The organism is Roseivirga thermotolerans, from assembly GCF_014653175.1.
Lineage (GTDB): Bacteria > Bacteroidota > Bacteroidia > Cytophagales > Cyclobacteriaceae > Roseivirga > Roseivirga thermotolerans.
The window spans coordinates 922,746-1,038,088 of sequence record NZ_BNAG01000001.1; the positions used below are offsets into that span (position 1 = coordinate 922,746).

Annotated in this window: 91 protein-coding genes and 1 tRNA gene (2 of these 92 cut by a window edge); 48 read left to right on the plus strand and 44 right to left on the minus strand. The window is 44.2% G+C overall.

Going from position 1 to position 115,343, the window contains the following annotated elements; translation table 11 throughout:
• From IE164_RS03985 to IE164_RS04020, 8 genes are all read right to left on the minus strand, one after another.
• On the minus strand, nt 1-104 hold the 5' portion of the coding sequence (locus tag IE164_RS03985) for a hybrid sensor histidine kinase/response regulator (protein WP_189628883.1). Its footprint begins 1,810 nt before the window's first position; only the first 104 of its 1,914 coding nucleotides appear in the window; its start codon is at nt 102-104; its stop codon lies beyond the left edge, outside the window.
• Nucleotides 101-583: a Rab family GTPase gene (locus tag IE164_RS03990; RefSeq protein WP_189628884.1), complete on the minus strand. Its 483-nt coding sequence runs from the start codon at nt 581-583 to the stop codon at nt 101-103. The genes IE164_RS03985 and IE164_RS03990 overlap by 4 nt, the downstream gene beginning before the upstream one ends.
• Entirely contained in the window at nt 576-1,418 is an 843-nt protein-coding gene (locus tag IE164_RS03995; RefSeq protein WP_189628885.1) for a cell envelope biogenesis protein OmpA, read from the minus strand. Before IE164_RS03995 ends, IE164_RS03990 begins: the two co-directional genes overlap by 8 nt.
• 9 nt (nt 1,419-1,427) lie before the next feature.
• On the minus strand, nt 1,428-1,811 hold the full coding sequence (locus IE164_RS04000; RefSeq protein ID WP_189628886.1) for a hypothetical protein: 384 nt from the start codon (nt 1,809-1,811) through the stop codon (nt 1,428-1,430).
• A gap of 4 nt (nt 1,812-1,815) precedes the next feature.
• Entirely contained in the window at nt 1,816-2,445 is a 630-nt protein-coding gene (locus IE164_RS04005; RefSeq protein ID WP_189628887.1) for a peptidoglycan-binding domain-containing protein, read from the minus strand.
• A gap of 146 nt (nt 2,446-2,591) precedes the next feature.
• Nucleotides 2,592-5,468, minus strand: coding sequence for a TonB-dependent receptor (locus IE164_RS04010; protein WP_189628888.1), 2,877 nt, complete (start codon nt 5,466-5,468; stop codon nt 2,592-2,594).
• Between the two features lie 129 nt (nt 5,469-5,597).
• Nucleotides 5,598-7,097: a beta-helix domain-containing protein gene (locus IE164_RS04015; RefSeq protein WP_189628889.1), complete on the minus strand. Its 1,500-nt coding sequence runs from the start codon at nt 7,095-7,097 to the stop codon at nt 5,598-5,600.
• Nucleotides 7,098-7,231: 134 nt separating this feature from the next.
• Complete coding sequence (locus IE164_RS04020; RefSeq protein ID WP_189628890.1) at nt 7,232-8,221, minus strand: AAA family ATPase; 990 nt, start codon at nt 8,219-8,221, stop codon at nt 7,232-7,234.
• Between the two features lie 524 nt (nt 8,222-8,745).
• On the opposite strand from IE164_RS04020, the gene IE164_RS04025 reads away from it, so the two are divergent.
• The 4 genes from IE164_RS04025 to IE164_RS04040 all read left to right on the plus strand — a co-directional run bounded on the left by IE164_RS04025 (nt 8,746) and on the right by IE164_RS04040 (nt 20,900).
• Complete coding sequence (locus IE164_RS04025) at nt 8,746-17,556, plus strand: PKD domain-containing protein (RefSeq protein ID WP_189628891.1); 8,811 nt, start codon at nt 8,746-8,748, stop codon at nt 17,554-17,556.
• A 7-nt stretch (nt 17,557-17,563) separates the two neighbouring features.
• Nucleotides 17,564-18,592 carry a PorP/SprF family type IX secretion system membrane protein gene (locus tag IE164_RS04030; protein ID WP_189628892.1) on the plus strand — a complete coding sequence of 343 codons (1,029 nt, stop codon included), beginning with the start codon at nt 17,564-17,566 and terminating at the stop codon, nt 18,590-18,592.
• 111 nt (nt 18,593-18,703) lie between these two features.
• Entirely contained in the window at nt 18,704-19,192 is a 489-nt protein-coding gene (locus tag IE164_RS04035; protein WP_189628893.1) for an asparaginase domain-containing protein, read from the plus strand.
• Nucleotides 19,193-19,292: 100 nt separating this feature from the next.
• Nucleotides 19,293-20,900 carry a S8 family peptidase gene (locus tag IE164_RS04040; protein ID WP_189628894.1) on the plus strand — a complete coding sequence of 536 codons (1,608 nt, stop codon included), beginning with the start codon at nt 19,293-19,295 and terminating at the stop codon, nt 20,898-20,900.
• A 921-nt stretch (nt 20,901-21,821) separates the two neighbouring features.
• On the opposite strand, the gene IE164_RS04045 is transcribed toward IE164_RS04040, so the two are convergent.
• From IE164_RS04045 to IE164_RS04065, 5 genes are all read right to left on the minus strand, one after another.
• Complete coding sequence (locus IE164_RS04045; RefSeq protein WP_229838512.1) at nt 21,822-23,993, minus strand: TonB-dependent receptor; 2,172 nt, start codon at nt 23,991-23,993, stop codon at nt 21,822-21,824.
• A gap of 110 nt (nt 23,994-24,103) precedes the next feature.
• The gene (locus tag IE164_RS04050) at nt 24,104-24,415 is read right to left on the minus strand and encodes a DUF6660 family protein (RefSeq protein ID WP_189628895.1); all 312 of its coding nucleotides are present in this window, start codon (nt 24,413-24,415) and stop codon (nt 24,104-24,106) included.
• A 49-nt stretch (nt 24,416-24,464) separates the two neighbouring features.
• Nucleotides 24,465-26,852, minus strand: coding sequence for an ABC transporter permease (locus tag IE164_RS04055; RefSeq protein WP_189628896.1), 2,388 nt, complete (start codon nt 26,850-26,852; stop codon nt 24,465-24,467).
• A 636-nt stretch (nt 26,853-27,488) separates the two neighbouring features.
• Nucleotides 27,489-28,559, minus strand: a complete 1,071-nt coding sequence (locus IE164_RS04060) for a WD40/YVTN/BNR-like repeat-containing protein (protein WP_189628897.1) — start codon at nt 28,557-28,559, stop codon at nt 27,489-27,491.
• A gap of 145 nt (nt 28,560-28,704) precedes the next feature.
• Nucleotides 28,705-29,505 carry a DUF6503 family protein gene (locus tag IE164_RS04065; RefSeq protein WP_229838514.1) on the minus strand — a complete coding sequence of 267 codons (801 nt, stop codon included), beginning with the start codon at nt 29,503-29,505 and terminating at the stop codon, nt 28,705-28,707.
• A 180-nt stretch (nt 29,506-29,685) separates the two neighbouring features.
• Between IE164_RS04065 and IE164_RS04070 the strand changes: the two genes are divergently transcribed.
• The 7 genes from IE164_RS04070 (at nt 29,686) to IE164_RS04100 (ending at nt 41,755) form a co-directional block, all read left to right on the plus strand.
• A complete protein-coding gene (locus IE164_RS04070) occupies nt 29,686-32,061 on the plus strand; it encodes an ABC transporter permease (protein WP_189628898.1) in 2,376 nt (791 codons plus the stop codon).
• 162 nt (nt 32,062-32,223) lie between these two features.
• A complete protein-coding gene (locus tag IE164_RS04075) occupies nt 32,224-34,683 on the plus strand; it encodes an ABC transporter permease (protein ID WP_189628899.1) in 2,460 nt (819 codons plus the stop codon).
• 283 nt (nt 34,684-34,966) lie between these two features.
• Complete coding sequence (locus IE164_RS04080; RefSeq protein WP_189628900.1) at nt 34,967-36,514, plus strand: hypothetical protein; 1,548 nt, start codon at nt 34,967-34,969, stop codon at nt 36,512-36,514.
• A gap of 107 nt (nt 36,515-36,621) precedes the next feature.
• Complete coding sequence (locus IE164_RS04085; protein WP_189628901.1) at nt 36,622-37,650, plus strand: sensor histidine kinase; 1,029 nt, start codon at nt 36,622-36,624, stop codon at nt 37,648-37,650.
• Complete coding sequence (locus IE164_RS04090; RefSeq protein ID WP_189628902.1) at nt 37,647-38,705, plus strand: histidine kinase; 1,059 nt, start codon at nt 37,647-37,649, stop codon at nt 38,703-38,705. The genes IE164_RS04085 and IE164_RS04090 overlap by 4 nt, the downstream gene beginning before the upstream one ends.
• The gene (locus IE164_RS04095) at nt 38,702-39,481 is read left to right on the plus strand and encodes a LytR/AlgR family response regulator transcription factor (protein ID WP_189628903.1); all 780 of its coding nucleotides are present in this window, start codon (nt 38,702-38,704) and stop codon (nt 39,479-39,481) included. Before IE164_RS04090 ends, IE164_RS04095 begins: the two co-directional genes overlap by 4 nt.
• A gap of 111 nt (nt 39,482-39,592) precedes the next feature.
• The gene (locus IE164_RS04100) at nt 39,593-41,755 is read left to right on the plus strand and encodes a carbohydrate binding family 9 domain-containing protein (RefSeq protein WP_189628904.1); all 2,163 of its coding nucleotides are present in this window, start codon (nt 39,593-39,595) and stop codon (nt 41,753-41,755) included.
• Between the two features lie 58 nt (nt 41,756-41,813).
• On the opposite strand, the gene IE164_RS04105 is transcribed toward IE164_RS04100, so the two are convergent.
• From IE164_RS04105 to mutY, 10 genes are all read right to left on the minus strand, one after another.
• Entirely contained in the window at nt 41,814-44,126 is a 2,313-nt protein-coding gene (locus IE164_RS04105; protein ID WP_189628905.1) for a hypothetical protein, read from the minus strand.
• A gap of 34 nt (nt 44,127-44,160) precedes the next feature.
• Nucleotides 44,161-47,952 carry a hypothetical protein gene (locus IE164_RS04110; protein ID WP_189628906.1) on the minus strand — a complete coding sequence of 1,264 codons (3,792 nt, stop codon included), beginning with the start codon at nt 47,950-47,952 and terminating at the stop codon, nt 44,161-44,163.
• 3 nt (nt 47,953-47,955) lie between these two features.
• Nucleotides 47,956-48,870, minus strand: a complete 915-nt coding sequence (locus tag IE164_RS04115) for a hypothetical protein (RefSeq protein WP_189628907.1) — start codon at nt 48,868-48,870, stop codon at nt 47,956-47,958.
• Nucleotides 48,871-48,873: 3 nt separating this feature from the next.
• On the minus strand, nt 48,874-50,250 hold the full coding sequence (locus IE164_RS04120) for a hypothetical protein (RefSeq protein WP_189628908.1): 1,377 nt from the start codon (nt 50,248-50,250) through the stop codon (nt 48,874-48,876).
• 25 nt (nt 50,251-50,275) lie between these two features.
• On the minus strand, nt 50,276-52,981 hold the full coding sequence (locus IE164_RS04125) for a DUF6603 domain-containing protein (protein WP_189628909.1): 2,706 nt from the start codon (nt 52,979-52,981) through the stop codon (nt 50,276-50,278).
• Nucleotides 52,982-53,300: 319 nt separating this feature from the next.
• Complete coding sequence (gene recG / locus IE164_RS04130; RefSeq protein ID WP_189628910.1) at nt 53,301-55,394, minus strand: ATP-dependent DNA helicase RecG; 2,094 nt, start codon at nt 55,392-55,394, stop codon at nt 53,301-53,303.
• A gap of 186 nt (nt 55,395-55,580) precedes the next feature.
• Nucleotides 55,581-56,165, minus strand: coding sequence for a gliding motility lipoprotein GldD (gldD, locus tag IE164_RS04135; RefSeq protein WP_229838516.1), 585 nt, complete (start codon nt 56,163-56,165; stop codon nt 55,581-55,583).
• Nucleotides 56,165-57,496: a gliding motility-associated protein GldE gene (gene gldE, locus IE164_RS04140; RefSeq protein WP_189628911.1), complete on the minus strand. Its 1,332-nt coding sequence runs from the start codon at nt 57,494-57,496 to the stop codon at nt 56,165-56,167. The genes gldD and gldE overlap by 1 nt, the downstream gene beginning before the upstream one ends.
• 21 nt (nt 57,497-57,517) lie before the next feature.
• Nucleotides 57,518-57,949 carry a single-stranded DNA-binding protein gene (locus IE164_RS04145; protein ID WP_189628912.1) on the minus strand — a complete coding sequence of 144 codons (432 nt, stop codon included), beginning with the start codon at nt 57,947-57,949 and terminating at the stop codon, nt 57,518-57,520.
• A 37-nt stretch (nt 57,950-57,986) separates the two neighbouring features.
• A complete protein-coding gene (gene mutY, locus IE164_RS04150) occupies nt 57,987-59,045 on the minus strand; it encodes an A/G-specific adenine glycosylase (protein WP_189628913.1) in 1,059 nt (352 codons plus the stop codon).
• 144 nt (nt 59,046-59,189) lie between these two features.
• Here mutY and IE164_RS04155 point away from each other — a divergent pair, with 144 nt between their 5' ends.
• The 3 genes from IE164_RS04155 to IE164_RS04165 all read left to right on the plus strand — a co-directional run bounded on the left by IE164_RS04155 (nt 59,190) and on the right by IE164_RS04165 (nt 62,053).
• Nucleotides 59,190-59,492: an HU family DNA-binding protein gene (locus IE164_RS04155; RefSeq protein ID WP_189628914.1), complete on the plus strand. Its 303-nt coding sequence runs from the start codon at nt 59,190-59,192 to the stop codon at nt 59,490-59,492.
• An 18-nt stretch (nt 59,493-59,510) separates the two neighbouring features.
• Nucleotides 59,511-60,326 (plus strand): tetratricopeptide repeat protein, encoded by an 816-nt coding sequence (locus tag IE164_RS04160; protein WP_189628915.1) that lies wholly within the window; start codon nt 59,511-59,513, stop codon nt 60,324-60,326.
• A 170-nt stretch (nt 60,327-60,496) separates the two neighbouring features.
• Nucleotides 60,497-62,053, plus strand: a complete 1,557-nt coding sequence (locus tag IE164_RS04165; RefSeq protein ID WP_189628916.1) for an Rne/Rng family ribonuclease — start codon at nt 60,497-60,499, stop codon at nt 62,051-62,053.
• 77 nt (nt 62,054-62,130) lie between these two features.
• Here IE164_RS04165 and IE164_RS04170 read toward each other — a convergent pair whose 3' ends face one another.
• Entirely contained in the window at nt 62,131-62,784 is a 654-nt protein-coding gene (locus tag IE164_RS04170; protein ID WP_189628917.1) for an outer membrane beta-barrel protein, read from the minus strand.
• Between the two features lie 44 nt (nt 62,785-62,828).
• Between IE164_RS04170 and gldB the strand changes: the two genes are divergently transcribed.
• Nucleotides 62,829-64,112 carry a gliding motility lipoprotein GldB gene (gene gldB, locus IE164_RS04175; RefSeq protein ID WP_189628918.1) on the plus strand — a complete coding sequence of 428 codons (1,284 nt, stop codon included), beginning with the start codon at nt 62,829-62,831 and terminating at the stop codon, nt 64,110-64,112.
• Here the strand turns inward: gldB and IE164_RS04180 are convergent.
• From IE164_RS04180 to IE164_RS04195, 4 genes are all read right to left on the minus strand, one after another.
• Nucleotides 64,078-65,307, minus strand: a complete 1,230-nt coding sequence (locus tag IE164_RS04180) for a glycosyltransferase family 4 protein (protein ID WP_189628919.1) — start codon at nt 65,305-65,307, stop codon at nt 64,078-64,080. The two genes, gldB and IE164_RS04180, sit on opposite strands and share 35 nt — an antisense overlap.
• A gap of 188 nt (nt 65,308-65,495) precedes the next feature.
• Entirely contained in the window at nt 65,496-66,149 is a 654-nt protein-coding gene (gene nth, locus IE164_RS04185; RefSeq protein WP_189628920.1) for an endonuclease III, read from the minus strand.
• Nucleotides 66,150-66,163: 14 nt separating this feature from the next.
• Nucleotides 66,164-66,400 carry a hypothetical protein gene (locus tag IE164_RS04190; protein ID WP_189628921.1) on the minus strand — a complete coding sequence of 79 codons (237 nt, stop codon included), beginning with the start codon at nt 66,398-66,400 and terminating at the stop codon, nt 66,164-66,166.
• Nucleotides 66,375-66,974 (minus strand): RNA polymerase sigma factor, encoded by a 600-nt coding sequence (locus IE164_RS04195; RefSeq protein ID WP_189628922.1) that lies wholly within the window; start codon nt 66,972-66,974, stop codon nt 66,375-66,377. Before IE164_RS04195 ends, IE164_RS04190 begins: the two co-directional genes overlap by 26 nt.
• Before the next feature lie 271 nt (nt 66,975-67,245).
• Between IE164_RS04195 and uvrA the strand changes: the two genes are divergently transcribed.
• Nucleotides 67,246-70,062, plus strand: a complete 2,817-nt coding sequence (gene uvrA / locus IE164_RS04200) for an excinuclease ABC subunit UvrA (protein WP_189628923.1) — start codon at nt 67,246-67,248, stop codon at nt 70,060-70,062.
• A gap of 37 nt (nt 70,063-70,099) precedes the next feature.
• Here the strand turns inward: uvrA and IE164_RS04205 are convergent, their stop codons facing one another.
• The 4 genes from IE164_RS04205 to IE164_RS04220 form a co-directional block, all read right to left on the minus strand.
• Nucleotides 70,100-70,957, minus strand: a complete 858-nt coding sequence (locus IE164_RS04205) for a DMT family transporter (protein ID WP_189628924.1) — start codon at nt 70,955-70,957, stop codon at nt 70,100-70,102.
• A gap of 180 nt (nt 70,958-71,137) precedes the next feature.
• Nucleotides 71,138-71,614 carry a YcxB family protein gene (locus IE164_RS04210; RefSeq protein ID WP_189628925.1) on the minus strand — a complete coding sequence of 159 codons (477 nt, stop codon included), beginning with the start codon at nt 71,612-71,614 and terminating at the stop codon, nt 71,138-71,140.
• Nucleotides 71,615-71,722: 108 nt separating this feature from the next.
• On the minus strand, nt 71,723-72,580 hold the full coding sequence (nadC, locus tag IE164_RS04215) for a carboxylating nicotinate-nucleotide diphosphorylase (protein WP_189628926.1): 858 nt from the start codon (nt 72,578-72,580) through the stop codon (nt 71,723-71,725).
• 23 nt (nt 72,581-72,603) lie between these two features.
• On the minus strand, nt 72,604-73,008 hold the full coding sequence (locus IE164_RS04220; RefSeq protein ID WP_189628927.1) for a DUF4783 domain-containing protein: 405 nt from the start codon (nt 73,006-73,008) through the stop codon (nt 72,604-72,606).
• A gap of 127 nt (nt 73,009-73,135) precedes the next feature.
• Between IE164_RS04220 and gpmI the strand changes: the two genes are divergently transcribed.
• Both gpmI and IE164_RS04230 read left to right on the plus strand, forming a co-directional pair.
• The gene (gene gpmI, locus IE164_RS04225; protein WP_189628928.1) at nt 73,136-74,644 is read left to right on the plus strand and encodes a 2,3-bisphosphoglycerate-independent phosphoglycerate mutase; all 1,509 of its coding nucleotides are present in this window, start codon (nt 73,136-73,138) and stop codon (nt 74,642-74,644) included.
• Nucleotides 74,641-75,210 (plus strand): hypothetical protein, encoded by a 570-nt coding sequence (locus tag IE164_RS04230; RefSeq protein WP_189628929.1) that lies wholly within the window; start codon nt 74,641-74,643, stop codon nt 75,208-75,210. The genes gpmI and IE164_RS04230 overlap by 4 nt, the downstream gene beginning before the upstream one ends.
• 23 nt (nt 75,211-75,233) lie before the next feature.
• Here IE164_RS04230 and IE164_RS04235 read toward each other — a convergent pair whose 3' ends face one another.
• Nucleotides 75,234-76,160, minus strand: coding sequence for a universal stress protein (locus tag IE164_RS04235; protein ID WP_189628930.1), 927 nt, complete (start codon nt 76,158-76,160; stop codon nt 75,234-75,236).
• Nucleotides 76,161-76,325: 165 nt separating this feature from the next.
• On the opposite strand from IE164_RS04235, the gene IE164_RS04240 reads away from it, so the two are divergent.
• Nucleotides 76,326-76,622, plus strand: a complete 297-nt coding sequence (locus IE164_RS04240; RefSeq protein WP_229838518.1) for a DUF6787 family protein — start codon at nt 76,326-76,328, stop codon at nt 76,620-76,622.
• A 54-nt stretch (nt 76,623-76,676) separates the two neighbouring features.
• A complete protein-coding gene (locus tag IE164_RS04245; protein ID WP_189628932.1) occupies nt 76,677-77,096 on the plus strand; it encodes a Fur family transcriptional regulator in 420 nt (139 codons plus the stop codon).
• Here IE164_RS04245 and IE164_RS04250 read toward each other — a convergent pair.
• The 3 genes from IE164_RS04250 to IE164_RS04260 all read right to left on the minus strand — a co-directional run bounded on the left by IE164_RS04250 (nt 77,090) and on the right by IE164_RS04260 (nt 80,122).
• A complete protein-coding gene (locus IE164_RS04250) occupies nt 77,090-77,326 on the minus strand; it encodes a hypothetical protein (RefSeq protein ID WP_189628933.1) in 237 nt (78 codons plus the stop codon). The genes IE164_RS04245 and IE164_RS04250 overlap by 7 nt on opposite strands.
• A 91-nt stretch (nt 77,327-77,417) precedes the next feature.
• Nucleotides 77,418-78,926, minus strand: coding sequence for a sodium:proton antiporter (locus IE164_RS04255; RefSeq protein ID WP_189628934.1), 1,509 nt, complete (start codon nt 78,924-78,926; stop codon nt 77,418-77,420).
• 128 nt (nt 78,927-79,054) lie between these two features.
• The gene (locus IE164_RS04260) at nt 79,055-80,122 is read right to left on the minus strand and encodes an anhydro-N-acetylmuramic acid kinase (protein ID WP_189628935.1); all 1,068 of its coding nucleotides are present in this window, start codon (nt 80,120-80,122) and stop codon (nt 79,055-79,057) included.
• A gap of 242 nt (nt 80,123-80,364) precedes the next feature.
• Between IE164_RS04260 and bamG the strand changes: the two genes are divergently transcribed.
• The 9 genes from bamG (at nt 80,365) to rsmI (ending at nt 89,301) form a co-directional block, all read left to right on the plus strand.
• Nucleotides 80,365-81,681 carry a BamG family beta-barrel-assembly machinery protein gene (gene bamG / locus IE164_RS04265; RefSeq protein ID WP_189628936.1) on the plus strand — a complete coding sequence of 439 codons (1,317 nt, stop codon included), beginning with the start codon at nt 80,365-80,367 and terminating at the stop codon, nt 81,679-81,681.
• A gap of 13 nt (nt 81,682-81,694) precedes the next feature.
• Nucleotides 81,695-83,020, plus strand: coding sequence for a tetratricopeptide repeat protein (locus IE164_RS04270; protein WP_189628937.1), 1,326 nt, complete (start codon nt 81,695-81,697; stop codon nt 83,018-83,020).
• Between the two features lie 57 nt (nt 83,021-83,077).
• A complete protein-coding gene (gene lptC, locus IE164_RS04275) occupies nt 83,078-83,623 on the plus strand; it encodes an LPS export ABC transporter periplasmic protein LptC (protein ID WP_189628938.1) in 546 nt (181 codons plus the stop codon).
• 214 nt (nt 83,624-83,837) lie between these two features.
• Entirely contained in the window at nt 83,838-85,121 is a 1,284-nt protein-coding gene (locus IE164_RS04280) for a hemolysin family protein (RefSeq protein ID WP_189628939.1), read from the plus strand.
• 81 nt (nt 85,122-85,202) lie between these two features.
• On the plus strand, nt 85,203-87,305 hold the full coding sequence (locus IE164_RS04285) for a peptidylprolyl isomerase (RefSeq protein WP_189628940.1): 2,103 nt from the start codon (nt 85,203-85,205) through the stop codon (nt 87,303-87,305).
• Nucleotides 87,306-87,386: 81 nt separating this feature from the next.
• Nucleotides 87,387-87,656: a DUF493 family protein gene (locus tag IE164_RS04290; RefSeq protein WP_189628941.1), complete on the plus strand. Its 270-nt coding sequence runs from the start codon at nt 87,387-87,389 to the stop codon at nt 87,654-87,656.
• Nucleotides 87,656-88,351, plus strand: a complete 696-nt coding sequence (locus IE164_RS04295) for a class I SAM-dependent methyltransferase (RefSeq protein WP_189628942.1) — start codon at nt 87,656-87,658, stop codon at nt 88,349-88,351. Before IE164_RS04290 ends, IE164_RS04295 begins: the two co-directional genes overlap by 1 nt.
• A 42-nt stretch (nt 88,352-88,393) precedes the next feature.
• Nucleotides 88,394-88,624, plus strand: coding sequence for a 4a-hydroxytetrahydrobiopterin dehydratase (locus IE164_RS04300; protein WP_189629289.1), 231 nt, complete (start codon nt 88,394-88,396; stop codon nt 88,622-88,624).
• Complete coding sequence (gene rsmI, locus IE164_RS04305; protein WP_189628943.1) at nt 88,624-89,301, plus strand: 16S rRNA (cytidine(1402)-2'-O)-methyltransferase; 678 nt, start codon at nt 88,624-88,626, stop codon at nt 89,299-89,301. The genes IE164_RS04300 and rsmI overlap by 1 nt, the downstream gene beginning before the upstream one ends.
• On the opposite strand, the gene IE164_RS04310 is transcribed toward rsmI, so the two are convergent.
• Nucleotides 89,298-89,891: an RNA polymerase sigma factor gene (locus tag IE164_RS04310; protein WP_189628944.1), complete on the minus strand. Its 594-nt coding sequence runs from the start codon at nt 89,889-89,891 to the stop codon at nt 89,298-89,300. The two genes, rsmI and IE164_RS04310, sit on opposite strands and share 4 nt — an antisense overlap.
• Nucleotides 89,892-89,940: 49 nt before the next feature.
• On the opposite strand from IE164_RS04310, the gene IE164_RS04315 reads away from it, so the two are divergent.
• The 6 genes from IE164_RS04315 (at nt 89,941) to IE164_RS04340 (ending at nt 95,480) form a co-directional block, all read left to right on the plus strand.
• Nucleotides 89,941-90,663, plus strand: coding sequence for a C39 family peptidase (locus tag IE164_RS04315; protein WP_189628945.1), 723 nt, complete (start codon nt 89,941-89,943; stop codon nt 90,661-90,663).
• A complete protein-coding gene (locus IE164_RS04320) occupies nt 90,660-92,111 on the plus strand; it encodes a RimK family ATP-grasp domain-containing protein (RefSeq protein WP_189628946.1) in 1,452 nt (483 codons plus the stop codon). Before IE164_RS04315 ends, IE164_RS04320 begins: the two co-directional genes overlap by 4 nt.
• Nucleotide 92,112: 1 nt before the next feature.
• The gene (locus IE164_RS04325; RefSeq protein ID WP_189628947.1) at nt 92,113-93,375 is read left to right on the plus strand and encodes a carboxylate-amine ligase; all 1,263 of its coding nucleotides are present in this window, start codon (nt 92,113-92,115) and stop codon (nt 93,373-93,375) included.
• Nucleotides 93,354-94,067 (plus strand): N-formylglutamate amidohydrolase, encoded by a 714-nt coding sequence (locus IE164_RS04330; RefSeq protein ID WP_189628948.1) that lies wholly within the window; start codon nt 93,354-93,356, stop codon nt 94,065-94,067. Before IE164_RS04325 ends, IE164_RS04330 begins: the two co-directional genes overlap by 22 nt.
• Nucleotides 94,068-94,306: 239 nt before the next feature.
• Nucleotides 94,307-95,089, plus strand: coding sequence for an inositol monophosphatase family protein (locus tag IE164_RS04335; protein WP_189628949.1), 783 nt, complete (start codon nt 94,307-94,309; stop codon nt 95,087-95,089).
• Between the two features lie 226 nt (nt 95,090-95,315).
• On the plus strand, nt 95,316-95,480 hold the full coding sequence (locus IE164_RS04340) for a FeoB-associated Cys-rich membrane protein (protein ID WP_189628950.1): 165 nt from the start codon (nt 95,316-95,318) through the stop codon (nt 95,478-95,480).
• An 82-nt stretch (nt 95,481-95,562) separates the two neighbouring features.
• On the opposite strand, the gene IE164_RS04345 is transcribed toward IE164_RS04340, so the two are convergent.
• Entirely contained in the window at nt 95,563-96,585 is a 1,023-nt protein-coding gene (locus IE164_RS04345) for an SPASM domain-containing protein (RefSeq protein WP_189628951.1), read from the minus strand.
• 86 nt (nt 96,586-96,671) lie between these two features.
• On the opposite strand from IE164_RS04345, the gene IE164_RS04350 reads away from it, so the two are divergent.
• Nucleotides 96,672-97,862, plus strand: a complete 1,191-nt coding sequence (locus IE164_RS04350) for an Lnb N-terminal periplasmic domain-containing protein (RefSeq protein ID WP_189628952.1) — start codon at nt 96,672-96,674, stop codon at nt 97,860-97,862.
• Here IE164_RS04350 and IE164_RS04355 read toward each other — a convergent pair.
• The 5 genes from IE164_RS04355 to IE164_RS04375 all read right to left on the minus strand — a co-directional run bounded on the left by IE164_RS04355 (nt 97,859) and on the right by IE164_RS04375 (nt 104,383).
• Nucleotides 97,859-99,916 (minus strand): glycoside hydrolase family 97 protein, encoded by a 2,058-nt coding sequence (locus IE164_RS04355; protein ID WP_189628953.1) that lies wholly within the window; start codon nt 99,914-99,916, stop codon nt 97,859-97,861. The genes IE164_RS04350 and IE164_RS04355 overlap by 4 nt on opposite strands.
• A 54-nt stretch (nt 99,917-99,970) precedes the next feature.
• Nucleotides 99,971-100,465, minus strand: a complete 495-nt coding sequence (locus IE164_RS04360; protein ID WP_189628954.1) for a regulatory protein RecX — start codon at nt 100,463-100,465, stop codon at nt 99,971-99,973.
• A gap of 96 nt (nt 100,466-100,561) precedes the next feature.
• Nucleotides 100,562-102,106 carry an L-piperidine-6-carboxylate dehydrogenase gene (gene amaB / locus IE164_RS04365; protein ID WP_189628955.1) on the minus strand — a complete coding sequence of 515 codons (1,545 nt, stop codon included), beginning with the start codon at nt 102,104-102,106 and terminating at the stop codon, nt 100,562-100,564.
• Nucleotides 102,107-102,355: 249 nt separating this feature from the next.
• Complete coding sequence (locus IE164_RS04370) at nt 102,356-103,804, minus strand: S1C family serine protease (protein WP_308440957.1); 1,449 nt, start codon at nt 103,802-103,804, stop codon at nt 102,356-102,358.
• A gap of 153 nt (nt 103,805-103,957) precedes the next feature.
• Complete coding sequence (locus tag IE164_RS04375) at nt 103,958-104,383, minus strand: Hsp20/alpha crystallin family protein (RefSeq protein WP_189628956.1); 426 nt, start codon at nt 104,381-104,383, stop codon at nt 103,958-103,960.
• Nucleotides 104,384-104,587: 204 nt separating this feature from the next.
• Between IE164_RS04375 and IE164_RS04380 the strand changes: the two genes are divergently transcribed.
• The 4 genes from IE164_RS04380 to IE164_RS04395 all read left to right on the plus strand — a co-directional run bounded on the left by IE164_RS04380 (nt 104,588) and on the right by IE164_RS04395 (nt 107,316).
• Complete coding sequence (locus IE164_RS04380) at nt 104,588-105,847, plus strand: NRAMP family divalent metal transporter (protein ID WP_189628957.1); 1,260 nt, start codon at nt 104,588-104,590, stop codon at nt 105,845-105,847.
• Between the two features lie 95 nt (nt 105,848-105,942).
• Nucleotides 105,943-106,016, plus strand: a tRNA-Asn gene (locus IE164_RS04385).
• A gap of 23 nt (nt 106,017-106,039) precedes the next feature.
• Nucleotides 106,040-106,348 carry a GIY-YIG nuclease family protein gene (locus tag IE164_RS04390; protein ID WP_189628958.1) on the plus strand — a complete coding sequence of 103 codons (309 nt, stop codon included), beginning with the start codon at nt 106,040-106,042 and terminating at the stop codon, nt 106,346-106,348.
• 128 nt (nt 106,349-106,476) lie between these two features.
• Nucleotides 106,477-107,316: a toxin-antitoxin system YwqK family antitoxin gene (locus IE164_RS04395; RefSeq protein WP_189628959.1), complete on the plus strand. Its 840-nt coding sequence runs from the start codon at nt 106,477-106,479 to the stop codon at nt 107,314-107,316.
• On the opposite strand, the gene IE164_RS04400 is transcribed toward IE164_RS04395, so the two are convergent.
• Nucleotides 107,310-107,654: a YraN family protein gene (locus IE164_RS04400; protein ID WP_189628960.1), complete on the minus strand. Its 345-nt coding sequence runs from the start codon at nt 107,652-107,654 to the stop codon at nt 107,310-107,312. The two genes, IE164_RS04395 and IE164_RS04400, sit on opposite strands and share 7 nt — an antisense overlap.
• Nucleotides 107,655-107,725: 71 nt before the next feature.
• Here IE164_RS04400 and pgi point away from each other — a divergent pair, with 71 nt between their 5' ends.
• From pgi to rnr, 8 genes are all read left to right on the plus strand, one after another.
• Nucleotides 107,726-109,381 carry a glucose-6-phosphate isomerase gene (gene pgi, locus IE164_RS04405; protein WP_189628961.1) on the plus strand — a complete coding sequence of 552 codons (1,656 nt, stop codon included), beginning with the start codon at nt 107,726-107,728 and terminating at the stop codon, nt 109,379-109,381.
• Complete coding sequence (locus IE164_RS04410) at nt 109,378-110,364, plus strand: type I phosphomannose isomerase catalytic subunit (RefSeq protein ID WP_189628962.1); 987 nt, start codon at nt 109,378-109,380, stop codon at nt 110,362-110,364. The genes pgi and IE164_RS04410 overlap by 4 nt, the downstream gene beginning before the upstream one ends.
• A 32-nt stretch (nt 110,365-110,396) precedes the next feature.
• Complete coding sequence (locus tag IE164_RS04415; protein ID WP_189628963.1) at nt 110,397-110,567, plus strand: hypothetical protein; 171 nt, start codon at nt 110,397-110,399, stop codon at nt 110,565-110,567.
• Between the two features lie 35 nt (nt 110,568-110,602).
• Nucleotides 110,603-111,328, plus strand: a complete 726-nt coding sequence (gene lipB, locus IE164_RS04420) for a lipoyl(octanoyl) transferase LipB (RefSeq protein ID WP_189628964.1) — start codon at nt 110,603-110,605, stop codon at nt 111,326-111,328.
• Entirely contained in the window at nt 111,325-112,446 is a 1,122-nt protein-coding gene (locus IE164_RS04425; protein ID WP_229838521.1) for a glycoside hydrolase family 113, read from the plus strand. Before lipB ends, IE164_RS04425 begins: the two co-directional genes overlap by 4 nt.
• A 19-nt stretch (nt 112,447-112,465) precedes the next feature.
• A complete protein-coding gene (locus IE164_RS04430) occupies nt 112,466-112,864 on the plus strand; it encodes a hypothetical protein (protein ID WP_189628965.1) in 399 nt (132 codons plus the stop codon).
• Nucleotides 112,865-112,898: 34 nt separating this feature from the next.
• Nucleotides 112,899-113,615 (plus strand): 3'-5' exonuclease, encoded by a 717-nt coding sequence (locus IE164_RS04435; RefSeq protein WP_189628966.1) that lies wholly within the window; start codon nt 112,899-112,901, stop codon nt 113,613-113,615.
• Between the two features lie 64 nt (nt 113,616-113,679).
• On the plus strand, nt 113,680-115,343 hold the 5' portion of the coding sequence (rnr, locus tag IE164_RS04440) for a ribonuclease R (protein WP_189628967.1). The gene runs 505 nt beyond the window's last position; only the first 1,664 of its 2,169 coding nucleotides appear in the window; its start codon is at nt 113,680-113,682; its stop codon lies off the right edge, out of view.

Here is a 115,343-nt window from a genome sequence, read left to right on the forward strand (position 1 = left end):
AGGGTATTGCAGCTTTCGCTTACCAGCCCCTGCTCATCGAAGAGCACTACCTGGCACTTTGGCCCAAGTTGCTCTAGCTTAATGGAGTCTAGCCGCTCGCTCATACCACCATACGTTCAGTAAGCCTAATAAATGCTTCTTCTACGTACTCTCCCGTTTTGGCGCTAGTAGCAATAGCCTTAAAGGGGAGGATTTGCTCTTGTACATGCTGCCACTCTTCTTCAGATACCAGATCTCGTTTGTTGGCCAGTATTTCTACGGGAACACCGGGCAATAATTCCTGAATGGCTGTAAGCTCGGTAATTAGGTCTTGATAAGACGAGGGCCGGCTTACATCTATCACGTACAACACTCCGTGAGCTCCCAGTCTGTAGCTTTGTGGTACTTTATGCTGAGCATCTTCTCCGGCAATATCCCAGATAAGCAGCGTTACCATTCGGCCATTGAGAGTGACGGTCTTCTTATCTATTTTTACACCAATAGTGGTAATGTATTCTTCTGAAAACTGACTGTGTACAAAGCGCCTGACCAGGGAGGTTTTCCCTACTCCAAAATGGCCAACAAGTATTACTTTCTTATTCATTCAGTTCTTCAAAATCCTGGAAGTGTTCTTCCAGTCCCTTCTCAATCATTTCCGGTTTTACGGGCTCTTCTGATCCTTTTCGGGCTTTTTTAAGCACTTTTTCGGAGAAGCCCAGAAGCTCATCGTCTACCTTATCTTTAAAGGCACTGCTAATGGTGCCGGTGCATACTACGGCAATAAAGAACGATTTAAAGCTTTTGATTATGATCTTATGGTTTTGATAATCTATACTTTCAAGCTCCTGAGAGTCTGACTGGAAGGCGTCTTCTACAAACGATTTAATGGCTGTGAGCATTCCGGCAACCATGTCGCGATCTAGGTTTGGCTTTTTTGAGTAGCTACCGAGCAACAGGCCTGAATTTTTTTCGATAACGTGTATTTCATAGATTTTCGGCTCAATCACTTTAGATAGAATAACGTCTTTTTGTGAGGTGCCCGAAAACCACGCCTTAATGCGCATCTTCCAGCCTTCCCAAGAGAAGGCCAATTCCATTTGGGCATCTATTTTATCAGAGAGCTTCTGAATTTCACTGGCAATGTACTTTTTAATCATTCGGCCAATGATGGGATAGAGTGCCTCTACCACCTCATCTTGCGACTCTTGTATTTGTTGTTTAATGGATTTGGTAATTTCCGGGCCATAAACCACCGGAAACTGTTGGTAAAACCGGTCGGCTTCATCTTTAAGTATGGGCTGAATTTTTTCTTCGAGCCGCTCCCGGTTATTGAGTTGGTCGGTGAGGTCTTCCAGCTTATGGGCAAGCTCTTCCCGTTCTTCCCAGTCTTGCTCCAGGAGAATTTTTCGAAGTTGCTCAAAGCCCGGTCCCCGACTCATAGAATGGTGTTATTCTGCAATCTGTTTGCCCATTTCCTGTAACAGAGTACCCAGAAGTTTACGGTTAAGTTTGCGGTCTTCCAGGTCGGCCACAGTTTCGTCCATGTCGGCTCTGAGCTGCGTTACTTTCTTGTTCATATCGCTTCTTAGGTCCTGAATTTCGTTGGTAAGGGCGTCTTTGGTTTGGTTAATGAGTTTGTTGAGCGCATCGCGTGTTTCGTTGAGCTCGCTTTCTATTTCGGTACGGGTTTTCTTAATGAGGTTTTTAATCTCATTGAACTCGTTGTCGTACTGTTGCATGTTCTCTCCAAAAATGAGCTGCTTTACAGCTTCTATTTTCGGATCACTTGCCGGGTTGGCAGGTGCTTTAGGGGCTTCTTCTTTCTTTGCCATAGTATTATTTCAGTAAAGTTTTTAAGGTCTTTTCATCTACCTCGCCAGAGGGGTAAAGGTTGTTGTTTTTCTGAAACTCGCGAAGTCTGTTTCGGGTAATGGTGCTAAAAATACCATCTTGTGGAATACTATCGGCTTTGCTATTAATAAGCCTTTGCAGTTCCCACACGTCTGCTCCGGTATCACCAATTTTGAGCCCTACCAACGACTGGTTGCGGCTTAGCGCAATGTCTTCAGGACTTAAGTTGTATTCCATCATCAGTCTTATTTCGTCCGTGCTGTAGCCCTGGTCTCTTAGCCGTTTCGATCTTTCCAGTTTCTTTTCCAGCCAAATGACGGTTTGCAATAAGGTATTGTAATAGTCTGTGGCTTGAGTAGACTCAAAATCTTCTCGATCCATGTACCGCACGTCTATGCCATCGTTGTTCCATAGCGAACGGGCATAGCTGCCTGCATCGAGAGCGAGCTTATAATATTGCTGTATTACGGTTGAGTCGTAAAATTCAGTGTCAATGGCATCAGATATTTCATAGTCGTAAGCCGCAGGGGGGTTGAACCTGCGGTCCTTGAGGTATTGAACCGTAATATATGAGGCCAACCCTAAAAATAAGACGAAGAAAATGAGCCGTTTCATTAGAGTGTCTTTAGATGGATTAGCAATAAAAATAAAACAATTTATGGTAGCACCAGCCGAATAGGCCTGAGGAAAGGAAAAAGGCATAAAAAAACCCCGATTCCGTGAGCAGGAACCAGGGTTATCTAATTGAATAAACTGTCTTTTTAGAAAGAATACTTTAGGCCAAGACCAAATGAACGGCCCGGGCTAAAGAAGGTAAACGGCTGATCATCGGCCTGGTACCCTCTGTAAACTTCTTCTCTCTGATCGTTCAGAATGTTGGATATACTAAAGTTGAACGACATGTTTCTTTCTTTACCAAAAGTCTTGTTCAGGTTAAAGTTCAGACTGTTGAAAGGCTCGGTATATACATCGGGGAACAAACCACCACCTACAATGTACAGGGTAGAGCCCTTTACGTTGTAGAATAGACCGGCATCTAGGCCATTGTCAAAGTTTTCGTAGCCAATGCTTGTATTGATGATGAATGGCGCTTGTCCGGCCATGTTTCTTGTGTTTTTCACATTCTCACCATTTTTCTCATACTGCAAACGAGCGTTGTATTCTCTGTCGGTCATGGTAATTTCTGAGTTCACAACGGTTACGTTGGTGCCAATGTAGAAGTTGCTAAGTGCCGGAGTAAGGAACGAAAGGTCTTTCTTAAACTCTACTTCGCCTCCTAATACGCGGCCATCTCCTACGTTTCTTGGCTGATACTCTGTACTGGTTTGTTGCTCAGGAATTCGTACCAACTCTATTGGGTCGTCAAAAGTTTTGTAGAAAGCACTTACTGAAAGTATTTCGGTTCCGGGGAAGAAGATCTCCCATCTCAGGTCAAAGTTATTTATTCGGGTTACACCCAGCTGACCGTCCCAGTCGCTGTACTGGAATAAACCTCCGTTAAAAATACGGTTGGTTAGTGGGTCAATGATCTGAGCAAACGACAACTCTTTGAATGACGGTCTGGCAATGGTTTTGGAGTATGAAAGCCTTACGTTCTGATCGTCATTAACCGCATACACAAGGTTTACACTAGGGAAAAGGTCGAAGTCATCAATCACCACTTCGTTTTCCAGATTGTTACCACTACCCAAGTTGGCATATTCTACATCGCGCCCGGTGTGTCTCTGAATAAACTTCTCACCTCTAAGGCCAAGAACGGCCTTTAATTTAGCGGTTGGGTTCAACTCTGTAGAAACATATACCCCGTAGTTTTTGCTATTGGAGTTGTAGGCATTCGGGTTAGGGGTGTTGTTTCCTGAGTTCAGGTATATGGTTCCGTTAGGATACAGATATTGGTCTTGCCACACTGCATTAGGGTCGATACCGAAGTCGGGTTGAGCTCCAAAGAACTGAAGATCGTAGCTCAGAATTTCGTAGTCTCTTTCTTTGTAAATGTAGCTTGAGCCAAACTTGTATTTAGCATCTCTGCCAAAGGCCTGGCTGTTTCGGGTAATATCAAATTTGGCTACCCAGTTTACTTCTTCCAGCTCTCTCCAAATTCGGCTTGGGTTACCTCCTGCACCAGCCGAGAAAGTAGTATCTGTATTGCTGTAGGTAAAGGCGGTTTTTCTTACGTCAGGGTCTTGAATGTTTGAGAACGTAGGCGATACTCTCCAGTCAATATCCCATTTGCCGTCACCCAGGTGGTGTTCACCGTTCAACAAGAAGTTGGTAAGGCCTCGCTGATTGTACTCCAGATTGTTAGAGTAAGCTTTGTAGCCCGATTGGCCAATGGCTTCACCATCGTTGTCTATATAAAACTGACCAGCAGTGTTAATGCCGTTCTGAAGGTGAAGAGCGGTGAATTTAAATTTAGACATATCGGTCTTATAGGCCAGTCCGGCCAAAATTCCGCCAAGCACGTTTCGTTCTGCTTTCACACCATTTTGAATGGTGGCATAGCGCAGGTTGGTATTGTTAGGGTCTACATAGCGCTGATACTCACCGTAAATCACATCATCGTAGAAAACGGTGTTGCTCTTGTAGCTGGCTGAAAATATGTAGCCTAGCTTATGAGAACCCCAGATATCGTATTGATTGGCAGAGGTAAACGAAAGGCTGTAGTCCATAAAGCTGGTTTGTTGAGTAGCACCCAAAGTAGGGTCAAACTGCTTTAAGAAGTTGTATATCTCTTGTCCGCTATTTCTATTAATAGGGCTTGGAATGCGCTCCTGGCGAGCCTGATCCGGCAGAGCTCGGGTACCATCGTCAAAACCAAGGAAGTCGGTAGAGCCTGTATTGCCCATAATAAAGTCTCTGTTAAAGTGCATGTTAGGATTGTAACTTACACTTAGCGATACATCCAGAATTTTTTCGTCCGGAAGATCTTTGGTCTCAATATTTACCACACCTCCGGTGAAATCGGCCGATAGTTCTGCAATGGCCGTTTTGTACACCATCATGTTGTCGATGAGGTTGGTAGGGAAAATATCCATTTGCAAGCTGTTTCTGTCAGGATCCAGCCCGGGGATGTCTACATTGTTCAGAGTAGTTTTGGTGTATCGGTCGCCAAGGCCACGAACGTACACGTACTTGCCTCCTTCTACCGAAACTCCGGTAATTCTTTTTACTGCCTCTGAGGCGTCAGAGTCTCCAATTTTACTAAAGCTGGCAGCCGACATACCATCCAGTAGGTTAATGGCCTTCTTTTTAGTAATGGCTACTATAGCTTCTGAGTTTCTTACGGCTTCAGCAGTAACCACCACTTCGCCAAGCTCAGAGATGGCTTCTTTCATTCGAATGTTGTTGAAGATCACAGGCTTGTCGGCTGTTACTTCAACTCCACTAATTACAATGGTTTCGAAAGAAATAAATGAAAACTGAATGTCGTAAGTACCAACCGGAGCTTTGATTTCAAACTTACCATCAAAGTCGGTAATGGCTCCGTAATTGGTGCCTTTTGCCAACACCGTTACACCAATGAGCGTTTCTCCAGAACCTTCATCGTATACAGTTCCTCTAATAATACCCTGCTGGGCAAAAGCCGTACTCGAAAAGGCGGTTAGAAAAAGTAGAAGTTTTAAGTAAAACTTGTTCATATAGTTTATCAATTAGTAATGTTCTTGCTCGTGTGTGGGTTTATTCTTTTTGGTGCTATTTGGCTTGTTGGCTTAATAAAAAAGCTTGATCACCTGAAAAGTGATCAAGCCTTTTTGATTTTGTATGAATTAGTTACCAGGCCATTCAGTGGCAGTAGAAGCCCAAGTCCAGGCAAATACTGACAGGTCTGCACCAACTCCTGCACTTGGTGTAGCAGCAGCAGTAACACCCGATGGAATAGTACCAGTTACAAAGTCTTGTAAAGTAGAACCAGAAGGAACGTTCAATTCAATTTTTGTGAAAGTCACACCACTGGCTGTAGTTCTGTTGATATCCTGACCTGTTTTGAGGCCCGTGATAAAGATGTTTTCAAGAGCCACAATAGAGTTGTCGTCTACGTTAATCAAATCTGTAGCTTTTCTGTCGCCTGCGCTAGCCACTACTGTACCATTTTTAATGGTATGTCCGGCCTCATAAGTACCTTCAGGACCATCTAGCTCAAAGCAGTGTGCCTCAGAGGTATTAGGAGCAATTACTACAAAGTTCTCCAACTTGCCGGCCCAAGACTGGTCAGTGTCTATACCGTCATCGTTGATGTTCCAAACCACTGCATTGTTTACGTTTACAGTACCGCCAAAGAATTCAATACCATCGTCTTGGTTGGCCACAACTTCTACATGGTTGATGGTAGTACCTCTACCAACACCACCAAGGGTTAATCCGTTGATTTCGTTACCGTTACCGATGTTAGATCCACCATGGCGAATAGAGATGTAAGTGATGGTTCCTGAGTTATCATCGTCATCATTACCACCATAAAGACCGTTAGAGTCAGAGGTTGGGATACCTTCAATTTGTACTTCGCTCACGTCAGATCCTGAAGTTTTATTCGAAGCCGAAATTTTGGCTTTTCCAAGAATGATAACACCACCCCAAAGGCCGCTTACATCGGCAGTCAGGTTAGGGCTGGCAAAGTTTCCGGCAGCCACGTCTTCCGGAGTAATTTCATCTGCAATAGAAGTGAAAATGATTGGCATTGAAGCGGTTCCGGCAGCGTTCAGTTTACCACCTCTCGCTACCAAAAGAGCAGTAGCGTTGGCACCCGTTCCGGCCTGACCTTTTACAACTACTCCAGGCTGAATGTTAAGTGTTGCGCCAGATAGTACAGTAATTCTGCCACCAAGAATGTAAGTTTTTCCTGTTTCCCAGGTTTCTGTACCCGAAATATTATCAGAAACAGTGATGGTAGTAGGCTCTTGTTCAATAGTAATAACAGCGGTGTTATTGCCTGATTTGCCATTGGCATCTACAACAGTAAGAGTTACAGAGCCTGCTCCTGCGGTGGTGGCCTGAAAGCTAATGGTAAAAGTTCCTGTCGTGGCACCAGCTTCTGGTGCTTCAGTTACTTCGGCAGTTCCACCTGTGGCAGTAACTGAGTTGCTGGCGTAGCCAGCTGCAATTGTAGCCGAGAAAGTAATGGTAATACTTTCACCTTCAGTCACGCTAACAGCATCAGGCTGTGTTACGCTAGGGCCATCAATTTCCGGTTCATCGTCTCCACAAGAAGAGATACCCAGAACGAGCACAAAGGCTAATAGTAGGTTTAAAAGTTTAACAGAGTCTTTCATGTCTTTGATTAGGTTTAAAATTTTGACACAAAAAAACTCTATCGCTTTTACAAAGCGTTTACGCCTTTGTTAAGAATAGTTGTCATTCCGTTTATGAATAGGTTAATTGTATTAACGGAATGTTAACCTAAGAATTAATGGTTGATAGGAATCTTGGTGAGCAGTTTTTGGATGATTTGTTCCGTGGTTATTCCGTCTGCTTCGGCCTCATAGTTCAGTATAATTCTGTGGTTCAGAACATCGCTGGCTATTTCCTTAATATCTTCTGGCAACACATAGTCGCGTTGGTCAAAGAAGGCAATGGCTTTGGCTGCAAGGTTCAAGTTTATACTCGCTCTGGGCGATGCACCAAACTGCATGTAGTAGGCTTCATCATTCAGGCCGTAGTCTTTTGGCTTTCTGGTAGCAAATACCAACTCTATAATATAACGTTCGAGCGACTCGGAGATAGAGACCTGGTTAACTTCGTCTCGAATGGAGAAAATATCTTCTTTCGTAAGTAGTGTTTCCAGCTGTGGTTGAAAACGCATGTTAGACATACGTCTCATTACTTCCAGCTCCTCATCTTTAGAAGGGTAGTCAACCTTCACTTTCAGCATAAATCGGTCAATCTGTGCTTCCGGTAAGCTGTATGTTCCCTCTTGGTCCACCGGGTTCTGAGTAGCTAATACAAGGAACGGGCGATCGAGCTTATAACTGCTCTCGCCAATGGTTACCGTTTTTTCCTGCATGGCCTCAAGCAGTGCCGACTGTACCTTGGCGGGGGCACGGTTTACCTCATCGGCCAGAATTACGTTGGCAAAGATGGGGCCTTTCTTTACTTCAAACTCAGCCTTTTTTTGGTTGTATATCATGGTACCAATCAGATCGGCCGGCAACAAGTCAGGTGTAAACTGAATCCGCTGAAAGTCCAGGTGCAGAACATCGGCCAGCGTATTAACCGTAAGGGTTTTGGCTATACCGGGAACACCCTCTAGCAAAACGTGTCCGTTGGTAAAAAGCCCAACCATGAGACGGTTTACCATGTACTCCTGGCCCACCACTATTTTGCCTACTTCAGAGGCAACACGTTTTATTTTTTCCTGATGCTCTTTTTTTAAATCGTTCGATACAACCTCTTCCATGATATTAATACTTAATGCGCGCTAAAATAAAGAAATACAATGAACCACCTACACTATACTTTATATGAGCGATAAATGTTGGTGTGCAGGAGGTAAAGCAGGGCAAATATGTGGGAAATTGAAAGTTAGTGCGGCTGATTCAGAAGCATTTAACAAGAATTAACAAGGTAAAAAAGTTGAAAAAAATTTTCAGGCAAAAGATTAAAATCGTTCTGCTACTTCCAAAATTAATGCAAGGCCTCAAGTGGTAAGGCTTTTGTCGTTCACATTTTAATTTCTGTTGGGCACTCTACGATACTCGTAATCTGGCCCGGGTAGTCACACGGTGCATACTTATTAAATTGAACTATTCTAAGTTAATGGTCTGCCGGATCGATGTTGCTATGTGTTTATAAATGGCTGATATTCATCTAATATAAGCTATAAATGAATAAAACTTTATAGCTGCTATTTTGTCGATGACATCACCTAAACAGTTGCATAGTAGGATTATTTTGCTGCTCGTCATATTCATGGCGATGGCAATGCCCCGTTTACAGGCGCAGTGCACCAACCAGTGCCCGGTGATTACCAACGTGAACATTAACAGTTGTGAAGGGGTGATTACTATTAGTGTAACAGGCGATGGCCCCTTTACTTACAATTGGGTGGACAGCGGTGGTGGCACTGTAGGAAATTCTTTCATTGCCAGTGGCCTTGCCCCTGATGATTATACCGTAACCGTAACGGATAATGATGGCGATGTGGTGACGGCAACATATACCGTAACCAATCCGCCCAATCTGGTGGGCTCCGTTTCGGTCAATGATGTGACCTGCCGTGGCGATTCGGATGCTCAGGTGGTTGTAACCATGTCGAATGGAAACCCGACTTATGATTGGGAGCTGTTCAATGGAGGCGGGGCGTCTATCCGAACCGGTTCGGCAGCGCCCTTTTCCAATGTCATAAACCTCAATGGTTTGGGAATTGGAAACTACACCCTTACCGTAACCGATGCCAACGGGTGTACGGGAGATATTACGTTTACCATTACAGAACCAGCCGATTTTTTAGGCTACTCGCTGGGAGCATCGACCGATGCCACCTGCTACAATTCAGCCGATGGTACACTTTCGGCTACGGGTACAGGCGGATGGGGCAATTATGTATATCAATGGCTTAGGGTGTCTGATGGTGTGGTAGTGGGTAATTCTGCCACCGTTACAGGGCTGGCTCCGGGAGACTACCGACTGGTAATTACCGATAGGAACGGAACAGGGTGTACCATTTCTACTCCCATACAAACCATCAGTTCTCCGCCCGAGATTGTGGCCAGTGCTTCACTTACCGATGCCCTTTGCAACGGGTCTTCTAATGGGGCAATTGATCTTTCGGTTTCCGGAGGAGTGACCCCCTATAACTATAGCTGGTCTAATGGAGCAACCACCCAGGATATTTCCGGCCTGGCGGCCGGAACTTATACCGTTACTATTACGGACAATGCAGGCTGTGCAATCAGTAGTTCTTTCACCCTTGGCGAACCGGCCAGTTTGGCCATTAATGCCAGTGTTACCCAAGTTGCCTGCTTTGGAGACGCTACGGGTGTGATAGAGAGCAACGTCAGTGGAGGTACGGCACCCTATTCTTATGTCTGGTCTACAGGGGCCACCTCCGCTGATATTTCTGGTTTGACTGCCGGAACTTATGATTTAACTGTAACCGATGCCAATGGCTGCTCTGTGACTCAAAATAATATTACCGTTACAGAGCCTGTTGCTGCTTTGAGTAAGCAAAACCAAAGCCTCACAGATCCCTCTTGTGCCGGAGGCAATGATGGTTCAATAAGTATTACCATGCAGGGCGGCACTGCGCCCTACTCCTACACCTGGTCTAACGGCAGCACGTCATCCACGGTCAGTAACCTTACAGCGGGTAATCATACCGTAACTGTAACCGATGCCAATGGGTGTACTTATACCGAAACGTTTACCCTTTCAGACCCTCCTTCAATTGCCGTATCTCCCTCCCTGACCCTGCCATCGTGCAATGGTGCTGCCGATGGTTCCATCACAGTGGTGGCATCGAATGGTACCGCTCCATATGTGTACAATTGGAATACAGGTGCTTCGGGTCAAACCATTAGCGGATTAACAGCAGGTACATATACCGTGACCGTAACTGATAATGGTGGGGCCGGTTGCACAGTAGTGGAAACCATTACTTTGGGAGAACCCGCCCCACTGGCAGACAATGCTACCGTAAATGATGTGTCTTGCAATGGAGCAGCCGATGGTAGTATTTTCCTTTCCGTAACCGGAGGAACTGGGCCATATACTTATGCCTGGAGTAACGGAGCAACCGGTAACAATATAACCGGCCTTAACCCTGGTAATTACTCGGTGACGATTACTGATGCCAACGGTTGTGCGCTTACCGAAAATTATACCATCATAGACCCGGCAGTGATGTCGGTAAGCTATACACAACAAGATATTTTGTGTAAGGGAGCCAGCACCGGAGCCATAGACATTACCCCGGCAGGTGGAACAGCCCCATATACTTATCTCTGGTCTAATGGCAGCACAACCGAAGACCTTAACAACGTAGTGGCAGGAACATATACTGTCACCATCAAAGATGCTTCCAACTGCTCTTTGGGCTTAACTGTTACACTCACCGAACCGGCTACCGTTATGACCCTGTCAGGTGCTACCACAGACGCCACCTGTGCCGGGTCTGATAATGGAAGCATTGACCTAACCATAACCGGAGGATCGGCCCCCTATACCTACAGCTGGAATACCGGAGCTACAACAGAAGACATTACCAATTTGGCTCCGGGAAATTACTCAGTGACGGTTCAGGATGCCGTTGGCTGTATTAAGTCTATAGGCTTTACCATTGCTGAGCCAAGCCCGTTGGCAGCCAGTGAAACGGTAAATCAGATTTCGTGTCATGGAGCTTCCGATGGATCGGTGGCTATGAATGTTTCCGGAGGAACAGGTCCTTACACATACGCCTGGGCCGATGATGGCAGTATAACAACAAAAGACAGAACAGGACTTGGTCCGGGGTTATATACCCTCACCATTACCGATGCCAGCGGATGTACACTGGTAGAGTCCTTTACAATATCAGAACCGGCAATGCTCAGTTCAACGGCAACACAGCTGAATGTTAGTTGTTTTGGTGAAAGTACGGGGTCAATCGATCTTTCGATAAGCGGAGGAACGACCCCGTATACTTTTTCCTGGTCCAACGGTGCACTAACTGAAGATCTCACCAATATTGGAGCAGGCAGTTATTCGGTGGTTATTACCGATGCCAATGGGTGCACTGAGTCTCGGTCTTTTACCATCACTCAACCTTCGGCCCCGCTGACGGTAGGTAGTACTGTAGGCCAAATAACTTGCAACGGAGCTGCCGATGGAGCCATTAACCTGACAGTGAGTGGAGGTACTGCACCGTATAGTTTCAACTGGTCTAATGGAGCCACCACCGAAGATTTAAGCAGTCTGCCTGCTGGTAATTATACGGTATTAGTTACCGATAATTTAGGATGTACATATACCGAGACATTTACCATTACCGACCCACCGGTACTCAGCTTATCGGGCGTGGTTACCGATATTGACTGTAATGGTGCAGCCAATGGGGCTATAGATATAACCGTGGGAGGAGGGCAAGCTCCCTACTCCTTCGCCTGGAGCAATGGGGCAACTGCAGAAGACCTTTCCAACCTAACTCCCGGCAGTTATTCGGTTACCGTCTCAGATGCTCGTGGTTGTTCGGTTACTCAAAGCTTCAGCATTCAGCAACCAATGGCCCTCAGTTTGGGCTATACGCTTTCTCAGGTAAGCTGCTATGGTGGTTCTGATGGGAGCATTGATGTTTCTGTGGCCGGAGGCAGCGCACCTTATACCTATTCTTGGAACAACGGAGCGGCCACAGAAGATCTCATCGGACTTACGGCAGGCAACTATACCCTCACTGTTATTGACAACAACGGTTGTAGCTATGTGGAAACCATTGCTATAACCGAGCCCTCTGCCCCCTTAAGTACCACCACTACTGTGGCCGATATTAGCTGTTTTGGGGGTAGCGATGGCAGTATTGAGCTTAATCCGGCAGGAGGTACAGCACCATATACTTATGCCTGGAGCAATGGAGCAAACACCAAAAATATTTCAGGACTTAGCGATGGCAATTATCAGGTAACCATTACTGATGCCAATGGATGTTTTATTCAGGAAACCTACACCATTAACATGCCTCCGGCCCTCCTGGTTAGTGCCAGCCAAACCAATATTTTGTGCCATGGCGATGCTGCAGGTGCAATTGACCTTAGTGTAACAGGGGGTACGGGAACATATAGTTTTACCTGGAGCAACGGAGCGACCACAGAAGATCTCACCGGACTTACGGCAGGCACTTATCAGGTAACCATTACCGATGCCGCAGGCTGTAGCCTAACCCGCTCCTTTACCATTACGCAACCGTTGGCCATCACCGTGACGGAAAACGTTCAAAATGTTTCGTGTTTTGGCCTTAGCGATGGTTTCATAGATCTTTCAGTGACAGGCGGAATAGCCCCCTATACTTACCTGTGGAATACCGGGGCCACCACCCAAGACTTGTTCAACATTTCCGGAGGCAATTACAGTGTTACCATTACCGATGCCAATGGATGTTCTACCATTAGAAACTATTCGATTGCCGAGCCTTCCAGTGCCCTGGCAGTGACCGGGGCAGTAACCGATGAGTCTTGCTTTGGTGACGGGCAGGGGGCCATTGCCCTTACCATAACAGGAGGTACAGCACCCTATACCTACTCATGGAATCACGGGCCGGGAACCAAAGATGTAGCCGGGCTTTCAAGAGGCACTTATCAGGTAACCGTAACAGATAACAATGGCTGTAGCTTGACTACCGACTTTACGGTGGGCGGACCAAACGCACTCCAGTTATCGGCCAGTGTATTGCCTGTGGACTGTAACGGAGCAGCCAATGGGAGTATTGATGTTTCCGTGACCGGAGGAGTTGCCCCATATACCTATAATTGGAGCAATGACTCAACCGATCAAGACCTTAGTAATCTGGCTCCCGGTACATATTCGTTGACGCTAACCGATGCCAATGGATGCAGTACTTTCGGAAGCTGGTCTATTACGCAACCCCTGGCTCTTTCCATTGGAGAAATAGTTACCGATGTAAGTTGCTTTGGCGCCTCGGACGGAGCCATTGATTTGTCGGTTTCGGGAGGAATTGCTCCATACACCTACTCCTGGTCTCACGGAGCCACTTCTCAAGATGTTACAGGCTTGTCGGGAGGCAACTACTCCGTTACCATAACCGATGCCAACGGTTGTTCAACCGTAAAGAATTATACCATTGCCGAACCGGCCGCAGCTTTAAACATAAATGCCTCCATTACCGATGAACTTTGCTTTGGAGATGGCCAGGGAGCCATTAGCCTTAATGTTAGTGGAGGAACTGCTCCTTATAACTATAGTTGGAATCAAGGATCTACTTCCAAAGATTTAAGTGGCCTGGCTCAAGGTACTTATCAGGTAGTGGTAACTGATAGCAAAGGCTGCACCGTTTCAGGTACATATACTGTAGGCGGTCCCGCAGTTTTGGCGGTAAGCGGTACAACATCGAACATTAGCTGCTATGGAGCGGCCGATGGAGTAATAGACATTGAGGTCAGCGGAGGCACTTTGCCATATACTTTCGCGTGGGGCCATGGCGAAACCTCCGAAGACCTCAGTAATTTAAACCCGGGAAATTACACCGTGCTAATTACGGATGCCAATGGATGTTCAGTAAATAAAACATTCAGTATTTCTCAGCCACTGGCTATGAATATTGGCTTCTCTGCAACCAATGTCACTTGCTTTGGAGCAAGCGATGGTGCCATAGCCCTGAATGTGAGCGGAGGAACCCTTCCTTACACCTACTCATGGTCTAATGGGGCCTCCACGCGCAACCTGAACAACTTGTCGGGAGGCACTTACCAGGTAATTGTAACGGATGCCATGGGATGTACACTGTCTCAGAATGTAACGGTTGGCGAGCCTGCAGCGGCCCTCAGCCTGAGTGCCGTGGTGAGCGATGAACTTTGTTTTGGCGATGGTCAGGGAGCTATAGACCTATCAGTTACGGGAGGAACAGGCCCTTATGCATACAGCTGGAATAACGGATCCTCTACTCAGGATATTGTGGGGCTGGAAAGTGGAGATTATCAGGTAACCGTAACTGACAAAAACGGCTGTATGGTCAGCGCGGTATATACGGTTGGCAGCCCCGATCAATTGGCCATTTCGGCCAGTGTTAGCCCAATTTCATGCAGAGGTGAGGGCGATGGAGCAGTCGATGTGACCGTGAGTGGTGGAGTGGCACCTTATACTTATGCCTGGAACCATGGTGCTACTACAGAAGACATTTCGGGGCTTGCCCCGGGAACCTATCAATTAACCATAACCGATGCCAACGGGTGTACCTCTTCAGCTTCATGGCAGCTTACTGAACCCCTACCGCTCACCATAAATCAGGTAACCTCCCATGTGTCTTGTTTTGGTGCCAACGATGGAGGGGTGAGCTTGAGCGTTTCGGGAGGAACTTTGCCATACAGCTACTCCTGGAACAATGGTGCTACTACCCGAGACATAAGCAATCTGGCCGGGGGCACCTATGAAGTAACAGTTACCGATGCCAGGGGCTGCGAACAACAACTACAGGTGGTGGTACAGGCTCCCTCTGCTGAACTGTCGGCCACGGCCACCATTACCGATGCATTTTGTAATTCGCAGCCGGGAGGTAGGATTCAATTGGCGGTGTCAGGCGGTACTGCGCCCTATAGCTATGCCTGGTCCAATGGTTCGGCACAGCGCGATGTAAGCGGACTTTTTGCAGGAACGTATTCCGTAACCATAACCGATGCGCGAGGGTGCTCCATTCAGCAAAACTATGAAGTTGAAGACCCTGAGCCCCTCAATTTGTCGTTCGATGTAACCAACTCTTCTTGTTTGGGCGACAATGACGGAGCCATAAGAGTTACCCCAACGGGAGGTACTGCCCCTTATAGTTACGTATGGTCTAACGGAAGCACCAGTAAAGACCTGGTCAATGTGTCCGGAGGAACTTACAATGTAACCCTTACTGATGCCAACGGGTGTTCTATAACCCGAAGTGTGGAAGTGGCCGATTCGGAAAATCTGACGGTGACCGTTCAGAAATTCGATGTGTTATGTAAGGGTGAGGCAACCGGACAAATATTTCTGGATGCCAACGGAGGAAGTGGAAATTATAGCTTCTCCTGGTCTCACGGAGCCACCCAGCCCGATCTTACAGGTCTGAAGGCCGGGGTATATGAGGCTACGGTTTCGGACGATGGGGGCTGCTCAACCACGGTCACGGTGGTTATTTCCGAACCGGCCGAAAACCTCTCTGTGCAACTCACAGGCTATAATGATCTACTCTGTTTTGGTGATGAATCGGGGAGTATGCGAGCCCTTGTCAATGGAGGTGTAGCGCCATATACCTACCTGTGGAGCACAGGAGCAAGAACAGCACAAATCAATACACTCAAAGCTGGTGAATATACCGTGACGGTTACCGATGCTAATGGTTGTATTGTTCAGGCCCGTGCCCAAATAGGCCAGCCCGACAAGCCCATCACCATCAAAGCCCAAGGCAAGTTTAACCTAAACTGTAAGGGAGACAATGACGGACGCATAGTAATCGATGTAGAGGGAGGTACCGGCTTGTATAGTTTTATTTGGAGTACGGGAGCCACCACTTCTTCGATAGAAAATCTCAAAGTAGGCGATTATACGGTGAGGGTACGCGATGAGAATGGTTGCGTTCAGGAGCGCGTTTTTAGCATTACGGAACCGGAAGAGCTTTCGCTGGAAGATGCCATTGTAAACGAAAGTCAGTGCTATGACGATAGAAATGGCAGCATTGTACTCAACATTAAAGGAGGAGTGGAGCCTTACTCTTATCAATGGTCTACCGGAGCCACTACCAAAAACCTGTTGGGCATAAGCTCTGGAGATTACACTGTACTGGTTACGGATGCCAATGGCTGTCAGGTGCAGGGCAATTATACCCTGGCCGATCCTGCGCTCTTCCGAATTCAACCGGAGGTTAAGGAAATTAGCTGCTTGGGGGCAAACGATGCGTCCATTTCGCTCAATATTGAAGGCGGTATAGAACCACTAGCCATTCGCTGGAGCACAGGGCATTCTTCCGAAACCATAAGCAACCTTGGGCCGGGTCAGTACAATGTGTTGGTAACCGATGAGAAAGGCTGTACCATTCAACAAACCTTTAACATTATTGAGCCGCTAGCCCTCACGCTGGATGCCTACATTGAAGATGCTACCCGTTGCAACGACCCGCAGAGTGGCAGGGTAAACGTAATTGTTTCAGGTGGCACGGGGCCATACACCTATCATTGGTCCAACGGAGAGCGGAGTTCTGAAATTACCGATGTATTTCCCGGAACCTACGTGGTTACAGTAAAAGACCGTAACGGATGTGAGGCTCAGGGCACTTATACCGTATTGCAGCCGGAGCCATTGCAAATTGGTTTTAGTACCGAACCATACATCGATTGTCAGAACCGTGTAGCAGGCCTGCTGGTAAAGGCCAAGGTTAAAGGAGGTGTAGGGAATTACCGCTACGAATGGTCTCGTGGAAATAGTACCAACGATGAAGTGCTAATGACCGAACCGGGCAGACTGACCATTGAAGTTTATGATGGCCGGGGCTGTTTCCAGCAAAATGCCATAGATATTGATGTGCCAGAGCTTGGTCTTGCCGACTTTGAATACAAAGCAGAATCTATAGATAAAACGGGCGATCTGGCCGTAAACGATCCGGTAAGCTTCTTCGATCTTTCGGAAGGCGAGGTAATTGATTGGTACTGGGATTTTGGCGATGGCTTCGATTCGGACGAAATAGATCCCATTCATACTTACGATGCGCCAGGCACCTACACCGTAAAACTCACAGTGACCGACCGGACCGGTTGCCAGACAGAAAAAACCACACTGCTAAAGATTACGGAGGGTTACAGAATAATAATTCCTAATGCCTTTACTCCCAATGGAGATGGAAACAACGACTTCTTTAGGCCAAGAATGCTGGGTATGACCAAGGCCCGCCTGATTATCTATAACACATGGGGAGAGGTGATCTTTAGTACCGATGACATTGAAACCAAGGGCTGGGATGGCACCATTAATGGTCGGCAGGCCGAAAATGGAAACTATGTATACAAAATAATAGGGGTGAGTTTTAACGGGCTTCCGGTAGAGCGCGAGGGCATTTTTGCTCTCATTAAATAGTGAGTATATGCAAAGAGCTTTTCTAATTGTATGGATAATTATACTTGGCTGGCCAAAGCCTCAACTGCAGGCACAAGACCCACAGTTTTCTCAGTTCTATGCGTCACCCCTTTATTTAAATCCGGCACTAACTGGTTCCACAGACCGGGGGCGTGTGGGTGTTAACTATCGAAATCAGTGGCCTTCGCTCACCCACACGTTCACCACTATTTCGGCCTATGCCGACTACTTTTCCAAAGCTGCGGAAAGTGGTATAGGTCTTATTGTTACTGAACATAAAGAAGGCTTTCTCGATTTTAAGTCCACCGAAATTGGAGGCTTATATTCCTACAAAATGCAAGTAGCTTCCGGTCTGGTGCTTCGTACCGGAGTTCAATTGAGCTATTTTCAAAAGAACATCAATTTTGAAGAGTTGGTATTTGGCAACCAAATCGACATTGTAAATGGGCAAGTAGTGGGGCCAAGCGGAGAGGTGTTTGAAAAAGGAGCCAATGTCAACTTCCTTAGTGCATCGGCCGGAGCGTTGCTCTATACCAACCTGGCCTGGCTGGGCTTTTCTACCCACCACATCAATGAGCCCAACCAATCGTTCATCGATCAGGAGAGCCGACTTGCCAGAAAGTACTCCCTTCATGCAGGCTACAAGATTATGTTTGCTAAAGGGAAAAGGCTTCGAACAGTGGCCTATCAGTTTCAGGAGCGATCGGCCACGCTGGCCCTAAACTACAAAAAGCAAGGAGGGTTCAATCAGCTCGACATGGGTGTTCAGCTCTACTTTCAACCCCTTGTGATTGGTGGTTGGTATAGGGGCATTCCTATTCAGAGTGTAAACAAAGTGTTTAAGAACGAATCCATTATTGCTCTTGTGGGGTTGGAGCTTAATAGTAATATGTCTTTTGGCTATAGCTATGACTTCACCGTTTCGCGCCTGGCCGGTTCAACAGGAGGCGCTCATGAATTTTCGCTTACGCTTAACTTTGGCAAAATTGTGAAACGCACCAGAAGAGACACCATTTTGCCTTGCTTCAAATACTAGACAAGATGCTTTAACGAAAGTCTCGTTGCTTAAAGGAGGGGGCTGCCAATTCATAAGCTTAATCAACAGGAGAGTTGCCTCCAGTAAGCACTTTATGCTTATCTTCCATGCGTGAAGATTCTCATTATCCAAACCGGAGGAACAATAGACAAAGACTATCCGAAAACGACTAACGGATATGCTTTTGAAATTGATCAACCGGCCGTCTTGCGCGTATTGGAGCAAGTAGCGCCCGGGTTTGAATATGAGTGCATAGAGCTAATGAAGAAAGACTCTCTGGATATCACAGAAGCCGACCGGAAATTGTTGCGCAAAACGATTATTTCGGCCGAGGCCACAAAAATTCTGATTACCCATGGCTCGGACACCATGCCCGAAACCGCCAGCTTTCTGAACAATATTCAGGGAAAAACCATTGTCCTTACCGGTGCTTACAGACCAGAGCGATTTGCCAATTCAGATGCCGCATTTAACATTGGCGTGGCTATTGGTTCGCTCAACACCTTAGAGCAAGGCACGTTTATTGCCATGAATGGATTAGTTTTTCCCGCCAACAGAGTGCGGAAGAACTCCGTTACCGGTAAGTTTGAGTACCAGTAGTATTGGTTGATTTGCCGAGAAATGCACGGGAGAATAGAATAGAGTGCCCGGGAGCATGTAAGTTTGTAATGATTAACTATTGAAACGATTAATTAAGTATATGAAGAAGTTGATTTTCGCGCTGCTTTTTCTGGCAGCATTTGCACTAAACGCACAAAACACACCACCTAAAAACTGGTTCAATCTAGATCCGGTAAAAGACTCTGTCAATGGTGTGAGTACAGAAAAGGCCCTGGAATATTTAAAGGGGCGAAAGAGTAAAAAAGTATTGGTGGCCGTTATAGACTCGGGCATAGACATTGAACATGAAGACCTGCGCGATGTAGTGTGGACTAATGAAGATGAGATTCCCGGCAATGGTATTGATGATGATAATAACGGTTTTGTAGACGACATTCACGGCTGGAATTTTATTGGAGGAAAAGACGGCCGGAATGTGGGAAAAGATACCTATGAACTTACCCGAGAATATAAAAGACTGAAGGAAAAATACGAGGGCAAATCGGCCGAAGACATAGCCAAATCCCAGAAAGAAGAGTTTGAATACTGGCAAAAGATTAAGGCTGACTTCGAAAAAACCTACAACGAGTCTAACCAACAGGTGCTCATTATGAATAGTGTGAATAGCCAGTTAAAACGCTACAACAAGCTTTTTGAAGCCTATTTGCTCGATGATGAAATAACCTTTGAAGACCTGAGCAAGATTAACTCTACGGACCAGGTGATTTCCAGAGGTAAAGAAGTGCTCTCACAGATTTATGGTATGACCGACAGCTCGCTGTCTGTAGATACGCTTATTTACCTTATAGACCAGGACATTGAACGAGCCAGTGAAGACACCAAATTTGCCTACAGCCTTGACTTTGACCCCCGAGAAATTGTGGGAGACGATCCCACTAAGCTCGATGAAGTTGGCTATGGCAACAATGATGTAATTGGTAAAGGAACCGATAACTTTCATGGCACCCATGTAAGTGGTATAATCGCTGCTGTTCGGGGCAACGGCATTGGTATTGACGGTGTAGCCGACAATGTGGAGATTATGGCCATTAGGGCTGTACCCGATGGAGACGAAAGAGACAAAGATGTGGCCAACGCCATTCGCTATGCCGTAGACAATGGGGCCCAAATTGTGAACATGAGCTTTGGAAAAAGCTACTCTCCTAATTCTGAATATGTATTTGAGGCCATTGAATATGCCGCTAAGAAAGGCGTATTGCTTATTCATGCAGCCGGAAACTCGGCTGAAAATATTGATGAAGCCAATAACTACCCCAACGACAAATTTGGCCGAAAGAAAGACTGGCCCAACTGGATTGAAGTAGGAGCGTCATCATGGGGTTCTGAAAATAATTATGTGGGAGTATTTTCTAACTATGGTAAGAAAACTGTAGACGTTTTTGCTCCTGGTGTAGCCATTTACTCCCTTGCCCCCGGAAACGAATATCAGGATGCTCAGGGCACCAGCATGGCGGCTCCTGTAACCACAGGAGTAGCAGCCCTTCTGCTTTCATACTTCCCTGAGCTTAGCGCAGAACAGGTGAAAGACATACTGATGAAATCGGTTAGAGGTATCGATGTTAAGGTGAATCAGCCCGGCACTGGCGAAGAAGTGAAGTTCTCTAGCCTTTCTGTTTCAGGAGGTATCATCAATGCCTACGAAGCTGTGAAATTGGCAGAATCGATGAAGCTTAAAGGGAAAAAGTAGGGGTCAGAAATGAGTTAAACGGGTGTCGGCTCCAGAGATTGACTCAACCCAAGCAGAGGCTCTCGGATAGAAGTCTTATTGAGAGGAGATAAAACGAATAAGGCCCATGTTCAATCATGAGCCTTATTTTTGGTTATTGCCGGCCACAATCGGTGTCCTCACCGATTAATATATACTGTTCTGAAGCTTCTGAGGTGCTTCCTTGACTGGATATCGCTCTTTTCCCAGATCAATCCTCAGCGTCCCGTGCCAGAGATACTGAGGGTGCCGGAGTAATCAGCATATCAGGGAGTTTTTCCTGATATACTGATTTCCTAAAAGCGTTCTACCGATCTACGGCCACAATCGGTGTCCTCAACGATTGATAGACGCAGTTCTGAAGCTTCTGAGCTGCTTCCTTGACGGGATATCGCTCTTTCCCAGATCAATCCTCAGCGTCCCGTGCCGGAGACACTGAGGGTGCCGGAGTAATCAGCATATCAGGGAGTTTTTCCTGATATACTGATTTCCTAAAACCGTTCTACCGATCTACGGCCACAATCGGTGTCCTCACCGATTGATTTATACTGTTCTGAAGCTTCTGAGCTGCTTCCTTGACTGGATATCGCTCTTTTCCCAGATCAATCCTCAGCGTCCCGTGCCGGAGACACTGAGGGAGCCGGAGTAATCAGCATATCAGGGAGTTTTTCCTGATATACTGATTTCCTAAAACCGTTCTACCGATCTACGGCCACAATCGGTGTCCTCACCGATTAATATATACTGTTCTGAAGCTTCTGAGGTGCCTCCATGACTGGATATCGCTCTTTTTCCAGATCAATCCTCAGCGTCCCGTGCCGGAGACACTGAGGGTGCCGGAGTAATCAGCATATCAGGGAGCTTTTCCTGATATACTGATTTCCTGATCACCGTTCTACTTACCTAAAACTCCAGGATAATTCCCCCATTCACAATAAAACCGTCCATAGGAGCCCATACCTCAAGGGCTTCGGGATTCATACTGTTAGAGAGGTTGATGTTCTCAAACCTGGATTGTCTTGTATCGGAGAAGTTCTCAAAGTTTAGGTAAAGGCTAATGCGCTCAAACTTCCTTAGAGCCATAAAACCTACAATCCAATAATCATCCGTTTGGGAATAGTCGTTTCTGAACTGTTTTCCTGTATAATAGCTTTCCAGCCCAATTCTCCATTTTTCATGCTCCTCATAAACCAGCACAGCACCAATATTATGCTTGGCAGTTAGCGGTTTTTGCAAATCGGCATTGTAACCCAATTCCGTGTCTATGAGTGCATAATTCACAAAGAGCTTAAAGTCTTGATAAGTAAGCTTCAGATTCGTTTCAAGCCCTTTGGAACTTAGGTTGCCATTAGCATTCTGGAATGTGTAAGTGCCCTCAATACTTGGCCCTGAAAGAACCACAGGATTATTCAATTGAGTATAATAGAAAAGTTGGTTTACGCTGAAAGTCCACTCGTTTCCAATGGCCGTTTTGTAGTTGATGTCGAAGTTTCCGCCATACGACTGTTCCGCATCCAGGTTATTCAGGTTGAAGGACTCCAGGCCTTGAAAAGAAAGCCTTTCTGTATCTTCCGTGAAAATGCTTGGAAGCTTGTAGCCAAGTCCACCGCCCGCTCTAAAGGTGAGTTTAGGGTGCGCTTTGTACATTAGCGAAAGCCTGGGCAAAGTCTGCAGCCCGTAATTTTTGCTCTGATCCAACCTTAATCCCGTTTCCAGCGACCAAAAATCACTCAGCTGTGTGTTTTGTTGAACAAAGACACCGGCTGTGAACTGACTGTAGCTTCTGTCATTGTTATTTGCATGGCTTTCGTTGAACCGATCGGAATAGATGTTCATACCAACCAGCCAGCTACTTCTTGATTGGCCAAACGAGTACGTTGCCTCGCTAAAAGTGGCAATTTGCTCACCATCAAAGCCATACTGATACTGATGAATGCCCCTGTCGAAATGCAGTAAACTGTTTTTAATGGATAGTCTCCTGTTTTCGTCCCAGGTTTTGGTATAACTCAATTGGTAAGACATTCTTCTCGATTCATTCTCTTGCAGATAGTTTTGAGCACTTGGCTCACGATTGTCTACTGCGGTGAGGTTTCCTCCCCAGCGATCTTCAAAGGTACCGTTCAGTGCTAATCTGAACTCATCGGTTTCTGAAGGCTTAAAGAAAAGCGTTGGGTTAAGGGTGATGCTTCTGGTTTCCGGCAGGTCAGAGAAGTTATCGTCATTCGCGTCATATGCCGTTTGTCTATGTGCCGAACCAAAAAGGGTATATGACCATCGGCCATCTTCTGAGGCATGAAAGGCATTCAGTGTGGTTCCGCCAGCAGAAGTCTGATCCATCATAATTTTGGTTAGGGCTTCGGCCTCTGGTCTAATACTCACCAGGTTAACCAAACCGGCAATGGCTCCACCACCATAGAGTGTAGAATTACTGCCTTTAATTACTTCCACCTGACGCAGATCCAGTGGAGGAATTTGCATAATGCTCAGGCCTCCCGAAAACCCACTGTAAAGTGGAAATCCATCTTTCATAAGTTGGGTGTACCTTCCGTCTAGTCCCTGAATCCTGATGCTCTGGTTGGCCGAACTCGGAGAAGTAACCTGCATTTGTATGCCGGTGCTTTCGCGAAGCAGCATGGCAATATTGGCCGACCGCATAACTGCTTTTTCCTGAAGTTCTTCCATACCCAAAAACTCTATGCGCGTAGGAATGTCTTCTATGCTTCGGCTGGTACGGGTGGCAGTTACCACCATTTCTTCCATTTCCTCTTCATGGTGCTCCATTAATATGCGAATGGGTTGGTCCCCAGTATAAGGAATGGAGAAGCTAAGGGTTTGTGTTTCATAGCCCACAAAGGAAAACCTGAGTTTTATGGTGCCATTGGGCAGGTTTGTCAAAGTGGCCTCACCGTTTATATCGGCAATAGCACCCTTGTTGGGGCCGGCATAAACAGTAGCTCCAATGAGCGGTTCGTTATGGTCGGCATCCAGAATTCTGAACGATAATGAGTTTTGTGCCCAAGACAGTACGCTCGCAAGCATACCGCAAAGGGCTATCAATGCTTTTCTTGTATTCATGAGATAGTTTTAATTACTTTTTTAAAATGTAAGAATTGAGCAGAGTTACCCTGCACTCCTTTTGAGGGAGTGCAATGAATAGCGTGGCCTCCGCTTTGGTAAATGAGCAATTAAACTTGCGGGGGTTGCCAGATTTCGTTGATAACACCCTTAATGGGCATTACTCCTGGCAATATTTGAGGGGACTGGTTGCGTCTTTCTGCTTTGTCCACACTGTCGGCCAACCGAATGAGAGGTACTTTGCAGCAGGCACAGCAACAGAAGGGAGGGCACTCCTCTTCTTCTCCGTTTTCTATAGGGAAGTCGGTTGCACTGGCCACTACTCCCTCATCAAAGTCAGGAGAAACCAGCACCTCATCGGGGCAGGGAACCAGGCTTAGAACAAGTAGCAGAAAAGAAAAAATGGCAAACAGCCTTTTCATGATTCAAATCTAGGCATCATTTCGGTGCAACAGCATAACAATTGCAAAATTACTCCTGTCGCAACGTCTTTACCGGATTTTTTAAGGCCGAATTCATAACAATTGCGGCTACTAAAACAAAGGAAGTGCATAGGGCCACGGCCAGTCCGGTCAACAGAAGGCCAATGTTCAGTTGGCTTTGATAAATAAAATTTTGGCTCCATCGGTTTATGCCCCAATAGGCCAAAGGAGTTGCAATGAGGCTGGCAAGCAGTATTAGTTTGAATGTACCACTGTACATTATGGTCACTATTTGACCCGACATGGCACCTAGTACTTTCCGTATGCCAATTTCCTTTCTACGTTGGTCTATGGTAAAACTGGTGAGACCTATTAATCCAATAATGGAGATAGCCGCACAGAGAATGGTCATAAATCCAATAAGCTGGCTTTGAGTTTTGTCGGCCTCGTATTGCTCATTCAGGCGGTCATTAAAAAAACTGTATTCGAAGGGATAATTGGGCAGTTGTTCGTTCCATACCTGTTGAGCAGCAGCCAGCGCTTCGCCTGCATTGTTCTGGTTGAATCGCACAATGAGATGCTGCCCGGGGTTGGGGTTAAAAACAAAGACCAGCGGCTCAATAGGGTTGTGCAACGAGAAGTGATTAAAGTCGCGTACCACGCCTATTACATGGCCTGGTTGTTCCTGATGAAAGAAGCCCATTTTTTTACCCAATGGTTCTTGCCAACCAATGGCCTTGGCAGCAGTTTGGTTAATGACAAACTTAGCGTTGCCCCGTGTTTCGTTTGGCGAGAAAAACTCACCTTCAGCCAAAGGAATTCCCAGAGTTTCAAGGTAGTCTGCGCCACCGTGCAGGTATTTAAATTCTATCTGTTTCATTTCTCCATCCATTTCGGCTTTAAACACAATCTGGCCAATGTTGGTACCGGGTAAAAAATCAGAGGAGGTTACCTTTTCAATTACCGGAAAAGTTTCAAGCGCATTTTTCATGGAGGTGTACTTGCTCTGGGTTACCGAGTCGGCAGTGGTAATGAGTAATATTTGGTCTTTCTCAAAACCCATGTCTTTGTTTTGTAAAAAGGCAATCTGATCTTTCATGAGTAAGGTAGAGAGTAGCACTCCTATTGAAATTACAAATTGGAATAGCACCAGTCCCTGCCTCATTAGCTGGCCTTTTTTGCCGGAAGACCAGGTGCCTTTAAGCGCGCTAACCGGTTTTATGGCGGATAGGTAAAAGGCTGGGTAGAGGCCTGCTACAAGGCCCGTGACGGCCACTACCAATAAGGTACCTGCCAGCAGGGAAGGATTATTGAACAGGTTGAAGTTGAAGTTTACCCCCAACCACGATTGGAGCGGAGAGTGCTCTACGAGCAACCAAACAAGTAGCAGCGAGAGCAAATAGGCAGAAAATGCCTGCACCAGCGATTCTACCAGCAGGGAGGTTCTCAAACGAGTAGCATGAGTTCCCAATACTTTGCGAATACCAATTTCTTTGGCTCTTAGGCCTGCTCTGGCCGTAGAAAGGTTGATGTAATTAATGCAGGCTAAGAGTAAAATGGCTAACCCTACCATGGAAAACACCAATAGGTTGGCGGGGTTGCCTTTGGCAAAATCATCGTCTATTGTCTCTGCATCATAATGAATATCGGCCAGTGCTTGCAGCCGCAGCCTATGTTTGCCGTTGATCTGATTGCCGAAAGGCATGTAGTACTTTTCGTTAAAGGGGCCAAACTTGCTTAGAATATCTTCTTTGGTGGTGCCTTCTTGCAGCAACAGATAGGTTATGCACTCCGCATTCCAAAGGGCCTCAGAATTGAAAGTACCGTTTTGCATGGCGAATTCTCTGGAGCGCACCCCGGAAATCAGCACATCGAATGCAAAGTGAGTGTTTTTGGGGAGGTTGGCATAAACTCCTGTTATGTTCAGTTTTTGACCATCGATAGTTATGGTTCGGTTTAGACCCATATCGTTGCCAAACAGCTTGTCGTTAACGGTTTTAGAAATAACCACGCTGCCCGGGTTTTTTAAGGCTGTTTTGGCATGGCCAGCCAGTAATTTCAGGTCGAACACATCAAATACAGAGGGATCGGTATAGTACATGCGTTCTTGCCGAAAAACCTGGTTATTGTGCTGAATCTCTCCTCTTCCAACAAAGCCAAATCGAGAAAAATTTTCTATTCCCGGGAGTTCTTCCATCATTTTCTCCGGTAGTTCGGGAGCCGAAAAGGCGGTGTTGAATTCAACCCCGGGCGCGGAGAGCACATGACTTACGCGGTATACTCTTTGGTGATGAGTAAAATGCTGATCGTAGGTTAGTTCATGGCTAAGAAACAGGAGCAACCAAATGCTGGCCGAAAGACCAAAAGTGAGGCCCACAATGTTTAAAAAGCTAAACAGACGATTTTTCCAGAGTACACGCAGAGCAAACTTAAGCATAACAATTTTTTAACTAACACTTTCGTTCAAGGTGATAAGATAAATCTACTTTTGCAATGAAAAGCCCCATTACTCTGGCCTTTGTCTATACTGAGTCTATAGCAATTGGTTAAAGAAGGTTAAAATGGAACACTCAGATTTACTTTTTGCGTTAATAAGCATCGAAGAAGTAGGGTATGCAGAGGCGATTTGGTATGATAATTGGATAAGAAATTGAAAGTAAAAATCGAGAGCTAGTCAGTAGTTCTCTTCATACAGTTAGTAGTTTATTTGTTTAGGACCCGAAGGAGTAGTTACCCTTCGGGTTTTTTTTATGTCCTTTAACTGGTCTGACCACTCGAAGTGGTGAGACCAGTAGTACCGATTAATCAGCATCGTTCCCACATAGAAGGAGATGCTCAATCATTTTTCTCTAAATATATTTCTGGCAGTATAATCTTCACTTCTTGGTCAGAGTTTTCGGCCTTCCAGTAAAGAAGGTAGTTTGTCTTACATTCTTTGATATCGAAGCCCTTTTCTTTGAGTTCTATAAGTTTTTCCTTGAAGCTTTTTGAACACATACTAATTATAAAATATGGAGATTGCCGTACTTCGCTATGCTTCGTTTGCAATGACGAAACAGACCGAGCGCCAGTCTCAATACCTAATACTATTGTCCTTAAACCCCAACTTTCCCACCGCTCCTCCGGGTCCACTTGCCCATACCGCTTCTCCATCGAGTGATACATCTACGGCATAGTATTGCCCTTCCATAAGAGTGTAGGCTTTATCTCCCTCGCGGTAGTAGTCGCAGGACTCGCGGCCAACGGCAAACACATAGTTTTTCCATAAGGCAACCCCAGAACGGTAACCTTTGGGTTTCATACCAGCCATTACCGGGAACCAGCTTTTGCCACCATCGGTGGTATAGGCCGCGTTGATTTTGGTGAGCGAGTCACCCCGATAGTCTCCACCCACCATTAGGCCTTCCATTTCATTCTTAAAGTCTATAGAGAAAATGCCTTCGGTAGGCTCTCCCGACTGAATAGGGGTAACTGTTTTTTGCCAGGTTTCCCCTTTGTCGAAGGAGTAGAACAGACTGGCTTCTTGGCCTCCCAAGCCAATGTAAACCTGGCTTTCGCCTACTGTTCTCAGGCAGGTACCGCTGGCGGCAAAGCCTCCTTGGCCTTCCAGCGCCTGTGGTCTTTGCTCAAAGGGCAGTTCGTTCCAGGTTTCTCCACCATCGGTAGTTTTGAGAATCAATAGTCTTCCATTAATGGCATCTCCAAAAGCAATGCCCTCCTTTTCATTCCAAAAGTCCATGGCATCGTAGAAGGTGCCTTCCACCATGCTGAAATACTTCTGCTCCCAGTTCTGACCGCCATCAGTGGTTTTATAGATAACGGCAGGTAAGCCTGCACTCAGCACAATGGCTGTGTTGGCATCGAAGGCCTCAATGTCTCTAAACTGAAGGGTGTCGGTGCCGGGAATGGATACGTTTTGCCATGTGGCTCCACCATCGGTGGTTCTGATAACGGTGCCCCCGCTGCCACTGGCCCAAGCCACCTGATCAGACACAGTGGAGAGTCCGCGAAGTCCTGCATAGACTCCAGACTCCTGGGCTTGCCAATAAGGCTCAGGCTTTTGCTGGGAGGTTTCTTTTTTATCGGCTTTTTGTGAACAGGAGAAAACGAAAAGGCTGATGAATAGTAGAGCGAAGTATTTCATAGGTCTAATAAAATATATTTTATGTCATTGCTGCGTGGCAGAAATCTACATTTTAGGTCATGCTGAACTTGTTACAGCATCTAATCATCACCATAGATATAGAATAAAAATGATCCTGAAACAAGTTCAGGATGACGTTCTAATCTTATTGTTTCAGGGCTTGAAGATCCGGCTTTTCAGGAGAGGTAAATACGGAGGCAGGTAATTCATCGAAGACCATAATATCTTCCATGCCTCTTTCTCCCCGGCTACTGGAAAGCATTATTTCTCCGTGTTTTTTATAGTCTTTCCAGGGATTAATAAAACCTGGCTCTTCATTGTCGGCTGTCGAATAGTAGGCCCACTGAGTCACCAGCTTACTTTCTTTGTCTACCCACACGTAGTACATGTTTTGTGGGGTACGGCCCACGCTTTCGAAGGTAAGGTTCAGCTTGTCCGCAGGTCGGCCATCTTGCGTGGCTTCTTCGCCCACATATTTCAGTGTCACTCCAGAATCTTTCAACTTATAGGGCATTACCAACCAGTAAGAATGGTTGATCCAGATGCTCTTGGCGGTTTGCATCAGGTTGGCCACAGAGTCGGCATCGGTTATTTCCCGACCATTCATAAAGGCTCGTCCGGTTTCGTCATTAATGTTGCTAATGAGCGTCATACCATTGGGTCTGTCTATTCGAACATTGCCTGTCCATTTATCCCAGACCAGTGCATCGCGACCAAAAAACTTCCAGGCGATGTGCCTGGTATTATCCCAGGCTTTTCTTCCACCCATGGCTTCCATTACTTCATCGGCAATGGCAATGGCTCGTGCATCGGAGCCTTCCATGTTAAAGCCTTCAGCCGGAGGGTTTCCATAAGGTTTTTCATTATCGGAGGTTGAGTTGTTTCCACAGGCAAGCACAATGGCCAGGAGCAGAAACATGGCAGAAAGTCGGGCAATGATTTTCATAGGCTAAGGTTTTGTTGTCAAATTACAGCTTTCGGTGGCTTCAGACAATACCGGTGAAGTAATCGGTTCACTACAAGCAATTGATATTTGACTGTAACCATAGAACAACTGAGGGAGTCTCACAAGGCAGAAAGTATGTAATTACTTACATTAAGTGGTCAAACTCAAACAAAACCGGTCATGTTCAGAAACTACTTTAAGGTGGCTACTCGAAGCCTCATCCGCCACAAAGGCTACTCTTTCATCAATATTTTTGGTCTTACCGTGGGCCTGTGTGCTGCTTTACTCATTTTGCTTTATGCAAAAAGTGAGCTCACGTATGATCGTGTTCATACCCAGGCAGAGAACATTTACATGGTTTACAAAGAGCGGATTACCCCCACCGGTACTCAAGAAACTTTCGATACCTGGGCACCAACCTGGGAGGCTTTAAAGGAAGACTATGCTCAGGTTGTGAACGGAGCGCGGGTTATTAACCAGGGGCTGTGGGTAGAAGTGAATGGAGAGCGCTTCAACGAACCGGCTACTTTAACAGACCGCAGTTATTTTGAGCTGTTTGACTTTAAGCTGAAGGAGGGCAATCGCCAAACAGTACTTTCCGGGCTCAATGAGGCAGTGGTGAGCCAGGCACTGGCTGAGCGACTTTTTCCCGGAGAAAATGCTATGGGTAAAACCATTATGGTTCCTTCTCTGGATAATCAATACATTGTTACCGGAATTTTAGAGGAGGTACCCTATAATTCCTACTTACAGCCTAACCTGATTGTGCCGGTACAGAGCCACCCGGAGTTTGAAGGAATAGCAGGAAACTGGGGCAGTTCGTTTCTGGAGTCTTATGTGCTGTTGAAACCCGACACCGATGTGGCTGAACTCGAGGCGAGCTTTGAGGACTTTATTGCTAAGATATGGGATGCTCAAACTGCCGAGAATACCAACTTTAAGCTCCTTAACCTACTAGATGTGTATGACCGATTCAATGACAATCGGCAGTATGCCTACATCTTGCTGATTGTGGCCATAGGTATTTTGCTCATTGCGGCTATAAACTTTATGAACCTGGCCACGGCTCGCTCAATGGAAAGAGCACGCGAAGCCGGTATGCGCAAGGTGTTGGGGGCCGTAAAACCCCAACTGGTTATTCAATACCTCACAGAGTCGCTAACCATTACATTTATTTCACTCGTATTGGGATTGGTACTGGCCGTGGCACTTTTACCCCGGTTCAACACATATTATAATATTGGTCTGGCCACCGATTTTTGGCAGGATCCGGGGAATATGCTGGCTATTTTAGCAGTCGGGTTACTCATTGGTTTGGCTTCAGGGCTTTACCCTGCTTTCTATATCACCTCTCTCAAAAGTGTGGATACATTGAAAGGCAAGGTGCTAAAGACCAACGGTGTTGGTAAGTTTATTCGAAACGCCCTGGTGGTGCTTCAGTTTATGTTTTCTACTCTGCTCATAGTAGGCACGCTAGTTATTGGGCGGCAGGTAGATTTCATGAAAAACAAAGACATGGCTTTCGACAAGGAGAATTTGCTGGTGTTACCCATTAGAGTAGACGATTTTCCGAGCGAGGAGCAAGGTATAAACCAACTGAGCGGTTTGCGTAATGCGCTTAAAAGTCATACCTCAGTGACTTCGTTAACAGCCACCTCTTCGATTCCCGGTAATTTTCCGGGGCGTTTCACCTTTGTGGTGCCCGATGGCTTTACTGCAGAGCAGCGATTGAGGATGCGGTTTACGTTTGTAGATCATGATTTTTTCTCCAGCCTAAGGATAGAGCTCCTAAAAGGGCGGGATTTTTTACCCAACAGTGAGCAAGACCGTAGCGAAGCGGCTATCGTAAACAAGGCGGCTCTGCAAGCCTTTGGTTGGGAAGACATAGAAGGCAAATATCTCAATTTTGGTAATCGAAAAGTTCAGGTAATTGGAGTGGTAGATGACTATAATTTTGAGTCACTGGCCAATGAAGTAGCCCCCATTATTCATTTTTATCGTCCTCCGGAAAATGCAGTGCATTCCTTTACGGTAGCTCGGGTGGCTGCCGGCCGTACGGCCGATGCGCTTAGCCTGGCCAAAGAGCAATGGGAACTGGCGCTACCTTCTGTACCTTTTGATTATTACTTTGTAGACCAGCGCTTTCAACAACTCTATGAGGCTGAAGAACGACTTACGGGAGCCATAAGTACTTTTTCTATGGTAGCCATAATTATAGCCACCATGGGACTGCTAGGCCTTTCTTCTCTTATTACAGCCCAGCGAACCAAAGAAATAGGCATTAGAAAAGTTTTAGGGGCCACTGTAATGTCTATTATCGGCTTATTGTCTAAGCGGTTCGCCCTGCTCATTGGCTTGGCCTTTGTGCTGACTATTCCCGTGGCAGTGGTCTTACTCAACAATTGGTTGGCCGATTTTGCTTATCGTATTCATCTAGGGCCGTTAGTGTTTTTGGTGGCATTGGTCGGCACCTTGTTTGTGGCCCTTATGGCCATTGGTTTGCAAACGGCAAAGGCTGCTTTGGCCAACCCGGTGCAGTCTATGCGCTATGAGTAAATTCTGAAGGCAAGGGATGTAAATGGGTTGGTTAAACCCGATATTTCTGTTGTAAACCGCATAAAAAGCAATTTTGGACTTCTTGTTCAGATAAAACGGCTATTGATCATTGACTCATTTTTGCATGTTGAGGCAAACTATTGGGTTCAAAAACACAAAATCATGATCAGGAGCTATTTTAAAGTGGCCTTCAGAAACTTGTTCAAATACAAGGGCTACTCTTTCATCAACATCTTTGGCCTTACGCTTGGGTTGTGCACAAGCATGCTCATTTTTCTTTATGTGCAAGACGAGCGGAGTTTTGATAAAATGCATGATGATGCACACCTAATTTATCGTCTTGAAAATTGGTCACAATACGAAGGAAACGAAAACCACTGGGCAGCCACACAAGGGTTTCTTATTCCGGAAGTGGTGAGTCGCTACCCTGAAATAAGGTCGGCCACGAGGATTTACCACAACAACACACCGGAGACCTTCAGTACCGATGTTAATTTTTACAACGAGAAGGACTTGTTCTATGCCGATTCTACCTTCTTTGATGTATTCACTTTTCCCGTTCTTTTTGGAGACCTGTCTACAGCACTCGATGACCCAGGGAACATCGTACTTACCGAATCTACCGCCAGAAAATATTTTGGACGCCCCGATCCTATTGGTGAGATCATAAAGCGGGGAGCAACTCCTTTTACCGTATCTGCGGTGATTCAGGACATACCGCATAACTCACACTTTCGGTTCGATTTACTAATCCCTCTTTCAGAGTTTCAACGCAGGTTCCCTCAGTTTGTAAACGGCAGGGGGCCTTCTACTTTCTATTCTTATGTGAAAACGCTCAATGAAGAGGCCAGCAAAAACCTAAGAGCAAAGCTCGATGCAGACGTGCTGGAAATTATGAATATTCGCGATGCCAATGGAGAAATTAACCCCATAGAGGGTCTGAGCGTGAGTATACGCACCATGCCTCTAACGGATATTCACCTATATGGGCATGCTGAAAAGGAACTGGGCAACAATAGTCAGGCTCAGTATATCTTCATCTTTTCTACAGTGGCTGTGTTCATCCTTATTATAGCCAGCTTTAACTATATGAACCTGGCCACGGCCCGTTCTACCAAACGATCGAAAGAAGTGGGTATGCGCAAGGTACTGGGGGCTCGCAAGCCGCAGGTGTTTTGGCAGTTTTTGAGCGAGTCATTCTTCTTTACCTTTATTGCTACTCTTTTGGCCTTAATGGCCGTAGTGGTACTTATTCCCTCTTTCAACGATTTTACGGGTAAGCGCATAGATGGTAACCTGTTGAATAACGGAGAGCTGCTTTTGAGCATATTGTTAGTCTATGGGGCGGTGAGTCTTTTGTCGGGCTTATACCCTTCTGTGTTTCTTTCCAACTTTCAACCGCTCAAAGCGCTCAAGTCCAATGTACTTTCGGGCAAGGGGCATAGCTTTAGCATATACTTGCGCAGAGGGCTGGTTATTCTTCAGTTTGGCATCTCCATATTGCTTATCATTGGTGCCAGCACCATATACCGACAGCTTCGATTTATTGAAAAGAAGGATGTGGGTTTTAACAAAGAGCAAGTATTGGTGTTAAAGCTGCCCGGCCGAGGCAGGGTGAATAATCTGGAAACCATAAAACAAGAGTTCATGGCCGACCCTTCGGTGGTGGTGGCTGCGCCATCATCGGTTATCCCCGGAGAGCGGGTACACATAATGACCGTGAGGGTTCCGGACTTGGTGACAACCGATGCCGGAAACGAAAGCCAGCAAGAAGATAATGGCATTCGTGGCATGCGCATAATGTCTGGTGATGAAGATCTGGCCGAGGTTTATGGATTGCAGATTGTAGCCGGCCGAGACCTTTCTAAAGAGATGGTTACCGATGCAACCCAGGGTTTTTTACTCAACGAGGCTGCCATTAGAGAGTTTGGGTTGCAAGAAAATCCGGTGGGTAGAAGGTTTGAATATGTCTATGGTTTGCCTGAACCAAAAGCAGGGCAGATTGTGGGGGTTATAAAAGACTTCAACTATGCATCGGTGCACACGGAGGTTGAACCACTGATGGTTCATGTAATGCCCTCCCACGCGGCCTACCTCAATGTGAGGCTGTCTACTGATGGCGTGCAGGAAACGATAAAGCGTCTGGAAGCCAAATGGACCGAACTTCAACCCGCTGCTCCCTTTGAGTACTTCTTTCTGGATAGTCTATATGATGCACAGTACAAAACCGAAATGAGCATGGGCAAAACCATCACCTTTTTTACTCTATTGGCTATTGTTATAGCCTGCATGGGTCTCTTTGGCCTTGCCTCGTTTATTACCGAGCAGCGCACCAAAGAAATTGGGGTGCGAAAGGTGCTGGGAGCTTCCATTAGTTCCATTATGGTGGCACTTTCCAAAGAGTTTGTGCTGCTGGTTTTGCTGGCCAATATCATGGCCGCTTACCCTGCCTACAGTTTACTCAATAATTGGTTGAGCGGATTTGCCTATAGGGTAAATATAAGCCCCGTTACTTTTTTGAGTGCTGCTGTCGTTGCCCTTCTTATCGCCTTTATCACCATTAGTTTTAAGACCTATATGGCGGCTCGCAGCAATCCGGTAAAGGCGTTGAGACACGAGTAAGCCTTATAACTTTTCAGACCTTAGCCACAATTTAGGAGACACCTTTTAGGGCGAAGGGGGCTATTCCACGGTTCAGTTCAAAAACCCAACAGTTCATTTCAGTTGGGTTTTTTGTTGCATACAATCTTTTCATCATTGTAATGTCAATACCGTTCTAAAAGAGCGGTGTTTGCCAAAGGTCAAAAACTCATGGTTCCCAAATAGTGGGTCTGCCCTATGCTAAAGGCAGGTTGGTTGCCCACCTCAAGGGACCAATAATTGTTAGAAGATGAAAACTCAAAAAATGAAAATCAGAAGTTTAGTAATGGGAGTGGCAGTAGCCATATTGGCCCTCTTATCTTTCACCCATCAACTAAAAGCGCAAGACGAAAAAACCTCCACTTCAATTTCAATAGAAAAAGGTGTTCATAAGGTTAGCCATACCAACTCACAGGGAAGGTTCAATGTAGAGTACGATGGTAGAATAGAATTTACAGACGATGATCGGGCCATTAAGTCCATTTCGCGAGGTGGTTACCTCCTCATTCGTAAAACCAGCTTTGGCGACAGGCGTGAGATATTAGCCGAGCCCAATGCCGATGGCACCATTAACTATGAATATAGGGTGGGTCGTAACCGACAGGAGTGGAACAAAGAGGCGCAGGATTTTCTGGCCACTATGTTGCTGGAAGTTATTCGCACAACCGGTATTGGTGCCGAAGCCAGGGTAGAGCGATTTTACAAGCGAGGCGGTCTGGACGGTGTATTGCAGGAGGTAAGCAATATTAGGAGTGACTATGTATCGCGCATATACCTCGATGCTCTGCTGACATCGCAAAACCTGAACAACAAGGAACTGGTAGGAGTAGCCGATTTTATAAGCCGAAGAATAAGTTCAGATTTCTACACGGCCGAACTCTTTAAAGACCATTCTAATAAGTTTTTAAAGAACGAAGAGGCCACCAATGCCTTTTTAGCGGCTCTTGGGCGTATGGATTCTGACCATTACATAGCCGGTATTTTAGAGCGTGTATTGCGCGAAAATCTAAGTGATAGTTCTTTAGAAAAAGTGCTTTTGAGTGTAAAAAGAATGGATTCCGATCATTACAAAACCGGAGTAATCAAGAGTTTGCTCGATAGAAAAGACCTCAATGACAAAACCATAGACCGGGTGGTATTGTTGGCGGGCGACATAGATTCAGATCATTATGCCACTCAGGTTTTAAAGGAAGCCCTAAGCCGCCCCAACCTTTCAGACCAGGCCTTTAACAGTCTTATGGATGCTATGTCTAATATAGGTTCGGATCATTACGTAACGGAGACCTTTCGCTCAATGATCCGCTCCAGAGAAGTGCCCGATAAAGTGATAGAGGCGGTGATTAACCGTATAGAGTATATGGACTCTGACCACTACCGAACAGTGATTCTGAACGATCTTTTTGCCAACAATAAAGTTTCGGAGAAATACTTTGAGTCATTACTCAGAACGGTGGGCAAAATTGACTCTGACCATTATGCAAGCCAAATACTGGCCCGACTCTTAAAGGATAAGACCCTGAACGATGCCATGTACACGGCTGTGTTAGAAAGAGTGGCCGATATAGACTCTGATCATTACAAGGTGGGTATTCTAAAAGATGTAATGCGGGGTTCGCTGAACAAGAAAAACCTCATGGGGCTTTTGAAAGTAGCCGATGGTATAGACTCTGACTATTACAAATCGGAAGTGCTCAAAAATGCCTGCAACCTGGTGAGGGAGTCAGACAATGAAGTAAAAAATCAATACAGGTCGGTGGCCAGAAGCATTAGGTCTGATACCTATTATGGTAAAGTAGCACGCTGCATCGACTAGTGTTTTCTATCCGGAGGGTGTGTTTTGAAAGAGCCAAAAAGCCCATAGCGAAATTGGTCTTTTGAAATACACCCTCATTTTTTCATATCTTAAGTGAAACAGCACTTATGTTGCGCTTCTTACGCCTCATATTTTTTGTAATTATTGGCATAGCCTTCTTGTTTTATCTTCACTATGCCGAAAACAACAGGTTGCCACATCTGGTGAACGACCTGAACCTGTACGTCTTCACTCTGGTAGCTTCGGTATGCATTGGCTCGGGTATTGGAGTGATCAATAGGTGGCTCAACCATCAAATTCCCTGGAAGAGCAACGTTCTGGGACGTTTTATAACTGGGCTGGCGCTCGACTTTCTGTTTTTAGGAGCTGTGCTGCTCATATTAGGAGTCCTGGCCAATTGGTCCGGTCTTATTTACTACACCATGTTTCCGGAAGACATGTTTGTGAGGCAGATTGAACTGAAACTCATTGTGCTCTCTTTCTTTACCCTCTTTATGGTTACACTGGTAGAGTTCAACAGCTTTAGTTACAACGAGTACACCGTAGGACAAATAAAAAAGCTCCGTTCGCAACGCAAGCAGTTAGAGCTGCAGTTCGAGGCACTCAAAAGCCAGCTCAGCCCACATTACCTGTTCAATAGTATGAACACCATCTCTTCTCTGGTGTATCGCGATCCGGACATAGCCGAAAATTTTATTCGTAACCTGGCCGAAACGTTCAATTATGTGCTCAACACCCGTGAAGCACAGCAGGTGTCTGTAGAAGAAGAGCTGGAAGCCCTAAAAGACTATGCCTATTTGCTTTCCATTCGGTTTGGAGATGCCGTTTCAGTTGTTTTTCAAGTAGATCAGGCCTTTTATAAAAAGCCCATTCCTCCACTCACCCTTCAGTTGTTGGTAGAAAATGCCGTAAAACACAATGTGGTAAGCAGTGATCAGCCCTTGCGCATAGAACTTAGAGCGAATGAAGAAGAGCTCATTGTGTTGAACAATAAGACAGGGGCTCCTTCTCAAACAGACAGCCACAAAGTAGGGCTGGAGAATATTAAAAACCGGTATGCCTTTTTTACCGACAGGCCCATTCGGGTAGAAGATTCAGACCATTTTGAAGTACGCTTACCCATGCTTGCCTCATGAAGAAGAACCTCATACATCAGCCGCTGTTTCGCGTATTGGTTCCGCCCATATACGGTACAATGATGTACCTGCTCATACTGTTGCTCAACAATAGTCTGGGGCAGTTGGGCGACACCGTGTTTACTATTGAAATGTTGGTGTGTGTTGCCCTGGCCTTTCTCATTTCTGAATCGCTGCGTTTGGTAATTCTCTTATTTCAGAAGAAAGCCGGAGAAGACCTGCTCAAAACAACAACCATTGGCGCTCTTGTATTGACCAACCTGCTCGTAGGAGCCGCGTTGGTATTTTTGGCGGCCTATTGCTATTTCCGTTTTTCGGAGGGTATGTCTTATTTTTCTCTTTTTAAGGCCACTCTTTTTAAAATGGTGGTGGTGTATGGTGTAAGTGGTCTACTCTTTACCCTCTTCTTTTTGAGTACCCATTTTCTGTCTGAAAAAAACGAGACAGAGCTGCGAAAAGAAGATCTAAAGCGCCAAAATCTGGAACATCAGTTAGAGATATTCAACAATGAGATAAACCCCGACCTGCTTTTTCAAAGCCTGGAAACACTCATAAGCCTGGTGCACTATAATCAAGACAAGGCCGAAGATTTTGTAGATCGGCTCGCTGTGGTGTATCGGTATATTTTGGAAAATCGAAAACGCGAACTGGTGGTGGTAAAAGAGGAGTTGGCAGCCGCTAAAAACCTAATGTATCTTTTTCAGGAGCGCTACCCGGAGATGCTACAATTCAAATTGCTCAACAAAGAGCAAAATGCAGAAAAGCTAATGGTGCCAAGCGCCTTGCCTACTATGCTAGACTGTATTGTGAACAATAGCATTATTAACATGCACAGACCCTTGCATGTAACCATAGACGCTGCCGGAGAAGAAGGTTATTTGGTGATCCAATACACCGACAATCAGCGACTGAGTCAGAATAAGTTTATCAAGAAACGCTGCAAAAGAGTACACGAAGCCTTTGCCTTTTTTTCAGACAGACCAGTAATAGAAATTAAAGCCTATGGCAATGGATTTGTAAAACTACCCTTGCTAGACCTAAACGATCGTATATGAAGGTATTTATCATTGAAGACGAAATTCCTGCTGCCGAAAAAGTAGAGCGACTACTAAAGCGCTATGACGAAAGCATTGAAGTGGTAGGGCGAGCCATGAGTGTAAAACAAGCTGCTGATTGGGTGAAGAATGGCGGAGAAGCCGATTTACTTTTTATGGACATTCAACTCACCGATGGACTTAGCTTCGATATTTTTAAAGAAGTGAATCTGGACATTCCGGTGGTTTTTACCACAGCCTACAACGAATACGCCATAGATGCTTTTAAAGCCAATGGTATAGACTACCTTCTCAAGCCCCTCTCGTTTGAAGCCATCAGCGAAAGTCTGGAGAAGTTTAAGGCTCTCAAAAACAGGCTTCAGGAACAGGGACAGGCTGAAGCCAAATCGGTTATTGACCTGCAAAGTGCGCTTCAGATGCTAAGCAAACGCGACTATAAAACCCGTTTCATGGTCAAGATTGGCGAGCATATAAAGTCTATTACTACTGACTCTATTGACCTCTTTTATGCTGAAGGCCGAAACGCCTACATTGTGACCCACGAAGGCCGTAGGCTTATTATTGACTACAAACTGGAGACCCTGGAAGAAATGCTGGACCCCAAGAAGTTCTTTCGAGTAAACCGAACCTTTATTGTGGAGATAGATGCCATAAAAGATGTATTGGTGTACTCCAATAGCCGACTTAAGATTATCCTTAAGCTCGACTTTGACCGGGAGATTATTGTGAGCCGGGAGAAAGTAAACGCGTTTAAAGTGTGGTTTGATGGAGAGTGATTAATTCAATGGGCTGGCACAGGCTTGGGGAAATTTGGCGAAAGTTGCGAAAAGACAAACAACCTTTATATGTGAGCCAGAAGTAGTATACTTGCTACAAATTTTTCAAGGTTGAAACTCAGGTACTATTTAACACCAATGCTCTGTCTGGTGCTAGCTTTTTCTTATGCCCAGAGCCCCATACTATCTACTCTTGCCGAAATACCTCCAACCATCGATGGAGTACTCGATGACGATATCTGGAAAAAAAGTCCCCAGCTAACGGGTTATAAAACCTTTGTGCCCGACTTTGGCAAAGACATGCCCTATAAGACCATTGCTTATATGGCTCACGATGAAGACAACCTCTATTTTGCCTTTAAATGTTTTGACGACCCCAAAGAGATAAAAACATCTATTGCCGCCCGCGATAAAATTGCAGCCGATGATTGGGTGTGCATCAATCTCGACTCCTTCAACAGTGGACAATCGCTTTATGCCATTTATGTAAACCCAAGCGGTATTCAGATGGACACGCGCTTTGTGGCCGGCCGAGAAGATATTGGCCTGGACATAATCTTTTACAGCGCAGCCAAGATTGTGGAAGATGGTTATGTAGTGGAGGCTAAAATTCCGTTTAAGAGCATTCGCTATAAGTCGGTTGACGGCAAAGTAGACATGGGTGTTATTTTTGAAAGAAGGATTAGCCGTTTTTCAACCCAGGGCACCTACCCGGCTCTCGATCCGGCCAAAGGCTTTGCATTTCTTACTCAAATGCTCCCTATTCAATACAACGGTGTAAGAAAAGCCAAGCTTGTGGAGCTATTGCCTGCCGTAACCTATGGAGTAAATCGAAATCATGAGGATGGCGAATACCACCGGGAAGATAATTTTGAGCCCAGCCTTACGGCTAAAATCGGTATCACCTCAGAATTGGTGCTAGATGCCACCATTAACCCCGACTTTAGCCAGGTAGAATCAGACGCTCAACAGGTTGAAGTGAACCAGCGTTTTCCGGTGAACTACCCCGAAAGGAGACCCTTCTTCTTGGAAGGAAATGAAAACTTCAACTTTGCAGGAACTGGCGGCTTTCAACCTATACAAATGGCGGTTAACTCCAGGTCTATCGTAACCCCTAAGTTTGCCACTAAGCTCACCGGAAAAATTGGTGATAAGAACATTATCTCCACCATTTATGCCGTTGATCGGGACGATAGGGTGAACCCTGACATACCCGGGACTGGTGACAATACGGCTGATGTAGCCGTTATGCGCTATATGCGATCACTCACCCAAGATAGCTACATTGGCTTGCTGGGAACCACCAGAATGCAGAATGGCGGAAGCAACAATGTCTATGGTTTCGATGGTCAGTATCGGTTCAAAGAGGCTTATCAGGTTTCAGGACACTACCTGTATTCGGAGACGAATGCTGTTCTGGATGGCGGACACTTGCGCAATGCCGGCTCGGTGTACATAGGCATCAATAAAAACACACGTAGTTTCAATGGCTCTTTGAGCTTGCTAGACATTGGACAGGACTTTGAGTCCGGTGTGGGATATGTGACAAGAACAGGGATCAGTCGAATTACGGCCAGTGCATCGCCCAAAATCTTTCCCAAAGGCGAGGGGCTTATTCAGCGGATAGACCCTGTAGTGTATGCCTCGCTTACTAAAGATAAACCCAGTGGTCTCAACGAGCATGTGTTGTTTGTTCAATTAGCGGCTGTTTTGCCTCGCAATACGCGCCTGGCCGTTTCGGCCGACCATTCTTCGGAAATCTATCTGGGAGAAGAGTTTAAAGACGGAAGTATAGGACTCAATGCCAGTTCTCAAATAACCAAACGCATATACTTTAGGCTTAACTACGACTGGGACAATGGTATTTACTATCCCACAGCCGAACAAGGTTACGGAAAACGAATTGGGGTAACACTCAATATTCAGGCTTCAGACAAATTCAGCATGGATTTCACGCATCGTTTTGTGTCGCTTTACAGCAAAGCGACCGATGCCAAATACTATGATATCCATATTGCCCGTGGCCGTTTGATTTACCAGATGAACAAATACCTCTTTTTCCGAGGAATTGCCCAATACAACAGCTTGAGTCAGGTGCTTAGCCCGAACTTTCTGGTGAGCTTCACTTACATTCCGGGTACGGTAGTGCACTTGGGCTGGGGCTCAGTCTACGAAAAAGTTCGCTGGGATGGAAATGACTACGTTCCGAATGACCAATACCTCAACACTGCCCAGGGCTTCTTTTTTAAAGCGAGTTATTTGTGGAGGTGGTGATCTATATCCCACAATCAAATAAGATGAGCTTTTAACACATACACCCTAGGTATATTCATCAGAAAAAGTGAGCCGCAAGAATTATTTTGTAATCACTATTGTCAAAAATTGCGGCATTCGATTTTCCATCAGAAACTAAATAAGTATTTGCATTAGGACTAGATATGGTTGGATAGTAGTTCTCTTTCCAAATCAAGTCTGATGTAGAGGTAGTAAGCAATTCATAACCACTCGCGCAATCTAAAACCCAGAGAAAACCGGTAGTATCCCACATTAATAAGTACTGTGGGTCTGAGAGGTACTCAACATGTGCTATATAAGTATCATTCCCTAAGCCAAATAAGTTAGTGATTAAGACGTTCTGGCCAGAAAAATCATGCTCATATAATCCCCAAACTGGCGTGGTAGGGTTTTTGGGATTATTCATAATAAATATGAGTTTATTGCCCATCCAGGTAGGCGTAGAATGATCATAACTGCTAGTCGAACCATTTAGAAATGCATTTTCACTTTGAGAATAAGCTAACCAGTCATGAGGGTTCGTGGAAGACTTAATAAGTATGAGCATGTTGGAATGGTAGTTCTTTTCACTTGTGTTCTGTGCACTGATAAAACAGTTTCCATAGTTTAAAGGTGCATTGGGTACGGTAAGACCTCCAGCTGGTAGCCAATCATGATGAATTTGACTACCATCAAACCTCATTGTTCCACCTACGGTTGCTATCGCACCAATCGGAAGTGGTGCATTATTAATATATTCTGTTCCTATAATTGCATTTTGAGAATAAATGGTAGATAGTGCAACTCTGTTTTCCTCCGTATTCATGACCGTTACTCCTCCATATACGCCCGGATTTGGTAAGAACCATGAGTATTGATAAGGACTATACTCTTGAAATGCTATACCATCTGTTGCCACAATTGGACTGTAAAAAAGATTAGTTTGATCATCAGCGACAACCACCCAATGGGCCTTATCTTTGATGTACTCATAGGGCGCCACCGATACGATATTGCCGAACTGATACTTGCTTAGCTTTCCCTGTAAACCAAAATCTAAGGCAGTTGGAACCACACCGTTCAGCTGAATATTGACGGTTTTTGTTATAGTGAAATTTGGGTTCAGCAATTCGAGTTGTAATTCAAGGGAGTTATTCCCTTTAGTAAGCTCTACTGACGTTGAGTCATTTTGAGATCCAGTTGGTAGACTGATCGGGTTATTGTTATGAAATAGGGACAACTTATAGTCCAAATTTTGAGGGTTGTTCGTGACAGTCCAACTTAGTTTGGTCTTCCAGTTAGGGGCTGAAGTAATCTGTAACTTATCAGGTTGAGTGGCGCTGAACGTGAGCGTAGGAGCTTGCTCCTTGGTAATAGGAAGTGTATAAGCTGTGGTAGCACCAATATTAACCTGATTGATATACATATAGCTATGCGCAAAACTAGTCTTGGGGTCTTGCATTGGCGTAAGAGCCGCATCCGTGGCCAGCGTAATATTCAGTTTTAGGCTGCTCTTTGCAGCTAAAATATCAGTGTTGTTTGTGGTAGGTCTGATTTCCCAAATTTTTAGGCCCACTGCCGCAGAAGCGTCCTTCTTCTTAATTGTCCAATTACTTTGATCTCCCGTATCCGCTAGTGTTATGTCAAAGTCCTTGATATAGTCAGCGGAAGCCACAGCGTTTTGCGTAATACCAGGCTGAAATGCCACCACAAAAACAGGAGATTTCCCTTTCGACTGCCAATCTGAATCCAAGGCCGAATCTGAATTATTATAAAGTTCAAACGTTCTATGATTATTATGGGGTGTTGGATCAGCAGTTTTATAAATAACACCACTACCTTTACTCCCGGTTGCCCATTGTACATTCACCTTTTTCATTTCCGACTCTTCAAGACTTATTGCGGAGAATGCAATTGGTTTTGGTGTTGAATTTTGACTGGGATGCAACATTACATTGATCCAATTACCGGTTGTTTCATTGGGGTCTGTGACATCAATTTTGTCAAAAAGAAACGTCAATGAGTCATTAGGTTTAAGAGTTGACGAACCTGAGCCCGAATACGATAGTCTTAAGATATAAGAACCGCTTCCGGGCCCGATACCTCCCGATTTTATAACTTGTCCGGACCAGCCCGTAGGAGCTGTTGCAACTTCGACTTTGCTGAATTGTGTCTCTGAGAGAAAGTTACTCAGGTCAATGTCTAAATCATTTCCCGTCCACGGAAAATCGGAAGTTCCCTGGTTGGTAATTGTCAATTGCAGCTGGTTCATTGCCGAACCGGCATCGATTAGAAAATGGCCGTTATTTGTGACGGCATTAACAAAATCGAATTGTAGCTTTGCAAATTTTTGTGCGATAGTTTTGCTCATATACTATTTGTTTATTGAAAAGTTAGATACATGATTAATCGTTAGAGGGATCGTCAGGTGCAAACCATGTCAACCATCCTTCTTGGACTATTTGCGGGTCATAATCCAAAGTAAGCTTCTTAGGAAGCTTACCTGAGACCTTTTCAGGTGTATTCCATGTATTACTGGAAGACACGCTATTCCATTTCCATTTACCATCTTTCTCTTCCGGAATTGGCAAAACCATACCAGCATTCTTTTTCTGCAATACGGGAGCCATTAAGAAGGAAACTGAGATTTTCTTTAAAGCATCTGCATAGAAATAAGCCGGAATGTCAATAGCCTTTACAGGCAGAATTCCACTTGTCGCATGAATAGAAGCTTGTGGATCGACCAACATAGCGGCATAGGCTGTAGTACCGGAAGCCGTAAGTTGTATAGGCTCATTGGCCATGGATCCCGCTGGTTGCCCGGTGAGGCCTCCTGTATCAGGATTGATAACGGGACTGTCGTTATGAGTGTAGGCGTAGTATTTGCCATAATCCATATTGCCAATACCACCCGATGCATTTGGAACAAAATACCCCACTAAACCATCATTAACCTTATCGAGTTTACCCAAGCGTATCGGGAAATTAACGTTAGTAAAATTGCTGTTTTCTCTTGGAATAAAGTCCTGCCCTTTATTCATCCCGCGATCTTTATCTTTTTTAGCATCTTCATTAAAAGGAACCCAGCCCAGATCATTGGCCGGAAGGCCTTTTAAATCTAATTTGAAAGACGCCAGTGTTAGTGCCAAAGGACGCCCCATCAGTATGCCTGCTGCTTTATCTTGACGAAAAGCACTCGGTACCACTGTCGGCAAGGTCGTATTGATAGATTCTAACAAGGCTTTAAAACCAGTGTTAGTCAGCCCAAAAATACCTGCTGCCATATTACCCAATTGAGTATTTGCACCTTTAAAATCAGTCTGAAGATCATTCCCGGTATTTGTACCCGGTGCGGAAATATATTGTAGCGGGTCCGCACTGTCGTCTTCTGCACTCGAAATAATCATACCGATTGCCGTGCCGTCTGCATGGTAGAAATTAAGTGAACTATCTAGAAAATTTGGTAATACCCAGCCGCATATGGGAGAGGAAAACGGTACTGAATTGCTTTCCATACTACCATCAGCAGCCGAGAGCCACCTCATCAAAATTCTACTTTCCTGAGCTAATGCTGGTGACAGGTAAAGAAACTTATCATGGTCCGGAGCAGCCAGCCGGGAAGGTATTGAAACATTGAGTTTACCTTTTCCATCGGTACCCCCTTGATTATACTTTCGCACTTGTCCATGTGAGTCGACAAGGGCTACCTCAGTTAATTGCATATACCCGCCCCGTATAGGATTAAAGACGTTTCCTGGTCGAGGTGCTGCATTGTTATAATTCTGGATAGCATCATAGGCCAAGGTATTCGTAAACATAAATTCGGAAACTTCCGCATTCTTAGCGGGTGCGAATGGGTCTGCCACCATCATTTGTAATTGCTGCTGTTTTTGCAATAAAGCCTGATTAAAGCCTGATAGCTGTTGAGACTTCAATTGACAGTTATTCAGAACATTATCAATCTCCGTTTTGTAAGAATCAATAGTAGCTTTAGGATAGGCATCCATATAGCTATCAATCTGACTTTTAAGATTATTGAGGGTGGAAATATTTAGGAGACAATCGTTGCTATACTTCTCAGTAGTACCAGTGGGTACTGAAGCTGTCTTTTTATAATTAACATCATTTGGGTCTAGGGTAAAATTACTGCTTATCACATTGGCATCATATCCACTATCTCCTGCCTTGGCCACTGGAACATAATTGCATGTCCAATACATCTTAACCGGATTCCATGGCTGAATAAAGTCCTGTACAGCATAAGCTCCAGGTGTCTTTCCATTAAAATTCAGGTTACTTGAGATGGTCTGGCCAGACAAAAATTCAGTTTGTAAGCTACCAACTTCCTCTTGAGTGATGCTGTGGGCGGCAACTGTACTCAAAAATTGATCAAGTGTTGAATTGAGCATTACCGACTCAGTCAGCAACTCAGAAACTGAAGTAGGAATTCCACTTTGTAAAGCGGGAAGCCCCAAAGAATTTTGTTGGACCACTGTAGTACTACCATTAGTCATAGCGGTCACCACATCACTCAAAGAACGGGCAAGTGCTTTTGATTTTGTATTATGATGTGTTGATATGTGATCACCCCCTGTGAATAGGAGTACCGGATCATTAGGGGTATAATAACGAGGTGCTTTTTTCTGAATTAATTTATAGTCCGGATAACTTGAAAAGTTGTTAAGACAATCGGACACTTTCGTTTGTAAATCCAGAGTCTGACCCACCAGATATGCCAGTCCAACTTTAATTTCATCGTAAACAAAATTGACGGTACTCTGCATTTGAGCAGTAATAACACCTGGTGCAGGTAATAAAGGAGCAGGGATCAATGGATAGTCAGCATAGTTTAATATAGACCATTTGTACCAGTCAGCAAAAATCCTGTAGCGCATCGACTCAATCTCCTCTAGGTTCTGTTCGAGATTTGTTTGAGCCTTGTTAAGCTGGTCTAAATAACCTGAAAGGGTATCAAGATCGGTTCCCGTTACCGGAGTTTTCCCGTTTTTCAGCTTCAATTCATAAAGAATGCCGCTATTTTTTTTGGAAAAGGATTGAGTATGCAAAGCTTCCTCCAAAGGAATGCTCAAATCACCGCTTGAATTTTTCTTAAGTATCCCCGTTTGAAGGGCGTTCAGAAGGTTTTCGATTTTATCCTGATTCGCCACATCACCTGTTTGTGAAGCAACATATGACGAAATCGCTTCAGGCAAATTATTGGTAATGGTCACATCTAAGGAACCAGCCTTATCAGCAGTTGCCTTGGTATTTACATTCACTATTGACCCGGTACACATGGTACTCCAACTCTCGGAAATTGCAGTAGTAAAGTTTGGATAATGTCTGGTCACATCGCTTGTGGTAATGATCCCCAGGCTAACAGGGTCTCTGGGACTTGGACTATTGTCATACCAACCTGCCACGTGGTAAGAGCATGTCGTTCCTTCAGGGAGTGTGATCGCCTCATCGTCAAGGAAACCGAATACATTTCGACATTGGGTGTATATACCGGAAAAGGAAATTTCCTGAAAATTTTCTGAACCTGTGGCGTACAACTTGGTCAAGTAATTTGAATCTCCCGTTGTTTCTTGAGTATTGACAACATCTCCGGTACCTTCAGTTTGCTTTGTAACCTTACCCTGATTATGAAAGTTGGGTTTATAGTTGACATAACGACATCCAGCCAATGATGGATCTTGAGATGGTGTTACCGAGTCCCATTCAATATGCGGGATGGTGGGACCTAAGGAAGATGGATTTGTTATTTTACCCACATCAGATGGTTTTTGAATATGATCACTTTCAATCAACCAACAGGTATAGGTAGGCGCACTAGTTCCGTTGGAAGCAATACGCGTGATTAGCCATCGATTAGGCACTTGAGGAAACTCAACATTACCATTACCTTCAGCTCCGTTTTGCCTTCCCTCGGTTAACAATGAAGGTAATTTCCAATGTAAGTGCACTCCTGTTTCATAGGGCACTGTTGAGCAATCCTGATTCAGTACGTTATCAGAGATAAACGGTCCGCTATGGTCATTATTTTTGACGTACGCTTTGGTACTTTTATCGTACATCCAAGCAGGTAAGTCTTCATATTTAGCAGGTTTAAGTGCATTTAAATTGGGTTCTGCATTGCTTTTCACCACCAGGGCTTTCACTTCTACGGGTAAGACTAATGTTGTATTATCGCTCATAACTTAACTATTAGATGGTTTGGTGATTTCGAAAGTGTAATTCTCAGTTTGTTCAACCATTTCCAAGGCAAATTCGGCTGCCGTAAACTTCCCGTCTGATCGTTGATTGGCAGTGGGTATGCCACTCTGCATGGCCTTTGCCAAGGCATCTATTTGGATTACGGTTTTGCTGTTGCCCCGGAAACTCACCGGTACGGTTAAATCTGTTGCAGGCGTCCCGGTTTTAATTGTTGACCCTGCAGGATCAGTGTTTGGATGGGCTCCACTCAGGTTTTTTAGTGTCCTGGTGTAAGAAGATGCTCCTTCGTTCCAAGCATCAATGCCAAAGTGTAGCCCCTCCTGGGGTTCCTGGATATAAAGTTTAGCTATTCTTTGATCGACCGGAGTACCTACCTGTGGATTTTGAGGCTTTTCCCCTGCAAAAATTCCCAATATCACAGAATCCGAAATTTTTTCCAGCCTTACTTTACTGAGTTCTTTTCCTGCAGAATCATAAGCTTTGTATACCATAGTAGGATAGGATTGTACAAGCTGAGAGCGCATCAAAAAACCAGAAAAGACGTTTTCCTTGTAACCCGTTTCTTGAGTCACCGCATCCTCTCTAACCGATAGGTAATTATGCTCGTCTAATTTCTTATCCAGTTCGGTAATTCTTCCAATGGAGAAAGCGCCTTGTAATAGGGCGTCCAACCAGAGATCATCAACCTGGAAAAAACGAATGGACTCCTTAGGAAGCATTTTCTCATCTGCAATGAGGTAGTTAAAGGGAACACCCTTCAATGAAAGTAGGCCCGATAACCAGGTAGTGCAGTCATTTGGAAAAGTGGGGCTATTCTGAATAGTATAATTAGAAATATGATCTGTGCCGTTGGCAATTGCGCTTAAGACACTACTCAATGTTGGAGATGGAGAACTCATAATTTAAATGCTTTGGATAAACTTTTTCACTTCTTGAGTCAAACCGGGGTGAAACACTTTTTCTGATAAGAATTTTGCCGGGTTTTCATTGAAATCCGCGATGACCTGAAAGACATCGTCATTTCCGGCCAGTTTTTCATTGATGGCTTGTATCAATGCTTGATGGAAAGACTTTTTCCAGTCATATAGAGACATGGCAAACTGCCGATCATGCAGGGCCATTAATTGACCTATCTGCCAGGCTGCTGCATAAGAAACGTCAAACATTCCGGTATCAGGATCATAGCGTAAAAGAGAATCGGAATGGGCATGAACCTCATTAGATGATGAAAAATCATCCGATTTATTGGGTACAAATGGCCCATGATACCAGGATACTGTACTAGCACCCTTTCTTGTATTGTGGTTAAAGGCGGTATAACCTAAATCTAATGCATCGACTACGTAACTGCTAGCTACTTTTTCAGTGGGCACTTGAAGCGGCCCTGCACCTGCACCAAGCTTTGTTACTAATGATTTAAAATCCTCGGTAGCATTAATGCAGTTGTAAGTCCATGATTTAAGCACGAGTAACCTTATTGTTGTATTGGATCCTAGCCCTGTACCTGGGTTCCCTTCGGAATCTGGGAGTACATCTTTCATACCTTCTAAAGACACCAATACTGCCAGGCTTTTATTCCCTGGAGTAGGCAATCTATTGCCCATGACGGTACAATATTTCTTAGTAGGATCAGCATCGTTACTATGATTAATAGTGCCTTCTACAGCAACCTCACGAGCATGTGAAAGCCAAATCATGTCATCTGCAGAGGGGGCAATACTGGTGAATAAATCCAAAGGAACATCGATATACTGAATAGGCTGAGAAGACTTTTCGCCATAGCCTAAGGCGAAGTCACCATAACAATAGGTGGTGGCCGGTACATTCGGGCTCATTAAATCTGCTGCCGTACCACTTGTAATGGTGGGCATAGGATCAGCCTGATCGAACAACAATACGGCCAACCAGCTTGGGGTCGGGTTAGGGTTGTAGGTTTGAGCTCCAACAGGGGAATCACTTGCTGCATAAAGAGAACGTTGCCAGGCATAGGACGGATTGTTGAACACCACATGAGGTAGCGTATTCTTGTAATCACCATCAGTGTTCACCGGTGGATAGACATGGTCTATCAGGTCGGTGATACTAAATCGCCTGCCCTGAACTGCAAAGTATTTATGTGCCTTAAAGGGATTTGGTTCATTTATTTTGGTGCCTGAAACTGTATGCTCCACCTCAATGGTGTAATTACCCACTGAAAGCGCAGGCAATTTATTTTCATAAAAGATGGTTTCCGTTGGAGCAGTACTACTTGCTAGTATATTCTTATTCTTATCACTCATGTCTTTAAATTCTCGAAATCGCTTCTCATTCAGTTTCACCAGAAATTACAGGGGCTATGGTTGGTGCAGCCAAAAACTCAAGGTTTTTGCTGGAAGCCAGAAGGTCTACATTGACACTTGAATTCGTGTGAAAGAGGGTATTCAGGCTGCTCAATATGTCAGGGCGTTCGGCTGGACTATTATTTATGGTACTTGTGATTTCATTCACTTGACTTTGCCCTGTTTTATCACTGTTCAGGTTGGCCCATGCTGTGTGTATCGCTGGCACTTTACCTTTAGACCAGGTAGTAGAACCAGTTCCGTCAGACGCATTTAAAAGCACACTTGTAGGTACTGCTACTGTATGCGGATCATCCGGATTATTCGCTTCTAGTTCTATGCCCACACAGGCATCGTTCTGCATAGGTTTATCAGGGTTGGCCGCAGTAGATAGAGATTGACTATTACTATCTAAATTCCACAAAGCCCGGCTTAAATTGGCCGTGATGAACTTATAGCCCATCTTGATTACTTCTGCCTCACCACCTGTCTTAACATGCTCAATAATAGTCACCTTATGTTGAGAAGTAACCCCGGAAATACCCATGGGGGCATTCTCACTAACACCAGTGAATGTGGATGGTGAGGTAGACAATTGGGAAAGAGCTGTTGGTGATCCTGATGTGCCTTCTTGATACTGAACTATTAAATCAGACTCACCGGAGATTGGGATAAATGTACTTGTCGTGATCTTGGCGTATTCAGGGTCAAAAATCCAATCTGGAATAAAAGTATCAGAGGTTCCACCATCACCACTAGATTTCTGATGCGGGATGAGACCTTTTGCTGCATCAATGCCTACTACTTTGTGTTTATCATTTGGATTAGAACTTGTAGCTCCGGCTACCGCATCGAGCAGCGATGTTGGGTTTTTAGTTTTTTTCGGGCTAGGGATAAAGTTCTGCTTGAACTCTTCCCAGTCCAACTCTTTCTTGGGTAATGGATTGCCAAAACTTATGGAAAAGGATACGATATCGAGATCAATGGTTAAGGTCCCAGAAAAGTTTGGGCCTTGGATTTGAGCATCTACCCCTAAATGAATCGTGATTCGCGTGTTAACAAAAAGCAGGTGAAGCAAATAGCTCACCCCAACTGTCATACCCAGGTCTGCACTGTAATGAAATGGCTTATAATTCATCACGAAGTCGGCATGCATATCAAACCATGCACTGAGGTTCCCACTAGACCAGGTGCAATTGTATTCGCCACCAAACATCAAGATGGAAGGCAATAAGGCAAAGTATGCCCCCCCCTTAAGATTGATGTCTCCATCGTGCCAGTTATAGCCTAATCGTGGTACTACAGGGTAATAGGATGGGGCTTTGAAGTTGCTGTTATAACCCCCAAATGTCATGACGTACTCTCCTTTTAAACCCTGCCCATTAGGCTGATCCTTAAACCATTTATAGAGTCCAAAACCTCCCGTCAATACACAGGCAGGGTTTAGGATATAAGAAGAAGGATCAAGGTCGGCACCAATTTTTAGTACACCAGACTGTACATTATATACCGCTTGAATGTCTAATGTGGCGCTGGCAATGGGATCTTTTGTTTTGTCATCATTTCCACCTCCGTCATCACCATCTTCACCCGCCATAAGCTCCGCATGGTCTCCACCGTCTCCGCCATCACCATCTTTAGACTCATCAGGAGTAGGAATTACAACATTGCTACTGCCAAGCAAACCAATTACAGTCTCATTACCCCATTGTACATCTAACATGACGAAAGACTTCACCATGTCATAAGAAGTGAATTTTACGCCTGCTGCTAACCAGTCCTCACCGATGTCTATGGGAAGGGCTGATCCGAATGAGTTAATGGCATTATTGAGACTGTCAGGGTTATTGACATCGAAATCTTGAAATTTTGTTCCTGACGCTCCTTCAATAAAAGGGGATGTAGAAATTTTTTCTATAGGGAGGGTTTGTACGCTCCTGTTAATTCCGAATCCTCCCGCCAAACCGGTTACATAAGCGAATTCAGGCCCACCAATCGGTGCGTCTACCACACCAAAAATGAAAAGGGATGTCTCGCCACCAACATCAGCATAAGCACCTAAAAGCGAGAACCCAATATCACCGCGTTGGAAGTGTAAAATGCCATTATAGCTGTAAACATTTGGAGTAGGTTCTGTAACGTCAAAGACTCCTTCTACCGTAAGAGGGCCTGCTTCTACTTTTATTGCAATGCAATGCGGTATGACTATGTTTGCACTTTGAAAACCAGTCGTTAAATTATAATTGAGCTGTGCCCCGAGGCCATTTAATCCAATTGTCAAATTACCAATAACAAGGTTTGCGTCAACCTCAATAAAGACAGCAAATTCATCTTTAGGATTATTTACTGTTTTGGCAAGCAAACCAACTCCTACCTTTTCAATGTGTATAGGACCAAAAGCACGCTGCACAGGATGCCATATCATGGTGCTCATTTGTGTACCACTCACTGTAAACTGCCCCGACCAATTCTCAGGCCCACTTGGTACCGCAACAGGGATATTTTTATAGTCAGCTACCTGGCTGTTAAAGACTGTTATAGAACCACTTACTGTGCCTTTTGTACTGTCCTTTTGAAAAGCCCAAGAGGTATTATCGATAATGATCTTAATTCCTTCACCAGATGAAAAAAGATTTCCAAAAACCGGAATACTCGAAAAATCAAAGGTGGTAATTGTAGGTTTTGCAGTCATTGTGCGTTGGTTTAGTGAATCTATTGATGAACGAATAAAAACATCATCCGACTTCACTAAACTTCAAACTATAATAGCCTAAGAACCCTGCCTAAAAACTAAGAGGAGGAGAATTGAGCGGTCTTGTGTGTGCTATGGTTTTTTTCGCTTATGCTGATTCAATTTAGAAAAAATCTGATAATAATTAATGTTCAAGATCAATTCATGAAAAATCTTAGTAGATAAGAGTCTGATATTCAGTAGATTGAGGCCTCAATGTTTTGATTTGCAGCACTTTCTCGTTTCTCACAATAAAAATGGGGCTTGTTACCTTTTTAGCCTAAGATATCCTCCCCCAATTCACTGTGGTCTTCTTGAGGGATTTGATATGTCTCAAAATGTTACGGTTCTGGTCTGTGCTGAGGTCTGGATCGACTTCCAGGATGTCGCTGGCGGCATTTCGGGCTGCCTGGAGTATTTTGGTGTCTTTTGAAATGTCTGCAATCAGTAGGTCCAGCACACCACTTTGCTGGGTGCCCGTAATATCTCCCGGGCCACGGAGCCTGAGGTCTACATCGGCAATCTCAAAACCATTATTGGTTTTCACCATTGTGTCTATGCGGATGCGGGCTTCCTTGCTTAGCTTATAATCCGTCATCAGAACACAGTAAGACTGGTCAGCCCCACGCCCCACACGGCCCCTGAGCTGGTGCAACTGTGCCAAACCGAAACGCTCGGCATTTTCAATCACCATTACAGAGGCATTAGGCACATTTACGCCCACTTCGATCACCGTGGTAGCCACCATAATCTGGGTTTCATGCTTCACAAAGCGCTGCATTTCAAAGTCCTTGTCTTGCGGCTTCATTTTTCCATGCACAATACTGATGTGGTTGTCAGGGAAGGCCCGGGCAATGCTTTCATAGCCATCCATCAGGTCTTTCAGGTCTAGCTTTTCCGATTCTTCAATGAGCGGATACACCACATAGATTTGTCGGCCTTTGGCAATCTCTTTTTTCATAAAGCCAAAAACCGAAAGTCGCTTGCCATCATATTCATGAATGGTCTGGATAGGCTTTCTTCCGGCAGGCAACTCATCGATGATGGATACATCCAGGTCGCCATAAACCGTCATAGCCAGGGTGCGTGGAATGGGAGTGGCCGTCATTACCAGAATATGTGGGAACTGGGTGGCATTCTTGCTCCAGAGCTTGGCCCGTTGTGCTACCCCAAAGCGATGCTGTTCATCGATTATAGCGAGTCCTAGATTTTTAAACTGTACTTTGTCTTCTATCAGGGCATGAGTCCCTACCAGAATTTGCAAAGAACCGTCTTCCAATGCCTCATGAATTTCGCGCCTTTCGGCAGCTTTAGAGGAACCGGTGAGCTTGGCAATTTTGATCCCGAGCAAATCGGCATACTCCTTCAGCCCTTCATAATGCTGATCGGCCAGAATTTCTGTGGGTGCCATCATAGAGGCTTGAGCCCCCGAACTCACTACCAGTAGCATGCAGATAAAAGCCACAATGGTTTTGCCTGAACCCACATCGCCCTGAAGCAGTCGGTTCATTTGTCTGCCCGATTTCATGTCCTGGTAAATCTCTCGGATCACCCTCTTTTGTGCATTGGTCAAGTCGAAAGGCAGATGCTTGTTGTAGAACTCTGTGAGCAGGGAAGAGTCGTTAAAAACCTGCCCCTTAAATTTATCGATTCGGGTCACCTTCATTTTCAGCAGTTTGAGCTGGATGAAGAAGAACTCCTCGAATTTCAACCTAAACTGCGCTTTTTGAAGTAGCTCGGAGTTAGAGGGAAAATGAATGTGCCAAAGCGCAAACTTTTTTTCAATCAGCCCAAACTGGCTCAGCAAGCTTTCGGGGAGTGTTTCATAAATATGGGGTTCGGCCTGAACCATTACTTGCCGGATCATCTTGGAGATGGCCTTGGAGTCTATGTATTTGGCCTTGAGTTTTTCGGAGCTATGATAGACCGGTTGTAAGTAAGCGGCTTTTTCGTTTTGCGTGGTTAGCACTTCAATTTCGGGATGGGCAATGTTTACCTTACGGCCATAGACGGTTGGCTTGCCAAATACAACGTAGTCTACACCCAGTTTTAGTTTTTTAGCCACCCACTGTATGCCTTTAAACCAAACCAATTCAAGGCTATCCGTTTGGTCTTCGAAGCGCGCTACGAGTCTTTTTTTTCTCCCTTCTCCAACGGTTTCCATTTTGGTGATGCGCCCTTTGATCTGTACAAAGGGCATGTCGGCATGCACGCTTTCTATGGAATGGAATTGGGTACGGTCTTCATAGCGAAAAGGATAGTGCTGAATCAGGTCGGCATAAGTGAAGATGCCCAGCTCTTTGCCGATGAGTGCAGCCTTTTGTGGTCCCACTCCTTTCAGAAACTCTATGCTCGTATCGAAAAATGAAGGCATCGGATGAAATTAATAGAGTTTGTGTTTACAAAGGTGTTCAATAAGAATTTTTTGAACATATAAATGTTGTACTCAGCTGTTCAGTCTGTATTCGGAAGCCATTCCACAAACACTGGCCGGAGTATTGACAAAGGTTATGGTTTTACAGAATACTTTTTACCGGGAAAAAGAGAATAGGCGGAATAATCAATATTTCCACTCAAAGCTATTGAGCAAGTGGATCATGTCTTTTTTTATAAATTCAATAATGGGAGCCAGTGAGTCGTTTTGTGTGGCGGTGTTAAAGTAAAGTGCTCCTCTAAAGAAATGATGCGTGCTGTCTGAAGTAAAAAATTGAAACTGCGTAGGTACTTCTCCTTCCAGTTCAGTTACACTCGCAATTTGGCCATTAGGAATACGGATGAGGCTCTCTTCAATACCATAGGCCTTCACATTGTGCTTCATAGCCAGTTCAAAGGCTTCGTTGAGAAGCACTTCCGGCTTATTGTTAGGGTCTATAAGATTTTTATAGGTGATTTGTACCAGGGCATCGAACTGCGGGTAGGTAAGGTTAATCCAATAGCGCTCGGCATGTTTAGAGTCATCTTCGGACAATTGAGAATGTGCCGAGTACTGGAACCGATAGGGGAAGGTGTCAGGTAGTATATGGTAAGCGGGTTCGGGAAGGTCTATTCGATTATAACCTTTGGGTTTGGGCAGGTACACTTCTTTGCACGAACTCACCAGGCCGAGTAATAAAATACAGATGAACAGAGGGTAATTCTTCTTCACTAAGTCTGTGGTCTAATTAATACCCTAACGCGTTTAATACGCCTTAAGTCTACGGCAACAATGGTAAATAAAAACCGGCCAAACTCAATTTTTTCTCCGGCCCGAGGCATTTTGCTGCTTATTTCAAGAAGCAGCCCTCCGAGCGATTCACTTTCGCCCTTTACGGAGTCGAACTCGGATGGTTCTACCCCAATAATTTTGCAAAAGTCATTGAGCGATGTTTTTCCTTCAAAGACGAAGGTGGAGTTGTCGAGTTTATTGAAGGCAATGTCTTCATCATCGAACTCATCGTTGATTTCGCCAACTATTTCTTCGATAATATCTTCCAGGGTAATAAGGCCCGAAGTTCCTCCATATTCATCCACCACAATGGCCATGTGTACCCGCTGTTCCTGAAAATCTTTGAGTAGAGCATCTACCTTTTTGTTTTCCGGCACAAAGAAGCCCGGCCGAAGTAAGGTTTGCCAGGCAAAAGTATCGTCCTTGTCTATGTGAGAGATGAGGTCCTTGATATAAAGTACCCCTTCTATTTTATCGATGGTTTCTTTATAGGCAGGAATTCTGGAATAGCCGCTTTTATTGATTTTATCCATTAGCTCATGGAAATCCAGCTCCACATCTACGGCTGTTATATCCATGCGCGATTTCATAACCTGCCTTACCGACAGTGTACTGAAGTTTACGATTCCCTTTAAAATGCCTTTTTCTTCCTCGGTAGTGTCATCGCCAGTAGTTATTTCAAGAGCTTGGTTGAGCTCATCTACCGTAATGTTTCTGCCTTTCTTTTCCACATTGCGCTCAATAAGGTTGGTTACAGAAATGAGTAGCCAGCTAAAAGGACGGAGTAGCCGCTCCAGGGCGAGTAGAGGTTTGGCGGTGGTTTTGGCAAATTTTACATTGTGTTGGTTAGCGAAGTTTTTAGGCACTACCTCGCCAAAAAAGAGAATAACAAAGGTAACCACTGCCGAAAGTACCACTACTACTTTGCCTTCAGTGGTTTTAGAACCTACCAAAGACCAGGTAAAAAACGTAGAGAGGGTAACTATGGCAATATTTACCATATTGTTCATGATCAATATGGTAGCCAGCAGGTGGCGTTTTCTTTCCAGTAGCCTCAGAATGGCCTGGCCCGATGGGCTCGATTCCTTCTCGAAATCGGCCAGCTGGTTGCTATCGAGTGAAAAAAAGGCCACCTCAGAGCCTGATATCATTGCCGACAGAAAAATGAGCACAACAAAAGCCACTACATTAATGGCAATGTAGGGCGAGCTTAATTCGGCAATTTGAAGAAGAAGTGCTAAACTCGGTTCAGGGTCTTCAGGTATGTCCAAAATATTAATTTTAGTCCCAACTTAGAACGGCAGATCGTCCGTGTCGTCTTCCGGTATGTTAGATACAGGGCTTTCGGCCATATTGTCTCCACCATTACCGGTGCCTGATGAGCTGCCATCGGGTCTTCCACCCAACAAAGTCATTTCTCGTCCAACAACTTCCGTAGTGTATCTTTTGTTCCCATCCTGGTCGTCCCAAGAGCGGGTGGTCAACTTACCTTCAATATACACCTGGTTGCCCTTTTTCAAAAACTTCTCAGCAATTTCAGCCAGAGGAGTCCACAACACAATGTTGTGCCATTCGGTGTTGGTTACGCGTTCACCTTGTTTGTTTTTGTAGGTTTCACTGGTTGCCAGCGAAAAATTCGCAACAGCCCGGCCATTATCTAAATGCCTTACTTCAGGGTCTTTGCCCAAATTACCTACCAATATTACTTTATTTACGCCTGCCATCTATTAATTATTTTAAGAACGAATTGAATGAAAGTAACTAATACATCTCGCTTTTCAAATAGTTCTGTATTAGAATGGGCTTTGGTAAATCCTGAACTTCACTCAGGGAATAGGCCTGTAAATTCAATTCTTGTTGTATAGAGACAAAGGTATTTAAATCATTGACCCGAAGCCTAAAAAATCGTGCGAAAATCTCCCGGTGCGACAGTAAATGCCTGACAGGCGAAGAGACCGACTGAACATGAATGTGATCGATTAGGGGTATATGTTTAAGGCACTCTTCGGTTTTTTGCTGGGTTTTGCTCTCTTTCAGGTAAAACTGATAAAGTCCTTGCCATATGTCTTTGCCCAGTCGTTTGTGCATAAGTATTTGCTGTCCATGTTCAAACATGAAATAATCGAAATAGAGCTTTTTGACCTTTGTTTTTCTACTCTTTACCGGCAGCTTTTCTACTTCTCCGTGCTGCTGAGCAAAGCAAATTGTATGGAGTGGGCAGGTATCGCATGCCGGGTTTTTGGGTGTACATTGCGTAGCGCCAAAGTCCATAATGGCCTGGTTATACTCGGCAGCATTGTTGGTCGGAATCAACTCATTGGCTAGTTGCTCAAATATTTTGAGTGTTTTGGATTCACTAATGTCATTGTACAAGCCAAACACCCGGGCCAGTACCCGGTATACGTTGCCGTCTACCACGGCCGTGGGCTTGTTGAAGGCCAGCGAGGCAATGGCTGCCGCAGTATATCGGCCAATGCCTTTTAGTCTGAGCAGTTCATCGAACGTATCGGGAAAACACCCATGGTACTGCTCCACAATGGTTTGAGCGCAGGCATGCAAGTTTCTTGCTCGGGAATAATACCCCAAGCCCTGCCATAGCCTGAGTACTTCTTGTTCCGGGGCTTTGGCCAGAAGCTCTACTGTTGGATAACGCTCAATGAAGGCGAGGTAGTAGGGCATTCCCTGGTTCACCCGGGTTTGTTGTAAAATTATTTCCGAGAGCCAAATTTTGTAAGGGTCCCGGGTCTCTCTCCATGGTAAATCGCGCTTTTGATGACCGTACCACCTAATTAATTGATTTACAAATATTTCTCTTTCCAACTTGTTTGCTTCTTTACCCCTACTCCCCTTTTCAGAATTTTTCAGGAATACTTTTTATTATTGACCCCGAACCCTTAATTTTGCAGGCCAAAATAACTGGGAATAAGTTTTTTATAAAATTTTATCAACTTAAATAAGAATACAGTGACTAAAGCAGATGTTATCAATCAGATTGCAGACAAGACCGGGATAGACAGATCTGATGTTACTACAACTGTTGAGACTCTTTTTGCTGTGGTGAAAGACTCGATGGCCGAAGGGGAGAACATTTACGTAAGGGGGTTTGGAAGTTTTGTGAACAAAAAGAGAGCAAAGAAGATTGCCAGAAATATTTCTAAAAATACAGCAATTGTAATTGACGAACATTTTGTGCCTAGCTTTAAGCCTTCTAAAGTGTTCGTAGAGCAGGTAAAAACAAGTGCCAAGGTAAAGGCGGCTAATAGCTAATTTTGGCCTTTTGGCTATATGAAAAAGAATCAGGTAAGTCTCATCATCATTGCTATAGCGGCCATAGTTGGTCTCTACAGCCTGCCTCGAGTGGTAGTTGACAATGACAATGAGGCTTCTGCTGAGTTTATTGATGAGTCTACTCCGGGAGGAGTTATCGACCATAGCTCGGCAATCCCTGAAGAAATACAACCTAAGATTGACTACTGGAAAAGTCAATTATTTGCAAATGGCAACATACAGCCTAATAATGAAGCTCTCGATTCATTAATGGCTGTTTTTCAGCAAATCAACCAGTACGACAGTGCTGCTTATTTTGCTAACACCTTTGCAGAGAGGTTCAATTCAACAGAACACTGGCGAAAGGCCGGTGATGCTTATTTCGAGGCATTTACCTATGCCATTAATGAGCAAAAAACTAGTTTATTGGGAAATAAGGCAAGAGAAGCTTACCAGATCGTATTAGAGGCTCAGCCAGACAACTTAGATGTAAAGCACAATGTTGCGCTTACCTATGTGGCCGGTCCGAGCCCAATGCAGGGTATTATGATGCTGAGAGAAATTATAGAAGAAGATCCCAGCAACGAAAAAGCCCTCATGAGCATGGGAAGAATGTCGATCAACACAGGTCAGTTTGAAAACGGCATTGAGCGTTTCCAGTCTCTGGTGCAATATTATCCCAACCATATTGAAGGAAACTTCTTTTTGGGCGTGTGTTATTTCGAAGCCGGACAAATGGTGAAGGCTCGGGCACAGTTCGAAAAAATAAAAACATTAGATGCTAGTGAGCAGATTCTGACCGCTGCGAATGAGTATCTGCAGAGAATCAAGTAAAAACATTAAAACATTAAGATTATGCCTTGCGGTAAAAAAAGAAAAAGACATAAGATTGCTACTCACAAAAGAAAGAAGAGGCTAAGAAAGAACAGACATAAGAAGAAGTAAGGGATTACCTTACCTGCACTTATTTATTGTTCTGATTTTTAACACTAACCTCTACTACCTTGAGTAATGAATTAATCATTAATTCAACTCAGAATGGTAGTCGTATAGCCCTTCTAAAGGAGAAAAGTTTAGTTGAGTTCCATCATGATAATGATGAGAACAAATTTAAAGTCGGAGATATTTATCTGGGAACGGTTAAGAAAATCGTTCCCGGTCTAAATGCCGCGTTCATTGATATTGGGTACGAAAAGGACGCTTTTCTGCACTACCTTGATTTAGGTCCGCAGATTAAGTCGTTGAACAAGTACACCAAGCAGGCGCTTTCAAACAAGCATGCCTCCGGATCATTGGCCAATTTTAAAGGCGAGCCGGATATCAATAAACTTGGTAAAATGAATCAGGTGCTGACTAAAGGTCAGCAAATACTGGTTCAGATTGTCAAAGAACCAATTTCCACCAAAGGGCCTCGACTAACATGTGAGTTGTCGATAGCTGGGCGCTATATGGTTTTAGTGCCCTTTTCCAATGCCATCAATATTTCTAAAAAAATTACTGATGGTGAGGAACGCAAACGCCTATTGCGTTTGATCTCTTCTATTAAACCAGAAAACTTTGGCTGTATAATTCGCACCGTAGCCAAAGGAAAGAACGTAACCGAACTAGACAAGGACTTAAGAAATCTTGAAGAAACCTGGAAACAGGGCATCAAGAAACTGCACAGCACCAAGCCTCGCGAAAAAGTGATTGGTGAAATGAGCCGTGCTTCTTCCTTGTTGAGGGATATTTTGAATGAATCTTTTGATAGCCTGGTAACAGACGACAAGGAGATTCATGATGAAATAAAGGAGTACATCCGAAAGATTGCTCCCGACAAAGAAAAGATTGTAAAACTCTATACCGGCAAAGCCAAAATCTTTGAGGCTTTTGGAATAGAGAAGCAACTCAAGTCTTTGTTTGGTAAGTCAGTGAGCCTTCCGCGCGGAGGATACTTAATTATTGAGCATACCGAAGCCCTACACGTAATTGACGTAAACAGTGGCAATAAGTCTAATGCAGGCGAAGATCAGGAGTCTACGGCTTTGGCCGTAAACCTTGAAGCGGCTAAGGAAATTGCCCGACAGCTTAGGCTTAGGGACATGGGAGGGATCATTGTGATTGACTTCATTGACATGCGAAAGCCCGAAAATAAAAAGAAGCTTTACGCAGAAATGAAGGAGGTTATGAAGTCTGACAGGGCAAAGAATACCATTTTGCCGCTCACTAAGTTTGGGCTCATGCAAATAACCCGTCAGAGGGTTAGGCCGGAACTCAACATTACAACAAGAGAGGCTTGCCCAACCTGTAATGGAACCGGCTCGGTAAGTGCTACCATCTTGGTGTCCGACCTAATAGAAAAGAACCTGGAGTATTTGCTCACCACTCAAAACGAAAAGAGTGTAACCATTGCATTACATCCTTTCCTCCATGCATACTTCACCAAAGGGGTGTTTTCCAAACGCTGGCAATGGTATAGAAAATACCACACCTGGGTAAAACTGGAAAAAGACAGCTCTTTAGGTCTCAACCAGTATGTTTTTTACAACAAGTTGGGAGAAGAGATTGAGTTGAAAGCCTAAGCTTTAGGCTAGTTTAAGGATAAAATAAAACCCCGATCTTTTCAGGTCGGGGTTTTTAATGTCTCTTTATCCGGGGGTTAAAACTTAATGCCAAACTCAATGGCAATCAGGCTGTTTTTAACCTTCAGATCGTCTAAGGAGTTGCTCTGTTCTTTTACCTGGTTGATGAAGCCAATGTTGTAATTGATTGAGGCAAAGAGGCTGGTTTGTACTCCAATAGCTCTTTCTACGCCTCCTCCAAAATTTCCGTTAATGTCGAAATGCTGAAATTCCGTGATAAGGTTGATATTCTCGGTTTTGTTATTGGTGTTTAACCGCACTTCGGGGATAACCCCAAAATTGAAAAACAGCTTGGTGTCTAACAAAACCTCATTGGTATAGAGCTTAATAAGTGCAGGTAGCTGAATGTATTCGTGATCATATTCGGCACTGGTAGGTGTGCCACCAAAATAAGCTGCATCGGTGGCCGTTACTTTAGTGTTACGGCTGGCATAGTTTATCCCTGTATGAAAGTAGTAATTGTCTTTGAAGGGAATATCTACAAAAGCGCCTATCAGAAACTTCACCGTGGAGCCATTTCTTTCAAAAGTGGTCGAATTGCCATCGGTACTTGCTCTAACATAGGACACCGTTGGTGCCAGCTTCACCCCAATTCTGTAATCCTCAATTTGTGCCGTTACTTTTTGACTCAAAAATAAGGCGATCAGTGCAGTGAAAACGTATTTTTTCATGTGGGATAAAATAAATGAATAGTTTTGTCTTTTAAAAAGTGAGTATGTCTAAACCGTGGTTTTTTTTACTATTTGTGCTGTTGTTAGCCGCATGTTCCAACGATGATTGTAGCGAAAATGTTGACTACTCGGCAGTAGATATTGACCTTGCTTTTGAAGACCTCACCCATGCCATTTATGGCATTGAAAGCCGGGAAGAGTTGGTGAGCTTTTTTGAGGAGAACCCGGTGGTACGCGATTACTTTTTTGGCTTTGGCGATTTAATACCAAAGCAGAATTTTTTAAACGAAGTGCTACGATTCACCCAGGTGCCAAAAGTGAAGGCCATATTTAAGGCCCCTGACTTTGAACGTTTCCAGGAGCTGCTCGATCAGAATCGTGATGTCCGTGAATATCTCACTTATGAATACTTGATGGCCAATAAGCAAAAAAGCCTGGAGGATATCTATGAATTGCTTAAGGGCTCTCGGCTGGAAGATCTGACCAATACGGAGGCTATTGACCAGTATCTGGAATCTAACCCTGAGGAATACGAATACTTTAAATTTGTCTTTGGTTTTCAGACCCCTGAAGATTTACTCAACGAAAACTTTGAGCTGCTACAGAACCCTTACGTAGACACACTCTACCAAGAAACCCTGGCACTAATTAGTGCCCAAGAAGTGGCCTACGAGTTAGATCAGGCCTTTGGAAGACTTAAGGGCATATACCCTGATTTTAGTGCTCCCAAAGTACAGGCGGTATACTCAGCTTTTGGAAAAGACCTATTTTTGTCAGACTCGCTCATTGTAATTGGCTTAGATTATTACCTGGGAGAAGAAGCCTCTTACCGACCCAACATATACGACTATATTCTCAATCGCATGAGCCCCGACCATTTGGTTCCTCAGCTTATGCAGTTTATGTCGCTTCGCTACAACAAGACAAAACAGGACAGCCGAACTGTTTTAGATGAAATGATCTACTACGGCAAGGCCATGGCTTTTGCCAAACAAATGTTGCCGTGCGTTAATGACAGCCTAATTATTGGCTATTCACGTCAACAACTGGCCGATGCCACAGTGAGTGAAGCGTTAATCTGGTCGCACTTCGTAGAGGAGAGGCTCCTTTATAGTGAAGACCCTACTGCCATTACCCGATATATTGACGAGCGTCCAAGCGTATTAGAGATAGATAAGCGATGTCCTGGCCGAATTGGCCAATGGCTGGGCTGGCAAATTGTAAATGCCTATATGAAAGAAACGGGGGCAGATTTTAAAGAGCTGATGGCTGAAACAGATGCACAGAAAATACTTATGCAGTCAAAATATAGACCTCGCTCTCGCTAGCCTTCAAGTGGTTCTCGTTACTCAAAACCTTGGTGAGCTTTTCAACTTGTAGTTTTTTAGAGTACAGCTTTTCTGCTATTTGTCGGGCATTGTTCTTATACTGTTCCAACAGCTCTTTCTTCTCTATGAACGGCATTAGTTTGACAAGAAATTCTTCGGGCTTTTCCGGGTGTGCATAAAACCCACACTCATACTGCTCTACAAGGTCTTTGGTCCACCCGGCAGAATTCACAATCGTGAGTTTGCCCGAAGCAAGACTATCAAACATTTTGTTGGGGCTGTTCGTACCCAACACGGGTATATTGGCAAAACACACATAAGTGGCGTCTGTAATGTTCAGTATTCTTCTAACCCCCTCTTTGTTTTGATGACCGATAAACTCCACATTAGAGAGCTTTCTCAAATAGGCCGTAAGCTTTATTTTACTCAACTGGGATCCCTGACCAACTACCTTAAAGCCTATGTTAAGGTCTTTTTTCTTACAAAGTGCAGCCACATCGAGCAAATACTCTAAATGGTTGGTAACACCTATGCTACCAATGTAAGTGATAATAAAAGGTTCTCGGGCATGATAAAACTCGGCCAGCTTAGGATCCTTTTCTTCCTTTCTAAAAAACTGACAGTCGGCCATGTTGGGAATAAGAAACACTTCTTTTTCCGGTACAGTCTTTACAATCCAGTCGCGCATGCCGGGCGATAGAGCCACAATTTTATCTGCTCCTGTATATATTTTCTTTTCTAGCCTGTATAAGTAGCTTTTGAGTACAATGCCTCGAATAGCGCCTAATTCAATAGGCGCTGTTGGCCATAAGTCGCGCACCTCAAAAATGTATGGAATACCCCTCTTTTTTTTAAGCCAAAGGCCAATAAGACCTACTGTTAAAGGAGTGCTGGTAATATAGGCCTTGTCAATACTGTTAATGCTTTTAGCGTAGCGCTTGGCCAGCTTCACAAACTTGAGAAATGCCCAAATTCGTTTCAGAAAGCCCATTTCGTTAGCATAGCGCACAGGTAAATAGTGTACGGTTATACCGTCAACCTCTGTTCGGGTGTAAATAGCCTCATTGTGGCTGGTGAGCATTTCTACTTCATAACCATTTTCAACCAGGCCTTTCGCCAGATAATAAGAGCGAATGGCTCCCCCTTCAAGAGGAGTTTTAAAGTATTGGTGAATGTATAAAATGCGTTGAGCCACTAAATGTCAATTCGTTTTGCTTTCGATCCAATCAGCTTTTTTAACCTTTTAATTCCCAAAACGAGTATTCAACCTAAACTCTCCATGCCTGTCTGCCGACAAGCCGACTTTGAGCTGGGGCAAAAATCTCGCTTGTCGAAGGGCTTGATCAAAAGAATTAAACACTATCCTAAACTTACGAAAAATTGCTATCGCAAAATGTTTTCCTTCTTCTCGAAGTAACGGCAAAAGTGAGTGAGGTGGCACTCGTCACATTTGGGCTTCCGAGCCAGGCAGGTATACCTTCCATGCAAAATGAGCCAATGATGAGCCAGTGGTATTACCTCCTTGTCTAAGTGTTTTACCAGTTGTTTTTCAACGGCAAGAGGAGTAGAGGCGTTTTGGTTTACAAGCCCAAGTCGTTTTGAAACTCGAAACACGTGCGTATCGACCGCCATGGAAGGTTGGTTCCAGATGACCGAAGTAATTACGTTGGCTGTTTTTCTTCCAACTCCGGGTAGTTTCTGAAGATCTTCAATGGTGCTGGGTATTTGTGAATCGAATTGCTCTACCAGCATCTTGCCCAGCCCGAGCAAGTGCTTTGTTTTATTGTTGGGGTAAGAAACAGACTTAATGTAAGGAAAGAGTTCATCGAAACTGGAAGCCGCCAGGTGTTCCGGAGTAGGAAAATCGGCAAACAGCTTAGGGGTAACCATATTTATACGCTTATCGGTGCATTGGGCCGATAAAACAACAGCAACCAGTAATTCAAACGGGTTGCTGTAGTTCAATTCAGTTTCAGCCTGCGGCTGATTTTCTTTAAAGTAAGTTACAAATGCCTCGTACCTTTCTTTCCTTGTCATTCCGCTAAAATAAGCTATTCAACGGAATGAAGGTGGAATGATTTGGAATAACTGGTAATAGCGTCAATAGCTTTGTCAGAAGGTGTTTTCATGGCACTGTCTAATTCAGACACAATGTCTAACATACCCTGAAAGTTTTGAGCTAACTCATCATCGAAAAGCATAGCGCTTAGTATTTCAGCATTTTCCTCCTCAGAGGTTTCTTGATAAATGTAACGTACTAGGTCATCTTGGGTAAAGGTTTTGATCATAGGCAACATTCTTTTTGTCCATCTTTTTTCTCAGGTTTATGAGAGCATAGCGCATACGACCCAAAGCAGTATTGATGCTAACCCCTGTGGAGTCGGCAATTTCCTGAAAGCTCATTTGCATATAATGCCTCATCATTAAAACCTCACGCTGAGCATCGGGCAATTCTTTAATCAAATCGCGTAGCAAAGCATGAGTATCTTGTTTTATCTGTTTAGACTCCATAGAGTCTTCTGAAAATTCCAGTGTGTTGAACACGCTACTGCCATCTTCCATGACTATGGTTGGGTAACGTTTTGCTTTTCGGAAGTTATCAATCGCCAGGTTGTGGGCTATTCGGGTTACCCAAGGGAGAAACTTTCCCTCCTCGTTGTACCGGCCACTTTTGACCGTTTTAACCACCTTAACAAATACCTCTTGCATAAGGTCTTCTGCCAAATACTGATCCTTTACGATCAGATAAATGGTGGTGTAAATCTTTTTCTTGTGACGATTGACCAGCGTAGAAAATGCCTCTTCGTTACCATTTTTATACTGCGATATTAGTTGGCTATCGCTTACAGTATATTTCCTCATGTTCTTAATGTTAGGTTAACGTAGAGGTTTATATCATATTGTGCTGGTTAGGGTTAGACATTAATTACTTAGAACTAAACTCAAATGTATTAAAAGTTAAAAACAAAGCAAATTCGTTAACTAGTTCTTTCGTTTTATTTTTACAACTGAGAAAATTCTGTGCGCCAAATTATCCTCAATGATTGTGCCAGAACACCTTTATTAAATTCGGAATAAAGAGTCGGCCATTGAGCAACATTTAAGTTGCTGGCTCTGTTATCTTTGCAATCTCATGTCTACAACAACTGCTTTAGCCCAAACCCCTATCGACCAGCTCGATCCCAAAGAGTTCATTGTCATAAAGGGAGCAAGAGTAAATAATCTCAAAAACCTAAGTGTAGCCATTCCAAGAAACAAGCTGGTAGTGGTTACCGGTCTTTCGGGTTCCGGAAAATCGTCTTTGGCCTTCGATACTCTTTTTGCGGAAGGTCAGCGCATGTATGTGGAAAGTTTGAGTAGTTATGCTCGCCAGTTTTTGGGGAGAATGGAGAAGCCCGAGGTAGATTATATCAAAGGAGTTTCTCCGGCAATTGCCATAGAGCAAAAAGTAAGTAGCAGAAACCCCAGGTCTACCGTAGGAACAACCACCGAAATTTACGATTACCTTAAACTGCTTTTTGCACGTATTGGCAAGACTATTTCGCCCATTAGTGGGCAGGAGGTTCAGCGCGATAGCGTAACCAGTATAGTAGAGTTTATCCTTTCCAAAGAGGAGGGTACCAGGCTCATGATTCTTTGCCCCCTTATTACCAAAGAAGAAAGAACCTTAGAAGAAGAGCTCAATATTCTACTTCAAAAGGGATACACCAGAGTAATATATTCCGGTGAACCACGATTTATTGAAGAATTGCTCGAAAAACCGGACCAGCTTATTGAAAATGAGATTGAAATACTCATAGACAGGGGAATCGTTCAGCACGATGAAGATTCACAGTTCCGTTTCAGTGACTCAGTTCAAACCGCACTGTTCGAAGGCCAGGGAGATTGTATCATTGAAATTCCCGGAGATAAGCGATATGCCTTCTCCGATCGGTTTGAAGCTGATGGTATGCTGTTCGAAGAGCCGAGTGTCAACCTCTTTACCTTCAATAACCCTTATGGGGCCTGCAAGCGCTGCGAAGGGTTTGGAAAGATTTTGGGCATTGACCCAGACTTGGTAATTCCCGATAAAACACTTTCTGTTTTCGAAGGAGCCATTGCCCCCTGGCGAAGTGAAACCATGAAAAAGTGGCTTCAGCCATTGCTAAAGCATGGAATAGAATTTGACTTTCCGATTCACCGAAGCTACAATGAGCTTACAGAAGCCGAACAAGAGTTGCTTTGGACAGGTAATAAATACTTCAAAGGGCTCAACAAGTTCTTCGATTATCTCGAATCGAAGACCCATAAAATCCAATACCGGGTTATGCTTTCCAGGTACAGGGGAAGAACGGATTGTCCGGAATGTAAAGGAACCCGATTGCGCGGAGATGCAGCCTATGTAAAGGTTGGCGGCAAGTCTATCACTGATTTGGTGTTGCTGCCCATAGAGCGTGTGGCTCTATTCTTTAATGAGCTAAGCCTTACGGCTTATGAACAGAAAGTTGCCGGAAGACTCATAAAAGAGATTGTTAACCGGGTAGACTACCTGCAAAGGGTAGGTCTTGGTTACCTCACACTGAACAGGCTAACAAATACCCTTTCAGGAGGGGAGTTTCAGCGCATAAAATTGGCTACATCGCTTGGCAGTGCTTTAGTGGGCTCAATGTATATCCTCGATGAGCCGAGCATAGGGTTACATCCGCGAGATACCGACAGGCTAATATCTGTACTTAAATCATTGAGGGATTTAGGCAATACGGTAGTGGTGGTTGAACATGAAGAAAAGGTGATGCAGGCGGCCGATCAGATAATTGATATTGGCCCCAATGCCGGATCGAATGGAGGAGAGCTGGTTTTTCAGGGCTCGCTCAATGAACTGATGGAGCATGCAACTACTCATACGGCTCGCTTTCTCAATGGTACAGACCGTATGGAAGTGCCTGGGCAACGTAGAAGATGGAACGACAAATTGCTGATAAAAGGAGCCCGAGAGAATAACCTTAAAAACATAGATGTAGAAATACCCCTGGGTGTGCTTACTGTGGTTACGGGGGTGAGTGGTTCCGGAAAGTCTACCCTTATTAAGCGAATATTATACCCTGCATTGGGAAAAATGCTGGGTACTGTGGGCGAACAAACCGGTAAAATGGAAAGCCTGGAGGGAAGTCTAAAGAAAGTAACCCAAATAGAATTTGTAGACCAAAACCCCATTGGTAAATCGTCAAGATCAAACCCGGTTACCTATGTGAAGGCCTACGATGCCATTAGGCAGTTATTTACAGATCAGCCTCTGGCGAAACAAAGAAACTACAAGCCGGCTTTCTTTTCGTTCAATGTAGACGGGGGGCGTTGTGAAACCTGTCAGGGTGAAGGTGTTGTGAAGATTGAAATGCAGTTTATGGCCGATATTCACCTAACCTGCGAAAGTTGCAAGGGGCAACGTTTCAAGCAAGAAATCTTAGAAGTGAAGTACCACGAAAAGAGTATTGCTGAGGTGTTAGACATGACCATAGATGATGCCATGGAGTTTTTTAAGAATGAGAAATCGATCATCAATAAACTGGCTCCTTTGCAAGAGGTGGGTTTGGGTTATATAAGATTGGGGCAGTCTTCCAATTCACTGAGTGGTGGAGAAGCTCAGCGTGTAAAGCTGGCTTATTTTCTGGGTAAAGGAAAGGGAGCCAGTAAAGACCATATTCTCTTCATTTTCGATGAACCCACCACCGGGCTACACTTTCACGATATCAGTAAACTCATGCATTCCATCAATGCCCTTATAGAGCAGGGCAATTCAGTATTAATTATTGAACACAACACAGAGGTGATTAAGTGTGCCGACTGGATTATTGATCTGGGGCCTGAAGGGGGAGAATTGGGAGGTCGTGTTTGCTTTGCCGGCACGCCTGAAGATATGCTGGCCATAAAAGACGAAAACCACACCGCCAGGTACCTGGCCGAGGTTTTGTAGTTTATTTTGGGATTTTGCAGGTGTTTTCTGCCTAAGTTCAGGCAGGTCTTTTTTTACCTGACCTCCTCATAAGAACCCCAAAAATATTGGCTGAAATAATGAGCCCGGCACCAATAAGCTTTGAGCTACTCATTTCTTCATTGAGAAAGAGATAACTGGTGAACATGGCAATGGGCGAGCCTAAATAAAATATAAGGCTCGTATTGGTGGGCGGTAACATGGTAGAGGCCCTTAGCCACAAGGTGTGCGCCACTACTGTGCAGATTACACCCAGAATGGCCAAATAAACCCAATCGATTTGGGTTAAGTTCCAGTTTGTTTTTGCAGAAAAAAGAAGAAAAACCAACATGGCAAAGGTGTACTGACCGAAGGCTCTGCTCATGGAGTCGATGTGCTGATGCCTTTGTTGTACAAAGGGAAGTATGGCAAAAAACAACGCGCTGCATAGTCCTATGAGAATGCCGGCAGTTACATCGTTTTGAAGGTCAAAGTCGGGAATAATCAAGAAAATGCCGACTACGGCAATCATTACAGCCGCAACATCGGTTAACCGTGGTTTCACCCCTTTAATTAACCAGTTAAGGTATATCATATGTACTCCAAAAGAAGAGACACTTAAAATGGCCATCGATGGGGTCGACATTTTTACACTGATGAAATAAGTGACCCAGTGAGCACCAAACAGTAGGCCTATCCATAACAGGGCCCTCCATTCTTTTAAGTTCAACTTCTTTAGGTTGGAGTGTCGGGCAAGGAAATAGAGAAACACAATGCCTATCGATAGTCTCACCACCCCAATGGTAAAGGCATTGGCGCTAACCTCTTTAATAAATACCGGAGTGATGCCAAAAATGAAAACAGCGATCAGCCCTTCAACGTAGTAGCGTGGATTCACAGGGCGAATTTAGCGCATTGAAGCCGATAAATTTCTGCCTACTTTCTTTTAGGGCACTTAAATACCTGATGATATGAAATATTCGCCAGTGGTTAAAGCACTCTAAAGGTGGAGAAAGGGAATAAGGCTCCCGGCTTAAAAGCAGGCGGCAAGTCTCTGAAATAGAAAAGGCAGTAAGGCTTATTCTTTAATTAGCCCTTTTCTTTTGAGAATGGTTTCTATGAATTTAATCTCGTTTTGAGTTTTGAAGACGTTTAGTGGAAATAGCATTAATTGGGCTTTATTAACCACTAGCACAATCTGATTTTTATCGATCCAGGCCCGCTTTATTTGCTCCCATTTCATAGGCATTCCCTGCTTGCTATTTAGTTTGATCAGAATTTGACGGCTGTCAATTTCATAAGAGAGCTTTTCGAAAAGCATTTTGCTTTGCTCTAGCTGGGTGACACCGGCAAACTGAATTACCCAGAAAAGCACATAAAGGGTGAGGGCAATAAGGGCACCAATCCACCACCAGTTAGAAGGAACCACAAAGGTCATGGCCGAAATAGCCAAGGCAATAAGTATAACCCACCACTGATCTTTGAGTACATTTTTTAGGCCAGCGCGCATATAGGCCTTTTTATCGAGCGCGTATTTCTTTGTCTTAACTATCATTATTTGGTCCTTTTATACACAGTGTCGAAAAAGGAACACAAACATAATGATCAAAACTAAGGCTTCAATCAATAGAACTAAAAAATTACGCTTACCCTTTGCCAATGCTTATTCTGCTTTAAGACTGATGTCTAAACTCTTTATGGAGTGTGTTAAAGCTCCAACGGAAATAAAGTCTACTCCGGTTTCTGCTACCGGGCGAATGGACGATTCAGTAATTCCACCGGATGCCTCTGTCTCTGAGCGTCCGTCAATGTATTTCACGGCCTCTGTCATTTCTTCAACCGACATATTGTCCAGCATAATTCGATCTACTCCACCAACGGCTACTGCTTCTTTCACTTCTTGCAGGTTTCGTGTTTCCACCTCGATTTTCAGGTTGAGATTTTGGCTTTTCAGGTAGTTTTGAGTGGCACGAACGGCCTGGGTTATTCCTCCTGCAAAATCAATGTGGTTGTCTTTGAGCATAATCATGTCATACAAACCATACCTGTGGTTTACTCCTCCGCCAATGAGTACCGCCCATTTTTCCAGCATCCTCATGTTTGGAGTTGTTTTTCTCGTGTCGAGAAGGTTAGCTCCAGTGCCCGCTATCAGCGAATTTAATTGAGCTGTTTTGGTGGCAATGCCACTCATGCGTTGCATGCAGTTTAAAAGCAGACGTTCTCCGGAGAGTATAGCCTGAACTTTTCCTTGCAAGCGCATAATTACATCGCCTTTGGCCACTTGCTGACCGTCTTTGGCCAACATTTCAATGTGCATGTTTGGGTCTAACTTTCGAAAAACAAGCGGAGCCAATTCCATACCGGCAATTACTCCGGCCTCTTTCACAAGCAGGTAGGCCGATTGTTCGCTGCTGGCAGGAATGCAAGAGAGTGTAGAATGATCACCATCTCCAAGATCTTCGCTCAGTGCGCGGGTTATAAAATCATCGAGCAGGGCATCGGTCACATAAGGAGGTCTCATGCAACAAAGGTAGCTAAAAGCACTTATCGTTCTTTGGTAAATTCCAAACGGTATACTTTGTAGATGTCTTTGAACTTTTTGGCTCGAATAACTACTCTGTGGCTCCCTCCTGAAGAAGTATAGGTGCCAATGGCATAAATGATGCCTCCAGAAGAGTTATTACCATCGTGAATAAACTCAAAGCCTTTTGAAGGGTATTGCTGAAAGAATTGCTTTAGCATTATTTCAGCCTGATTGACACTGTATTCTTTGCGATCACCATCCAGTTTAATTTCTACCTTCTCATGGAGGTGCTTGGTGAGTTCCTTAGAACTGCTGGCTTTTAGAGCCCCTTCTACTTTACTGATAATAGACTCTTCCTGCGCCAGAAGTGGTAGCGAAAGTGAAAGCATCAGTATTACTACAGTGTGTTTTAGATAGGTCTTCATGTCTTTTGAACTTACTCCTATGATGCCAAAATAATGCCAGATATCATAGGTTGGTTCTTTAGAACGATCAAATTAATAGAATGAGTGTGGACTTACAAACCAGGCTTTAATAATTATATTTGCCGCCATGGAGAAACGCGTTTTATTGATGATTCTGGACGGCTGGGGGCTGGCACAAGACAAAACGGTATCGGCTATAGACCGAGCTAAAACCCCGGTAATGGATAAACTCTTTGAAACCTATGCCCACAGTACTCTGGAAGCTTCTGGTCTGGCAGTAGGATTACCCGAAGGACAAATGGGCAATTCGGAAGTAGGGCATATGAACATTGGGGCCGGAAGAGTAGTATATCAAGATCTGGTGAAAATCAATAAGGCTGTAGAAGAAGGCACTCTACAAGACAATGATACGTTGAAGGAGGCCTTATCTTATGCCAGAGCCAACCATAAAAAAGTACACTTAATGGGTTTGGTGAGCGATGGAGGAGTTCATTCTCATCTTAATCACCTGAAAGGCCTCATGACCATTTGTGCGAGACATGAGCTTCAGGAGGTGTACCTGCATGCGTTTACGGATGGCCGTGATACTGATCCTAAAGGGGGAAGAGCCTATATAGCCGATATTCTTAACCATGCCAGACAAACCACCGGGCGGTTAGCCTCTGTGGTAGGTAGGTACTATGCAATGGATAGAGACAATCGTTGGGAGCGGGTTAAGCTTGCCTATGACGCTCTGGTCCATGGTGTAGGAGAGAAAACAGATGATTTTCTGCAGGCTATTGACAGATCTTACCAAGCAGGAGTAACGGATGAGTTCATAAAACCCATTGTAACAATGGCTACAGGGGCCACCATACAAGAGGACGATGTGGTGATCTGCTTTAACTTTCGTACCGACCGTGGAAGGCAGATTACACAGGCACTCACACAAACGGACTTTCCTGAGTTTGGAATGAGTCGCATGAACTTGCACTATGTGACCATGACCAACTATGACGATTCCTTTAAAGGAGTTAAAGTCATTTTCGACAAAGACAACTTAAACAATACTCTGGGAGAGGTTTTAGAGCGTGCCGGAAAAACGCAAATAAGAATAGCCGAAACAGAAAAATACCCTCATGTAACTTTCTTTTTTAGCGGAGGAAGAGAAAAGGAGTTTAATGGAGAGAAAAGAATTCTGTGCCCATCACCAAAAGTAGCTACTTATGATTTGCAACCTGAAATGTCGGCAAAAGCTATTACTGAGGCTATAATTCCTGAACTTGAGGCACAAACAGCCGACTTTATTTGTCTGAACTTTGCCAATGCAGATATGGTAGGCCATACCGGAGACTTTAATGCTGCGGTGAAGGCGTGCGAGACAGTCGATGCTTGTGCAGGAGATGTTTTGCAGGCTGCATTAAACAGCGGTTATACTTCCATTGTAATTGCTGACCACGGGAATTCAGACATAATGATTAACCCTGATGGTTCGCCCAATACGGCTCATACAACCAACCTGGTACCTTGTATACTCGTAGACAACAATTTAAAGCCTGCTTTAAAGGAGGGTAAGCTTGGCGACCTGGCTCCAACCATTCTCAAGCTTATGGGCATTGACATTCCGGCAGAAATGACAGGCGACTTATTGTTATGAGAGTTTCTTTGGTGCTATTTCTTTGTTTTTGGGCCTTTTCGTGCAACCCAAAGCCACAACCTGTTGCTAAAGAAGAGGCTTACTTTAATATAGAACAGTTGTTGGCCGATGAAATACGACACTTACTAAGTGTGAAGGCCGGCTTGGAGAAAAAGGTAACGTCTGACGGTAACACAGACCATATAACCATTGTGCCGGCCGATGAAGACGAGTGGAAGGGGCAGTTGGGCCTTTTTCTGGCAGCGAATATTGCAATGCCGGGTAACAGGGGAGCCTACTTTAGCGAGACGTTGAGCCTTTTAGAAGGCCATGAGAAGGTTATTTACACAGCCAAATCGGCAAAACAGGCTGTGCAAACTATGGAGTGTTTGTATGTGGACGGAGAATTAGAGCAGGTAGATATTGTGACCGGTGAGCACAACGTTATTTTCGACAGCTCAAAGCAACTTACCCTGTATCTGGACAAGAATTCGGGCCACTTGCGTGGTTTCAAAATCAAAGGGCATGAAGAAATGCACTTAAAAGATGTACTTGATTTTGAGGTAGAGGCGGTTATAACCTATTAGTTCGAACCGCCTGCTAGCGCTAGTTATATTCTAAAAATGGCTTCCAGAAAGCTCATGTTCTCTTTACCCATTTTTATGATCATAATGGGCATGTCGTCTCCTTCTTCAACAAGTTTTTCTGCCACCGAACCAATGAGTACAGAAGCAGGTCCGGACCTTCCCTTTGAGCCAATGATAATGAGGTCTACCTTTTCCTCAAGTCCTGTTCTATATATTTTATCGGCCGGATGCGGGTCATCGTCCAGAGCAAAAGTGTGATCATAGTCTACACCCTCCAGGTTCATTTTTTTGAAGAAGCGTTCACACTCTTTTTTGGTGTTTTCAAGCATTATTTCTGCAAACTCCTCATAGCTCTTGCCTGACTTGTAGTAACCGGTGGGCACTTTATAAACATGGTTGCTCAGTAGTTTTGCTCCGGATTTTTTTTGCAGAGCAATGCCAATCTCGAAGGCCATTTTTGAGTGATCGGAGTAGTCGATAGAAACCATCACCTTGTTCATTTCTAGCGGTGGGTTTTCAGGAACAAAAATCACCGAGGCACTAATGGACTTAGCGATTTTTTTGGCGTTGAGCCCTGAGCCTCCGAGCTTCTCTTTCCTTCCTAGTAGCACCAGGTCTACCACTTTTACTTTGGCCAGTTTTAGAATCTCATCGGTTACCTTTCCGGCTACCACTATGTTTTTAATCTCACAGTTTTCAGGTTTTACAAAATGCTGCTCAATAACCTGATTCATTTCATGCTCCAGAGTTTCATCTATGGGTGCCATTAGGTCGCCATATTTTTCCTGAATCTCTTCCGGCAGTTCTAAACTGGTGGTTACATGCATAAAGTACACTACATCTATGTCGAAAGTCTTTACCGCCATAGAGGCATACTTCAGTAAATAAACATCCATTTGGCTCAAATCGAGCGCCACAATCATTCGCTGAAACTTGGTGAGGTCTTGCATGGTGCAATATTAGATTAGGCTCCAATTTATTGAATTAAAGCTGGTCATTCCACCGCCTCAGGTATTTTTTTAGTCTTTTTAAAATTACGGCATGAGAAACCTTGGGGCTTTTATAAATTTGCCCTTTAAACCGAGCCAATGTCGCAGAGGAGTTTCTTAGAAAAAATGCAGAATAAGTGGGGTCTCAACTCCATCTTTCAAACCGTAATGGTGCTCATCGTTTTTGCCTTCACCGGCTCAACAGTGCTTTTCCTCAAGCCATTTATCTTTGATTTGGTGGGCTTTGAGCACATTACCGGGTTTTGGGGAGTGCTTTTATATATAGTGCTCATCTTTCCGCTTTATCAGGTATTGATTCTTATTTATGGGTTTATTTTCGGACAGTTTGCTTTTTTCTGGAACTGGGAGAAACAGTTTGTGCAGCGTATGGGGCGGCTGTTCAAAAAGCGTGACAAGAACTGAGAACCATTTTATTCAAAATAGGCTTATCTTACTGTCAATCTTTATATTTAGATCGTGGATAGCGAAGTAAAAAAACTGCTGAAGAGCCATTCATTAAGACTCACGCAAAGTAGAGGCGATGTTATTTCTGTTTTTCTAGATAAGCAGGTGGCTATAAGCCATAGCGATATTGAAACAGAAATTGATGGCAAGTACGACAGGGTAACCATTTACCGAACCCTAAAATCTTTTATGGACAAGGGACTTATTCATAAAGTACTTGACGATAGTGGTGCTACCCGATATGCCTTGTGTCATGATGAATGCTCTGAAGATTCCCACAAGCACAATCATATCCACTTTAAATGCCAGGAGTGTGATGAAACCACCTGTTTGGAGTTGGTAGATATACCCGAGGTAAAGTTGCCTGCCGGCTTCGAGGCTCTGGAAAGCAATTACTTGGTTTCCGGGGTTTGCAATAAATGTAATCAGTAAACCAACTCTTCTTTTTTTAGCTGCTTCTTTGGTGGTTCAGAGTCAGGAGGGCCTGTTGGCCAAACAACTCCGGGAGGTAAATCTATCTGTGGCCCCTCCTCCCAATTAATTCCTCCCTCATCACCATTAGAATCAGAACGCTTTCGTCTTCTCATAAGTGTAAAGGTTAGGTAAGTAAGCAGTACATAAGTGAGCCCGCTTAGAATAAGGTCGTAGTATAAGCTACCCATAATAATTAGTAATACTTCTTTTCGAAGCTGGTGGTTCGAAATATTTTACTTTGGCTCTTTTTAGCCAATCAGCAATGGCCGGATTGTAAACTTATAGCACAAAGAAAATAAGCCAGATAACCACAAAGATGGGGATGAGTATGGGAACGGAATACCGCAGAATATAGCCAAAGAAAGAAGGCATATGAATACCCGTCTGCTCAGCAATAGATTTTACCATAAAGTTTGGCCCGTTGCCTATATAGGTCATTGCGCCAAAGAAAACGGCTCCAACAGCTATTGCTTTTAGGTTAATTACAGAGTCCGGATAAATGCCTCCGGCAGCATAGGCCTGCACATCGGTTATTACACTAATATCTCCACCCTGCGAGGCTAGAGCGGCTGCCAGAAAGTTCAAGTACGTAGGGGCGTTGTCCAGAAAGCCCGACAAAAAGCCTGTGCCCCAGTAGAGACTATTGGCTCCAATAAGGGCTGCACCAGATTCTGACTGTGCAAACTCTGAAACAAGAGCCAGAGCAGGCATCATTGTACCAAAAATGCCTATGAAAATGAATGCAACTTCTCTTATTGGCTCAAAATTAAACTCGTTTCCATCAATGGCCTTCTTATCCGCAAATTTGTAGGAGAAGAAACCAACGGAGAACATAATAAGCTCTCGGAGGAAAGAGAACTTTTGGCCGTCATAAACAATGGCAGGAACACCATCAATTACGTTTGGATCCAGAAATACGGAGGCAATTACTATGGCAAGCCAAATGAAGTTCTTACCTCCCACTATACTGGTCTTTCCACTAAACTCTACATCTTCGTCCAGCTCAAGGTCGGTGTTGCGCTTATCGAACAAATAGAATATTACCGCCAGAATGGCCAGGGCTGCGGCCCATGGTAGCAGGTTGTGTTCTACAGTCCACATGAAAGGAACCCCTTTCAGGAACCCAAGAAACAGTGGAGGGTCTCCAATGGGTGTTAGCGCTCCACCAATATTACTTACTATAAAAATGAAGAAGATGATATGGTAAGGTCTTATGCGTCCCTGATTCAACCGAATGAAAGGTCTTATAAGAAGCATGGAAGCTCCTGTGGTTCCTATAAAGTTGGAGATAACGGCTCCAATTAGCAACAAAGCAACATTGGCCATGGGAGTAGCCTGCTTGTCTACCTTAATCATTATTCCGCCTGAGGCGATATACAAAGAAGACAGGAGGGCAATAAACTGAACATATTCAGCCAAAGCATGAACCGGTGCATGGGTGTTGTGCAGCCCAAATAAATAATATAAAACCACAATGGCAGCCAGACTTACGGCCACTATAGGATAGTTTTTGTGCCAGAAGTGCTCGTAAAAGAGCGGTCCGGTGGCAATCATACCCAGCAACAATACGAAAGGAATAACCGACCAGCCCGGAGGGGCTTCTTCATGATGTTCTTCGGAACCTATAGCATGTGCATCGGCCGATTCAATCGATTGGTCTCCATGGGAAGAATCTTGCAGGAGAACCACGCTTTCTTTGGGCGTATCACTATCTGCTCTTAACGAATGCGTAGGTACAAGAAGTCCCAGACAGATACTTAGTAAGATCAGATAGATAGTGTTTCTCATGAAAGTCAGTGTGAGCCGCTAAAATAATTTAGTTAGTCTAATATTCAAACCAGCGCAATGTGGCGGGTAAGATAATTCAGGAATTGATAATCCTTGTTATGAGCAGATGAAATAATTGCAAAGTCCAGTTAGAAACCAATTAAATCTCCGCCCAATACATCATTTCTTGCTCCCGTAACTGAGGCCAGACAGTTCGGCTGGCCCTCCACACGCAGAAGTCCCAGGTAGGCAAAAACCAAAGCCTCCTTAAACTCTATCACGGTTTTTTCCGGAATCACTATCTCGCAGTTGCTACAATATTGCTGAAGTGATTCAATGAAGTGGCGGTTGTAAGTGCCACCACCGGTTATCAATACACGTTTTTTGTCAAATTGATTCAATGCTGCTCCAATTTGTTCTACGGCATGAATTACACAAGTGGCCAGCTTGTCTTCTATGCGGACATCGGAGTGGTCCAGTTCAGGCTTCCAGAATGCCCTGTAATCTTCCAGTCCTAATGATTTTGGCCATGGCTTTTTAAGGTATTCTATCTGGTTGAGCCTCTCCAACAAGCTGCTATTTACAGTGCCGGAGGCAGCCATTCTTCCGGCATAGTCAAACTCGTGACCCAATTGGCTCGCCAATTCGTTGAGCGCCATGTTAAAGGGGCATATATCATAAGCTATTCGCTGGCCCTGGTAATCGAAAGATATGTTGGCAATTCCTCCCAGGTTAAGAGCACTGTCGAAATCTCCGAACAAATCCCTGTCGCCTATAGGTACGAGTGGAGCACCCTGCCCCCCGGCTTTTACATCGGCCTGCCTAAAGTTGTTGACAACGGGGAGGCCTGTAATGACCTGAATTTTTTGTGCCGACCCAATTTGCAGAGTAACCCCTTTATCCGGCTGATGAAAAATTGTGTGTCCATGAGAGGCCACAAAATCTACCGGTCCAACACCGTATTTAAACCGCTGTATTGCCATTGCCATAAACTCGCCCAACTGCCAGTCCAGACGTATGATCTGGTCAGATGAGTAGCTAATTGCATGTTTTAAAGCTTCTTTCAGCTCTTTGGAGTAAGGAACTGTTTGGGTTTTTTCAATGCTAAAGCTCCATGCACTTTCAGGATTTTCACGTTCAAAAGTGGCCAGAGCCATGTCCAGGCCATCCAAAGAAGTGCCAGACATTGTGCCAATAATGCGGTAGTAGTTTTTCAATAGGAATTTTGGTTGAGTCGGAAATTAAACCCCATTAACGGTTTTTTTTTGAAAGTTGGTTCCCAAGGTAATTCGAGTGGTACGATTTTATGAAAAGCGGTGGTTGAGGAGGGGGTGAAATCGATTGCGCTTCTCAATTTTTGTTAAAAATGTTGGCAAAGAGGCTCTTATGTGGTCAGTGAATGGGAAAACATTTGAATCTAATTGAAAAACCGACATCTTTGTAACCCTCAAAATTGTGCATGTTGGAATCTACTGTGATTAGGGGTGTAATATCAAAGGCCAGAAGCATATTGTTGGCCTCATTTGTTGGCTTATTTACCTGGCAATCTGCTGTGGCCCAGGTAGATCAGTCGAGCTATTCGGTCTTTGGTGTCGGAAGTCTCAACTGGTCGGGCTATGCCCACAATGCGGCCATGGGTGGTCTGGGTATTAGTAACAACTCCAAGTTTTTCTTTAACGACCTGAACCCGGCTTTGCTGGGAACCAACGCTGAAGCGGTTTTTCAGCTTGGAACTGCTTTAGACTATAGAAGTATTACCAACGGGCAGAGCTCTTACAGCACCATGACCGGTGGGTTCAAAGATTTTGGCCTTAGCATGCCTCTTATTTATAATCGCTGGAACGTTGGCCTCTCCTTAAATCCATATTCAAGTGTGAGCTACGGCTTTGTACAGCAACAAAACGGTCCGGAGGGGGGAACAACCCTGGTAGATGTGTCGGGAGTTGGAGGTATCGATCAGATTAACCTTTCCTCTTCTGTGAGTTTGGGCAATTTCACTTTGGGCCTCAAGGCCACCTACTATTATGGTTCAATAAACAATGAAGATAGGTTTACCTTACAAAACGTAAACACCAACTTTGCCACCACTATAGTTAAGGAAAGAAGAAGCTTTAGCGAGTTAGCTCCTTCAGTAGGCTTACTTTACGACTTGCGCATTTCAGATAATTCGGGAATACATATCGGAGCTTACTACAATCCGGCAGTAGATATTAAACAAACCACACTCGTTACGTTCGAAAACGAGACCAACAGCGGAAATCTGACCAGTTCGGATACATTGGTTTATGACAAAAACCTGAACAGAACTATTACCATTCCTGAGCGAATGGGTTTTGGTATCTCTTATGAGAAGTTCAGAAAACTAACTATCGGGCTCGATGTGCAGCTTCAGGATTGGAATGATTATCGGAATCGTGACGGATTGGCAGAGTCTTATTATGGCAAATCTATGCGAGTGGCATTTGGTGGAGAATTCATTCCAAACTTCGATCAGCCCTCAAAATTACTGAATGTTTCCAGTTTTAGGTTTGGGTTCCATTATGAGAAAACACCGTTTCTTGTTAATAATGAGTCAGTTAACGATGTTGGTATAAATTTTGGAGTATCTTTGCCACTTACTTCTTTCTGGGGTTTGTCGCATGTTAACTTCGGTGCTACTCTTGGTCAGCGCGGAAATATATCAACGGTTGGACTCATAAGAGAGAATTATGTAACCTTGAACCTTGGTTTCTCCCTTCAGGATATTACCTGGTTCACGAAACAAAGATTTAACTAAAACTACTGATATTATGAGATTAAAAGCTCTAATAATTTTCGCTGTGATAGCGCTATCCACATCAGTAAGCGCTCAATTTAACTGGCCTGAGGATCCGGCACAAAGATCTGAAGCTCAAACGCTTTGGACGCTGTTTGATGATAACTACCGTCAGGGGAGTTATGATGCCGCCAAGCCACACCTCGAAAAACTTCTCGAAAAATTCCCTAAGCTGAGTACCTCTCTTTATATAAATGGTATTAAAGTTTGGGACGAGACTTTTGAGAATTCGAAGGATGAGGCTGTAAAAGCAAAGGCAGCTGAAAAGGTGATGAAGTTGTACGACATGCGATTTGCCAACTTCGATGGTCAGGAGAAAGAAGTAATTGACCGCAAGGCTATCGATGCATTTAAGTATTACTACAGAGATGCACAGAAAACTCAAATGCTCCTTGATGTGTTTAAAAGAGCCTATGAGCTCAAAGGAGTAGATGCTTTCTATCCGCTAGGCCGCTACTACATGCAGTTGGCAGTGTTGGCCTTTGCCAGAGACAATGTGCAGATTAGCAAAGAAGAGATTCTCTCTATCTACGATCAGTGTACTAAGCATATCGATCATGAGATTGCCCAGGCCAAAGCTTCTAATAAAAGCCCTAAACGCTACGAGCAAATAAAGGCTTTTATAGACGAGAAGTTGGCAGACATGAAGTTGATTGACTGTGATTTTATAGTGAATAAGCTTGTGCCTGAATTTAAAGCCAATCCTAACGATGCCGAGTTGGCCAACAAAATATTCGTGTTTGCCTATGATGGTGGATGTACCGATACAGAGTGGTTTGTACAGGCTGCAGAGTCTTACTTTGCCAACAGCCCTCAGTATGGAGTAGGTTATTTGTTAGGGGTTAAGTTTGGAGCAGAAAAGGAGTACGAAAAGTCTAAGGAGTACTTTAAAAAAGCGGCCGAGCTTACAGAAGACAATACAGATAAAGGTAAGGCGCTTAAACAAGTAGCAGCTACAGAACGCATTAATGGCAACTATGTAGAGGCCAGAAAATATGCTTTGGAAGCAGCAGAGGTAGATCCTACCCTCAAGCCTGAAATGATGGAGCTGATTGGTGACATGGTGATGGCCAGCACTCAGTGTGATAAAAAGGTTAGCCAGGTAGAAGACCGAGCCAGATACATTGCCGCTTATGATTACTATGCCGCGGCAGGCAATGCTACCAAAATGGCACAAGCCAAAGCGCAATTCCCAACTATTTCGGACATCTTTACCGAGAATAAAAAAGAAGGAGATTCTATGACTGTTGGGTGCTGGATTCAGAAAACTGTGAAACTACAGAGAAGACCAGACCAATAGTAAAATATTAAACCTACTAAAACGGTCTTTTTCTATTGGAGAAGACCGTTTTTATTTATGATAACAAAAGCTCACATACCAGCAATCTTCTTATTACTTCTGTGTGTTTCGGCTTGTACTGCCGACCAGAAAAAACTGTCCGAAATGGAGGTCTATGATGGACCTATGTTCGAGTCGGAAGATGTATTCATTCAGTTTTCTGACTCTACCGTGGTAAAAGTGGTAATAACCGGCAAGAAGCAATTGCAGCATCAAAACGGAGATATAGAATTCCCTGAAGGAATAAAGGTTACCTTTTATGACAAAACCGGAAATCAAACATCTGAGCTTACGGCCGACAGAGGCTACAAAGAAAACAACAGTAATATATATAGGGCCAATGGCGATGTTTTTGTCAATAACTTGCAGCAAAAACAAACTTTAAGAACGGAGGAGCTGTTTTGGAATCCGGAGACCGAAAAGATTTTTACCGAAAAATTCGTGATTGTGGAGACTGAAACGGAGGTGATTCAGGCCGAGGGTATGACCGCCCCACAAGATTTTTCCTCATATGAGTTTGTAAACCCCAGAGATGGTAAAATTATAATCGAAGAGAAGTTTTGAAGAATTTAGGAGATACTATTCTTTTTTCGTTGAGCGTGGTGTTGTTTGTTATAGGAGTTCACCAAACCATGACTTTCGGCATGGCTGCTTCCTACTTCATTTTCATGCTATCATTGGGTTTGTTATTTTTAGTGAGGTATAGGAGAGCCAAAAGAAAAGAAAACGAAAAACAACAAACTACTCCTTCAACCAAAAAGAAAAAGCCCCGAGCATAATGGATACTTACCAACTGACCATGATTTTGGTCTGTCTTATTTTTTCAGCATTCTTCTCCGGAACAGAGATCGCTTTTGTAAGTGCCAGCAAGCTACAAATTGAGCTACAAAATCAGCAGGGCAAGTTGGCTGGTAGAATACTCTCTTTCTTTACACAGAAGCCTTCAAGACTTATTAATACCGCTTTAGTAGGCAATACCATAGCTTTGGTTATTTATGGGTTTTTTATGGCCAGCGTGCTGGAGCCTATTATTGCAGCGCAATTGCCCGATTCACTCAGTTCCGGTAGCCTGGTAATTGTGCTCCAGACCATTGCTTCTACCATCATTGTTTTATTTACTGCCGAGTTTACCCCCAAAAGTATTTTCTTGCTCAATCCCAACAACCTGCTCAACCTGTTGGCTGTGCCCATGTTGGTCATCTTTTTCATTATGTTTCCAGTGGTGTGGCTAATTGAGCAAATGTCTAAGTTCATCATCATATTTGTACTAAGACAGCCCTACTCGGAAGATCGGCAGGTGTTTGGTCTTACGGACCTGAGTAATTATATCAAGCAAAACACCCGAGACGATATTAAGAAGACCAAGGTTGAACTCGATACTAAAATCTTTAACAACGCCCTGGAGTTTAAGACGGTACGCGTGAGAGAGTGCATGATTCCACGCACAGAAATTTCGGCTATAGACATTGCCGATTCGGTAGAAGAGCTCAAAGAAGTTTTTATTGAAAGTGGCCATACCAAGATACTCGTCTATCGAGAAAGCATTGACGATGTGATAGGCTATTGTCATGTGCTGGATCTCTTCAAAAAACCAAAAGACATTGAGAGCATGCTCACCCCCATCATCATTGTGCCTGAAACTATGTTGGCCAATGAGCTGATGATACAGTTTATTCAAGAGCGAAAAAGCCTGGCTTTGGTGGTCGATGAGTTTGGAGGCACCTCTGGAATTGTGAGTTTGGAAGATGTGATTGAAGAAATATTTGGGGAGATTCAGGACGAACACGATGAAGATGAAGACTGGGTGGAGCAGCGCATCGATGAAAACAAATATATACTGAGCGCCCGTCACGAAATTGACTACCTGAACGAGAAGTTTAAGTGGGACATCCCTGAGGGAGACTATGATACCCTGGGAGGCTTTATTCTGTCCATTACAGAGAGTATTCCCGAGGTTCACGACATTATCCGGTTCGGCCGATTTGAGATAAAGATTGTCTCAATGGAAGATGCGCGTATAGACAACGTTTTGTTTATCCGTCATTTAGACGAAGAAGACTGATTCTTAGGGTGTTTTAGCCCATTTTTCCTTTGACTTTCGGGCATAATTCAATTATGTTTGCGCCTATTTAAATTTTAACTGATGGCAATAATCAATACGCTTCGCGAGAAGATGGGACGACTACTGGTAGTCGTAGTGGGAATTTCGATTTTAGCTTTTGTATTAACGGATTTAGCAAGTAATCAAAATCTTTTTGGAGGAGCCCGCATCGTTGGTGAAATTGATGGGGAAGAAATTACCCAGGAAGAGTTCTCCGCTATGGTAGAGAACGCCTTGCGTAGTTCGGGCTATCCTACCGGTAACCCTCAGTTGACTCAATACATGAGAGACCAGGTTTGGCAAAACCTGATTGCTCAAACAGGATATGCCAACAAACTGGAAGAATTGGGGCTGGAAATTGGAACCAACGAACGAGTGGACATGGTGCAGGGAAATAACCTTTCGCCAACCATGCAGCAGTTCTTCAATCAGGTTTTGGGTAGCACCGATGTAAATTCTATCAAAGACTTTTTAGGCAATATCAATATGTATGGCCCGGAGGCTCAGTTTTATTTTGCCAATGCCGAGCAACAAGCCATTGCCAATCGTAGAGTAGAGAAGTTTCAGAACTTACTATTCAAAACACAATATGTAACGCTGGCCGAAGCGCAGAGAGCCTACAGATCTCAGTTTGGTTTTGCTGAGGCAGACTATTTGAATGTACCATTCAGCAGTGTTTCTGACGATCAGATTGCAGCCGTAACCGACAGTGAAATCCGATCATATTTGAACGAACACGAAGAAGACTTTACGGTAGAAGAGTCGAGAGATGTGGAATACGTGTCCATTAGAGTTGTGCCTTCGGCTAAAGATTCAGCCATGTTCCAGGCTCAAATGCAAGAAATTAAGGCGGCTTTCGAAGATCCACAAACCAATGACTCTACCTATGCCATTAGCATGACAGAGCAAGGAATTGGCTTTACTACTTACGATCCAAGTGCATTGCCAATCGCTGTGGCCAACAACCTTGGAGCTTTAAACAAAGGAGATGTTATTGGCCCGGAACTTCAGAATGGTATTTACTCAATACACAAAGTATCTGACATTGTACCGACAAACGACCAGTTTGCAAGAGCAAGCCAGATTGTGTTCTATCTGCAGGGTAAAACACCATCAGAACAGTCTAACGTAAGACAAACCGCCAGAGAAGTATTGAGAAGAGTAAACTCAGGGGAGTCGTTTGAGCAACTTGCCAGAGAATATAGCGATGGCCCCTTTAGCACCAGCGGTGGAGACATTGGCTGGATTAAAAAAGGGGATTCAAGAATTGCCGATATCGAGAGCAATATATTTGGTGCCAGAAGAACAGGCGTAATCAACCAGCTGATTGAGAAAAACAATAAGATATACATTGTTAATGTAACGCAAACGCCTATTAGCAATCGCTATAAAGTGGCTACCGTCATAGTAGAAATGGTGCCAACGTATGAAACCAACAATGCAGCCTATCAGCGAATAGGAGAAATTTTGGCCAATGCCGACAATGCAGAAGAGTTGAGAGAGTATGCAGCCAACAATGGCTTATCTGTATTCCAGGGATCTAAAATTGGCAAAAATGCTACTTCAATTGGTCAGCTTACCAACGCTCGCAATATTGTAACCTGGCTTTATGGCGAAGCTTCAATGGGCGACATAAAAGATTTTGAGCTAGACAACGAGTATGTTGTGGCAGCCTACACCGGTAAAACTGAAGAAGGAGTGCAAGCTCTTGAGGCGGTTAGAGGTCAAATTACTACAATACTTAAAAATAAGAAGAAGGCAGAGTTCATTAAGTCTAAACTGAATAGCCTTTCAGGTAGTGTAAGCGAAATGGCCACAGCCTATGGTCCGGAGGCACAGCTTTACGCCAAACAATCTATAAGACTAGAAGACATTTCGCTCGGCACTTTAGGAGCAGCTCCGGAGGCCATTGGTGCCCTGTTCGCGCTTCAGAATGCTGGTCAGAAAACAGCTCCTTACGTGGTAGAAGGACAAGGCGTGGTAGTGTTGGAACTAAAATCAAAATCTGAGGCTTCAGAGATTGGCGATTACACACAATATGAAAACGAACTGTTAAGGCAGGCCTTATTTAACCTGGAGCAAAATTTGCGAAGAGCCATTACCGAAAAACTAGAGGTAAAAGACGAACGATATAAGTTCTTCTAAGCTCGGAATCAAACGCTATGATATAAAGAGGCTTTTTGAAAGAGCCTCTTTTTTTATTTAACTTTTAGAGGAATAAAGACTATGGACACTCAAAAATTTACGACAAAGGAGTTTAAGGAAAAGCTGGAAGCTACCCACGATTTTCCCACTCTGTACATGTTTAAGTTTATAGTGCTGGAAGAAAAGAAAGAAGAAGTAAAAGCCTTATTCCCGCTCAACGATGTGGTATACAAACCTTCCAGTAAGGGTAAATACATGAGTGTTACTGCCAAAGTTATGGCACCATCCAGCGATTTCGTCATAGGGATCTATCAAAAGGCACATCAGATTCAGGGTATTATAGCACTCTAATGAAACACAAGGCTTTTTTACTAGGGCTCATGGTAGGTATTGTGGCCTGTTCCGGCTCCAAGAAAGAGCAACCTAAAGAGGCAAGCCCCCGGCCTGGGCAAGAGCAACTAGTATTAAAAAGCCTTGAACGCGAGTACATTGAGCCGGTATTTCCTGAAGACATGGCCCAAGAAAGAACCAACTGGCAAAACCCTGATATTGTCTTAAAGAGCTTCAGCAACCTGAGCGAAAAGACAGTGGCGGATGTTGGAGCAGGAGCAGGCTATTTTAGTTTTAAACTAGCTCAGGTAGCCCAAAAAGTGATTGCACTCGATATTGACCCAAAGGCGCTAGACTACATTCGGGAGCAAAAACAAATAGTGGGCAACTGGGCCGATAATATTGAACCCCGCCTTACCCCTCCCGATGTACCCAACCTTTTGGTAAACGAAGCCGATGCGGTATTGGTGGTAAATACCTTTTGCTTTATCCCCAACCAGCAACAGTACTTTGAGCGATTGCGCAATGGACTTAAGCCGGAGGGCGAGTTGGTAATTGTAGATTTTAAAAAGGGAAACATTCCTGTGGGGCCGGCTGATGAAATGAAGATGGATGCCCGTACGGTTCGTTCCATTCTTAGAAAGGCCGGTTATAAAAGAATTTCAATCGATGAGAGGAGTTTGGAATACCAGTACATTATAAAAGCCAATAACTGAGCCGTTGTTTAAACGGCCATGAACCTAAAGAATAGAAAGACTATGTGGACCGAGAAAGATAATAAGCTGACCAAAACTTTTGAGTTTGAGAACTTTACTCAAGCCTTTGGTTTTATGTGCAAAGTGGCCATAGAAGCAGAAAAAATGAACCACCATCCCAATTGGTCGAACGTGTGGAATAAAGTGAGTTTTGAACTCACTACCCACGATGCCGGTAATACGGTAACGGAGAAAGATCGTAAATTGGCTGAAATCATAGACCAACTGGCCTAATGCCCGAGAAAATCAGCCTTTATCTTGTGCCCACTCCCATTGGTAATCTTGAAGATATTACCCTAAGGGCTATTAGGGTATTGAACGATGTGGATGTGATTTTGGCCGAAGATACCAGAACATCAGGGAAGCTTCTAAAGCACCACAACATTAGCAAGCCACTGCAGAGTTATCATATTTTTAATGAGCACCAGGCAGTAGCCCGGTTAGTTGAGCGAATGAATGCCGGAGAAACCTTTGCGCTTATTTCCGATGCAGGTACTCCCTCCATCTCCGATCCCGGGTTTTTGCTGGTTAGAGAGGCAATAGCCGCTGGCTTAGAAGTAAACTGCCTACCGGGAGCCACGGCCTTTGTGCCGGCACTGGTAAACTCCGGTTTACCTTCCGATAAGTTTGTGTTTGAAGGCTTTCTGCCCCATAAAAAAGGGCGTCAGACACGGTTAAAAGCATTGGCGGGGGAAGAAAGAACCATTATTCTTTATGAGTCGCCACATCGATTAGTTAAGTCGTTAGAACAACTCAAAGAGTTTTTGGGAGATCGTAAAGCCTCCGTTTCCAGAGAAATATCTAAAATGTTTGAAGAAACCGTGAGAGGCACCTTGTCTGAGCTTATTGAGCACTTTAATAAAAACGGAGTAAAAGGAGAATTTGTGGTGGTGATTGAAGGCTGTCACTAGCGGCCAGAGCCAATCTGCTTCTCATACAGTTTATTAATTTTTTCTTTGGCTCTCAGTAGCCTCATTTTGGCTGCACTTTCCGAAATATTTAGTGTAGTAATTATGGTTTGCAAAGGCTGTTTTTCCTTGTACTTCAGCAAAAGCAGCAGTTTTTCTTCAGGAGTTATTTGTTCGAGCAGTAGCTCCAGAGCATTGTGCAACGACTCCTTATCTACCTCTTCAGCCTCAATTACATCCTCCAGCTCGGTCGAAAGCTTATCGGATATCACCTGGTGCATATTCTTTTTCTTCTTGCGGAGGTAGTCGACACAGGTATGGTAAATAATGGTATAAAGCCAAGTCTTGAATTTAGCCTCCGAACGAAAGCTCTTTAACTGCATAAATACCTTAATGAACACCTCTTGGCTTAGATCTTCGGCTTCGTCATCGCTCTTCACATAACTACGGCATTTTTTCACCACATAATCATGGTACCTATCGGCCAAAATGGAGAAATACCGCTGAGGCCCACCTTCTTGGAGAAACCTTACCAGTTCCTCATCGGTAAAGGCCGGTTTGATATTTCCTTTGAAAATTTTTTCCGATGACATGTGACTTTGACTTTGGCGCGCGTCTAACAAACACTAAAGTATAAAGAAGATGCTGCTTTTTGAAAAAGCCATGTTGGATATTAACATGCTTCCGCAACCCAATGATGTAACCTGCGGGCCCACCAGCTTGCAGGCTGTCTATCAGTTTTACGGAGACAACATCTCGCTAAGCCAGGTAATATCGCAGGTAAAGCAGTTGAAATCAGGAGGTACCCTGGCCGTGAATCTTGGTAATCATGCCCTTAAAAGAGGCTATGAGGCCACCATTTATACCTACAATTTGCAAATCTTTGACCCCTCGTGGTTCAATGGAGAGGAAGAAGTAGACCTGGTGAATAAGCTGGCTATGCAATGCCATTATAAACCCCAGCGAAAAATTCGGTTTGCTTCTTCTGCCTATCAGAAATTTTTGCGACTTGGAGGTAAAATTAAGTTTCAAGACCTTACACCAGACCTGATCAAATCCTATCTTTTTCAGAACCAGCCCATTCTCACTGGCCTTAGTGCCACTTATTTGTACCAAAGCCCCAGAGAAATAGGCGATTTTAAAATAGAATATGATGACCTCAGGGGCCTACCCACCGGACACTTTGTGGTGGTGAGTGGTATTACCCCCGATGAAAACATTGTGTCTATTGCCGATCCGTTAAAGAATAACCCATTGGCCAACGGACATTATTACGAAGTAGATATTCACCGATTAATCAACTCAATTATGCTGGGTATGGTAACCTACGATGCCAACCTACTGATTATTAGACCTAAACAATGAACAAACTAATTGTTATTGAAAAACCACATAAGTGGCAGTTGGATATTCCCAACGTTGACCTTGTTTCTGCGCAAGACTACCTCTCTGATGCAGCCGGTCAAATGGGAAAAAATACAAAAGTAATCAACCTATGTAAGTCCTATCAATACCAAAGCGTTGGCTATTACGTATCGCTTTTGGCCGAAGCCAGAGGACATAAGGTACTGCCGGAGGTTTCTACCATACAGGACTTTCGCTTTCCTTCAATGATAAAAGACGATGCTCAGGATTTTGATGCCGTCATTCAGAAATGTTTGGGCAGCAGTTCAGAAACCAAGCTGGAATTCAAAATATATTTTGGATATACCGAGGAATTGGCCAACTCCAGCTTGGGCATGCTGCTGTTCAACCTATTTCAATCACCCATATTAAAAGCCTCTTTTATAAAGCGGGATAAGTGGACCCTGGAAAGCCTTAAACCGCTGAACATATACGACCTGAGCAACGATGAACGTATAAAACTGCAGTCGTTTCTAGGGCTGTTCATGAGCAATAAAAAGGTGGTAAGAAAGAACCACCAACGCAGAAAGTTCGACCTGGCCATACTTGTGAACCCGGACGACCCTAACCCTCCTTCCAACCCAAAGGCACTTCAAAAATTTGTGAAAGCAGCCGAAGAAGTGGGCTTTAACACAGAAATTATTACCAAAAACGACTATGGTAAGATTACACAGTTCGATGCCCTCTTTATTCGGGAAACAACCAATGTAAACAACCACACTTTTCGGTTGGCTAAGAAAGCCCAGTCTGAGGGGCTGGTGGTTATTGACGATCCACAGTCTATTATGCGATGTACCAACAAGGTATACCTCAATGAACTCATGAGAAGCTACGGCATTAACACTCCCAAAGCAGCCATAGTATCTAAAGAAAATCCTTTTGCTGCGGTAGAGCGAATAGGCTTTCCCTTTATTCTAAAAGAACCGGATGGTGCTTTTTCTAAGGGAGTAAAAAAAGTGCAGAGCGAAGAAGAGCTCAACGAGTTGCTCAAGGGTTTCTTTAAAGGCTCTGAGTTGCTCATTGCCCAGGAGTTTATGCCCACACCGTTCGACTGGCGTGTGGGAGTGTTCAACGGACAGGCCTTGTATGTATGTAAATACTTTATGGCTCGCAACCATTGGCAAATCATCGATTGGAAGAAAAGCGGAAAAGCACAAGAGGGCAAATCGGAGACCTACGCCATTGCAGATGTGCCCAAAGCACTGATTAGCACGGCCCTTAAAGCCACAAAGCTGATTGGCAACGGGCTCTATGGGGTAGATATTAAGGAAGTAAATAAAAAATTCTATGTAATTGAGGTGAATGATAACCCTAACCTCGATGCGGGAATTGAAGATAAGATATTAAAAAACAGACTCTACGAAACCATTATGGAGACCATGATGGACAGGGTCAAAATAAAACAATAATATGGAAGACAATCGCCTCCATTTGTTCCAGGCTTTTGGTATTGAGCTGGAATACATGATTGTAGACATTGAGACGCTCGATGTAAAACCAATTGCCGATGAGGTGCTTAAATCGTTGGCCGGTGAAATTACCAATGAAATCACATTTGGAAGCGTAACCTGGTCTAACGAGCTGGCACTACACGTTATTGAGCTTAAATGCTCGGCTCCAACAGGCAATTTGCAGCAACTGGCGGTCGATTTCGAAGAAGCCGTTCAGCAAATGAATAGTGCTCTGGCACAATTCAATGCTCAGTTAATGCCCTCTGCCGCGCACCCATGGATGAACCCTGAGACAGAAACCGTTCGTTGGCCACACGATAATGCAGAAATTTACGCTACCTACGATCGCATATTTAACTGTAAGGGGCACGGATGGAGCAACCTGCAAAGCATGCACATAAACCTTCCTTTTGCTAATGACGAAGAGTTTGGCAGACTGCACGCGGCCATACGCACACTGTTGCCAATAATGCCCGCCCTGTCGGCTAGTTCGCCCATTTTGGATGGTAAAGACACCGGTTTTTGGGACAAGCGATTGGATTATTATCGCAAAAATCAAAAGGCAGTGCCTGTGCTTACAGGACAGGTAATTCCTGAACCGGTTTTTACACAGAGTGAATACCAAGCACAGATTTTTGATCGCATAGCGCGTGATATTAAAATACATGATCAGGAAGGAATTTTAGAGCCTATTTGGCTGAACTCCAGGGGTGCTATTGCACGGTTCGACAGGGGAGCTATAGAAATTAGAATACTCGATGTGCAAGAGTGCCCCAAAGCCGATTTGGCCATTGCCTCCCTCATTATTCATGCCCTCAAACTACTTACCGAAGAGCACCTGATGAGCCTGGAACAACAACAGAAATTTAAGACCGAAGCACTGGCCACCCTGTTCAACCAGGTGATTAAACATGGAGAACACAGTCTTATACAAGATGCTGCCTACCTCAAGGCCTTTGGTCTTAATGCCGTTACGGAAATGACGGCCACTGAACTATGGCAATACATTAAGCGAAAGGTGGATAGGAGGTATCCTGAAGCACTGAGTTATTGGCAGTCCGAAATTGAATTGCTATTTGATGAGGGTACCCTCTCTACTCGTGTACTCAATGCACTAGAGGCCAACCTGGAGCACGATAACCTTAAAATGGTGTACTCGGAGTTGTGTGATTGTTTGGAAAGTAATCAAATGCTAAGGGAATGTCTGGAAGAAGCTTTTTAATGACCTGCGAACATGCAGGCAACTATGTGCCGGCAAATTATCGCTACTTGTTTTTAGGCCATGAGGCCATTTTAGAAACACACAGAGGGTATGACCTGGGAGCGGGGCCCCTGGCCGAATATTTGGCCGATACATTAAAGCTACCTCTCTACGTGAACATGATCACCCGGTTGTTGGTAGACTCCAATCGTTCCAAGTTCAATCCGGAGCTGTATTCGGAGTTTAGTCGTAGTCTAGACCCCGTGGTAAAGAAGTTTTTACTCAAAAAGTACTATACCGCTTACCGACAGCAGGTGTATGATTGGATTAAAGAGCACGCCCGAAAAACCGATTCGGTAGTTCATATTTCCATGCACTCATTTACCCCCGTTCTTAAAGGAGAAACCCGTAAGGCCGATATTGGTATTCTATACGATGATAACAGAGAACCGGAGGCTCGCATAGCTCGCCAGTTGGTGGCCGATCTGCAGCTTAATGCTCCACAGTTTGTAACCATGCACAACTATCCGTATTTGGGCACAGCCGATGGGTTTACCACCTACCTGCGCAAAGAGTTTAGACCTAAAAACTATTCGGGAATAGAAATTGAGGTGAACCAAAAATACCACAACCGACCGGAAATGGAAGATATAAAAAAGGCTCTACAAGGAGCTCTGAGGTCGGTTATGAGCGAAGAAACCGCCCTGTGTTAGTAGTTAGCAGGGGTCAGTCGGGCTAAGTAAAATATTCAGCCATAGCATTATTGGCGGGGTAAGAGTAGAGGCTTAGGTGCACTTGTATTTCTTAGGAGCAGCCTTTTTACATAGACATCAATTGTTTAGAAAGAGAAGGATTTGGTTTTATTGCTTAGGGGGCAGGCCTCATCATATTATCAAAAGTCCTTCTTTTCCGGAATAGGCAAGCCCTATATTTGTGTATTAATCGCCTACCTATGCAGAGACTACTTCAAGACGTAATTGTTTTGGTGAAGGACACCGGAGACTTTATTCGCGAAGAATCGCACAAGTTCGATCATTCAAAAATTGAATATAAAGGCACAAACGATCTTGTATCTTATGTAGATAAAGAGGCAGAAATGCGATTGGTAAAGGGTCTGTCAGAAATATTGCCGGGCAGTGGATTTATTGCCGAAGAGGGTACTTCTTCTAGAAGATCGGATAGTTACAACTGGATTATAGACCCGCTAGACGGAACTACAAATTTTGCCCACGGTTTGCCGGTGTATGCCATTTCTGTGGCTCTAGTGAAGCGGGGAGAGCTGGCTCTGGGAGTGGTGTATGAACTGAATAGAGATGAGTGTTTCCATGCTTCTAAAGGCGAAGGTGCTTTTTTAAATCATATGCCCATTAGGGTTTCACCGGTAAAAACACTCGACAAGTCTCTGCTAGCCACAGGTTTTCCTTACTACGACTTCGAAAAAATGAGTAGTTACCTCTCCATTCTCAACGAGTTTATGCAAACTACCCATGGTTTAAGGCGTATGGGAAGTGCGGCAGTAGACCTTGCCTATACCGCTTGCGGACGCTTTGAAGGGTTCTTTGAATACAACCTCAACGCCTGGGATGTAGCCGCAGGAGCTTTGTTGGTGCAGGAGGCCGGAGGAACAGTAACGGACTTTAAAGGGGGGAATAACTTTTTGATGGGTCGGGAAATTGTGGCTGGTAATGCAACCCAACAAGAAATGCTGAGACTTATTCAGAAACACTGGAAGTGATCCACAACCTAATAAAAATAGTAATACGGAAAATTGTTAGAAGCCTTCACCAACCTTTGCCGGTACAGGTAGCAGGGAGCAATCTAACACCGGTTGCTTTACGCAAACTTTGCCGAAGGGCAATTGATTAGAAAACGCATTGAATAGAGCTACTTAATCAACTATAACTTTTCAGCTTTCAGACCGATTCGCGAACTTTGTCTCCGCAATCGCAGTTCACTAAGCAATGCAGGAAATTATTATTGGCATATTATTCTTAGCGGCTCTTTTCTTCATGGGCAGAAAGGTGTACAGGCAATATAAGGCCAAAGATAGCTGTGCTACAGGCTGCGAAAAATGCTCTCCATCTTCCAATAAAGACTTTAAGCTACCCGAGCATCTAAAAAACTAGTTTGCTTGTGGGTACAAAATTCAAATTTAATCGATAGAGTAATCTATGGATGAAGCACGGAAGGCCGGCTTTAACCGTTTCATCAAGCCCATACTTTAGTTCCTTCAGAACAATTACGGCACATTTCAATTTCACTTCTGGACCTAATGAGCTTTTGCCTGAAAGACCTGTAAGCCTCGCTTCTCCAGACTTCTTTGAACGGTTGTTCTTTCGTTGCGCCCAACTGATAGTGCGCATCTTTATCGAAGCAACAAGGCACTACCTTACCGTCCCAGGTAATCACGCAAGAGTGCCACATTTTCCAGCAATGATTAACCAGCTTATTTTTAATGGCCCATTTTCCGTCTGGGAGCTGTTGGTAGCGACTATACTTTTCTTGTGTGGGAATGAGTTCAGAGCCATTTTCATAATCGTAAATCTGAGCGGTTTTAAAGGCCACTTCGTTTACCCCAAGTTTGTCGGCCAGAGCTTTTACTTCGTTCAGTTGGTGCTCGTTAGGCTTTACCACCAGGTATTGAAAGATGATATGTGGACTTCTTGATTTGAGCTTCTTTTTCCACTGCACAACGTTTTTGGTGCCATCAATTACCTTTTGCAGTTTGCCTCCAACGCGGTATTGTTCGTAGGTCTCCTGCGTAGTACCATCAATCGAGATAATTAGCCGATCCAGGCCGGAGGCCACGGTTTCCCTGGCCACTGGGTCGGTCAGATAATGAGCGTTGGTAGAGGTGGCCGTGTATATACCCTTTTTACGGGCATATTTTACTTGATCCAGAAAATTAGGATTCAGGTAGGGTTCACCCTGAAAATAGAATATGAGATAACTGAGCCTTGGAGCCAACTCATCAATAACTGATTGGTAGGTTTCATTGGCCAGCATACCGGTGGGGCGCGTAAAATTTCTTAAGCCACTAGGACACTCCGGACACCGAAGGTTACACGATGTGGTTGGCTCCAGGGCAATACTGGTGGGCATGCCCCAATGAATAGGTTTTTTGAAAAGTTTAGATACAAAGTAGCTACTCACCAACTGCACCATGTTCCAAACCCTCAGTGGTGTGAGTTTGGAAAAATAGTTGAGCCCATCGTGCCAGTTACGATTCATGTGTTCAAGTTAGGGGGCCAGGTAAACGGAACAAAATTACTGACGATATTTGCCGTATTAATGGTGAAAAGAAATAGTTTTAATCTATGAAGCTCAACCTGGTACTCTGTGGTCTGCTTGTTTGTTTCTCCCTTGCGGCACAATATCCTACACTGTCGCAAGAATCTGAGGTAAGTCTTATTACCATTGGCCCCGGACCTAACTTGGTAGACTGTTTTGGCCATAGTGCCTTTAGGGTGCAAGACCCCGCACTCAATATGGATAGAGCCTATAACTACGGTGTGTACGATTCGGACGAAGACCAGTTCATTATGAAATTCGTTACCGGTTCGGCCGATTATATGGTGGATGCCCGGCCGTTCGATCAGTTTTTTAGAAGTTACAAGGCGCAAAATCGTTGGGTAACTGAGCAAGTACTCAACCTTACCCTGGAAGAAAAGCAGGCTATTTTTGAGTACCTTGAGAACAACAGCTTGCCTCAAAACAAATACTACCGATACGATCAGTTTTATGATAATTGTGCCACCAAGCTGCGCGATATTCCCAAGGAGGTGTTGGGCGACAAACTGGTGTTTAGTGGAGCGCATATAAAAGGAAAGGTTACCCTGCGCGATTTGGTTGATGAGAATGCGTATAACCACCCCTGGTGGGATTTGGGGATAGACATAGCTCTGGGAAATCTTATTGACAGAGAGTCTACTGTTGAAGACTTAATGTATCAGCCAGACTATGTCCTTTCGGCTTATGCCCATGCTACTATTGAGCGCGAAGGGCAAAGTGTTCCGGCTATTAAAGCTACTAATGAACTGTTTACCTCCGATTTTCACGAAAAACCCAAAGAAGTACTCAGCCCAACGCTTACCCTTTCGGTTGTGGCCCTAATCTTCATGATCTTTACGGTACGCGATTACATGACCAAAAGGCGTTCCCGGTGGATTGACTTTGTTCTCTTTTTTGTAACCGGATTGGTAGGCTTAATGCTGGTATTGCTTTGGGTAGCCACACACCATACTACCACCGTGAACAACCTGAATATTCTCTGGGCTTTTGCGCCCAACCTGGTAGTGGCCTTTCTTCTGCTTAAGGCCAAGCCCAAACCTTGGCTAATGGTGTATGTTCGCTTTTTGGTAATACTGCTCATTGCCATGACTATGGTGTGGATTACCAGGTTGCAGGTATACAACACCGCCATGATTCCCCTGGTGTTAATGCTCGGGTTTCGCTATGTATTCCTTTGGCAAAAAGGGCTTGGAGGCACAAGAAAAAGGGCTTTTTAAAGTGCCTTAAATCGAATGGCTACACCACCGCCACGGGCCATTTTAAGCAATAGCGTATCTCCTTTTTGCATCTTTTGAGTTTCAATGGTATAGGCCGATGGATTGGTTTCAAAATCCGCATTGTCAGCATCGCGGTAAATTTGGGCTTCATAGTGCACTCCATTCTGCAAAAAACTCAGGGGTATATTCAGCTCACGGGCATTTTCATCGGTAATACCTCCTAAGTACCAGTCGTAGCTATTTTTACCCAGTCGGGCAATTACTACATACTCCCCTATTTCGGCCGCCACAACTTTACTGGCATCCCAGTCTGTAGGAACATCTTTAATAAACTGAAAAGCGGGGTGTCCTTCATAGTGTTCAATAAGGTCGGAAGCCATTTGTACCGGGCTATAAACCACCACATATTCAGCCAGTTGGTAGGCCAGGGTTGTAGGCACAGAGGCCCCTTCCTTGTACTCGTTTAAATTGAGTTTAAAGAGGCCGGGCGTATAGTCTATGGGGCCACCAAGCATACGGGTAAAAGGTACTATGGTGAGATGCTCAGGAGGGTTGCCGCCACCCCAGGGAGAGTTAAATTCTGAACCTCTCAGGCCTTCCCGGGCTACCATATTAGGGTAGGTTCTTCGGATGCCCGTGGCTTTTATGGGTTCATGGGCAATAATCATAACTTCCGATTGAGCTGCTTTGGCCAAAACTTTCCGATAGTGATTGACCATCCACTGGCCATGGTGGTATTCTCCTTCAGGAATTATAGGCCCAACGTAGCCGGTTTTCACGGCATGGATACCAAGCTCTTTCATTAGAGAATAGGCGGTGTCTAGCTGTTGTTCGTAAGTTCTTGGGGCTGCTGAGGTTTCATGATGCATTATGAGACTCACTCCTTTCTGTTGTGCATAGTTTGCCACTTCGCGCAGGTCATAATCGGGATAAGGCGTTACAAAATCGAATACTCCTTCCCGATCAGGAAAGCTAATCCAACGTTCCCAGCCAGTGTTCCAGCCTTCAACCAATACCCCATCAAAGCCGTGTTTGGCGGCAAAGTCTATGTATTTCTTCGCTTTGGCCGTAGTAGCCCCATGCTTACCGCTGGCATAGTCCCAGCTGGAAGTTTGCAGGTGCATTTCCCACCATATTCCAATATACTTGCCGGGTTTAATCCAGTCCGTTTGGCTCAACTTGTTTGGCTCGTTAAGGTTTAAAATGAGCTTTGACTCTAACAGATCCCCGGCCGTTTGGCCCACCTGAATGGTTCGCCAGGGGGTTCTAAATGGGGTTGTCACCCGGGCCTTCCAGCCATTGAGAGTAGAGGGCACCAATGAGCTGGTTAGGGTTCGCTTATCTTCCTCTATCCGTAGTGTCATGTCGGGGTAGTTGGTAAGTGCAGCTTCGTGAATGCTGATGTGCAAGCCTTTCTCTGTTTTCATGGTGAAAGGTGTATTTACAGCATGTTTTTCCATTATGGTTGTTGCGGCCAACAGGCTTCCATCTACCAATGAAGAGTCTATTTCGCTTACTCGTGTGGTTTGGTATAGGTATTCGTAGCTGTCATAGTCGGCCGGAATCCACCAGGCCGTATGATCTCCGGTTAAACGAAACTGACTGTATTCATTGTCTACAATAAGTTCTTCGGTGCCCGGTTGGTTTGGGAATTCGTAGCGAAAGCCAATACCATCATCGAACAATCGAAACTGAATATTAAGCAGTAGGCCATCGGTGTGTTGCAAGTGAAGAGTATAGCTGCGGTGGCGGTCATGTACCACACCGTCTTCTCCCCAAAGAGGGTACCAAAGCTCGTTCTTGCCTGTGCTGTCTATAGAAAGAAGTTTGAGCCCCTTGCCTATGAATCCGTGTTCTCGCAGCTCCAAACCAAGGGTAGACTCAAGAATAACCGGTTGGCCGTTGAAGTTCATGGTATAGGCCAATTGGTTACTATCCGTTTCAAAAACTCTGACTTTAACTTTGCCATCGGGTGAGGAAAACGTTTGGTTGATTTTTTCGGACTGGCAAGAAACCATCAACAGCCCTAATAGTGTATAAGCCAGGTACTTCATAACTCAACTTTTGCCGAAAGTTAAGAAGCAGATGGGTTGAAAACACGCTCCTAATTAATCCTTAACAATTTGATCAACCGCCTCGCGGATCAGATCCGATTCAAAGCCCCGACCATAAAGATACTGTGATAGTTTGCCCTTTTTTATATACTCCGAATGGCCTGAAAGCTGCTGATATTTCTTTTGGGCCTGGCCGATTAGGGCTTGCCAGTACTCCTCGGGGTCTATCTCCTCCAATCCTTTTTTTATGCAGTAGTCAGATAGTTTATGTGGTTTAAGTTGCTGAAGAATTTTTTGTCGCCCCCATTTTTTCATACGGAATTTGCCTCCAATAAAGGCTTTGGCAAAGCGCTCTTCATTAATAAACCCTTCCACAATGAGCTCTGTGAGCACTTCTTCTACATCTTGCTGGTGTAAACCATAGCTGTATAGTTTGTCTCTGACTTCTTGTTGCGAACGCTCCTGATAGGCACAAAAGTCGGCAGCCTTTAGTTTGGCTGTTTTTCGATCATATGTTTTGCCTGGTTTGGAGTTTTCGTAATCAAGCATATTCTAAATGACAGTACAGAAGGATGCAAATTAAAAAGCACCGCGAAATAGCCAAGAGGGCGTTTGCTTCGCGGTGCCTGATATGGATTTGGTCAATTAACCCAAATCGAATTTTATACCCTGAGCAAGCGGCAGTTTATCCGTGTAGTTAATGGTATTGGTTTGTCTGCGCATGTATCCTTTCCAGGCATCTGAACCGGACTCGCGACCACCGCCAGTTTCTTTCTCACCTCCAAAGGCTCCTCCAATTTCTGCTCCTGAAGTACCAATGTTCACATTGGCGATGCCACAATCGGAACCTGAGGCCGACAGGAATTGATAGGCTTCTCTTACACTGTTGGTCATAATGGCCGAAGAGAGCCCTTGTTTTACACCGTTTTGTATAGCCAGGGCATCGTTTACATCGCCTGAATACTTAATGAGATAAAGTATAGGGGCGAAGGTTTCTTCCTGAACAGTAGCGTAGTGGTTTTCCGCCTCCACAATGCATGGTTTTACATAACATCCGCTTTCATATCCAGAACCTTGCAGTACTCCTCCTTCAACCAATATGCGACCTCCTTCTTTTTGAACGGCCTCAATGGCATTGGTATAGTTCTTCACTGCATCAGTGTCTATGAGTGGCCCCACATGGTTGTTTTCATCTAATGGATTGCCAATTTTAAGTTGCTTGTAGGCATTTACGAGAGCGTCTTTCACCTTGTCGTAGATTGACTCGTGAATAATGAGCCTTCGGGTTGAAGTACAGCGCTGCCCGGCTGTGCCCACCGCGCCAAATACACTACCGATAATGGTCATCTTCAGGTCGGCTTCAGGGGTTACAATGATGGCGTTGTTTCCTCCCAACTCGAGAATGGATTTGCCCAATCGGGCAGCCACTGTCTGACCCACAATTTTCCCCATACGAATAGAGCCAGTGGCCGAAACAAGTGGAACTCTTTCGTCTTTGGTCATGTATTCACCTACCTGATAATCGCCATTAATCATGCACGAGATACCCTCAGGCATTTGGTTGTCTTTAAGTACTTCGGCAATCAGGTTTTGACAGGCCACGGCACAAAGCGGAGTTTTTTCAGAGGGTTTCCAGATACACACATCGCCACAAACCCAGGCCAGGGCAGTGTTCCAGGACCAAACAGCCACCGGGAAGTTAAATGCAGAAATAATACCCACTACTCCAAGTGGGTGCCATTGCTCTTGCATGTGGTGTCCCGGACGCTCAGATTTAATGGTAAGGCCATGTAACTGTCGGGAAAGACCCACGGCAAAATCACAAATATCTATCATTTCCTGAACCTCACCCAAGCCCTCTTGGTAAGACTTGCCCATTTCGTAAGAAACCAGCTTGCCCAAATCGGCTTTGTGTTTTCTCAACTTTTCACCAAACTGTCTTACTATTTCTCCACGAGCCGGTGCGGTTACTTCTCTCCAGTCTAAAAAGGCTTTTTGAGCGGTGGCAACTACCTGGTCATATTCTTCGCGGGTGGTAGTACTTACCGATCCTATATACTGCCCGTTTACCGGTGAGAAAGATTTGAGTTCTCCACCTTTGCCCGAGCTTTTAGATCCTGTAGAAGTACCATTATTATTAGTGCTTACGCCAAGGTTTTTCAATGCGCTATCAATACCAAAATTCTCCATTTCTGTTTCTCTCTATTGGTTACTAGCCCATAATTACAAGTATTTTCAGAGGCCTCCAAAATTTTGAGGCTTGGAATGGGACACTTCTATTTGAACTTTGGTATTACAGAAAAGGCTGAGAGAGTTTACAGTAAGAAAGGCATGTTCAAAAGAGACAGAAATAGAAGGGCTGCTCCAGAAAAACACTGAGTCTGCCCGTAATGCGCAGGCCCGTGAGCTTCTAAAGCAGCCCTTTATGGAAGTACTTATTTACCAGTTAATTCTGTAGTAGTCTTTGTATCCGTTGGGGTATTTGCCCATTACGTAGAAGTCTCGGGTTTTTGCATCGAGCAGTTCCTGAAAATCCGAGAGGCCTTTAATGTCTACATCGCCTACCTTAGTAATTACAAAGCCTTCTTTTATTCCGGCTTCTTTCCAGGCTCCTTCTCCCATTTCTACCAACTGTACTCCTCCTTCAATTTTGAGTCGTGTTTTTATGTTTTCGTTGATATCGATAAATGTGGAACCCTCGATTTTGTAGCTAAGGGTAACTTCTTCGGGCACCCCGGCAATAAACTCATCTTTCTTTCTGAGTTTGAGCTTCGTTTCTTTAAGCTTACCGTCTCGTTTGTACTTGACAAGAATCTCATCTCCTGGTCTTTTTCTGGCTACCAACTCCTGAAGCTCGCTGGTTGTTCTTACCGTTCGGTCGTCAATGCCCACTATTACATCATCAATTTTAATACCTGCTCGCTCGGCTGCGCCTCCGGGACTCACCCCGCTAATGAGTACTCCGGACAATTCGTTGGTAAAGCGACCATCGGCATCAGTTATTTGAACACCTAGCAGGCCTCTTTGCACTTTGCCAAATTCAAGCAAATCGTCCATTACTTTTTTTACCAGAATGGAAGGCACGGCAAAAGAATACCCATTAAAGGTGCCGGTATTAGTAGCAATAGCTGTATTGATGCCAATTAGCTCCCCATCTAAATTAACCAAAGCTCCGCCACTATTGCCTCTGTTTACCACAGCATCGGTTTGAATAAAAGACTCAATGCCGTAGTTGTTTACTTGTCCACTTTGAATAAGGTTAATATTTCTGGCTTTAGCACTCACAATTCCTGCGGTTACGGTATTGTTTAGGTCGAAGGGGTTTCCTACAGCCAAAACCCATTCACCAATTTCTACCTGGTCGGAATTGCCAAATTCTACATGAGGAAGATTTTTGGCATCTATTTTTATAAGTGCGAGGTCAGTGTCAGGGTCTACGCCTATAAGTTCTGCGTCAATTCTTCTGTTGTCGTCCAGGCGAACTTCCAGCTCATCGGCATCTTCAACCACATGGTAGTTGGTGGCTATGTAGCCATCGGCCGAAATAAGTACTCCGGAACCGGTAGATTGTCTTGCTCGTCTTTCTCTTCCAAATAACCTGGACCATGAACTTGAGTTTCTCGAAGAAATAGAGGTATTGGTAATGTGAACTACGGCCGGTACAGCTTTACGCGAGGCTTTAATGAAGTTGATGCCTTCAGGCACCACATAGTCTTTTCTAACCGGATTTATTTCGCCCAAAGAGGTAGAAACGGCAGCGCTACCGGAAATGGAGGTCTCGCTACTGCCGTCAGAGCCGTTAAACAAACTGAGGCCTAAGAGTACAATTAACCCTCCCAAAAGAGAGGAGGCCAGAATACCCAGAAAAAACTGTCGCTTCGAAATCATGATTGCCAAATATCGGTTGTCACATCTAAACGTGATTCAAAAACCTAGTGTTTTAATTTATTCAAAATTAAGCGGTTATTAACCGGATTTAACAACTATCAACAAAAAGAGGCCACCAAATTGGTGGCCCCTAATCAACCTCAACAACACAAACTACTTCACACTAATTTTGCTGGCTAGTTTTTTGGTCTCATCCTTTGGGATAATGAGGCTCAAAATGCCATTTTCATAAGTTGCTTCTATTTTGTCGCTCTGAATATTGTCCGGTAACTGGAAAGACTTCTTAAATGTGCCATACTCTGTTTGTATGGAATAGAAGTTTTTCTCGCTTTGCTTCTTCTCAAACTTGCGCTCACCGCTTATGGTAAGCAGTCCGTCATTCAGGTCGATGTTGAAATCTTTCTTGTCGAAACCCGGAACGGCTACTTCTATTTCGAAGGCCTTTTCGGTTTCGGCAATATCAGTTCGCGGATTAAATGTAGTTGCTACATTGTCAAAAGATTCATTAAAGAATCTGTCGAAAAACTTGTCCATTGTGCTGGGCACAAACCAATCGGAGTTTCTTCTTACTAGGTTCATATCTTCAGTTTTTTTTGTTTTCATAATCATTTGCCCTGCTATATGTGAAAATTGTACCAAGGCAAGTTTTTGAATATTTTTAAGACATTATGTCTGTTTTTTGTTTAATCGAAGCATAATTGAAGACATAATGACAGTGTTTGGTCGAATAAATCAACTATGAGATGAGTAATTGATTGCATATTTTAGGCATTTTAACTCCCTATGGAATCGAACAGAAAACAGCTGCTAAGAGCGCTTGGACCGGGCATTTTGTTTGCCAGCACCTGTATAGGTGTTTCTCATTTGGTGCAGTCTACCCGGGCCGGAGCCGATTACGGCTTTCAACTACTTATTTTTATTGTACTTGCCAATTTGTTTAAATATCCCTTCTTTGAATTTGGCAGTCGATATGCAGGGGCCACAAAAAAAAGTATTCTGGAAGGGTACAAACAAGAGGGGAGTTGGGTGTTGTGGGTTTATTTCTTGCTGAGTCTGGCTTCAATGTTTACGGTTACGGCTGCCGTTACATTTGTTACGGCAGGAATGCTTAACAACCTAATGGGTTGGAGGTTAGATCCTACCTTGGTTTCGGGCCTTATTTTGGTTTTTTGTACGCTGGTGTTGGCTATAGGAAGATATAGTTTGCTGGACAGCCTGCTCAAGGTTATTGGTTCTGTGCTGCTTATTTCTACTCTTACAGCCTTTTTTGGGGTGTTGTTCAAAGGCCCTATAGAACCTGTAGCAGGCTTCGTTCCTAAGGAGCTTATGGAACGGGAAGGTGTCATTTTCCTCATTGCCCTAATGGGGTGGATGCCCACGGCTGTGGATCTTTCTACCTGGAATAGCCTTTGGGCCGTAGAGCGAATGAAGCAAACCGGCTACCAAACCAAAATGCGCGAAGTACTTTTCGATTTTAACTTTGGTTACATTGTCACGGCCGTGCTGGCTCTTTGTTTTCTAACTCTGGGAGCATTTGTTATGTATGGGTCAGGTACTGAGCTATCTAGCAATAGCACCGTGTTTTCCGATCAGGTAGTGAAGTTATATACGAACGCATTGGGTGGTTGGGCTTACCTTATAATTGCTATAGCCGCGTTTTCAACCATGTTTAGTACTACTATTACCGTGGTCGATGGCTTCGGAAGAGCTATGGGAGAGACTCTTCGGCTGCTTTTCTTTAAAACTACAGCCATTAGAACCCTTTACACAATTATGATGGTATTGGTGGCAGCTATTTCATTCTTGTTCATTCTTGTACTCTCCTCCAACCTAAAGGATCTGGTAGATTTGGCCACTACACTATCGTTTGTCATCGCGCCTGTATTTGCTTTTATCAACTATAAGGTGATCATGTCCGATCAGATTGAACAAGCCTACAAACCCAAAGGGTGGCTCAAAGTGCTGGCAATTTGCGGCCTGATTTTCCTTACTCTTTTCGCAATTATCTATCTGGCTGTATATTTTGAGCTGATTTCCCTCTGATTTTTTTGAAAATCTGCTCAAAGCTTTTGGTTTATATTTTCGCATCTGCTAATATTGCACACCCATTCGCAAGATGAGCGAATGAAATACAAAATTCCTCCTTAGCTCAGTTGGTTAGAGCATCTGACTGTTAATCAGAGGGTCCTTGGTTCGAGCCCAAGAGGAGGAGCTCAAAGAGTAAGGCTGGCAAATTTGCCGGCCTTTTTCGTTTACATAAAACACACCACCTACATACTGTATTCTCCTGGAATAGACCGATACGATATTGGCTACACCTCATCATTTTCAGACCGACTGAGTTTTCATAACGATGGTGCCCGGAACAAGATATGGACAAAGCGAGGTATTCCCTGGGAGGTTTATCTGACTGTTGAAGGACTGGAAAAGTCAACGGCCCGCAAGCTAGAGCTGCACCTGAAAAAGATGAAATCGAGGAACTATTTAAAGGAGCTAAAGCAAAACCCGAAGAAGCTGGAAGAGCTTCTGTTAAAATTGAGTTAGAGCTTCTGATCCCGATTTATCGGGAAGGGTCCTTGGTTCGAGCCCATGCCAACGAGTGTTCCCCCTTGGCTTTTGCCTGATTTCGAATATTATACTAGAGCAAAACCGATAATCGTTATCTTCACGTCATGCTAAAGAAGCTATTGCTTTTAGGTTTAATTGCTGCTGTTTCGGCTTGCGGAGGGATCAATCAGGTGTTGGCTCCGGCTAAAGAGGAGGTAGATCCTGATAAGCCCAATATTACTTTGGAAGATGAAAAGTCTGCTAAGGAAGACTCCATTCCCGATGCTGAACTTAAAGTGAAGAAGAACTTCTTCTTTGGAGAGAAAACAAAAAAGGCATTTACTGCCTATCGCGACCGAAACACAGAGGACTACAGGCTATTCAATGTATTACCAGAACCTATACAGGTTGATCGTTATGTTCAGGAAATCTTCTATCACAACACTGAGAGAGACGCAGTTACTAAAGTGCAAGGTAGAGGCCAAACGCTGGCGCGGGTATTGCACGGTCCTTATGAACGGCTTGTGAATGACGTGGTGGTAGAGAAAGGCCAATTTATTTATGGAATGAAACATGGCACTTGGCTTTATCAGAGAAAAGACTCAACCCTTTATGACAAAGAACACTATGTAAAAGGGTGGCTTAGAGATGCCAAGATCACCTATTATGATGAAGACACCAAAACCAAAGTCAAAGAGGTAATTCCTTATCAATACGGAAAAAAGGAAGGGTTCTATTATCTGTTTTTTGAGAGTGGAAATATAGCCGTTAAAGGGCAATATGTGTTCGATCAAAAGGTGGGTGTCTGGGAAGAGTTCCACAATATACCAGGGGTAGTGGTTCAGAAACGTCAAATCCAATATCCATCCAACTTCTACGACTGGGATTTTGAGCCCTACATTATGAGAGAATGGAACAGAAATTCTCAGACCGTATACGTTTCGCCCAAGATCAGGCCTCAATAGAATGCGTCTTTAAGATGTTCAATATCTGTGGTCTCTTTATTGATAAGTACGGCTACAATATCGAAGCGAATGTCTCCCTTCCAGGCATGCTCAATTACATAATTTTCGGCAGCTCTGATAATGGCTTTTTGCTGGTTTTGAGAAACAAACTCTTCGGGAAAACCAAATTCAACCGATCGTCTGGTTTTAACTTCAACAAAAACCAAAAGATTATCTTTCCGGCAGATCACATCAATTTCTGACTTTTTATGCCTGAAATTTCGCACAACAATTTCATAGCCATGGCTTTGTAGAAAGCTGCAGGCTAAATCTTCTCCTTTTTTGCCAAACGTTTGCATGGATAAGACATTCGTGGAACTTAATTTAGGTAAATATTTGAACTAACTTCATCGCTCAAACCTGTGAAACCATGCTTGAGAATATAAACCCAACTACAACTGCAGCCTGGCAAAAGCTTTCGGAACATGCGCAGGAAATGAAAGAGGTCCACATGAAAGAACTCTTCCGGGCCGATCGTAATCGTTTTGAAAGGTTTTCTTACAGACTCGGAGATATTTATATAGACTATTCAAAGAACCTGTTAACAGAAAAAACACTTCAGTTACTTCTGGAATTAGCAGAGGAGTGCAAGGTTAGAGAGGCTGCTCAAGCTATGTTTAAGGGGGAGAAAATCAATGTTACGGAAGACCGGTCAGTACTCCATATTGCACTCAGAAACCGCAGCAACCGCCCCATAAAAGTAGCTGACACCGATGTAATGCCGGAAGTTAATGCGGCATTAGAAAAGATGCGTCTGTTTGCAGATAAAATAACAGGGGGCAAGTGGTTGGGCTATACGGGCAAGCCTATTAAGAACATTGTAAATATTGGTATTGGAGGGTCTGATTTGGGGCCAGTTATGGTTACAGAGGCCCTAAAACCCTATGCTACCTTTGGCATCAAACCCTACTTTGTTTCAAATGTAGATGGAACCCACCTTGCCGAAGTGTTGAAGCAGGTAGAGGCAGAAGAAACTCTTTTTATGATTGCCTCCAAAACCTTTACTACTCAAGAAACAATGACTAACGCCCAGTCGGCCAAAGACTGGTTTATTGCACAAGGAGGAAGTGCTTCTGACGTGGCCAAGCACTTTGTGGCTCTTTCTACCAATGCCGGTGCTGTAGCCGACTTTGGTATTGATACCCAAAATATGTTTGAGTTTTGGGACTGGGTAGGTGGCCGTTACTCGCTTTGGTCTTCCATTGGCCTTTCTATAGCATGCACTATTGGTTTCCGAAACTTTGAAGAGCTCCTGAGCGGTGCACACTCCATGGACGAACACTTTTTAAATGCATCGCCAAGCGCGAATATTCCGCTGATTCTGGCACTGATTGGAATTTGGTATGGTAATTTTTTCGGGAGCGAGTCTGAAGCCATTCTCCCCTATGACCAATACATGCATCGATTTGCCGCTTACTTTCAGCAAGGTAATATGGAGAGCAACGGCAAGTCGGTTGATCGAAATGGAAATAAAGTTAGCTACCAAACAGGCCCCATTGTTTGGGGAGAACCTGGAACCAACGGTCAGCATGCCTTTTACCAACTCATTCACCAAGGCACTAAGTTAATCCCTTGCGATTTTCTGGCTCCGGTCGTGAGCCATAACCCAATTGGAGACCATCATTTAAAACTGCTTTCCAATTTTTTTGCTCAAACTGAGGCCCTCATGAATGGCAAGTCTTTGCAAGAAGTAGAAGCAGAACTAAAAGCTCAGGGCAAAACACCAAAAGAAATAGAACAGCTTGCCCCTTTTAAAGTCTTTGAGGGGAACAAGCCCACCAACAGTATTCTTTATAAAAAACTTACTCCGTTCGTTTTAGGAAGTCTCATTGCTATGTACGAACATAAGATTTTTGTGCAGGGTGTAATCTGGAACATCTATAGTTTCGACCAATGGGGGGTAGAGTTAGGCAAGGTGTTGGCCAAAAAAATTCTACCCGAGCTTAAGTCACATAGGCAGGTCTACAGCCACGATTCATCGACCAACGGTTTAATTAATGTCTTCAAAAGCTATAGAAATTCATGAGCAAGAGATACCTGTACCCATTAAAATTTGAAACCATTTTTAAAGAGAAAATTTGGGGTGGAACAAAAATAAGGGATGTTCTGGGTAAGGATTTTTCTCCACTGAAAAACTGCGGTGAGACCTGGGAAATCTCAGGAGTGAAAGGTAATCTATCCAAAGTAGCCGAAGGAGTGTTGGCCGGAAGCACCTTGCCGGAGTTGATAGAGGAGTTTAAAGGCGATTTGGTGGGAGACAAGGTGTATGAAGCTTTTGGTAATGAATTTCCATTACTGGTCAAATTTATCGATGCCGCACAAGACCTGTCCATTCAGGTACACCCCGATGACAAGCTGGCCAAAGAGCGCCACAACTCATTAGGCAAGTCAGAAATGTGGTATGTTTTTCAGGCCGATCCCGGGTCAAGCCTTATAAGTGGCTTTAAGAGAGAAACCAACCGCGAAGAGTATTTGCAATACCTGAACAGTGGCAAACTCACCGAGTTATTAAACCGGGAACAGGTGCACCCTGGAGATTGTTTCTACCTGCCCGCAGGCAGGGTGCATACCATAGGAAAAGGGCTTTTGTTGGCCGAAATACAACAATCTTCAGACATTACCTACCGTATATATGACTTCGATCGAGTAGACGATGAAGGGAACAAAAGAGAATTACATACCGACCAAGCCCTCGATGCCCTCGATTACAACGCCTACTCAGATTACAAAACTCCATATAAGAAGCGCCTCAATGAGGTAGTTCCACTGGTCGATTCCCAGTACTTTCAAACCAATTTATTAGAGTTTACAACCGGTATAATTCGTGAGCATTATGAGCGCGATTCCTTTGTTATTTACACCTGTTTTGAGGGTGAGGCTGAATTGCAGACAGAGGGATTAACTACAAATATTTGTATGGGAGATGCAGTTTTATTGCCACGAAAGTTCAAAGAAGTGCATATTAGGGCCAAATCGGGTTTCAAAATGTTGGAAACTTTCATGCCTTAGTCTATTTTTGGAACATGGCTGGTAAGAAGAATATGAAAAAGTTCTCGGCCACGTTCCTTAATTTGAAAGACAATAGCGTGGTCAAGACAGAGTTTCTTGCGCGAAATCAAACTTCTGCCCTGAGGAAAGCCAACAGACAAGTGACGAAAAACGTTCGTGTATTATCTGTAGAGCTTATTGGAGAGGGACAGAATGAGGCCTAAATTAGCGTGCATATGTGGCCGATGACGCGTGAATCATGAGTATTCTTCAGAATAAGAGAGTTGAGGTAATTAACCTGGGTAAGGAAGATTACCAAAAAGTATGGGATTATCAGGAGTCGATCTTTAAACAAACTATTGATCGCAAAATTGCTAATCGCAAGCAGGAAGACTATACCCTTTTGCTACCTACAGAAAACTATCTCATATTCTGTGAGCATCCTCATGTATACACTCTAGGGAAAAGTGGTTCGTTGGATAATCTGCTTCTTGATGAAGCAGGGTTGAGAGAACATCATGCCCAATTTTATAAGATTAACAGAGGCGGTGATATCACATATCACGGTCCGGGGCAGCTTGTTGCCTATCCGATTCTGGATTTAGAAAATTTCTTTACCGATATCCACAAGTATTTAAGGTTTTTAGAAGAAGCTGTAATTCTTACTATGGCCGATTTTGGCATTAGTGCCGGACGAATAGACGGGCTTACCGGAGTATGGGTAGATTTTGAAGAAGGGGCAGAAAACCCCAGGAAGATTTGTGCCATGGGAGTAAAGTCGAGCCGCTGGGTAACAATGCACGGACTAGCCCTTAATGTAAATACCGATCTCTCCTACTTCGGCCATATCATACCCTGCGGCATAGACGACAAAGCCGTAACCTCAATGCAGGCTGAGATTGGACAGGAGATAGATATGGCTGAAGTTCAGAACAGTCTCCAAAACCACATTATAGCCACTTTTGGTATGGAGCTTGGGCAATGAGAACCAATCGAACATACCTCTTAGTGCTTACGCTACTTTTCACTTTGGTGGTATGCGGAATAGCTCTTCAAAAAAAGAAATCCACCACCCCGCACATTGCCACCGCAGATAAGCACAGGGGAGTTTGTTGGGTTGCAGGCCCCTATCCAATCGATTCGGCCAGCATAGCAGAATTGGTGCAAAACAATGTGAACTGGATTTCTCAAACGCCATTTGGCTGGCAGCGAGAGCACAACTCTCCGGATATTGGAACACAGATTGGAAGTCAAACCGGTTGGTGGGGAGAAAGAGACGAAGGCCTTAGGCAAACCACCCGACTGGCCAGGGAGCAGGGCATTAAGACTATACTCAAACCGCATATTTGGCTTCGCGATAGCCAGGGCAAGTGGCGTGGTGAAATAAGCATGCAGTCAGAAGAAGACTGGCAGAAGTGGTTTGCCAATTACGAGCAATTCATTTTGCACTACGCTCAATTGGCCCAGGAAGAAGGCATAGAAATGTTGTGCATTGGCACAGAACTGCACAGAACCTGTGTAGAACGGGAAAATGATTGGCGACAGCTGATCGAAAAGATTAGAAACGTATATACAGGAGAGCTTACCTATGCTGCCAATTTTGCCGATGAATATCAAGACGTGGCCTTTTGGGATTTGTTGGATTATATTGGCGTGCAAGGATACTTTCCTGTAGCACAAAACGAAAACCCCACCATTCAGGAAGTGGAAGAAGGATGGCAAAAGCACCTCTCTCAACTAAAGGCTGTTTCTGCAAAGTATCAGAAGCCGATTCTCTTTACCGAGATTGGGTATAAGAGCACCAAAGATGCTGGCATTGAGCCTTGGCAGTGGCCACAACGGATGCCTTTTGAAAATAGAGAAGCCATACATTCTGAAGAAGCCCAGGCCAACTTATATACAGGAATGTTTCGTGCTCTAATGGATCAACCCTTTATAGCAGGCTTTCACCTTTGGAAATGGTACCCTAAAGTGTCTCAATTGGAAGAACGCAGCCGAAGCAGACGTAATCCTGACGATGGTCGCTTCAACATTGATTTTACTCCCCAACATAAAAAGGCCCAGCAAGTGATGAAACACTTTTATGGGCAGATGAACCAATAGCCTTTACTATTTTTGTGGCATGCGCAAAGACATAAAAATGCCTGAGGTTACAGGAGTAAAGGTTTGTATAGCCAAGTCGGTGAACAATTTAGGTGAGAGCGAATGGCACGTATACCTTATTAACCAAAACCTAATAGAGCTGAACAACGTGATGGTGGTCTCTAAGGGTTTTGAGTCAAAGTCGGCAGATGCACGCAAAACCTCTACTCTCAGACACATGATTGAAAAAGTTCAAGAGCAATCGGTAGCCAAAATAGAAAGCATTTCTCCTGAAGTGTTTGGCTTTTTCAATGAGTTTTGGGTTAGTTACTATATCATGAATCAGGTGTTCGATAAGAAATTCGTGATTCAGCCCTTTCATGAATTTGAACTAGAGCAAATTCAAGAGTTAGATCTGCCAGGTAAATACGCCACTTGATATTGCCTCGATTATTTCTAAATTAATCGACTCTATGAAGGTTAATGATCTTAAACACATACTTTTTCTGGATATTGAAACCGTAGCCGAGAAGGCTTCTTTCCATGATTTAGACCAGAGAAAACAAGAGCTTTGGGCAAAAAAGTCTTCTTTTTTTCGTGAGGCAGAACACCACAGCCCTGAAGAACTTTATAACAAGGCCGGTATATATGCCGAATTTGGAAAGGTTGTGGTTATTTCGGTTGGTTACTTCTCGCAACTAGAGCCACAACCGGAGTTTCGGATTACCGCTTTTGCCGATCACGATGAAAAGAAAGTGTTACAGCAAACGGCCGATTTACTCAACGGCCATTTCAATCACAAAGAAACAAGGCTTTGTGCTCATAACGGCAAGGAGTTCGATTTTCCCTACATGGCCAGGCGTATGCTCATTCATGGTATAGCCTTGCCCAATGCATTGCAACTATCAGGTAAAAAGCCTTGGGAAATAAACCATCTGGATACCCTGGAGTTGTGGAAGTTTGGAGACTACAAGCACTTCACCTCACTCGACCTTCTGGCTGCTATATTTGAAATAGAAAGCAGTAAAGACGATATTGACGGTAGTCAGGTAAACGAAGTTTACTACAAAGCCAGCGACTTAGAGCGTATTACAGAATATTGCAAACGCGATGTTTCAGTGCTTGTGCAAGTCTTTTTAAAGCTCAATCAGTTGCCGCTACTCAAAGAAGAAAATATCATTATGGTTTAAGTACGGTAACAACCATAATTAGCATTATTAAAACTAACTTTAAACTGCACCATAACAATCATTCATGGGCCGAAAAAGAAAAGGAATACCACCTCAGGATTCTTCAGTTACAAAACGAGCTGCCAAGCAAATTGAGCCTATTGTTTTAGAGTTTCTTAACCGTACGCCCGGAAGAGGCTATCAGATAAAACAAATTCTCAAAGGGCTAAATATTAGAGACGCCAAATCAAAAGGCATAGTTACCGAGGTAATTTTCAGGCTGGAAGATTCGGGCAAAATTAAAAAACTGAGAAATGGCTCCTATGCTGCTGCCGGAGAAATGACCACCATTACCGGAGTAGTAGACTACGTAAATGCACGTTTTGCTTACGTAGTGCCTGATGATGGAGAAGAAGATAACGATGTATGGATAGCCAGAGAGGATCTGTTGGGAGCCTTAGATGACGATAAAGTAAAAGTAGTGCTTAAGCCCACGCGGCATGGAAAAAGTAGGGAAGGAAAAGTAGTAGAAATCCTAAGTCGTCATCGCAATCAGTTTGTCGGACGCATAGAAATGTCTACCCGATATGCCTTTGTAATTCCTGACTTTAAAAAGATGTTTCACGACATCTACATTAAGTATGAAGACCTCAACGGAGCTAAGCACAATGATAAAGTGCTGGTTGAAATTACTGAATGGCCCGAGCGCGACAAAAAGCCTGAAGGGGTTGTAAAGCGTGTTTTAGGAAAGGCAGGAGAGCATAATGCAGAGATTCATTCCATTATAGCCGAATTTGGGTTGCCCCTGGAGTTTCCCGATGCTGTAGAAGCCGAAGCAGAGGCCATATCCGATAAAATTACTAAAGCAGAATTGACCAAAAGAAAGGACTTTCGTCAGGTTACAACCTTTACCATAGACCCTGAAGACGCCAAAGATTTTGACGATGCCCTTTCATTACGAATGTTAGATAATGGCAACTATGAGGTAGGCGTACATATTGCCGATGTAACCCATTATGTGGCCCCAAAATCTAAACTGGAAGATGAGGCCATTGAGCGTGCCACCTCTGTTTATCTGGTAGACCGTACCATACCCATGCTGCCCGAAAGGCTCTCTAACGGACTTTGCTCCCTCAGACCCAATGAGGAGAAGCTTACCTTTAGTGCTGTTTTTGAGCTCGATGCTAATGCCGAAATTAAGAAGCAATGGTTCGGCCGAACCATTATATATTCCGACAGGCGCTTTACTTACGAAGAAGCCCAGGAAAGAATAGAAAAACAAGAAGGCGACTTTCAAGAAGAAATAAATCTGCTGAATAAGCTCGCCAGAATTCTCCGGAAGAAACGATTTCAGAGCGGTGCAGTCAATTTCGAAACCGTAGAAGTAAAGTTTCAACTAGACGAAAAGGGCACCCCGCTAGGCATTATTCCTAAAGAAAGAAAAGAGGCTCATATGCTCATTGAGGAGTTTATGCTCTTGGCCAACAAAAAAGTTGCAGAGTTTGTCTACAACAAGGGGAAGTCAGGAAACCCGCTCACCTTTGTTTATCGAACCCACGACAATCCCGATCCGGAAAAACTAGATACATTCGCCAACTTTGCCAGAAGGTTTGGTCATACACTCGATTTTGAGAAAGGCGGTATTTCCAAGTCGCTTAATGGTCTGATGGACAACATTACCGGAAAACCCGAGCAAAACGTACTGGAGCAGCTGGCTATTCGCAGCATGGCCAAGGCCAAATATACTAC

Bases quoted from the DNA above. Each gene is read 5' to 3' on its own strand.
- IE164_RS04055 (WP_189628896.1), bottom strand. From the start codon at position 26,852: ATGCTTAAGTTTGCTCTGCGTGTACTCTGGAAAAATCGTCTGTTTAGC.
- IE164_RS04160 (WP_189628915.1), top strand. From the start codon at position 59,511: ATGAAAAAGAATCAGGTAAGTCTCATCATCATTGCTATAGCGGCCATA.
- IE164_RS04335 (WP_189628949.1), top strand. From the start codon at position 94,307: ATGCAGAGACTACTTCAAGACGTAATTGTTTTGGTGAAGGACACCGGA.
- IE164_RS04120 (WP_189628908.1), bottom strand. From the start codon at position 50,250: ATGAGTGATAAGAATAAGAATATACTAGCAAGTAGTACTGCTCCAACG.
- IE164_RS04080 (WP_189628900.1), top strand. From the start codon at position 34,967: ATGAAAATCAGAAGTTTAGTAATGGGAGTGGCAGTAGCCATATTGGCC.
- IE164_RS04345 (WP_189628951.1), bottom strand. From the start codon at position 96,585: ATGAATCGTAACTGGCACGATGGGCTCAACTATTTTTCCAAACTCACA.
- IE164_RS04190 (WP_189628921.1), bottom strand. From the start codon at position 66,400: ATGATCAAAACCTTTACCCAAGATGACCTAGTACGTTACATTTATCAA.
- IE164_RS04220 (WP_189628927.1), bottom strand. From the start codon at position 73,008: ATGAAGACCTATCTAAAACACACTGTAGTAATACTGATGCTTTCACTT.
- IE164_RS04255 (WP_189628934.1), bottom strand. From the start codon at position 78,926: ATGAGAAACACTATCTATCTGATCTTACTAAGTATCTGTCTGGGACTT.
- IE164_RS04410 (WP_189628962.1), top strand. From the start codon at position 109,378: ATGAGCAAGAGATACCTGTACCCATTAAAATTTGAAACCATTTTTAAA.
- IE164_RS04375 (WP_189628956.1), bottom strand. From the start codon at position 104,383: ATGAACCTAGTAAGAAGAAACTCCGATTGGTTTGTGCCCAGCACAATG.
- IE164_RS04095 (WP_189628903.1), top strand. From the start codon at position 38,702: ATGAAGGTATTTATCATTGAAGACGAAATTCCTGCTGCCGAAAAAGTA.
- IE164_RS04025 (WP_189628891.1), top strand. From the start codon at position 8,746: ATGCCCCGTTTACAGGCGCAGTGCACCAACCAGTGCCCGGTGATTACC.
- IE164_RS04145 (WP_189628912.1), bottom strand. From the start codon at position 57,949: ATGGCAGGCGTAAATAAAGTAATATTGGTAGGTAATTTGGGCAAAGAC.
- IE164_RS04310 (WP_189628944.1), bottom strand. From the start codon at position 89,891: ATGTCATCGGAAAAAATTTTCAAAGGAAATATCAAACCGGCCTTTACC.
- IE164_RS04210 (WP_189628925.1), bottom strand. From the start codon at position 71,614: ATGATAGTTAAGACAAAGAAATACGCGCTCGATAAAAAGGCCTATATG.
- IE164_RS04105 (WP_189628905.1), bottom strand. From the start codon at position 44,126: ATGAGCAAAACTATCGCACAAAAATTTGCAAAGCTACAATTCGATTTT.
- IE164_RS04320 (WP_189628946.1), top strand. From the start codon at position 90,660: ATGAACAAACTAATTGTTATTGAAAAACCACATAAGTGGCAGTTGGAT.
- IE164_RS04070 (WP_189628898.1), top strand. From the start codon at position 29,686: ATGTTCAGAAACTACTTTAAGGTGGCTACTCGAAGCCTCATCCGCCAC.
- IE164_RS04415 (WP_189628963.1), top strand. From the start codon at position 110,397: ATGAAAAAGTTCTCGGCCACGTTCCTTAATTTGAAAGACAATAGCGTG.
- lptC (WP_189628938.1), top strand. From the start codon at position 83,078: ATGATAACAAAAGCTCACATACCAGCAATCTTCTTATTACTTCTGTGT.
- IE164_RS04060 (WP_189628897.1), bottom strand. From the start codon at position 28,559: ATGAAATACTTCGCTCTACTATTCATCAGCCTTTTCGTTTTCTCCTGT.
- IE164_RS04020 (WP_189628890.1), bottom strand. From the start codon at position 8,221: ATGGAAGAGGTTGTATCGAACGATTTAAAAAAAGAGCATCAGGAAAAA.
- IE164_RS04045 (WP_229838512.1), bottom strand. From the start codon at position 23,993: ATGAATACAAGAAAAGCATTGATAGCCCTTTGCGGTATGCTTGCGAGC.
- IE164_RS04110 (WP_189628906.1), bottom strand. From the start codon at position 47,952: ATGAGCGATAATACAACATTAGTCTTACCCGTAGAAGTGAAAGCCCTG.
- pgi (WP_189628961.1), top strand. From the start codon at position 107,726: ATGCTTGAGAATATAAACCCAACTACAACTGCAGCCTGGCAAAAGCTT.
- amaB (WP_189628955.1), bottom strand. From the start codon at position 102,106: ATGGAGAATTTTGGTATTGATAGCGCATTGAAAAACCTTGGCGTAAGC.
- IE164_RS04435 (WP_189628966.1), top strand. From the start codon at position 112,899: ATGAAGGTTAATGATCTTAAACACATACTTTTTCTGGATATTGAAACC.
- uvrA (WP_189628923.1), top strand. From the start codon at position 67,246: ATGTCTACAACAACTGCTTTAGCCCAAACCCCTATCGACCAGCTCGAT.
- IE164_RS04235 (WP_189628930.1), bottom strand. From the start codon at position 76,160: ATGCAAGACCTCACCAAGTTTCAGCGAATGATTGTGGCGCTCGATTTG.
- lipB (WP_189628964.1), top strand. From the start codon at position 110,603: ATGAGTATTCTTCAGAATAAGAGAGTTGAGGTAATTAACCTGGGTAAG.
- IE164_RS04085 (WP_189628901.1), top strand. From the start codon at position 36,622: ATGTTGCGCTTCTTACGCCTCATATTTTTTGTAATTATTGGCATAGCC.
- IE164_RS04075 (WP_189628899.1), top strand. From the start codon at position 32,224: ATGATCAGGAGCTATTTTAAAGTGGCCTTCAGAAACTTGTTCAAATAC.
- IE164_RS04425 (WP_229838521.1), top strand. From the start codon at position 111,325: ATGAGAACCAATCGAACATACCTCTTAGTGCTTACGCTACTTTTCACT.
- IE164_RS04230 (WP_189628929.1), top strand. From the start codon at position 74,641: ATGAGAGTTTCTTTGGTGCTATTTCTTTGTTTTTGGGCCTTTTCGTGC.
- IE164_RS04170 (WP_189628917.1), bottom strand. From the start codon at position 62,784: ATGAAAAAATACGTTTTCACTGCACTGATCGCCTTATTTTTGAGTCAA.
- gpmI (WP_189628928.1), top strand. From the start codon at position 73,136: ATGGAGAAACGCGTTTTATTGATGATTCTGGACGGCTGGGGGCTGGCA.
- IE164_RS04005 (WP_189628887.1), bottom strand. From the start codon at position 2,445: ATGAAACGGCTCATTTTCTTCGTCTTATTTTTAGGGTTGGCCTCATAT.
- IE164_RS04340 (WP_189628950.1), top strand. From the start codon at position 95,316: ATGCAGGAAATTATTATTGGCATATTATTCTTAGCGGCTCTTTTCTTC.
- IE164_RS04125 (WP_189628909.1), bottom strand. From the start codon at position 52,981: ATGACTGCAAAACCTACAATTACCACCTTTGATTTTTCGAGTATTCCG.
- IE164_RS04195 (WP_189628922.1), bottom strand. From the start codon at position 66,974: ATGAGGAAATATACTGTAAGCGATAGCCAACTAATATCGCAGTATAAA.
- IE164_RS04240 (WP_229838518.1), top strand. From the start codon at position 76,326: ATGCAGAATAAGTGGGGTCTCAACTCCATCTTTCAAACCGTAATGGTG.
- IE164_RS03990 (WP_189628884.1), bottom strand. From the start codon at position 583: ATGAATAAGAAAGTAATACTTGTTGGCCATTTTGGAGTAGGGAAAACC.
- IE164_RS04430 (WP_189628965.1), top strand. From the start codon at position 112,466: ATGCGCAAAGACATAAAAATGCCTGAGGTTACAGGAGTAAAGGTTTGT.
- bamG (WP_189628936.1), top strand. From the start codon at position 80,365: ATGTTGGAATCTACTGTGATTAGGGGTGTAATATCAAAGGCCAGAAGC.
- IE164_RS04290 (WP_189628941.1), top strand. From the start codon at position 87,387: ATGGACACTCAAAAATTTACGACAAAGGAGTTTAAGGAAAAGCTGGAA.
- nth (WP_189628920.1), bottom strand. From the start codon at position 66,149: ATGACAAGGAAAGAAAGGTACGAGGCATTTGTAACTTACTTTAAAGAA.
- IE164_RS04065 (WP_229838514.1), bottom strand. From the start codon at position 29,505: ATGAAAATCATTGCCCGACTTTCTGCCATGTTTCTGCTCCTGGCCATT.
- IE164_RS04115 (WP_189628907.1), bottom strand. From the start codon at position 48,870: ATGAGTTCTCCATCTCCAACATTGAGTAGTGTCTTAAGCGCAATTGCC.
- recG (WP_189628910.1), bottom strand. From the start codon at position 55,394: ATGCCTTCATTTTTCGATACGAGCATAGAGTTTCTGAAAGGAGTGGGA.
- IE164_RS04030 (WP_189628892.1), top strand. From the start codon at position 17,564: ATGCAAAGAGCTTTTCTAATTGTATGGATAATTATACTTGGCTGGCCA.
- IE164_RS04050 (WP_189628895.1), bottom strand. From the start codon at position 24,415: ATGAAAAGGCTGTTTGCCATTTTTTCTTTTCTGCTACTTGTTCTAAGC.
- IE164_RS04090 (WP_189628902.1), top strand. From the start codon at position 37,647: ATGAAGAAGAACCTCATACATCAGCCGCTGTTTCGCGTATTGGTTCCG.
- rsmI (WP_189628943.1), top strand. From the start codon at position 88,624: ATGCCCGAGAAAATCAGCCTTTATCTTGTGCCCACTCCCATTGGTAAT.
- IE164_RS04370 (WP_308440957.1), bottom strand. From the start codon at position 103,804: ATGATTTCGAAGCGACAGTTTTTTCTGGGTATTCTGGCCTCCTCTCTT.
- IE164_RS04280 (WP_189628939.1), top strand. From the start codon at position 83,838: ATGGATACTTACCAACTGACCATGATTTTGGTCTGTCTTATTTTTTCA.
- IE164_RS04040 (WP_189628894.1), top strand. From the start codon at position 19,293: ATGAAGAAGTTGATTTTCGCGCTGCTTTTTCTGGCAGCATTTGCACTA.
- IE164_RS04315 (WP_189628945.1), top strand. From the start codon at position 89,941: ATGCTGCTTTTTGAAAAAGCCATGTTGGATATTAACATGCTTCCGCAA.
- IE164_RS03995 (WP_189628885.1), bottom strand. From the start codon at position 1,418: ATGAGTCGGGGACCGGGCTTTGAGCAACTTCGAAAAATTCTCCTGGAG.
- IE164_RS04015 (WP_189628889.1), bottom strand. From the start codon at position 7,097: ATGAAAGACTCTGTTAAACTTTTAAACCTACTATTAGCCTTTGTGCTC.
- IE164_RS04400 (WP_189628960.1), bottom strand. From the start codon at position 107,654: ATGCAAACGTTTGGCAAAAAAGGAGAAGATTTAGCCTGCAGCTTTCTA.
- IE164_RS04360 (WP_189628954.1), bottom strand. From the start codon at position 100,465: ATGCTTGATTACGAAAACTCCAAACCAGGCAAAACATATGATCGAAAA.
- IE164_RS04300 (WP_189629289.1), top strand. From the start codon at position 88,394: ATGTGGACCGAGAAAGATAATAAGCTGACCAAAACTTTTGAGTTTGAG.
- IE164_RS04000 (WP_189628886.1), bottom strand. From the start codon at position 1,811: ATGGCAAAGAAAGAAGAAGCCCCTAAAGCACCTGCCAACCCGGCAAGT.
- IE164_RS04250 (WP_189628933.1), bottom strand. From the start codon at position 77,326: ATGGGTAGCTTATACTACGACCTTATTCTAAGCGGGCTCACTTATGTA.
- nadC (WP_189628926.1), bottom strand. From the start codon at position 72,580: ATGAGACCTCCTTATGTGACCGATGCCCTGCTCGATGATTTTATAACC.
- IE164_RS04285 (WP_189628940.1), top strand. From the start codon at position 85,203: ATGGCAATAATCAATACGCTTCGCGAGAAGATGGGACGACTACTGGTA.
- IE164_RS04295 (WP_189628942.1), top strand. From the start codon at position 87,656: ATGAAACACAAGGCTTTTTTACTAGGGCTCATGGTAGGTATTGTGGCC.
- IE164_RS04330 (WP_189628948.1), top strand. From the start codon at position 93,354: ATGTCTGGAAGAAGCTTTTTAATGACCTGCGAACATGCAGGCAACTAT.
- IE164_RS04325 (WP_189628947.1), top strand. From the start codon at position 92,113: ATGGAAGACAATCGCCTCCATTTGTTCCAGGCTTTTGGTATTGAGCTG.
- IE164_RS04010 (WP_189628888.1), bottom strand. From the start codon at position 5,468: ATGAACAAGTTTTACTTAAAACTTCTACTTTTTCTAACCGCCTTTTCG.
- gldB (WP_189628918.1), top strand. From the start codon at position 62,829: ATGTCTAAACCGTGGTTTTTTTTACTATTTGTGCTGTTGTTAGCCGCA.
- IE164_RS04395 (WP_189628959.1), top strand. From the start codon at position 106,477: ATGCTAAAGAAGCTATTGCTTTTAGGTTTAATTGCTGCTGTTTCGGCT.
- IE164_RS04350 (WP_189628952.1), top strand. From the start codon at position 96,672: ATGAAGCTCAACCTGGTACTCTGTGGTCTGCTTGTTTGTTTCTCCCTT.
- IE164_RS04380 (WP_189628957.1), top strand. From the start codon at position 104,588: ATGGAATCGAACAGAAAACAGCTGCTAAGAGCGCTTGGACCGGGCATT.
- IE164_RS04270 (WP_189628937.1), top strand. From the start codon at position 81,695: ATGAGATTAAAAGCTCTAATAATTTTCGCTGTGATAGCGCTATCCACA.
- IE164_RS04355 (WP_189628953.1), bottom strand. From the start codon at position 99,916: ATGAAGTACCTGGCTTATACACTATTAGGGCTGTTGATGGTTTCTTGC.